The organism is Pseudomonas sp. NFACC41-3 (genome assembly GCF_900109505.1).
GTDB classification, from domain to species: domain Bacteria; phylum Pseudomonadota; class Gammaproteobacteria; order Pseudomonadales; family Pseudomonadaceae; genus Aquipseudomonas; species Aquipseudomonas chlororaphis.
Window position 1 is genome coordinate 675839 of the sequence record NZ_FOAE01000002.1, and the last position, 111480, is coordinate 787318.

Annotated in this window: 107 protein-coding genes, 4 tRNA genes and 1 riboswitch (1 of these 112 running past the window's edge); of the genes, 56 read left to right on the top strand and 55 right to left on the bottom strand. The window is 62.8% G+C overall.

The genetic code is table 11. The features are described from left to right. Nucleotides 1–125: 125 nt before the first annotated feature. Complete coding sequence (locus BMY68_RS12545) at nucleotides 126–3017, bottom strand: ribonucleoside-diphosphate reductase subunit alpha (protein WP_085531925.1); 2892 nt, start codon at nucleotides 3015–3017, stop codon at nucleotides 126–128. A gap of 199 nt (nucleotides 3018–3216) precedes the next feature. Between BMY68_RS12545 and BMY68_RS29885 the strand changes: the two genes are divergently transcribed. The 3 genes from BMY68_RS29885 (at nucleotide 3217) to BMY68_RS12555 (ending at nucleotide 6081) form a co-directional block, all read left to right on the top strand. Then, nucleotides 3217–3384, top strand: a complete 168-nt coding sequence (locus BMY68_RS29885; protein WP_155274260.1) for a hypothetical protein — start codon at nucleotides 3217–3219, stop codon at nucleotides 3382–3384. Between the two features lie 364 nt (nucleotides 3385–3748). After that, complete coding sequence (locus BMY68_RS12550) at nucleotides 3749–4474, top strand: winged helix-turn-helix domain-containing protein (protein WP_062824964.1); 726 nt, start codon at nucleotides 3749–3751, stop codon at nucleotides 4472–4474. Continuing rightward, entirely contained in the window at nucleotides 4471–6081 is a 1611-nt protein-coding gene (locus tag BMY68_RS12555) for an ATP-binding protein (protein WP_085531923.1), read from the top strand. The genes BMY68_RS12550 and BMY68_RS12555 overlap by 4 nt, the downstream gene beginning before the upstream one ends. Before the next feature lie 27 nt (nucleotides 6082–6108). On the opposite strand, the gene BMY68_RS12560 is transcribed toward BMY68_RS12555, so the two are convergent. Both BMY68_RS12560 and BMY68_RS12565 read right to left on the bottom strand, forming a co-directional pair. Beyond that, on the bottom strand, nucleotides 6109–6834 hold the full coding sequence (locus BMY68_RS12560) for a 4'-phosphopantetheinyl transferase family protein (RefSeq protein ID WP_085531921.1): 726 nt from the start codon (nucleotides 6832–6834) through the stop codon (nucleotides 6109–6111). A gap of 103 nt (nucleotides 6835–6937) precedes the next feature. Further along, complete coding sequence (locus tag BMY68_RS12565; RefSeq protein WP_085531920.1) at nucleotides 6938–7729, bottom strand: dienelactone hydrolase family protein; 792 nt, start codon at nucleotides 7727–7729, stop codon at nucleotides 6938–6940. A 145-nt stretch (nucleotides 7730–7874) separates the two neighbouring features. On the opposite strand from BMY68_RS12565, the gene BMY68_RS12570 reads away from it, so the two are divergent. From BMY68_RS12570 to BMY68_RS12580, 3 genes are all read left to right on the top strand, one after another. Next, on the top strand, nucleotides 7875–8477 hold the full coding sequence (locus BMY68_RS12570; RefSeq protein WP_007931772.1) for a hypothetical protein: 603 nt from the start codon (nucleotides 7875–7877) through the stop codon (nucleotides 8475–8477). Nucleotides 8478–8595: 118 nt separating this feature from the next. Next, nucleotides 8596–9273, top strand: coding sequence for a response regulator (locus BMY68_RS12575; RefSeq protein ID WP_007931776.1), 678 nt, complete (start codon nucleotides 8596–8598; stop codon nucleotides 9271–9273). After that, nucleotides 9270–10616 (top strand): ATP-binding protein, encoded by a 1347-nt coding sequence (locus BMY68_RS12580; protein ID WP_009045131.1) that lies wholly within the window; start codon nucleotides 9270–9272, stop codon nucleotides 10614–10616. The genes BMY68_RS12575 and BMY68_RS12580 overlap by 4 nt, the downstream gene beginning before the upstream one ends. A gap of 9 nt (nucleotides 10617–10625) precedes the next feature. On the opposite strand, the gene BMY68_RS12585 is transcribed toward BMY68_RS12580, so the two are convergent. Further along, nucleotides 10626–11624 carry an AraC family transcriptional regulator gene (locus BMY68_RS12585; RefSeq protein ID WP_085531918.1) on the bottom strand — a complete coding sequence of 333 codons (999 nt, stop codon included), beginning with the start codon at nucleotides 11622–11624 and terminating at the stop codon, nucleotides 10626–10628. A gap of 346 nt (nucleotides 11625–11970) precedes the next feature. On the opposite strand from BMY68_RS12585, the gene BMY68_RS12590 reads away from it, so the two are divergent. Beyond that, entirely contained in the window at nucleotides 11971–13305 is a 1335-nt protein-coding gene (locus BMY68_RS12590; protein ID WP_007931783.1) for a dicarboxylate/amino acid:cation symporter, read from the top strand. A gap of 151 nt (nucleotides 13306–13456) precedes the next feature. Further along, nucleotides 13457–14638, top strand: coding sequence for a CaiB/BaiF CoA transferase family protein (locus BMY68_RS12595; RefSeq protein ID WP_085531916.1), 1182 nt, complete (start codon nucleotides 13457–13459; stop codon nucleotides 14636–14638). Nucleotides 14639–14654: 16 nt separating this feature from the next. Here BMY68_RS12595 and BMY68_RS12600 read toward each other — a convergent pair whose 3' ends face one another. Continuing rightward, nucleotides 14655–15146 (bottom strand): SprT family zinc-dependent metalloprotease, encoded by a 492-nt coding sequence (locus tag BMY68_RS12600; RefSeq protein WP_007931787.1) that lies wholly within the window; start codon nucleotides 15144–15146, stop codon nucleotides 14655–14657. A 144-nt stretch (nucleotides 15147–15290) separates the two neighbouring features. Then, nucleotides 15291–15893, bottom strand: coding sequence for a Yip1 family protein (locus tag BMY68_RS12605; protein WP_007931790.1), 603 nt, complete (start codon nucleotides 15891–15893; stop codon nucleotides 15291–15293). A gap of 279 nt (nucleotides 15894–16172) precedes the next feature. On the opposite strand from BMY68_RS12605, the gene ttcA reads away from it, so the two are divergent. Continuing rightward, nucleotides 16173–16997, top strand: a complete 825-nt coding sequence (gene ttcA, locus BMY68_RS12610; RefSeq protein WP_007931792.1) for a tRNA 2-thiocytidine(32) synthetase TtcA — start codon at nucleotides 16173–16175, stop codon at nucleotides 16995–16997. 76 nt (nucleotides 16998–17073) lie between these two features. Beyond that, nucleotides 17074–17745, top strand: coding sequence for a DNA-3-methyladenine glycosylase I (locus BMY68_RS12615; protein ID WP_009050287.1), 672 nt, complete (start codon nucleotides 17074–17076; stop codon nucleotides 17743–17745). Between the two features lie 111 nt (nucleotides 17746–17856). On the opposite strand, the gene BMY68_RS12620 is transcribed toward BMY68_RS12615, so the two are convergent. Genes BMY68_RS12620 through arsC form a run of 3 tightly spaced genes read right to left on the bottom strand, consistent with a single transcriptional unit; the run spans nucleotide 17857 to nucleotide 19230 of the window. Then, on the bottom strand, nucleotides 17857–18282 hold the full coding sequence (locus BMY68_RS12620) for a DUF2069 domain-containing protein (RefSeq protein ID WP_085531914.1): 426 nt from the start codon (nucleotides 18280–18282) through the stop codon (nucleotides 17857–17859). Beyond that, on the bottom strand, nucleotides 18275–18880 hold the full coding sequence (wrbA, locus tag BMY68_RS12625; RefSeq protein WP_007931797.1) for an NAD(P)H:quinone oxidoreductase: 606 nt from the start codon (nucleotides 18878–18880) through the stop codon (nucleotides 18275–18277). The genes BMY68_RS12620 and wrbA overlap by 8 nt, the downstream gene beginning before the upstream one ends. Continuing rightward, nucleotides 18877–19230, bottom strand: coding sequence for an arsenate reductase (glutaredoxin) (arsC, locus tag BMY68_RS12630; RefSeq protein WP_085531912.1), 354 nt, complete (start codon nucleotides 19228–19230; stop codon nucleotides 18877–18879). The genes wrbA and arsC overlap by 4 nt, the downstream gene beginning before the upstream one ends. Before the next feature lie 129 nt (nucleotides 19231–19359). On the opposite strand from arsC, the gene BMY68_RS12635 reads away from it, so the two are divergent. After that, nucleotides 19360–19824, top strand: coding sequence for a TlpA disulfide reductase family protein (locus tag BMY68_RS12635; RefSeq protein WP_007931800.1), 465 nt, complete (start codon nucleotides 19360–19362; stop codon nucleotides 19822–19824). Nucleotides 19825–19938: 114 nt separating this feature from the next. Here BMY68_RS12635 and BMY68_RS12640 read toward each other — a convergent pair whose 3' ends face one another. The 4 genes from BMY68_RS12640 to BMY68_RS12655 all read right to left on the bottom strand — a co-directional run bounded on the left by BMY68_RS12640 (nucleotide 19939) and on the right by BMY68_RS12655 (nucleotide 24677). Further along, nucleotides 19939–20343 carry an META domain-containing protein gene (locus BMY68_RS12640; protein WP_007927741.1) on the bottom strand — a complete coding sequence of 135 codons (405 nt, stop codon included), beginning with the start codon at nucleotides 20341–20343 and terminating at the stop codon, nucleotides 19939–19941. Further along, nucleotides 20340–20777: a hypothetical protein gene (locus tag BMY68_RS12645; RefSeq protein WP_085531910.1), complete on the bottom strand. Its 438-nt coding sequence runs from the start codon at nucleotides 20775–20777 to the stop codon at nucleotides 20340–20342. The genes BMY68_RS12640 and BMY68_RS12645 overlap by 4 nt, the downstream gene beginning before the upstream one ends. 90 nt (nucleotides 20778–20867) lie before the next feature. Further along, the gene (locus BMY68_RS12650; protein WP_085531908.1) at nucleotides 20868–21857 is read right to left on the bottom strand and encodes a 2-hydroxyacid dehydrogenase; all 990 of its coding nucleotides are present in this window, start codon (nucleotides 21855–21857) and stop codon (nucleotides 20868–20870) included. A 66-nt stretch (nucleotides 21858–21923) separates the two neighbouring features. Then, nucleotides 21924–24677: a response regulator gene (locus tag BMY68_RS12655; RefSeq protein ID WP_009045122.1), complete on the bottom strand. Its 2754-nt coding sequence runs from the start codon at nucleotides 24675–24677 to the stop codon at nucleotides 21924–21926. Nucleotides 24678–24897: 220 nt separating this feature from the next. Here BMY68_RS12655 and BMY68_RS12660 point away from each other — a divergent pair, with 220 nt between their 5' ends. The 7 genes from BMY68_RS12660 (at nucleotide 24898) to BMY68_RS12690 (ending at nucleotide 33184) form a co-directional block, all read left to right on the top strand. Continuing rightward, entirely contained in the window at nucleotides 24898–25620 is a 723-nt protein-coding gene (locus BMY68_RS12660; RefSeq protein WP_085531906.1) for a response regulator transcription factor, read from the top strand. Further along, complete coding sequence (locus BMY68_RS12665) at nucleotides 25607–27019, top strand: sensor histidine kinase (protein ID WP_085531904.1); 1413 nt, start codon at nucleotides 25607–25609, stop codon at nucleotides 27017–27019. The genes BMY68_RS12660 and BMY68_RS12665 overlap by 14 nt, the downstream gene beginning before the upstream one ends. Nucleotides 27020–27099: 80 nt before the next feature. After that, a complete protein-coding gene (gene cysM / locus BMY68_RS12670) occupies nucleotides 27100–28002 on the top strand; it encodes a cysteine synthase CysM (protein ID WP_009045119.1) in 903 nt (300 codons plus the stop codon). After that, on the top strand, nucleotides 28002–29354 hold the full coding sequence (rlmD, locus tag BMY68_RS12675; RefSeq protein ID WP_085531902.1) for a 23S rRNA (uracil(1939)-C(5))-methyltransferase RlmD: 1353 nt from the start codon (nucleotides 28002–28004) through the stop codon (nucleotides 29352–29354). The genes cysM and rlmD overlap by 1 nt, the downstream gene beginning before the upstream one ends. A gap of 120 nt (nucleotides 29355–29474) precedes the next feature. Next, nucleotides 29475–31718 (top strand): GTP diphosphokinase, encoded by a 2244-nt coding sequence (gene relA / locus BMY68_RS12680; protein ID WP_007927768.1) that lies wholly within the window; start codon nucleotides 29475–29477, stop codon nucleotides 31716–31718. A gap of 65 nt (nucleotides 31719–31783) precedes the next feature. Further along, nucleotides 31784–32617: a nucleoside triphosphate pyrophosphohydrolase gene (mazG, locus tag BMY68_RS12685; protein WP_085531900.1), complete on the top strand. Its 834-nt coding sequence runs from the start codon at nucleotides 31784–31786 to the stop codon at nucleotides 32615–32617. Nucleotides 32618–32644: 27 nt separating this feature from the next. Beyond that, nucleotides 32645–33184 (top strand): DUF2058 domain-containing protein, encoded by a 540-nt coding sequence (locus BMY68_RS12690; protein ID WP_085531898.1) that lies wholly within the window; start codon nucleotides 32645–32647, stop codon nucleotides 33182–33184. Nucleotides 33185–33278: 94 nt separating this feature from the next. On the opposite strand, the gene BMY68_RS12695 is transcribed toward BMY68_RS12690, so the two are convergent. The 4 genes from BMY68_RS12695 to purM all read right to left on the bottom strand — a co-directional run bounded on the left by BMY68_RS12695 (nucleotide 33279) and on the right by purM (nucleotide 36237). After that, a complete protein-coding gene (locus BMY68_RS12695) occupies nucleotides 33279–33467 on the bottom strand; it encodes a hypothetical protein (protein ID WP_037004938.1) in 189 nt (62 codons plus the stop codon). A gap of 327 nt (nucleotides 33468–33794) precedes the next feature. After that, on the bottom strand, nucleotides 33795–34508 hold the full coding sequence (locus tag BMY68_RS12700; RefSeq protein ID WP_009045114.1) for a DUF3108 domain-containing protein: 714 nt from the start codon (nucleotides 34506–34508) through the stop codon (nucleotides 33795–33797). Between the two features lie 8 nt (nucleotides 34509–34516). Then, entirely contained in the window at nucleotides 34517–35167 is a 651-nt protein-coding gene (purN, locus tag BMY68_RS12705; protein ID WP_085532521.1) for a phosphoribosylglycinamide formyltransferase, read from the bottom strand. Nucleotides 35168–35178: 11 nt separating this feature from the next. Continuing rightward, nucleotides 35179–36237, bottom strand: a complete 1059-nt coding sequence (purM, locus tag BMY68_RS12710) for a phosphoribosylformylglycinamidine cyclo-ligase (protein ID WP_007927774.1) — start codon at nucleotides 36235–36237, stop codon at nucleotides 35179–35181. Nucleotides 36238–36623: 386 nt separating this feature from the next. On the opposite strand from purM, the gene BMY68_RS12715 reads away from it, so the two are divergent. From BMY68_RS12715 to BMY68_RS12740, 6 genes are all read left to right on the top strand, one after another. Then, nucleotides 36624–37655 carry a DUF2066 domain-containing protein gene (locus BMY68_RS12715; RefSeq protein ID WP_037004936.1) on the top strand — a complete coding sequence of 344 codons (1032 nt, stop codon included), beginning with the start codon at nucleotides 36624–36626 and terminating at the stop codon, nucleotides 37653–37655. Between the two features lie 36 nt (nucleotides 37656–37691). Then, nucleotides 37692–38765 carry an AI-2E family transporter gene (locus BMY68_RS12720; protein WP_009045111.1) on the top strand — a complete coding sequence of 358 codons (1074 nt, stop codon included), beginning with the start codon at nucleotides 37692–37694 and terminating at the stop codon, nucleotides 38763–38765. 227 nt (nucleotides 38766–38992) lie between these two features. After that, nucleotides 38993–39697 carry a DnaA regulatory inactivator Hda gene (gene hda / locus BMY68_RS12725; protein WP_007898944.1) on the top strand — a complete coding sequence of 235 codons (705 nt, stop codon included), beginning with the start codon at nucleotides 38993–38995 and terminating at the stop codon, nucleotides 39695–39697. Nucleotides 39698–39910: 213 nt separating this feature from the next. Continuing rightward, nucleotides 39911–40528 carry a C40 family peptidase gene (locus BMY68_RS12730; protein WP_085531896.1) on the top strand — a complete coding sequence of 206 codons (618 nt, stop codon included), beginning with the start codon at nucleotides 39911–39913 and terminating at the stop codon, nucleotides 40526–40528. A gap of 165 nt (nucleotides 40529–40693) precedes the next feature. Beyond that, nucleotides 40694–41227, top strand: a complete 534-nt coding sequence (locus BMY68_RS12735) for a C40 family peptidase (RefSeq protein WP_007927778.1) — start codon at nucleotides 40694–40696, stop codon at nucleotides 41225–41227. Between the two features lie 24 nt (nucleotides 41228–41251). Then, the gene (locus tag BMY68_RS12740) at nucleotides 41252–41914 is read left to right on the top strand and encodes a class I SAM-dependent methyltransferase (protein WP_085531894.1); all 663 of its coding nucleotides are present in this window, start codon (nucleotides 41252–41254) and stop codon (nucleotides 41912–41914) included. 2 nt (nucleotides 41915–41916) lie between these two features. Here BMY68_RS12740 and BMY68_RS12745 read toward each other — a convergent pair whose 3' ends face one another. Both BMY68_RS12745 and BMY68_RS12750 read right to left on the bottom strand, forming a co-directional pair. After that, entirely contained in the window at nucleotides 41917–43236 is a 1320-nt protein-coding gene (locus tag BMY68_RS12745; protein WP_085531892.1) for a PQQ-dependent sugar dehydrogenase, read from the bottom strand. A gap of 72 nt (nucleotides 43237–43308) precedes the next feature. Next, on the bottom strand, nucleotides 43309–43890 hold the full coding sequence (locus tag BMY68_RS12750) for a hypothetical protein (protein WP_062824982.1): 582 nt from the start codon (nucleotides 43888–43890) through the stop codon (nucleotides 43309–43311). Nucleotides 43891–44053: 163 nt separating this feature from the next. After that, nucleotides 44054–44290, top strand: a riboswitch (cobalamin riboswitch). Nucleotides 44291–44369: 79 nt separating this feature from the next. Between BMY68_RS12750 and cobO the strand changes: the two genes are divergently transcribed. The 14 genes from cobO (at nucleotide 44370) to BMY68_RS12815 (ending at nucleotide 55710) form a co-directional block, all read left to right on the top strand. Beyond that, nucleotides 44370–44981, top strand: coding sequence for a cob(I)yrinic acid a,c-diamide adenosyltransferase (gene cobO / locus BMY68_RS12755; RefSeq protein WP_085531890.1), 612 nt, complete (start codon nucleotides 44370–44372; stop codon nucleotides 44979–44981). Continuing rightward, nucleotides 44978–46303 (top strand): cobyrinic acid a,c-diamide synthase CobB, encoded by a 1326-nt coding sequence (locus BMY68_RS12760; RefSeq protein WP_085531887.1) that lies wholly within the window; start codon nucleotides 44978–44980, stop codon nucleotides 46301–46303. The genes cobO and BMY68_RS12760 overlap by 4 nt, the downstream gene beginning before the upstream one ends. Further along, nucleotides 46300–46950, top strand: coding sequence for a 5,6-dimethylbenzimidazole synthase (gene bluB / locus BMY68_RS12765; protein ID WP_009045103.1), 651 nt, complete (start codon nucleotides 46300–46302; stop codon nucleotides 46948–46950). Before BMY68_RS12760 ends, bluB begins: the two co-directional genes overlap by 4 nt. Continuing rightward, nucleotides 46947–47855, top strand: coding sequence for an adenosylcobinamide-phosphate synthase CbiB (cbiB, locus tag BMY68_RS12770; RefSeq protein WP_085531885.1), 909 nt, complete (start codon nucleotides 46947–46949; stop codon nucleotides 47853–47855). Before bluB ends, cbiB begins: the two co-directional genes overlap by 4 nt. Beyond that, nucleotides 47848–48840 (top strand): threonine-phosphate decarboxylase CobD, encoded by a 993-nt coding sequence (gene cobD, locus BMY68_RS12775; protein WP_085531883.1) that lies wholly within the window; start codon nucleotides 47848–47850, stop codon nucleotides 48838–48840. The genes cbiB and cobD overlap by 8 nt, the downstream gene beginning before the upstream one ends. Further along, nucleotides 48837–50288 (top strand): cobyric acid synthase, encoded by a 1452-nt coding sequence (locus BMY68_RS12780; RefSeq protein ID WP_085531881.1) that lies wholly within the window; start codon nucleotides 48837–48839, stop codon nucleotides 50286–50288. The genes cobD and BMY68_RS12780 overlap by 4 nt, the downstream gene beginning before the upstream one ends. Before the next feature lie 61 nt (nucleotides 50289–50349). Further along, on the top strand, nucleotides 50350–50871 hold the full coding sequence (gene cobU / locus BMY68_RS12785) for a bifunctional adenosylcobinamide kinase/adenosylcobinamide-phosphate guanylyltransferase (RefSeq protein WP_085531879.1): 522 nt from the start codon (nucleotides 50350–50352) through the stop codon (nucleotides 50869–50871). Next, nucleotides 50868–51923: a nicotinate-nucleotide--dimethylbenzimidazole phosphoribosyltransferase gene (cobT, locus tag BMY68_RS12790; RefSeq protein ID WP_085531877.1), complete on the top strand. Its 1056-nt coding sequence runs from the start codon at nucleotides 50868–50870 to the stop codon at nucleotides 51921–51923. The genes cobU and cobT overlap by 4 nt, the downstream gene beginning before the upstream one ends. Further along, nucleotides 51920–52495: an alpha-ribazole phosphatase family protein gene (gene cobC / locus BMY68_RS12795; RefSeq protein WP_085531875.1), complete on the top strand. Its 576-nt coding sequence runs from the start codon at nucleotides 51920–51922 to the stop codon at nucleotides 52493–52495. Before cobT ends, cobC begins: the two co-directional genes overlap by 4 nt. A 2-nt stretch (nucleotides 52496–52497) precedes the next feature. Continuing rightward, nucleotides 52498–53229, top strand: coding sequence for an adenosylcobinamide-GDP ribazoletransferase (locus BMY68_RS12800; protein ID WP_085531873.1), 732 nt, complete (start codon nucleotides 52498–52500; stop codon nucleotides 53227–53229). Between the two features lie 82 nt (nucleotides 53230–53311). Then, entirely contained in the window at nucleotides 53312–53716 is a 405-nt protein-coding gene (locus BMY68_RS12805; protein WP_007927803.1) for a MarR family winged helix-turn-helix transcriptional regulator, read from the top strand. Between the two features lie 60 nt (nucleotides 53717–53776). Next, the gene (locus tag BMY68_RS12810) at nucleotides 53777–54970 is read left to right on the top strand and encodes an MFS transporter (RefSeq protein WP_175510578.1); all 1194 of its coding nucleotides are present in this window, start codon (nucleotides 53777–53779) and stop codon (nucleotides 54968–54970) included. Next, nucleotides 54967–55089: a hypothetical protein gene (locus BMY68_RS30285; RefSeq protein ID WP_009045094.1), complete on the top strand. Its 123-nt coding sequence runs from the start codon at nucleotides 54967–54969 to the stop codon at nucleotides 55087–55089. Before BMY68_RS12810 ends, BMY68_RS30285 begins: the two co-directional genes overlap by 4 nt. Nucleotides 55090–55158: 69 nt before the next feature. Beyond that, the gene (locus BMY68_RS12815; protein ID WP_085531871.1) at nucleotides 55159–55710 is read left to right on the top strand and encodes a glutathione peroxidase; all 552 of its coding nucleotides are present in this window, start codon (nucleotides 55159–55161) and stop codon (nucleotides 55708–55710) included. Between the two features lie 73 nt (nucleotides 55711–55783). Here BMY68_RS12815 and BMY68_RS12820 read toward each other — a convergent pair whose 3' ends face one another. From BMY68_RS12820 to BMY68_RS12830, 3 genes are all read right to left on the bottom strand, one after another. Beyond that, a complete protein-coding gene (locus BMY68_RS12820; RefSeq protein WP_085531869.1) occupies nucleotides 55784–57070 on the bottom strand; it encodes an OmpP1/FadL family transporter in 1287 nt (428 codons plus the stop codon). A 145-nt stretch (nucleotides 57071–57215) separates the two neighbouring features. Beyond that, on the bottom strand, nucleotides 57216–57698 hold the full coding sequence (locus BMY68_RS12825) for a hypothetical protein (RefSeq protein ID WP_007927808.1): 483 nt from the start codon (nucleotides 57696–57698) through the stop codon (nucleotides 57216–57218). Between the two features lie 273 nt (nucleotides 57699–57971). Next, entirely contained in the window at nucleotides 57972–58196 is a 225-nt protein-coding gene (locus BMY68_RS12830) for a hypothetical protein (RefSeq protein WP_007927809.1), read from the bottom strand. A gap of 942 nt (nucleotides 58197–59138) precedes the next feature. Here BMY68_RS12830 and BMY68_RS12840 point away from each other — a divergent pair. After that, complete coding sequence (locus tag BMY68_RS12840; RefSeq protein WP_037035088.1) at nucleotides 59139–59462, top strand: SEL1-like repeat protein; 324 nt, start codon at nucleotides 59139–59141, stop codon at nucleotides 59460–59462. Nucleotides 59463–59637: 175 nt separating this feature from the next. Then, nucleotides 59638–61005, top strand: a complete 1368-nt coding sequence (rmuC, locus tag BMY68_RS12845; protein ID WP_175534839.1) for a DNA recombination protein RmuC — start codon at nucleotides 59638–59640, stop codon at nucleotides 61003–61005. A gap of 15 nt (nucleotides 61006–61020) precedes the next feature. Here the strand turns inward: rmuC and BMY68_RS12850 are convergent, their stop codons facing one another. Together BMY68_RS12850 and BMY68_RS12855 are read right to left on the bottom strand one after the other, a co-directional pair. Beyond that, entirely contained in the window at nucleotides 61021–64491 is a 3471-nt protein-coding gene (locus tag BMY68_RS12850; RefSeq protein ID WP_007927812.1) for a hybrid sensor histidine kinase/response regulator, read from the bottom strand. A gap of 199 nt (nucleotides 64492–64690) precedes the next feature. Next, the gene (locus tag BMY68_RS12855; RefSeq protein WP_085531866.1) at nucleotides 64691–65236 is read right to left on the bottom strand and encodes a TetR/AcrR family transcriptional regulator; all 546 of its coding nucleotides are present in this window, start codon (nucleotides 65234–65236) and stop codon (nucleotides 64691–64693) included. 91 nt (nucleotides 65237–65327) lie between these two features. On the opposite strand from BMY68_RS12855, the gene BMY68_RS12860 reads away from it, so the two are divergent. The 3 genes from BMY68_RS12860 to BMY68_RS12870 all read left to right on the top strand — a co-directional run bounded on the left by BMY68_RS12860 (nucleotide 65328) and on the right by BMY68_RS12870 (nucleotide 69792). Then, nucleotides 65328–66533, top strand: coding sequence for an MFS transporter (locus BMY68_RS12860; protein ID WP_085531864.1), 1206 nt, complete (start codon nucleotides 65328–65330; stop codon nucleotides 66531–66533). 151 nt (nucleotides 66534–66684) lie between these two features. Beyond that, a complete protein-coding gene (locus tag BMY68_RS12865) occupies nucleotides 66685–67833 on the top strand; it encodes a TDT family transporter (RefSeq protein ID WP_085531862.1) in 1149 nt (382 codons plus the stop codon). 84 nt (nucleotides 67834–67917) lie between these two features. Beyond that, a complete protein-coding gene (locus tag BMY68_RS12870) occupies nucleotides 67918–69792 on the top strand; it encodes an MFS transporter (protein WP_085531860.1) in 1875 nt (624 codons plus the stop codon). 112 nt (nucleotides 69793–69904) lie between these two features. On the opposite strand, the gene sugE is transcribed toward BMY68_RS12870, so the two are convergent. The 3 genes from sugE to rdgC form a co-directional block, all read right to left on the bottom strand. Then, entirely contained in the window at nucleotides 69905–70222 is a 318-nt protein-coding gene (sugE, locus tag BMY68_RS12875; RefSeq protein ID WP_007927818.1) for a quaternary ammonium compound efflux SMR transporter SugE, read from the bottom strand. Nucleotides 70223–70340: 118 nt separating this feature from the next. Then, on the bottom strand, nucleotides 70341–71306 hold the full coding sequence (locus tag BMY68_RS12880; protein ID WP_009045084.1) for a bile acid:sodium symporter family protein: 966 nt from the start codon (nucleotides 71304–71306) through the stop codon (nucleotides 70341–70343). A 125-nt stretch (nucleotides 71307–71431) separates the two neighbouring features. Beyond that, on the bottom strand, nucleotides 71432–72352 hold the full coding sequence (gene rdgC, locus BMY68_RS12885; protein WP_009045083.1) for a recombination-associated protein RdgC: 921 nt from the start codon (nucleotides 72350–72352) through the stop codon (nucleotides 71432–71434). Nucleotides 72353–72512: 160 nt separating this feature from the next. Here rdgC and BMY68_RS12890 point away from each other — a divergent pair. The 4 genes from BMY68_RS12890 (at nucleotide 72513) to BMY68_RS12905 (ending at nucleotide 73042) form a co-directional block, all read left to right on the top strand. After that, nucleotides 72513–72588 (top strand) — tRNA-Val (locus BMY68_RS12890). Nucleotides 72589–72607: 19 nt separating this feature from the next. Continuing rightward, a tRNA-Asp gene (locus BMY68_RS12895) sits at nucleotides 72608–72684 on the top strand. Nucleotides 72685–72870: 186 nt separating this feature from the next. Continuing rightward, nucleotides 72871–72946: transfer RNA gene (locus tag BMY68_RS12900), tRNA-Val, on the top strand. A gap of 19 nt (nucleotides 72947–72965) precedes the next feature. Continuing rightward, nucleotides 72966–73042: transfer RNA gene (locus tag BMY68_RS12905), tRNA-Asp, on the top strand. A gap of 129 nt (nucleotides 73043–73171) precedes the next feature. On the opposite strand, the gene BMY68_RS12910 is transcribed toward BMY68_RS12905, so the two are convergent. Continuing rightward, complete coding sequence (locus BMY68_RS12910) at nucleotides 73172–74308, bottom strand: catalase family protein (RefSeq protein ID WP_085531858.1); 1137 nt, start codon at nucleotides 74306–74308, stop codon at nucleotides 73172–73174. A 28-nt stretch (nucleotides 74309–74336) separates the two neighbouring features. Continuing rightward, nucleotides 74337–76145, bottom strand: coding sequence for a di-heme-cytochrome C peroxidase (locus tag BMY68_RS12915; RefSeq protein WP_085532519.1), 1809 nt, complete (start codon nucleotides 76143–76145; stop codon nucleotides 74337–74339). A gap of 259 nt (nucleotides 76146–76404) precedes the next feature. Here BMY68_RS12915 and BMY68_RS12920 point away from each other — a divergent pair, with 259 nt between their 5' ends. The 5 genes from BMY68_RS12920 to BMY68_RS12940 all read left to right on the top strand — a co-directional run bounded on the left by BMY68_RS12920 (nucleotide 76405) and on the right by BMY68_RS12940 (nucleotide 79112). Next, nucleotides 76405–77118, top strand: coding sequence for a BamJ family beta-barrel-assembly machinery protein (locus BMY68_RS12920; protein ID WP_007927823.1), 714 nt, complete (start codon nucleotides 76405–76407; stop codon nucleotides 77116–77118). Nucleotides 77119–77407: 289 nt separating this feature from the next. After that, nucleotides 77408–77863: a YkvA family protein gene (locus BMY68_RS12925; protein WP_007927824.1), complete on the top strand. Its 456-nt coding sequence runs from the start codon at nucleotides 77408–77410 to the stop codon at nucleotides 77861–77863. Nucleotides 77864–77970: 107 nt separating this feature from the next. Next, on the top strand, nucleotides 77971–78312 hold the full coding sequence (locus BMY68_RS12930; RefSeq protein WP_081002342.1) for a helix-turn-helix domain-containing protein: 342 nt from the start codon (nucleotides 77971–77973) through the stop codon (nucleotides 78310–78312). Then, nucleotides 78309–78680 carry a hypothetical protein gene (locus BMY68_RS12935; protein WP_007927825.1) on the top strand — a complete coding sequence of 124 codons (372 nt, stop codon included), beginning with the start codon at nucleotides 78309–78311 and terminating at the stop codon, nucleotides 78678–78680. The genes BMY68_RS12930 and BMY68_RS12935 overlap by 4 nt, the downstream gene beginning before the upstream one ends. Then, on the top strand, nucleotides 78681–79112 hold the full coding sequence (locus tag BMY68_RS12940) for an SEL1-like repeat protein (protein ID WP_085531856.1): 432 nt from the start codon (nucleotides 78681–78683) through the stop codon (nucleotides 79110–79112). On the opposite strand, the gene BMY68_RS12945 is transcribed toward BMY68_RS12940, so the two are convergent. Beyond that, a complete protein-coding gene (locus BMY68_RS12945) occupies nucleotides 79048–80874 on the bottom strand; it encodes a bifunctional diguanylate cyclase/phosphodiesterase (RefSeq protein ID WP_062825000.1) in 1827 nt (608 codons plus the stop codon). The genes BMY68_RS12940 and BMY68_RS12945 overlap by 65 nt on opposite strands. A 133-nt stretch (nucleotides 80875–81007) precedes the next feature. Then, on the bottom strand, nucleotides 81008–83092 hold the full coding sequence (locus tag BMY68_RS12950; protein WP_164485204.1) for a carboxy terminal-processing peptidase: 2085 nt from the start codon (nucleotides 83090–83092) through the stop codon (nucleotides 81008–81010). 138 nt (nucleotides 83093–83230) lie between these two features. On the opposite strand from BMY68_RS12950, the gene BMY68_RS12955 reads away from it, so the two are divergent. Next, on the top strand, nucleotides 83231–84193 hold the full coding sequence (locus tag BMY68_RS12955) for a zinc-binding dehydrogenase (protein WP_062825001.1): 963 nt from the start codon (nucleotides 83231–83233) through the stop codon (nucleotides 84191–84193). Nucleotides 84194–84304: 111 nt separating this feature from the next. Here BMY68_RS12955 and BMY68_RS12960 read toward each other — a convergent pair whose 3' ends face one another. The 6 genes from BMY68_RS12960 to BMY68_RS12985 all read right to left on the bottom strand — a co-directional run bounded on the left by BMY68_RS12960 (nucleotide 84305) and on the right by BMY68_RS12985 (nucleotide 89611). Next, a complete protein-coding gene (locus tag BMY68_RS12960; RefSeq protein ID WP_009045076.1) occupies nucleotides 84305–84958 on the bottom strand; it encodes an HAD family hydrolase in 654 nt (217 codons plus the stop codon). A 37-nt stretch (nucleotides 84959–84995) separates the two neighbouring features. Continuing rightward, on the bottom strand, nucleotides 84996–85985 hold the full coding sequence (locus BMY68_RS12965; protein WP_085531854.1) for an ABC transporter ATP-binding protein: 990 nt from the start codon (nucleotides 85983–85985) through the stop codon (nucleotides 84996–84998). Next, nucleotides 85982–86782 carry an ABC transporter permease gene (locus BMY68_RS12970; protein ID WP_085531852.1) on the bottom strand — a complete coding sequence of 267 codons (801 nt, stop codon included), beginning with the start codon at nucleotides 86780–86782 and terminating at the stop codon, nucleotides 85982–85984. Before BMY68_RS12970 ends, BMY68_RS12965 begins: the two co-directional genes overlap by 4 nt. Further along, nucleotides 86769–87614, bottom strand: a complete 846-nt coding sequence (locus BMY68_RS12975) for an ABC transporter permease (protein WP_007927839.1) — start codon at nucleotides 87612–87614, stop codon at nucleotides 86769–86771. The genes BMY68_RS12970 and BMY68_RS12975 overlap by 14 nt, the downstream gene beginning before the upstream one ends. Next, on the bottom strand, nucleotides 87611–88417 hold the full coding sequence (locus tag BMY68_RS12980; protein ID WP_085531850.1) for an alkaline phosphatase family protein: 807 nt from the start codon (nucleotides 88415–88417) through the stop codon (nucleotides 87611–87613). Before BMY68_RS12980 ends, BMY68_RS12975 begins: the two co-directional genes overlap by 4 nt. Nucleotides 88418–88543: 126 nt before the next feature. Next, nucleotides 88544–89611: an ABC transporter substrate-binding protein gene (locus tag BMY68_RS12985; RefSeq protein WP_009045072.1), complete on the bottom strand. Its 1068-nt coding sequence runs from the start codon at nucleotides 89609–89611 to the stop codon at nucleotides 88544–88546. A 352-nt stretch (nucleotides 89612–89963) separates the two neighbouring features. Here BMY68_RS12985 and phnR point away from each other — a divergent pair, with 352 nt between their 5' ends. Further along, nucleotides 89964–90677, top strand: a complete 714-nt coding sequence (gene phnR / locus BMY68_RS12990) for a phosphonate utilization transcriptional regulator PhnR (RefSeq protein WP_009050226.1) — start codon at nucleotides 89964–89966, stop codon at nucleotides 90675–90677. 55 nt (nucleotides 90678–90732) lie between these two features. Here the strand turns inward: phnR and BMY68_RS12995 are convergent, their stop codons facing one another. From BMY68_RS12995 to minC, 9 genes are all read right to left on the bottom strand, one after another. Next, nucleotides 90733–92079 carry an amidohydrolase gene (locus BMY68_RS12995; RefSeq protein WP_085531849.1) on the bottom strand — a complete coding sequence of 449 codons (1347 nt, stop codon included), beginning with the start codon at nucleotides 92077–92079 and terminating at the stop codon, nucleotides 90733–90735. Nucleotides 92080–92187: 108 nt separating this feature from the next. After that, nucleotides 92188–94344 (bottom strand): mechanosensitive ion channel family protein, encoded by a 2157-nt coding sequence (locus BMY68_RS13000; RefSeq protein ID WP_085531847.1) that lies wholly within the window; start codon nucleotides 94342–94344, stop codon nucleotides 92188–92190. 78 nt (nucleotides 94345–94422) lie between these two features. Further along, a complete protein-coding gene (locus BMY68_RS29890; protein WP_007927853.1) occupies nucleotides 94423–94599 on the bottom strand; it encodes a hypothetical protein in 177 nt (58 codons plus the stop codon). A 198-nt stretch (nucleotides 94600–94797) separates the two neighbouring features. Continuing rightward, a complete protein-coding gene (locus BMY68_RS13005; RefSeq protein WP_085531845.1) occupies nucleotides 94798–96087 on the bottom strand; it encodes a M18 family aminopeptidase in 1290 nt (429 codons plus the stop codon). Between the two features lie 105 nt (nucleotides 96088–96192). Further along, complete coding sequence (locus BMY68_RS13010; RefSeq protein ID WP_062825008.1) at nucleotides 96193–97029, bottom strand: hypothetical protein; 837 nt, start codon at nucleotides 97027–97029, stop codon at nucleotides 96193–96195. A gap of 153 nt (nucleotides 97030–97182) precedes the next feature. Next, nucleotides 97183–97818 carry an RluA family pseudouridine synthase gene (locus BMY68_RS13015; RefSeq protein ID WP_007928667.1) on the bottom strand — a complete coding sequence of 212 codons (636 nt, stop codon included), beginning with the start codon at nucleotides 97816–97818 and terminating at the stop codon, nucleotides 97183–97185. A gap of 117 nt (nucleotides 97819–97935) precedes the next feature. Further along, nucleotides 97936–98190 (bottom strand): cell division topological specificity factor MinE, encoded by a 255-nt coding sequence (gene minE, locus BMY68_RS13020; RefSeq protein WP_007928666.1) that lies wholly within the window; start codon nucleotides 98188–98190, stop codon nucleotides 97936–97938. Then, nucleotides 98190–99002, bottom strand: a complete 813-nt coding sequence (gene minD, locus BMY68_RS13025; RefSeq protein WP_007928664.1) for a septum site-determining protein MinD — start codon at nucleotides 99000–99002, stop codon at nucleotides 98190–98192. The genes minE and minD overlap by 1 nt, the downstream gene beginning before the upstream one ends. 166 nt (nucleotides 99003–99168) lie before the next feature. Then, nucleotides 99169–99906: a septum site-determining protein MinC gene (gene minC / locus BMY68_RS13030; protein WP_085532517.1), complete on the bottom strand. Its 738-nt coding sequence runs from the start codon at nucleotides 99904–99906 to the stop codon at nucleotides 99169–99171. A gap of 121 nt (nucleotides 99907–100027) precedes the next feature. Between minC and BMY68_RS13035 the strand changes: the two genes are divergently transcribed. Then, nucleotides 100028–100960 (top strand): lipid A biosynthesis lauroyl acyltransferase, encoded by a 933-nt coding sequence (locus BMY68_RS13035; RefSeq protein WP_038576968.1) that lies wholly within the window; start codon nucleotides 100028–100030, stop codon nucleotides 100958–100960. Nucleotides 100961–101205: 245 nt separating this feature from the next. Next, nucleotides 101206–102378 (top strand): patatin-like phospholipase family protein, encoded by a 1173-nt coding sequence (locus tag BMY68_RS13040; RefSeq protein ID WP_085531843.1) that lies wholly within the window; start codon nucleotides 101206–101208, stop codon nucleotides 102376–102378. A gap of 89 nt (nucleotides 102379–102467) precedes the next feature. On the opposite strand, the gene BMY68_RS13045 is transcribed toward BMY68_RS13040, so the two are convergent. The 9 genes from BMY68_RS13045 to puuE all read right to left on the bottom strand — a co-directional run. Further along, nucleotides 102468–103322, bottom strand: coding sequence for a pirin family protein (locus BMY68_RS13045; protein WP_085531841.1), 855 nt, complete (start codon nucleotides 103320–103322; stop codon nucleotides 102468–102470). 142 nt (nucleotides 103323–103464) lie between these two features. Beyond that, nucleotides 103465–104250: an outer membrane protein OmpK gene (locus BMY68_RS13050; protein ID WP_085531839.1), complete on the bottom strand. Its 786-nt coding sequence runs from the start codon at nucleotides 104248–104250 to the stop codon at nucleotides 103465–103467. Nucleotides 104251–104635: 385 nt separating this feature from the next. Then, nucleotides 104636–105421, bottom strand: a complete 786-nt coding sequence (locus BMY68_RS13055) for an outer membrane protein OmpK (protein ID WP_085531837.1) — start codon at nucleotides 105419–105421, stop codon at nucleotides 104636–104638. Nucleotides 105422–105566: 145 nt separating this feature from the next. Next, complete coding sequence (locus BMY68_RS13060) at nucleotides 105567–106925, bottom strand: nucleobase:cation symporter-2 family protein (RefSeq protein ID WP_085531835.1); 1359 nt, start codon at nucleotides 106923–106925, stop codon at nucleotides 105567–105569. 178 nt (nucleotides 106926–107103) lie between these two features. Beyond that, nucleotides 107104–108423 carry a urate hydroxylase PuuD gene (locus BMY68_RS13065; protein ID WP_085531833.1) on the bottom strand — a complete coding sequence of 440 codons (1320 nt, stop codon included), beginning with the start codon at nucleotides 108421–108423 and terminating at the stop codon, nucleotides 107104–107106. Nucleotides 108424–108474: 51 nt separating this feature from the next. Continuing rightward, nucleotides 108475–108978, bottom strand: coding sequence for an ureidoglycolate lyase (locus tag BMY68_RS13070; RefSeq protein ID WP_007921785.1), 504 nt, complete (start codon nucleotides 108976–108978; stop codon nucleotides 108475–108477). Between the two features lie 150 nt (nucleotides 108979–109128). Next, nucleotides 109129–110124, bottom strand: coding sequence for an allantoicase (gene alc / locus BMY68_RS13075; protein WP_085531831.1), 996 nt, complete (start codon nucleotides 110122–110124; stop codon nucleotides 109129–109131). A gap of 81 nt (nucleotides 110125–110205) precedes the next feature. Then, nucleotides 110206–110721 carry a 2-oxo-4-hydroxy-4-carboxy-5-ureidoimidazoline decarboxylase gene (gene uraD, locus BMY68_RS13080; RefSeq protein WP_085531829.1) on the bottom strand — a complete coding sequence of 172 codons (516 nt, stop codon included), beginning with the start codon at nucleotides 110719–110721 and terminating at the stop codon, nucleotides 110206–110208. Further along, nucleotides 110718–111480: the 3' portion of an allantoinase PuuE gene (gene puuE / locus BMY68_RS13085; protein WP_007921782.1), read on the bottom strand. 164 nt of this gene lie beyond the right edge of the window; the window shows 763 of its 927 coding nt (coding positions 165–927); the start codon falls outside the window, past its right edge; it ends in the stop codon at nucleotides 110718–110720. Before puuE ends, uraD begins: the two co-directional genes overlap by 4 nt.

A 111480-nucleotide genomic window follows, 5' to 3' on the forward strand; every position in this document is an offset into this window, starting at 1 on the left:
AGGGGCAGCCGGCAGCGGCTGCGGAGGATGGAGAGGGCGGCTTTTCCCCAGGCCAAAGAAAACCCCCGGCAGGCAGGGCCTGTCGGGGGTTCGGATAAGCGCCGGGAGGCGCCTATCGGCTCAGCTTATTGGCAAGCTTCGCAATCCGGCTCGTCGATGGCGCAAGCCTTCGGCACTGGAGCTGGACCGGCTGGAGCCGCCAGGACCGAGTCGTCACCGTGGTTGCCGCCGCTGGAAACAGCGTTCAGCTTGCCGGTATTGATGGTCGACTTCTCGGTGCTGGTCGCGGCCAGGGCACGGAGGTAGTAAGTGGTTTTCAGGCCACGGTACCAGGCCATGCGGTAGGTCACGTCGAGCTTCTTGCCCGAAGCGCCGGCGATGTACAGGTTCAGCGACTGAGCCTGGTCGATCCACTTCTGGCGGCGGCTGGCGGCGTCGACAATCCACTTGGTTTCCACTTCGAAGGCAGTCGCGTAGAGCTCCTTGAGTTCTTGCGGGATGCGCTCGATCTGCTGCACGGAACCGTCGTAGTACTTCAGGTCGTTGATCATGACCGAGTCCCACAGGCCACGAGCCTTGAGGTCGCGAACCAGGTACGGGTTGATCACGGTGAATTCGCCCGACAGGTTCGATTTCACATACAGGTTCTGGTAGGTCGGTTCGATCGACTGCGACACGCCGGTGATGTTGGCGATGGTCGCGGTCGGCGCGATGGCCATGATGTTGGAGTTACGAATACCTTTCTGTACACGGGCGCGCACCGGTGCCCAGTCCAGGGTTTCGTTCAGGTCGACATCGATGTACTTCTGGCCACGGGACTCGATCAGGATCTGTTGCGAATCCAGCGGCAGGATGCCTTTGGACCACAGCGAACCCTGGAACGTCTCGTAGGCGCCACGCTCGTCGGCCAGGTCGCAGGAAGCCTGGATCGCGTAGAAGCTCACCGCTTCCATGGACTTGTCGGCGAAGTCGACAGCGGCATCGGAACCGTAAGGGATGTGCTGCAGGTACAGCGCGTCCTGGAAGCCCATGATCCCCAGGCCGACCGGACGGTGCTTGAAGTTGGAGTTCTTCGCCTGCGGTACCGAGTAGTAGTTGATGTCGATCACGTTATCGAGCATGCGCACAGCAGTGTTCACGGTGCGTTGCAGCTTGGCGGTGTCCAGCTTGCCGCCGACGATGTGGTTCGGCAGGTTGATCGAGCCCAGGTTGCAAACGGCGATCTCGTCCTTGTTGGTGTTCAAGGTGATCTCGGTGCACAGGTTCGAGCTGTGGACCACGCCCACGTGCTGCTGCGGGCTGCGCAGGTTGCACGGGTCCTTGAAGGTCAGCCAAGGGTGGCCGGTTTCGAACAGCATGGACAGCATCTTGCGCCACAGGTCTTTGGCCTGGATGGTCTTGAACAGCTTGATCTTGCCGTACTCGCACAGGGCTTCGTAGTACTCGTAGCGTTCTTCGAAGGCCTTGCCGGTCAGGTCGTGCAGGTCCGGCACTTCCGATGGCGAGAACAGGGTCCACTTGCCGTCGTCGAAGACGCGCTTCATGAACAGGTCAGGAATCCAGTTGGCGGTGTTCATGTCGTGGGTACGACGACGATCGTCACCGGTGTTCTTGCGCAGCTCGATGAACTCTTCGATGTCCATGTGCCAGGTTTCCAGGTAGGCACACACAGCGCCTTTGCGCTTGCCACCCTGGTTCACGGCTACCGCGGTGTCGTTCACCACTTTCAGGAACGGTACGACGCCCTGGGACTTGCCGTTGGTGCCCTTGATGTAGGAGCCCAGCGCACGCACTGGAGTCCAGTCGTTGCCCAGGCCACCGGCGAATTTCGACAGCATGGCGTTGTCGTGGATGGCGCCGTAGATGCCCGACAGGTCGTCCGGCACGGTGGTCAGGTAGCAGCTCGACAGCTGTGGACGCAGGGTACCGGCATTGAACAGGGTCGGAGTCGAAGCCATGTAGTCGAAGGACGACAACAGGTTGTAGAACTCGATGGCACGGTCTTCGCGTTGTTTTTCTTCGATCGCCAGGCCCATGGCCACGCGCATGAAGAAGATCTGCGGCAGTTCGAAACGCACGCCGTCCTTGTGGATGAAGTAACGGTCGTACAGGGTCTGCAGGCCCAGGTAGGTGAACTGCTGGTCGCGCTCGTGGTTGATCGCCTTGCCGAGTTTTTCCAGGTCGAAGTCGGCCAGCACAGGGTTCAGCAGTTCGAACTCGATACCTTTGGCGACGTAGGCCGGCAGTGCCTTGGCGTACAGGTCGGCCATCTCGTGGTGAGTGGCGCTCTCGGCCACTTCCAGGAAGCTCAGGCCTTCGGCGCGCAGGGTGTCCATCAGCAGGCGGGCGGTCACGAACGAGTAGTTCGGCTCGCGCTCTACCAGGGTGCGCGCGGTCATCACCAGGGCGGTGTTGACGTCCTTGAGTGCTACGCCGTCGTAGAGGTTCTTCAGGGTTTCGCGCTGGATCAGGTCGCCGTCGACTTCTTCCAGGCCTTCGCAGGCTTCGGTGACGATGGTGTTCAGGCGGCCCATGTCCAGAGGCGCGAAGCTGCCGTCGGCGCGGGTGATGCGGATCGATGGGTGAGCCTGCACCGGCTCTTCGCCTGGGGTGCGGGTGGCGCGCTCCTTGGCGCGCGAGTCACGGTAGATCACGTAGTCGCGGGCAACTTTCTGCTCGCCGGCGCGCATCAGGGCCAGTTCAACCTGGTCCTGGATCTCTTCGATATGGATGGTGCCGCCCGAAGGCATGCGACGCTTGAAGGTGGCGGTGACCTGCTCGGTCAGGCGAGCGACGGTGTCGTGGATTCGCGACGAAGCGGCAGCGGTGCCGCCTTCAACTGCGAGAAACGCTTTGGTGATGGCGACGGTGATTTTGTCATCGGTGTAAGGAACGACAGTGCCGTTACGCTTGATCACTCGCAGTTGGCCAGGCGCGGTGGCAGACAGATCCAGGTTGGAATCGGCAGCCTGCGGCGCTTTGGCCTGCGGGTTCTCGCGAGTTGTGTCGGTTTGCATGGGTGTCTCCACGTTCTCTATGTTTGTTTGGGCACCCTTTGGGTGCCCACCGTTCCGTCCTGAAGCACTACAACCGGCGCACGCCGGGCATAACGACTTCGGGACAGTTCAGGAAGGGGGGCTGTTGGCGCCGCTTCCATGCCGAAGTCATAGGTCGCGAGCCAGTGGCTCGTGACCGTATTCCTGGTGGGTGACAGTCATGTACTGCAACACCCGTACCGTTTTCCTCGCCGTGGGCTGGAAAACCGCAGCCATCCGCACGCGCGGTTTGGCTTCTGAAAATCCGATTGGTTCCACCAAACGAGTGCAAGAAAAGCGCTTGAGTTTCTTGTCTGATTTGTGTTTGGTTTTTGGCCTGAAACCCTAGATGTAGGGTTTTTTTGCGGCCGAGCTACAAGATAATGCGTTTTTGGGGGTGATTGCAACGTACAGCCTGTGGATAAGGTTGTGCGTAAATTGTGTATGAAGCAGGTAAACCTCACGCAGGCCGCAGCAGGGCTGGATCCTACCGTTTGTCACTGTTTTTTGCCCTGCAAAACTGCCCGGGGCGGATTTTTGCGGGCGCGAACCCTATCACAAAAAAACGCCTTTACCGAGCGCATTCAGCGCCTTGTGTTCACGGCCTTTGCCGTTGCTACAATCGGGCCTTGCAGACATTGTTTTATCCATCTCACATTACAAAAAGACGGGCGGATTCTTCCGGAGCCCGTATCTGGCAAGCAGAGGTCACCGTGGAGCAAGAAGCGTGGCAGATATTGATCGTCGAGGACGATCAGCGACTGGCCGAGTTGACCTGTGAATATCTGCAGAGCAATGGATTGCGTGTCGCCATCGAAGGCAATGGCGCCCTGGCCGCGGCGCGGATCATTGCCGAACAACCCGACCTGGTGATCCTCGACCTGATGCTGCCCGGCGAGGATGGCCTGAGCATTTGCCGCAAGGTCCGCGATCGCTACGACGGGCCAATCCTGATGCTGACCGCGCGCACCGACGACATGGACCAGATACTGGGGCTGGACACCGGTGCCGACGATTACGTGTGCAAGCCGGTCCGTCCGCGCCTGTTGCTGGCCAGGATCCAGGCCCTGCTGCGGCGTAGCGAACCTGTGGAAAGCAGCGCGCCGGAGAAATCCCGGCGCCTGCAATTCGGTCCGCTGGTGGTGGACAGCGCCTTGCGCGAGGCCTGGCTGCACGATGCCGGGATCGAGTTGACCAGCGCCGAGTTCGACCTGCTCTGGCTACTGGTGGCCAACGCCGGGCGCATTCTGTCCCGCGAGGAAATCTTCACCGCCCTGCGCGGCATCGGCTATGACGGCCAGGACCGCTCCATCGATGTGCGCATTTCGCGGATCCGCCCGAAAATCGGCGACGACCCGGAACACCCGCGGTTGATCAAGACCATCCGCAGCAAGGGTTATCTGTTCGTCCCCGAAGCCGCTGCCGACCTGTCGCCTTGAACTCCATATTCCTGCGCATCTACGGCGGCATGTGCGCCGCGCTGATTCTGGTGGCGTTGTTGGGCGTACTGGCGCTGCACCTGCTCAACCAGGTGCGCAGCGAGCAATACCGCGAGCGCCTGGCCCACGGCACGTTCTCGCTGATGGCCGACAACCTGCAACCCATGAGCGAAATCGAGCGCCGCCGCGCCCTGGCAGTGTGGGAGCGCCTGTTGGGCATCCCGCTGACCCTGCAGACCTTCACCCAGACCGGCCTCGACCTCGGGCAGCGCAACCGCGTGCTGCGCGGCCAGGCCCTGGTGGAGCAGACCGGGCCTTACGCGGCGCGGGTCTATCGCCTGGTCAGCGAGTCGGAACAACTGCTGCTGACCGGCGAGGTGCAGCAGATCAGCGAACAGTTGGCGCGGGCGACTATCTATCTGCTGGCCGACGAGTTGGTGCGCTTTCCGGTGGCCGAGCAGCCGGAACGCCTGGCGGCACTGAAAAAGAACAAAGGCTTTGGCTTCGACATGCACCTGGTCACCCAGGACGACGCGGACATGGACGAGGACCAGCGTCGCCGGGTTGCCGAGGGCGATACGGTGATGGCGCTGGGCAAGGGCGGCGATTCGATCCGTGTGTTCGCAGGGATGGTGGGCACGCCCTGGGTGCTGGAAATCGGCCCGCTGTACCAGATGAATCCCTACCCGCCGCAATGGCTGGTGTTGATCGCGGTGCTGGGCCTGAGCCTGATCGGCCTGATCGTCTATTTATTGGTACGCCAGCTGGAGCGGCGCTTGCGTGGCCTTGAGTCGGCGGCCACGCGCATTGCCAAGGGCAGCCTGGAAGCCCGGGTGCCGGCCGGTGGCGCCGATTCCGTGGGCCGGTTGGCGGCGGCCTTCAATGGCATGGCCGAGCATTTGCAGCGCTTGCTGGCGATCCAGCGCGAGCTGGTGCGCGCGGTGTCCCATGAGTTGCGCACGCCGGTGGCGCGCCTGCGCTTTGGCCTGGAGATGATCGGCTCGGCGACCACTCCGCAGGCCCGGGACAAATACATGGAGGGCATGGACAGCGATATCCAGGACCTCGACCGGCTGGTGGATGAAATGCTCACCTATGCGCGGCTGGAACAGGGTTCGCCGGCGCTGAACTTCCAGCGCATCGACCTGGACGCGCTGATCAACCAGGTGATCAGCGAGCTGGCGCCGTTGCGCGCGCAGGTCAAGGTGCAGCGTGGTTCGTGCCTGTCCGCGGCGGATTGCGATGGCGCCTGGGTCGAGGCCGAGCCGCGCTACCTGCATCGGGCGTTGCAGAACCTGGTGAGCAACGCCATGCGCCACGCCGAGTCGCAGGTGCTGGTCAGTTACCAGGTGGGGCAGATGCGTTGCCGGGTCGATGTCGAGGACGATGGCCCGGGGGTTCCGGAAAGCGCCTGGGAGCGGATCTTCACCCCGTTCCTGCGTCTGGATGACAGCCGTACCCGCGCTTCGGGTGGGCACGGCCTGGGGTTGTCGATCGTGCGGCGGATTATTCACTGGCACGACGGCCGGGCGTTGATCAGCAGGAGCAAGACCCTCGGCGGCGCCTGCTTCAGCCTGAGCTGGCCACGGCATCAGGATAAAGGTTGAGGGCTTGCGCTCAGGTTCGTCCGGGCATCAAGCCCGGATGCTGACCAGGCTCAGCAGTTGCCCGTCCTGCAGGGCGAATTGCGCGTCCAGTTCACTGCCATTGCGCCATTCGCTGGACAGGTCCGTCAGCAGGCGCAGGCGGACCTGGCCGCTGGCCGTCCACTCCAGCACTTCGGCGTGTTCGAAATAGAAGCGTTGCCGGACGATCGGGTACAGCGCCTTGAACAGGCTTTCCTTCACCGAAAAGGTCAGGGTGACCCAGAGCGCCAGTTGTTCCCGCGGGGCGGCGGCCATGCGCTGCATTTCGGCCGGGATGAGGATTTCCCCCGCCAGGCGTTCCGCCCGTTCGCTGTTGAGCAGGTTCTCTAGGTCCATGCCCAGCCCCCGCCAATGCTCCTTGCGCGCGACAATCGCCGCGGCACGCCCGGTGCTGTGGGTGATCGAGCCGCTGATGTGCGTCGGCCAGACCGGCGCCCGGTCCTCGCCGATCGGCGGAATGCAGTCCAGGCCGTCCAGGCGTTGCAGGGCGGCGCGGGCGCAGAAACGCCCGGCGAGAAACTCGGCCTGCCGTTTCGCCACCGAACGTTGAATGCTCGCGGGCGGCTCGATGGCGCTGAGCTGGAAGTCGTTGCTGGCCAGGCGCGAGGCATCGAAATGGGTGCCGAGCAGGACGACGTCCGGCAGGGCGTCGGGCAGCGGCCACTGGTCGTCGAGTGGGGTGCAGCAGGCGGGGAGGGTGGGGATGAGATTCATGCCAGGCATTTTGCCGGGTTGTAAGGCTGGAGGGTAGCCTGGCAAGCACCGGCCTCGATGCCGCCGCCCCGGGAGTTGAGACCTCGGGGCGGTCGACGCGGGGTCAGCCGAACAGCTTCTTGAAGAACGCCTGCATATCCGCCCATGAGCGTTCATCGGCGGCCTTGCTGTAGCCGATGTCCAGCCCGCCATGTTCGCCATGGCTCATGCGGTCGGCATCCGGATTGCTGAAGCTGTGCTTGGCGCCCTCGAGGTTGACGAACCGGTAGTCGGCGCCGGCCTTGTCCATTTCTGCCTTGAAGGCGCTGACGTTATCGGCGGTGACCATGCTGTCGAGGGCGCCGTGCTCCACCAGGATTTTCGCCTTGACGCTGCCAGGAGTGGCCGGGGTGCTGGTGACCAGGGCGCCATGGAAACTCACCACGCCGAGCAGGGGCAGGCCCTGGCGCGCCGCGTCCAGCACCACCTTGCCGCCGAAGCAGTAGCCGATCGCGGCCAGCTTGGCCGGGTCGGTCTGTGGTTGTTTCTTCAGCAGGTCGAGCCCGGCCTTGAAGCGCGCGCTGGCGGCGGCACTGTCTTTCGAGGCGGCCTGCATGAAGGCCATGGCGTCTTTCGGGTGCTCGGTGTTCTTGCCGTCGCCGTACATATCGATGGCCAGGGCGCTGTAGCCCAAGGCCGCGAGATCCCGGGCCCGGCGTTTGGCGTAGTCGTTCAGGCCCCACCATTCATGCACCACCACGACGCCGGGACGTGGCCCTTGCAAGCTGTCGTCATAGGCGTAGTAGCCGATGAGCCGGGTACCGTCGGGGCTCTGGTAGGGGATTTCCTGGGTCTTGATGGCTGCCTGGCTCAAGCCGCAGAAAGCCAACAACAAACAAGCGAAAAGCGCGCGCATGGTCCGTTCTCCTTTTAAAAGACTGCCAGACAGCCTAGTCGATTTGATTCAGCCGAGGTTCAGAGTGTGTTCAGGGGGAGTTCAGGGCGGGGTCGGTAGTCTGGCTCCCGTACCCAAAAACACATAGCGAATGAGGAAACACCCCATGACTACTTTCAAGAAGATGATCCTGGCCTTCACTGTTCTCGGCGCCAGCGCTGTCGTCCAGGCCGCCGACAGCAACTTCGCCAGCCTTACCTATGGCCAGACCAGCGACAAGGTCAAGAAGTCCAGCCTGCTCAACAGCAACCTGAACAACCCGAACGCCGACGGTGTGATCGGCAAGGACAACACCTGGGGCGTGCGCCTGGGTCAGCAGAATGACCAGCACCGCTACTACGCCACCTACGACAATGTCTCCGGCTCGCACAATGGCATTAAACTGCGCCAGGAAAACCTGCTCGGCAGCTACGATGTGTTCCTGCCAGTGACCAGCAGCACCAAGCTGTTCGGCGGCGGTACCGCGGGCCTGACCAAGCTGACCCAGGATTCCCCAGGCTTCAGCCGCGACAGCGATATCGGTTATGCCGTCGGCGTGCAGGCCGGTGTCCTGCAGCAGGTTTCACAGAACACTTCGGTCGAACTGGGTTACCGTTACCTGCGCAGCAATGCCAGCACCGAGATGAGCGAGCGCAGTGGCAGCAAGCAGGGTTCGCTGAGCCTGACCAGCAGCGCCCAGACGTACCTGTCGGCCAACTACGCTTTCTAAAATATTGTCCTGGTTCTGACCGCGCCGGATCTGCCAAGGCAAGATCCGGCGTTGCCATATATACGATCAGGGCGCCTGAGCGCCCTTGGAGATGTCGAATTTTGCCTGGGAGAGCTGCATGAAACTGCTCGTCGTTGAAGATGAGGCGCTGCTGCGCCATCACTTGCAAACCCGCCTCACGGACAGCGGCCATGTGGTCGAGTCCGTGGCCAATGCCGAGGAGGCGCTGTATCAGACCGAGCAGTTCAACCATGATCTGGCGGTGATCGACCTGGGCCTGCCGGGCATGGGTGGGCTGGACCTGATCCGTCAGCTGCGCTCGCGGGGCAAGGCGTTTCCGATCCTGATCCTGACGGCACGCGGCAACTGGCAGGACAAGGTCGAAGGGCTGGCCGCCGGCGCCGACGACTATGTGGTCAAGCCTTTCCAGTTCGAGGAACTGGACGCACGCTTGAATGCGCTGCTGCGCCGCTCCAGCGGGTTCACCCAGTCGACCATCATCGCTGGTCCGCTGCTGCTCGACCTGAATCGCAAGCAGGCCTCGCTCGACGAACAACCGCTGGCGCTGACCGCCTACGAGTACCGGATTCTCGAGTACCTCATGCGCCACCATCAGCAGGTGGTGGCCAAGGACCGGCTGATGGAGCAGCTGTACCCGGACGATGACGAGCGCGATCCGAACGTGATCGAGGTGCTGGTCGGCCGCCTGCGGCGCAAGCTGGAAGGGCCGTCGGGCTTCAAGCCCATCGATACCGTGCGTGGCCTGGGTTACCTGTTCAACGAGCGCTGCCGATGATCCGATCGTTACGCCTGCGCCTGATGCTGGCGGCCACGACGCTGGCGGTGCTGTTCATGCTGGCGTTGTTGCCGGCCATGCAAGGCGCGTTCAGCCTGGCGCTGCAGGACTCCATCGAGCAGCGCCTGGCTTCCGACGTGACCACGCTGATCTCGGCGGCCCGGGTCGAGAACAATCACTTGCAAATGCCGGCGCAACTGCCGGACGAGCGCTTCAACCTGACCGACAGCCGTCTCCTGGGCTACATCTACGACCGGGAGGGGCGGCTGGTCTGGCGCTCCAAGGCGACCCAGGAAGAGAACATCAACTACAAGCCACGGTATGACGGGCGCGGCAACGAGTTCGCGCGTATCCGCGAGGTCAACGGCCAGGAGTTTTTCGTCTACGACGTCGAGGTCAAGCTGCTGGGCGGTAAAAGCGCGGCGTTCAGCATCGTCGCCTTGCAGCCGGTGCGTGAGTACCAGTTGACCCTGGAAGGGGTGCGGGAAAACCTCTACCTCGGGTTCGGCGCCGCGTTGCTGGTGCTCCTGGCGCTGCTCTGGCTCGGCCTGACCTGGGGCCTGCAGGCATTGCGCCGGCTGAGCCAGGAGCTGGACGAAATCGAGAGCGGCACCCGGCAAAGCCTCAGCGAAGAACATCCACGCGAACTGTTGCGCCTGACCGGCTCGTTGAACCGCCTGCTGCACAGCGAGCGCGAGCAACGCAGCCGTTATCGCGATTCCCTGGATGACCTGGCCCACAGCCTGAAGACCCCGCTGACGGTGTTGCAAGGGGTCAGTGAAGACATGGCCCTGCGCCCCCAGGACCGCGAACAGGCCTGGGTGTTGCAGACCCAGATCGAACGCATGAGCCAGCAGATCAGCTACCAGCTGCAGCGCGCCAGCCTGCGCAAGAGCGGCCTGGTGCGCCACCAGGTGCGTTTGCGTCCGGTGCTGAAAAGCCTGTGCGACACCCTGGACAAGGTCTATCGCGACAAACAGGTGCGGGTCTCGTTCGACTTGCCGGAGCGCTGCTATGTGCCGATCGAGCATGGAGCCTTGCTCGAATTGCTGGGCAACTTGCTGGAGAACGCCTACCGCCTGTGCCTGAGCGAGGTGCGCATCAGTGTCCGCCAAGACCTCCACGGCGCGCAGTTGTGTGTCGAGGACGACGGGCCGGGCGTGCCGCCGGACCAGCGGGCGCGGATTCTCCAGCGCGGCGAACGGCTGGATCGCCAGCATCCGGGGCAGGGGATCGGCCTGGCGGTGGTCAAGGACATCATCGACAGCTACGGCGCGCAACTGACCCTTGGCGATTCCACCCTGGGCGGGGCGGCGTTCCGTATTCACTTCCCGGTAATTTGATCAGGGCGCTCAGGTTTCCTGGGCGCGGTAGGCGCCCGGGGTCAGCCCGGTCCACTTCTTGAACGCGCGGTGAAAGGCCGATGGCTCGGAAAAGCCGGTCTGCTCGGCGATCTGTTGCAACGACAGGTCGGCCCGACGCAGATGGTAGATGGCGATATCGCGCCGCAACTGATCCTTCAACTCCTGAAAGCTCGTGCCTTCTTCGCGCAAGTGCCGGCGCAGGGTCTGCGGGCTGATGTGCAGGTGCTGGGCGATGCTTTCCAGGTCCGGCCAATGGTTGCTGTCGCGGCTGAGCAGGCGGCGCAGCTGGCTGCTCAGGCTGTCGCCGTCGTCCGGGCGGGCCAGCAGGTCGGCGGGGGAGCGTTCAAGGAAGTGCTTGAGGGTTCGTTCGTCCTGCAGCAGCGGCATGCTCAGGTAGCGGCTGTGGAACAGCAGGCTGCTGCAGTCGCGGGAAAACACCAGGGGGCAGGGGAACAGCAGGTCGTATTCGTTGCCGTGCTCGGGTTTCGGGTAGCTGAAACAGGCCTGTTCGAGGCGGATGCGCTGGCCGATCAACCAACTGCCGAGGCGATGCCAGATCACCAGCAGGCTCTCGCTGAGGAAGTGGTCCGGGTCCCACAGCGCGGCGTCGTCCAGGCTCAGGCGGGTCATGTCCCCTTCGCGCGTCAGGCTCAGCCGCGGTGCCTGGGGGAACAGGCTATAGAACAGCAGGCCGCGCTGCAGGGCCTTCTCCAGGTTGCTGCAGTGGATCAGGGCGTGGCACATCATGGCGAAGGTGCCGCGCTTGCTCGGGCCGTCGCCAAACCCCAGGTACTCGTCATCGAGGACTTGCCAGAGCTGTTGCAGCAGGCTGGCGAACTGCTCGGGGGCGATACGGGCCTTGGGTTCGTTGAGCAGTTCGAGGCTGATGCCCAGGGTCTGCAGCAACTCCGAACAGTCGTAGCCCCGCCGACGCGCCCCGCCCAGGGCGGCGCGGGCGAAATGACTGGCGATGGTGCGTTCGCGCATGAAGGTTGATCCGTCCATTAAGTGGCGGATGTTAACAGCCGACAACGACTGGGCAAGGCGGATATCCGCCAAATTGTAGGACGAGCGTCGGGCGATGGGCGGAAATCCGCCACTTCATGTAGGGACAGGGAGAGCGAGGGCGAGCGCAAACCCTGATGTCCAAAGGCCTTCAGGGTTTTTGGGCAAGCTGGCACGGGCTTTGCGATAGCGAGCAAGGAGAAGGGAGCAGCGAAAGGTGTTCCCCGCAGCTCTACACAACAAATCCCTCCAGTGCAGGAGGGTTCGCACTTTAGGCGTCGTGTGCATCGATGGATGGTGTGCAACGGTGCTCTTGAGGAACTTTGCAATGACGACTCGTCAGCCACTGTACAAATCCCTGTATTTCCAGGTGATCGTTGCCATCGCCATCGGCATCCTGCTCGGTCACTTCTACCCGCAGACCGGTGTGGCCCTCAAGCCGCTGGGTGACGGGTTCATCAAACTGATCAAGATGGTCATCGCGCCCATCATCTTCTGTACGGTCGTCAGCGGTATCGCGGGCATGCAGAACATGAAATCGGTGGGCAAGACCGGTGGCTACGCGCTGCTGTACTTCGAAATCGTTTCGACCATCGCGCTGCTGATCGGCCTGGTCGTGGTCAACGTGGTGCAGCCGGGCAACGGCATGCACATCGACGTGTCCACCCTGGATGCCTCGAAAGTGGCGGCCTACGTCACCGCCGGCAAGGACCAGAGCATCGTCGGCTTCATCCTCAACGTCATTCCGAACACCATCGTCGGCGCCTTCGCCAACGGCGACATCCTGCAAGTGCTGATGTTCTCGGTGATCTTCGGTTTCGCCCTGCACCGCCTGGGTGCCTATGGCAAGCCGGTGCTGGACTTCATCGACCGTTTCGCCCATGTGATGTTCAACATCATCAACATGATCATGAAGCTCGCGCCGATCGGTGCGCTGGGTGCCATGGCCTTCACCATCGGCGCCTACGGCGTGGGTTCGCTGGTGCAGCTGGGCCAGCTGATGATCTGCTTCTACATCACCTGCGTGCTGTTCGTGCTGGTGGTGCTGGGCGCCATCTGCCGCGCCCACGGTTTCAGCGTGCTGAAGCTGATCCGCTACATCCGTGAAGAGCTGCTGATCGTACTGGGTACTTCCTCGTCTGAGTCGGCCCTGCCACGCATGCTGATCAAGATGGAACGCCTGGGCGCGAAGAAGTCGGTAGTGGGCCTGGTGATCCCGACCGGTTATTCCTTCAACCTCGACGGTACTTCGATCTACCTGACCATGGCGGCCGTGTTCATCGCCCAGGCGACCGACACCCACATGGACATCACTCACCAGATCACCCTGCTGCTGGTGCTGCTGCTGTCCTCCAAAGGCGCCGCGGGCGTGACCGGTAGCGGCTTCATCGTGCTGGCGGCGACTCTGTCGGCCGTGGGTCACCTGCCGGTGGCCGGCCTGGCGCTGATCCTGGGTATCGACCGCTTCATGTCCGAAGCCCGCGCGCTGACCAACCTGGTGGGTAACGCGGTAGCCACCGTAGTGGTCGCCAAGTGGGTCAAGGAGCTGGACGAAGACCAGTTGCAGGCCGAGCTGGCTTCCGGTGGTCGTGCTATCAGCGACACTCGCGAAGAAGATGACCTGGGCGTTGCCGAAGGCCCAACCCCGACGTCCGTGAAGTAACTTCACCGCGTCGATGAAAAACCCGCTGCGGCGGGTTTTTTCATGCCCGGGATTTGAGCGCAACGGTCAGCCCGGGTGGCGCTTGCGGTGATTGCCGGGCCTCGAGACGCTGCCTACTCTGTGGGCAGTCAATCGGCAAGGGAGGGTGCTCATGCAAGGGCCACTGGCGTCACTCAAGGTACTGGATTTCTCCACGCTGCTGCCGGGGCCGTTCGCCTCCTTGCTGCTGGCGGACATGGGCGCCGAGGTGCTGCGCATCGAATCGCCGACCCGAATGGACCTGTTGCGGGTGCTGCCGCCCCACGATCAGGGCGTCTCCGCCAGCCATGCCTACCTCAATCGCAATAAGCGCAGCCTGGCGCTGGACCTCAAGCAGCCCGAGGCGCTGGAGGTGATCCGCCAACTGGTGCTGGAGTACGACATCGTCCTGGAGCAGTTCCGCCCTGGGGTGATGGAGCGCCTGGGGCTGGGCTACGAGGCGCTGAAGGCGCTGAACCCGAAGCTGATCTATGTCTCGATCACCGGTTACGGCCAGACCGGCCCGTACCGGGACCGCGCCGGCCACGACATCAATTACCTGGCCCTGGCGGGCCTGGCCAGCTACACCGGGCGCAAGGACAGCGGGCCGCTGCCCCTGGGCATCCAGGCGGCGGATATCGCCGGCGGTTCGCTGCATGGGGTCATCGGCCTGCTCGCGGCGGTGATTGCCCGCCAGCACAGCGGCCTGGGGCAGCACCTGGACGTGAGCATGACCGATTGCGTGTTCAGCCTGAACGCCATGGCCGGGGCCGGCTACCTGGCGTGCGGGATCGAACCCGCAGCGGAGCAGCAGGTGCTCAATGGCGGCAGCTTCTATGACTATTACCGCAGTCGGGATGGTCGCTGGCTGTCGGTGGGCAGCCTGGAGCCGCCGTTCATGCAGGCGCTGTGCAAGGCCCTGGGGCGTCCGGAACTGGCGGCCCAGGGGCTGTCACCGCAGCCGGAACAACAGCAGGCGCTCAAGCAGGCCTTGCAGGTCGAGTTCGAGAAGCTCGATTTTGCCGAGCTCTGCGAGTTGTTTGCTGGGGTCGACGCCTGCGTCGAACCGGTGCTGGGCCTGGCGGAGGCGGTGGCGCATCCGCAGCTGCAGGCACGGCAACTGGTCAGCCAGGTGCCGCGTGGCGATGGCAGCTACCAGGCGCAGATGGCCTGTCCGTTGAAGTTTTCCCAGGGGCTGCCGGAGCCGCGGCATATCGGGGCGGAACTGGGCGCCCATAGCGACCAGGTGCTTGTCGAGCTGGGTTACAGCGCGCAGCGCATCGCTGAGCTACGCCAGGGCCGGGTCATCCTGTAGGGCGCCAGGGCCAGGTTCACTCCACCCGCATCTCGCCGCTGAACACCAGGGTGTGCCGGCAACGCCGGCACAGATAACGCCGGCCCTGGGCGACCAGGCGGTGGCGCTGGGCGGAAAACGGGAAGTCGTTGTCGCAGGGGCAGCGGTAGATGTAGCGGGTCACGCTGCGGCGCTGGATCTCGTAGGTGTGGCAGCGATTGGGCGGCAGTTCGTACACGCCGCGCATGATCAGTTGCCATTCTTCGCCGTGGGGCTGAATGCGCTCGCCGAACAGTTGGTGGGCGATCAGGTGCGCGACTTCATGGGCCACGGTCTGTTTGAGGAAGTCTTCGGTGTTTTCCCGGTACAGCTGCGGGTTGAAGCGCAGCAGGTTCTCGTGCAGGTGGGCGACACCGGCTTTCTGGCCGCGCAACTTGAGGCTGACCACCGGGCGTTTGAAAGGTCGTTTGAAAAAGGATTCAGCGAGTTGGAAACAGTCTTCGACGCGGGTATTGAGTTGCTCGGGCATGCTTAACGGCTCTCCAGAGCGGGTGAGTATGCCGCAAAGCCGATGCATTCCGAATCGTCCAGGCGCCGAATGGTCGTTGCGCAGATTAGAAGGCCGCCTTGCGGCGGCCTGTGTTGGCAGATTGTGTTGGTTTTTTGAGCGACGTCAGTTGGTGTAAACGGGGCCGACGCCAAGACCCCAGACGATCACGGTGAACGCCATGATCGCGACCAGCACCACCAGCCCAACGGCCAGTACGGAGCTTGAGAACAGGAAACCTTCGTCCGAGGGAATGTTCATGAAGGTCGGCAACCCGACATACAGCAGGTAGACGGTGTAGCAGATGGCGGCCGTGCCGACGATCATGCCGAGCCACATGTGCGGATACAGCGCCGCCAGGCCGCCGATGAACAGGGGCGTCGCGGTATAGGTGGCGAACGCGATGCAGCGCGCCAGGCTCGGGCTGGCGTCGTAGGTGCGGGCCATCCAGTGGACGAAGGCGCCCATGACCGCGACCCCGCCCAGCATCGCCAGGTACGACATGATGGTCATCCACAGCGCGCTTTCCATGGTCAGCATGACCGGTGCTCGATTGCCGATGACCCAACCGACCTGGGTGGTGCCGATAAACGCCGAAATCGCCGGAATCGCCGCGAGAATCAGCGTGTGGGTGAGGTACATGTGGCTGATGCTTTCCTCTTCGTCGCCACGTATTTCTCGCCATTCCTGATCGGGGTGGGTGAAGAGTCCCACGACATGATGAATCATAGTCAGTCACTCCTTTGTTATTGCCATCGCCCCCCAACGGAGCGCCTACGGGCCAGCGGCCAAGTAAGTAAAGGTCTGAATACGTGTGCGACCTTATGTCGCAGTATAGAAAGGACTGACTTGCAAAGGTCATGGGCGTTAGAGCAAATCGCGCTGTCGACGCGGCTGGTAATCGCATTCGGCGATTTGATCGGTCGGCTGGCGCCTGGCGCTTCGCCCGCGCGCGGTTTTTGCGTAAAATGACCGGCTTTTCGTCACACACCGCGGATTTCAAGCGCCATGGGCACTCTTACGGTCAACCAGAACAAACTGCAGAAACGCTTGCGCCGCCAGGCCGGGGAAGCGGTCGCCGACTTCAACATGATCGAAGACGGCGACAAGGTCATGGTCTGCCTGTCCGGCGGCAAGGACAGTTACACCATGCTCGACGTGCTGATGCACCTGCAGAAGGTTGCACCGATCAAGTTCGACATCGTCGCCGTGAACATGGACCAGAAGCAGCCCGGGTTTCCCGAGCACGTATTGCCGGCCTACCTCGAGACACTGGGTGTGGAGTACCACATCGTCGAGAAGGACACCTATTCGGTGGTCAAGGAACTGATACCGGAAGGCAAGACCACCTGTTCGCTGTGCTCGCGCCTGCGTCGCGGCACCCTGTACACCTTCGCCGACGAGATCGGCGCGACCAAGATGGCCCTGGGTCACCATCGCGACGACATCGTCGAGACCTTCTTCCTCAACATGTTCTACAACGGCTCGCTCAAGGCCATGCCGCCCAAGCTGCGGGCCGACGACGGGCGTAATGTGGTGATCCGCCCACTGGCCTATTGCAGCGAGAAGGACATCCAGGCCTATTCCGACCTCAAGCAGTTCCCGATCATCCCGTGCAACCTCTGCGGCTCCCAGGAAAACCTGCAGCGTCAGGTGGTCAAGGAAATGCTCCAGGAATGGGAACGCAAGACCCCGGGTCGTACCGAAAGCATTTTCCGCGGCCTGCAGAACGTGGTGCCGTCGCAGCTGGCGGACCGTAACCTGTTCGACTTCACCAGCCTGAAGATCGATGAAACCGCGGCTTCGCGTTTCGTCAATGTGGTGAACCTCTGAGTCGTCTCGCGGCTCTGTATCGTGGAATCACGGCGCTCCTCTGAGCGCCGTTTCTTTATCGTCATTAGGAGAGGGCATGCGCGATTACAAGTGGCTGCACGAATACTGTCTGAACCGCTTCGGTTCGGCGGCCGAGCTGGAAGCCCATCTGCCGGTGCCGAAAACCCCGGCGCAATTGCGCAAGATCAGCGATGACCGTTACCTCTCGACCCTGGCCCTGCGGGTATTTCGCGCCGGTTTGAAGCACAGCCTGGTGGACGCCAAGTGGCCGGCCTTCGAAGAGGTGTTCTTTGGCTTCGACCCGGAAAAAGTGGTGCTGATGGGCGCCGAGCACCTTGAGCGACTGATGCAGGACACACGGATCATTCGCCACCTGGGCAAGCTCAAGAGCGTGCCGCGCAACGCGCAGATGGTGCTCGACGTGGAAAAGGAGAAGGGCAGTTTCGGCGCCTTGATCGCCGACTGGCCGGTGACCGACATCGTCGGCCTGTGGAAGTACCTGGCCAAGCACGGTCACCAGTTGGGCGGCCTCTCGGCCCCGCGCTTTCTGCGGATGGTCGGCAAGGACACCTTCGTGCCGACCTATGACGTGGTGGCGGCGCTGAATGCGCAGCAGATCATCGACAAGGTGCCCAGCAGCCTCAAGGACCTGGCCACCGTGCAGGGCGCCTTCAACCAGTGGCACGCCGAAAGTGGCCGGCCGCTGTGCCAGATCTCGATGATGCTGGCGTATACGGTCAATCACTGATCGGGGCGTGTTCCCTGGAGTACCGCGTCATCGTTCATCGCGAGCAAGCTTCGCTCCTACAGAAGTACTGGGTGCTCTGTAGGGGCGAGGCCTGCCCGCGATCGCGCGCCGTCAGGCGGCGCTGACCTGGCCTTCGCCCGCCAGCTTGCGATTGAGCTGGAAGCGCCAGCGCACGTAGAGCAGGGCCGAGCAGAACACGGCCAGGCTGGCCAGCATCTCCAGGATGCCGAACAGTTGCCGGTTCGGGTCGTAGGCGGCCAGCGCGCCCTTGATGAAATACAGGTTCACCACGAAGCACATCCAGGAATGCCCGCGGGCGCTGCCCATCAGCATGCCCGGCGCCATCAACAGCAGCGGCACCAGTTCGATCAGCAGGATCACCCAGGGCCGGGCGCCGTGCAGGTCGGCGACGAACAGGTAGTAGCCGCAGAGCAGGCCGACCAGGCCGAAAAAGCAGATCAGGCTCAGCACCCGGGTGATGCGTACGCGTGGCTCCAGCCATTCGATGGCCGGCAGGATCTTCGGCTTTTTAGCCACGGCTGCTCTCCAGTTGCAGGGCAGTCTTGGCCAGGCGCAGGCCCAGGGCGCGGCAGAGGGCGACCTCGTGCTCGTTCAGCGGGCTCTTGCCGTCGGCGCCGGCATGGTGGCTGGCCCCGTAAGGCGTGCCACCGCCACGGGTTTCCAGCAGGGCCGACTCGCTGTAGGGCAGGCCGGTGATCAGCATGCCGTGGTGCAGCAGCGGCAGCATCATCGACAGCAGGGTGGTTTCCTGGCCGCCGTGCAGGCTGGCGGTGGAGGTGAACACCCCGGCCGGCTTGCCCACCAGGGCGCCGGTCAGCCACAGGTTGCTGGTGCCGTCGAGGAAGTACTTCAGCGGCGCGGCCATGTTGCCGAAACGGGTCGGACTGCCCAGAGCCAGGCCGGAGCAGTGCTTCAGGTCGTCGAGGCTGGCGTACAGCGCGCCGTCTTCCGGGATGCTCGGGGCCACGGCCTCGCAGTCGGCGGATATCGCCGGCACGGTGCGCAGGCGCGCTTCCATGCCTCCTTGTTCGATGCCCCGGGCGATCTGCCGGGCCATCTCGTTGGTCGAGCCGTTGCGGCTGTAGTAGAGAACCAGGATGTACGGCGTACTCAAGGCAGGATCTCCAGCACGTTCTCCGGCGGCCGGCCGATGATGGCCTTGTCGCCGACTTCGAGAATCGGCCGTTCCATGAGTTTCGGGTGCGCGGCGATGGCGGCGATCAGCTGTGCTTCGCTCAGGCTGGCGTCGGCCAGGTTGAGGGTCTTGTACTCGTCTTCGCCGGTGCGCAGCAGCTGGCGGGCGCCGATCCCGAGCTTGCCCAGCAGGTTTTGCAGCTGGGCGGCATCGAGCGGGGTTTCCAGGTAGCGGACCACGGTCGGGGTCAGGCCACGGGCTTCCAGCAGTTCCAGCGCACCGCGGGATTTCGAGCAGCGCGGGTTGTGATAAAGCGTCAGATCGGTCATGGGCGGGTCGCATCTTGCGTAAGGTGGCGGCTATTCTACCTGTGCGACGGGCAGTCCTGAACCTTGCGAGGCGATGGGTCGCACGAGAAAGCGGGTTTGACGGGTTTTTTTCAATACAAGGATCAAGGCATGGCAAGGCAACTGGCAGCGGCATTGGCGATCATCGGCACTTTGTTGCTGAGCGGCTGCGGTAACGATTACGGGGTCGATCAATATGGCCGGAAAGTCGCCGCCGAGCGCGTGGACAAGCAGTGGCTGGTGCTCAATTACTGGGCCGAATGGTGTGGGCCGTGCCGCACCGAGATTCCCGAGCTCAATGCATTGGCCGAAGGGCTCAAGGGCCAGCCGGTGAGTGTGCTGGGGGTCAATTTCGATAATGTGCAGGGCGAAGAATTGAAGAGCGCCAGTGAAAAACTGGGGATCAAGTTCACCGTGCTGGCGCAGAACCCGGCGGAGATTTTCGACTTGCCACGCAGCGAAGGCTTGCCGGTGACCTACATCATCGATGACCAGGGCAAGGTGCGTGAGCAACTGATGGGCGAACAGACCGCGGCGGGCGTGATGGCGAAGCTGGAAGCCCTGCGCGGGCATTGATCTGTAGCCGCTGCCGCAGGCTGCGATCGGCCTGCAAGGCCGTTGCGATCTCGGGATCGCTGAAGCTCCTGCGGACCTTATCGCAGCCTGCGGCAGCGGCTACAGGGGGCGGTATCAACCTTCCTCGAGCCACCAGCGCAACGGCTTGCCTTCGGCCGGCCAGAAGCGCACTTGCTCGATTGGGGAAATGTCCCAGCGCTGGACGGTTTCCAACGCTTGCAGGAAGCGTCGTTCCTGCTCCATCAGGGCTGGCGCGCACAGCTTGCGGGTGCTGCCGACCTTGCCGAAGCTGAGCTTGTCACCGTCCAGGGTGTAGGGCGCGAACCAGTGGTTGCAGCCGCCGTTGCCGTAGGCGCGACCGTCTTCACCGAGGGTGATGGTCAGGTGGCTGTAGTCGATCAGCGGACGCTCGCCGATCCACTCCAGGATGTAGCTGCGATCCTGCTGTAGTTTCACCGGCTCCGCCGCGCAACCCAGCAGGCCGGCGCCGAACGCGGCGGTCAACGCCAGGCGTTTCATTGGGCGGCTCGCTGGCATTTCGGGCAGAGGTGTTTTTCCCCTTCGCTGATCCAGCCCAGCTCGGCGATCCGCGCGCTGGCCGCGGGCTTTTGCGCCTTGTTGCCCAGCTTGGCATCCACCGCGAACTCGAAGCTCAGCTCGGCCGCGCAGCTGTCGCAGTTAACCTGCCACTGATGGATCGCCAGCTCGCCGAATACCGGACCACGGGCCACGGCGACCCACTGGCCGACCGGGTTGATCAGGTGCCGCACGGTTTCCACCGTCAGGCGCATCGACAGGTCCTTGCTGCCCTTGAGGGTGACGATCAGCACGTCGTCGTTGCGGATGGAACCACCGTTGCCGGTGACCTGATAGCGGCCGGGCACCAGGGCGCGGCATTCGATCAGGGTGTGTTGCGGGTTCATCAGGCTGTAGCGGAAATCGTGTTCGACCATGGGTCCTCCAAATCTGGCGCGTATGCTAGCACGCACCCCGATATCTCAGGTTGCAGGCAGATGACCTTCGCTTACCGCCGGTCCGTCGGCTCAGCCTTCCACCTGGTTGCAGGGCGCGCCGGCGGCCCAGGCGGCGATGTTGTGCAAGGTGGTGTCGGCGATCGCCGCCAGGGCCTCGCGGGTGAGGAAGGCCTGGTGGGCGGTGACAATCACGTTGGGGAAGGTCAGCAGCCGCGCCAGCACGTCGTCCTGTAGCGGCAGGTCGGAGCGGTCCTCGAAGAACAGCTGCGCCTCCTCTTCGTAGACATCCAGCCCCAGGTAGCCCAGCTGGCCGTTCTTCAGGGCCTCGATCAGCGCCGGAGTATCCACCAGGCCGCCGCGGCCGGTGTTGATCAGCATTGCGCCCGGTTGCATCCGGGCCAGGCTCTGGCGGTTGATCAGGTGTTTGCTGTCGGCGGTGAGCGGGCAGTGCAGGCTGACGATCTGCGCCTGGGCCAGCAGCTCCGGCAGGCTCAGGTAACGTGCGCCCAGGGCCTCGACTTGCGGGTTGGGGAAGGGGTCGTGGGCCAGCAACTGGCAGCCGAAGCCGGCCATGATCCGGGCAAAGGTCGCGCCGATCTGCCCGGTGCCGACGATGCCGACGGTTTTTCCCACCAGGTCGAAGCCGGTCAGGCCGTGCAGGCTGAAGTCGCCTTCGCGGGTGCGGTTGTAGGCGCGGTGCAGGCGGCGGTTCAGCGCCAGGATCAGGGCCACGGCGTGCTCGGCCACGGCATGGGGAGAATAGGCCGGGACCCGGACCACGCTCAGGCCCAGGCGTTTGGCCGCGGCCAGGTCGACATGGTTGTAGCCGGCCGAGCGCAGCGCGATCAGGCGCGTGCCGCCGGCGGCCAGTTGCTCCAGCACCGGGGCGCTCAGGTCGTCGTTGATAAACGCGCAGACCACCTCGTGGTGCTCCGCCAGGGCCGCGGTGTCCAGGCTCAGGCGCGCGGCCTGGAACTGTAGCTCGATACCCGGCGGCAGCTCGGTGCCGAGGAAGCTGTCGCGGTCATAGTTCTGGCTACTGAAGAGAATCGTGCGCATGGCGTCGTCCTTGTGGGAGGTTGCCCCGAGCATGAACCTTCGGGGCAAACCTGTCGTTGCCCTGGGTCAGGCGTTGATGCGGGCCTCCGTGGCCAGGCGGTTGATGGCCCGTTCGAGTTCGTCGAGGGCGGCGAAGGCCTTGACGTCTTCCTGCTTGAGCAGGGTTTCGCTGCGCTGGCAGGCGGCGCGCAACTGCGGCACGCCACAGTAGCGGGTGGCCCCGTGCAGACGGTGGACCCGTTCGATCAGCGCATTGTGGTCGTTGGCGGCACGGGCGGCGCGAATCGCTTCACGGTCGGCCTCCAGCGAGGCCAGGAGCATCGCCAGCATGTCGGCGGCCAGGTCCGCCTTGCCGGCGGCCAGGCGCAAACCTTCGTCGTGATCCAGCACTTGCAGCTCGAGGCCGTTGCCGGACGGTTCGCCAGTGCGTTCCGGTCCCTGGTTGCGCAGGGCCAGACCGGTCCACTTCAGCACCACCTGAGCCAGTTGCCGCTCACTGATGGGCTTGGTCAGGTAGTCGTCCATGCCGCTTTGCAGCAGCGCGCGTTTTTCGTTGGCCATGGCGTGGGCGGTGAGGGCGATCACCGGCAGCGGCGTGCAGTTGCGTTCGCTCTCCCACTGGCGAATCGCCTCGGTGCTCTGGCGGCCGTCCATGCCGGGCATCTGCACGTCCATCATCACCAGATCGAACGATTCGTTCTGCACTGCCTTGACCGCCGCATAGCCGCTGTCGACCGCGAGCACCTTGGCGCCCATGTCTTCGAGCAGGGTCTGCACCAGCAGCAGGTTGGCCGGGTTGTCATCGACACACAGCACCCGTGGCGGGCGACTGGCGATCGGTTCGCTCGGCTCGTTGCGCACGACCTTGGGGTTGACCAGGTCGGCCAGGGCGCGCCGCAGTTTGCGGGTGCAGGCCGGTTTGGCCTGCAACTGGCTGTGAGGGTTGGGCACCGACAGATGGAAGAGCGTCTGTTCGGTGGTCGGGCACAGCACCAGTACTTTGCAGCCCAGGTGTTCGAGGTCCCAGATGTGCTGGTTGAGGCGTTCCGGCGGCATGTCATTGCTGGTGATGCCGAGCACCGCCAGATCGATCGCCTGTTCGGTCTGGTGCACTCCGGTCACGCCGTTGGTCAGGGCTTCCAGGGTATTGAACGGCGTCACTTCCAGGCCGCAGTCCTCGAGTTGATGCTGCAGGGCCTGGCGCGCCAGTTCATGGTTCTCCAGGACCGCGATCCGCCTGCCGAGCAGCGGCGGCGCGGGCAGGTCTTCGGCGTCGTCGCGGGTTTTCGGCAGGCGCAGGCTGATCCAGAACTCCGAACCTTCGCCGGGCGTGCTGTCGACGCCGATCTCGCCACCCATCTGTTCGATCAGGCGCTTGGAGATCACCAGCCCCAGGCCGGTACCGCCCGGTTGCCGCGACAACGAGTTGTCGGCCTGGCTGAAGGCCTGGAACAGGGCGCGCACGTCCTGGTTCGACAGGCCGATGCCGGTGTCCTGAATGCTGATGCGCAGTTGCACGCTGTCTTCGTGTTCTTCTTCGAGCATGGCGCGGGCGACGATGGTGCCTTCGCGGGTGAACTTGATGGCGTTGCTCACCAGGTTGGTGAGGATCTGCTTGAGGCGCAGCGGGTCGCCCACCAGCGACAGTGGGGTATCGCGATACACCAGGCTGACCAGTTCCAGCTGCTTGGCGTGGGCGGCCGGGGCGAGGATGGTCAGGGTGTCCTGCAACAGGTCGCGCAGGTTGAACGGAATGCTGTCGAGCACCAGCTTGCCGGCTTCGATTTTCGAGAAGTCGAGAATTTCGTTGATGATTCCCAGCAGGCTGTCGGCGGACTTTTCGATGGTGCCCAGGTAATCCAGCTGGCGCGGGGTCAGCTCGCTTTTCTGCAACAGGTGGGTGAAACCGAGGATGCCGTTGAGCGGCGTGCGGATTTCGTGACTCATGTTGGCCAGGAATTCCGACTTGATCCGGCTGGCCTCCAGGGCCTCCTTGCGCGCCAGATCCAGTTCGATGTTCTGGATTTCGATGGTTTCCAGGTTTTGCCGGACGTCCTCGGTGGCCTGGTCGATGCTGTGTTGCAATTCTTCCTGGGCATTCTGCAGGGTGCCGGCCATGCGGTTGATGCCCGAGGCCAATTCGTCCAGCTCCTGGCTGCCGAGCAAGGGCAGGCGGGTTTCCAGGTTGCCGTCCTTGAGTTGGGTAACGGCATGTTTGATCTGGCTCAGCGGGTTGTTGATGGTGCGCCCCATGCGCAGCGCCAGCAGGCCGGTGCAAATCAGCCCGGCGATAATCAGCAGCAGGCTGGCGAACAGGCTGCGGTAGCCGCGCAACAGCATGCTGTTATGGGACAGCTCCAGCTCGACCCAGCCGAGCAGGCGGTCGGACTCGTCGGGAATCAGGTCGCCGGCCAGGTTGCGGTGGCGGCCGAACACCGGCAGCAGATAGCGGGTGGCGTCGCTGCCGGTGCGTTGCAGCATCTGGCTGCCGTTACCGGTCGGCGCCTGATTGAGCATGCTCGGGCCGGCATGAGCCAGGGGCGTGCGGTCGGGCGCGAGGAAGGTCACTGCGCGCACGTCCTGCTGTTCCAGGGACTGGGTGGCGATGCGTTCCAGCAGGGCAATGTTCTTGTGGGCCAGGGCCGGTGCCACCAGGGGCGCCAGTTGCTCGGCGATCATTTCGCCGCGTTGCAGAAGCTGGGTTTGCAGGTCCGACTGCTGCATCCAGGTGAAATAACCGCCCAGCACCAACGCCATCAGGCTGGTTGGCAGCAAGGTCAGTAACAGCACGCGGCCTTTGATCCCCAGTTTCTTAAGCACGCAACTCTCCTGCTACCACGCCGTTTTGAATGAACCCTGCGCACATCCGGTGCGCACCACCTGCGCAGTGTAGCCATTTGCTTTGCCGCAATCTTCGCAAAATTAACCGTCGAACCGCTCAGGTGCCGCGGGCTGGCGAGCGCTTTGTCGACCGGTGTCGGTTGCCCGGCCGCGGACAATCTTGAATAATCGCCCAACTGAGAATTACTTGCAGAAGCTAATGAATCCCGTATCTGTCGGCCATCCCCGGATCCTGAGTATCGAAGACGACCTGGTGCTCGGTGCCTATGTGCACGAGCAATTGGGCCGTTGTGGGTTTGATGTCACCTGGTGCCAGAACGGCCAGGAAGGCCTGACGATGGCTCGCCAGCAACCTTTCGATGTGGTGCTGGTGGACATCCTGCTGCCGGGGATGGACGGGCTGACGGTGCTCACCCATTTTCGCCAGAGCCATTCCACGCCGGTGCTGCTGATGTCGGCGCTGGGAGCCGAGGCCGATCGCATCAGCGGTTTTCGCCTGGGGGCCGACGATTATCTGCCCAAGCCCTTCAGCATGGCCGAGCTGCGGGTACGGATCGAAGCCATCCTGCGGCGCGTGGCCCTGGATCGCCGGCCGGCCCCGGCGCCGCTCAGGCAGGAAGCCCAGGGCCTGCGTTTCGACGACGAGCTGTGCGACGTGCATTACGGGCAACAGTGGGCCGGGCTGACCCGCAGCGAATACCGCCTGCTGGAGACGCTCAACCGCAACGGCGACGAGGTCCTGAGCAAACCCTTCCTTTATCAGCATGTGCTGCAGCGCGGCTACGCGCCCCATGATCGCAGCCTGGACATGCACATCAGCCAGATCCGCCGCAAACTCAAGGCCGTCGGTTATGGCGCACGGGAAGTGCGCACGGTCTGGGGCAAGGGCTATGTGCTGAGTGCCGTCGATGAAATGGCCTGAGCTGCCCGGCAGGCATTCGCTGTTCTGGAAGCTGGCCTGCCTGTTGGTCGCGTTCTGCCTGCTGATGATCTGGCTGAGCTGGTCCTGGGGCCGCTACATGGAGCAGAAGAACCTGTTCCTTTCCGACGAGGCCCGCGGAACGCTGACCGGCTACGCCGCCGAAGCCGAACAGGCCTGGAACCAGGGGCAGAGCGCCGGGGTCGATGCCTGGCTGCAGGGCATGGCCGAGCGCGAGCGCCATTGGGTCGGGGTCATCGGCCGCGACCTGCAATCGCTGAGCAGCTATCCGCTGAGCGAAGCCGAGAGCCAGCACCTGACGTTCCTGCGCGGCCTGGATTGGCCGGTCAGCCGGCATACCCGTGGCTTGCCCTGGCTGAAGATTGCGTTTCCCAACGACCCGTCCGCCGGCAGCCTGGTGATCGAACTGCCCCAGCGCTTCATGCCTGGGCGCTACCGGGTGTTCTGGCGGGTGCTGACCAATGGGGTGATTCCCGGCCTGTTCACCCTGCTGCTGTGTGTCGGGCTGTATCGACTGCTGGTGGTGCCGCTGAACCAGCTGCGCGAACAGGCCAATGCCTGGCGCGCCGATCAACTGAATGCGCGGCTGTCGAGCCAGACCACCAGTCGCCAGGACGAGTTGGGCGAGCTGGGTCGGGCGTTCGACCAGATGTCCGAGCGCCTGCAGGGCACGGTGGCCTTGCAGCAACAATTGCTGCGCGATCTTTCCCATGAATTGCGCACGCCTTTGAGTCGCCTGCGGGTCGCCTGTGACGGCGAGCAGAGCCTGCCGGCACTGCGCGAGCGGCTGGCACGGGAGGTCGATGGCATGCAGCGGCTGGTGGACGACACTTTGCAACTGGCCTGGCTCGACACCGAGCGGGCGCCGCTGGCCGAGGAAGACATCCAGATCCAGGCCCTGTGGGAAATGCTCACGGAAAACGCCTGCTTCGAAAGCGCCTGGTCCGCCACGCAACTGCATTGTGCTCTGGACGCCTCGTGCTGGGTCCGGGGTAACCTCAATGCCTTGGCCCAGGCCCTGGAAAATATCCTGCGCAATGCCATTCGTCATTCGCCCGCGGGCGGTCGTGTGCTGCTGGACGGCCAGCGCCAGGGCGAGCATTGGTTGCTGTGGCTGGAGGATGAGGGGCCTGGCGTGGCCGACGCCGATCTGCAGCGGATCTTCGATCCCTTTACCCGCCTCGACGGCTCGCGTCCGGGCAATGGCGGTTTTGGCCTGGGGTTGAGCATCGCGCGCAACGCCGTGCAGCGTCAGGGCGGCCAGCTGTGGGCGGAAAATACCGGGCGTGGGCTGCGTTTGAACATGCGCCTGCGGGCTGCCGTTGTGATGGACGCGCCTTCGCCCGAGGCTGATTCGCTGCCTTATATCGTTAAGCCATAAGACCCTCACTTTGCGTGATATGGCCTGCGAACGTTTGCCGGTATGATAGTCGCCCCCGCAGTCCGGATTGCGAATACGCCATGACCTTGCAGTACCCCACCATCGCCGATTGCGTCGGCAACACCCCGCTGGTCCGTTTGCAGCGCCTGCCTGGCGTTACCAGCAACACCCTGCTGCTCAAGCTCGAGGGCAATAACCCGGCGGGTTCGGTCAAGGACCGCCCGGCGCTGTCGATGATCACTCGCGCCGAGCTGCGTGGGCAGATTCACCCCGGCGATACGCTGATCGAAGCGACCTCGGGCAACACCGGGATTGCCCTGGCGATGGCCGCAGCGATCAAGGGCTACAAGATGATCCTGATCATGCCCGACAACTCCAGTGCCGAGCGCAAGGCGGCGATGACTGCCTATGGCGCCGAACTGATCCTGGTCAGCCAGGAAGAGGGCATGGAAGGCGCGCGCGACCTGGCCGAAAAGATGCAGGCCGAAGGTCGTGGCAAGGTGCTCGACCAGTTCGCCAACGGTGACAACCCCGAGGCGCACTACACCGGCACCGGCCCGGAAATCTGGCGCCAGACCGAGGGCACCATCACCCATTTCGTCAGCTCCATGGGTACCACCGGCACCATCATGGGTACCTCGCGTTATCTGAAGGAGCAGAACCCGAACGTGCAGATCATCGGCCTGCAACCGATGGAAGGCTCGGCCATTCCCGGCATTCGCCGCTGGCCGCAGGAATACCTGCCGAAGATCTACCAGGCCAGTCGCGTGGATCGCATCGTCGACATGGCGCAAAGCGAAGCCGAAGACGTGACCCGGCGCCTGGCCCGCGAAGAAGGCATCTTCTGCGGCGTGTCCTCGGGCGGTGCGGTGGCGGCGATGTTGCGCCTGTCCCGCGAAGTCGAAAACGCGGTGATTGTCGCGATCATCTGTGACCGTGGCGACCGTTACCTGTCGACCGGCATCTTCGATGCGCCCAACTGATGGCTAAGCCAGTCAGAGGCCTGCGCTTCCAGCCTTCGGGCGGCAGCCGGGCTGCGCAGATACCCGTCGGGAAAAAACAGCGCCTGACCATCGAGCGCCTGGCCAACGATGGTCGCGGCATTGCCTTCCTGGAAGGACGTACCTGGTTCGTTGCTGGTGCATTGGCGGGCGAAGAGGTCGAGGCGCGCGTGTTGGGCGCCCACGGCAAAGTGGTGGAAGCCCGTACCGAGCGGGTGTTCAGCGCCAGCGATTTGCGGCGCCCGGCGCCATGCGCCCATGCCGGCCGTTGCGGTGGCTGCAGCGTGCAGCATCTGCCCCATGACGAACAGCTTGCCCTGAAACAGCGCATGCTCGCCGAGCAGCTGTCGCGGGTCGCCGGTGTCGAGCCAGAGGCATGGGCGGCGCCCTTGAGCGGTCCGGAGTTCGGCTACCGGCGCCGGGCGCGGGTCGCGGTGCGCTGGGACGCCAAGGCGAAAAAGCTCGAAGTGGGTTTTCGCGCCGCCGGCAGCCAGGACATCGTCGCCATCGACGAATGCCCGGTGCTGGTACAGCCCTTGCAACCGATCATGAGCCGCTTGCCGGCCATGCTGCAGCGCCTGAGCAAACCGCAGGCACTGGGGCATGTGGAGTTGTTCAGCGGTTCGGCGATTGCCGTGCTGCTGCGCCATATGGCGCCGTTGTCCGCGGCCGACCTGGAGATTCTCCAGGCGTTCTGCGCATTCCATGAGGCCCAGTTGTGGCTGCATGGCGAAGGCGAGCCGCAACCGGTGGACCCGGACCAGACCCTGGGCTATCGCCTGGAGCCCTGGAATCTGCAGCTGGCTTATCGGCCGGGAGACTTTGTCCAGGTCAACGCCGGGGTCAACGAGGCGATGGTGGCCCAGGCCCTGGAGTGGCTGGCGCCACAGGCCGACGAGCGCGTGCTGGACCTGTTTTGCGGCTTGGGCAACTTTGCCTTGCCGCTGGCGCAGAACGTTCGGGAAGTGGTGGCGGTCGAAGGGGTGGCGACCATGGTCGCGCGTGCCGCGGAGAATGCCGCTAGCAACAATTTGCATAACACCCGGTTTTTTCAGGCCGATTTATCGCAGCCCCTGAGCGACGCCGAGTGGGCCCGCGAAGGCTTTTCTGCGGTACTCTTGGACCCACCTCGGGACGGGGCTTTCGAGGTGGTCCGCAAGCTGGCGAGCCTGGGCGCCAAGCGCCTGGTTTATGTGTCATGCAACCCGGCCACTCTGGCGCGTGACACAGTCGAACTGGTCAGGCAGGGCTACCGGTTAAAACGTGCCGGGATCCTCGATATGTTTCCTCAGACGGCACATGTCGAGGCCATGGCGTTATTTGAAGCGAGCTAGGATGGCTCGTCTAATCCGTTGGCCCGTCAGGCAGCACTCGCCGGCCCAGCGAGGAAATACTGGCAGTGAAGGTCAGCGATTTGACGCATTGAATGTGCGTCGTAGGGAAGGTAAAGCAAGATGGTACAGGTGAGAGCGCACCAGCCGATCAACACCGACGGCAGTATCAATCTCGAGGCGTGGCTCGATCATGCGGTCAGCGTCGACATGGCACTGGACCGTGAAGCCTTGAAAGAAGCCTGCGAGTTCGCTCGTGAGGCAGAGCAACAACACATCGCGGCGAAGAATCTCAGCGGCGAGGACATGTCGAGTTTCAGCACTGGCCTGGAGATCGCGGAGATCCTTGCCGACCTCAAGCTGGATCAGGATTCGCTGGTGGCCGCGGTGCTTTACCGTGGCGTCCGGGAAGGCCAGATCCCGCTGCCGGCCGTCAGCCAGCGCTTCGGCCCGGTGGTGGCCAAACTGATCGACGGCGTGCTGCGCATGGCGGCGATCAGCGCCAGCCTCAGCCCCCGCCAATCCCTCGTGCTCGGCACCCAGGCCCAGGTGGAAAACCTGCGCAAGATGCTGGTGGCGATGGTCGATGACGTGCGTGTGGCACTGATCAAGCTGGCCGAGCGGACCTGCGCGATCAGGGCGGTGAAAAACGCCGACGACGAGAAGCGCAACCGGGTCGCCCGGGAAGTCTTCGACATCTATGCGCCGCTGGCGCATCGCCTCGGTATCGGCCATATCAAATGGGAGCTGGAGGACCTGTCCTTCCGCTACCTGGAGCCTGAGCAGTACAAGCAGATCGCCAAGTTGCTGCACGAGCGGCGCCTTGATCGCGAGCGTTTCATCTCCGACGTGATGAACCAGCTGCAGAACGAACTGCGGGCCACCGGCGTCGACGCCGACATCAGCGGCCGGGCCAAACACATCTATTCGATCTGGCGCAAAATGCAGCGCAAGGGCCTGGAGTTCAGCCAGATCTACGACGTGCGCGCGGTGCGTGTGCTGGTCCCGGAAATGCGCGACTGCTACACCGCGCTGGGGATCGTCCACACCCTGTGGCGGCACATTCCGAAAGAGTTCGACGACTACATCGCCAACCCCAAGGAGAACGGTTACCGCTCGCTGCACACGGCGGTCATCGGCCCTGAGGGCAAGGTGCTGGAAGTGCAGATCCGCACCCACGCGATGCACGAAGAGGCCGAGCTGGGGGTCTGCGCCCACTGGCGCTACAAGGGCACCGACGTCAAGTCCGGTTCCAACCACTACGAAGAGAAAATCTCCTGGCTGCGTCAGGTGCTCGAGTGGCATGAGGAACTGGGGGATATCGGCGGCCTGGCCGAGCAACTGCGGGTGGATATCGAGCCGGACCGGGTCTACATCTTCACCCCCGACGGCCACGCCATCGACTTGCCGAAAGGCGCGACCCCGCTGGACTTCGCCTACCGCGTGCACACCGAGATCGGTCACAACTGCCGGGGCGCGAAGATCAACGGGCGCATCGTGCCGCTCAACTACAGCCTGCAGACCGGCGAGCAGGTCGAGATCATCACCAGCAAGCACGGCACGCCGAGCCGCGACTGGCTGAACCCGAACCTGGGGTATGTCACCACCTCGCGGGCGCGGGCGAAGATCGTCCACTGGTTCAAGCTGCAGGCGCGGGATCAGAACGTGGCGGCGGGCAAGACCCTGCTCGAGCGCGAACTCAATCGCCTCGACCTGCCGCAGGTGGATTTCGACAAGCTGGCCGACAAGGCCAACATGAAAACCGCCGAGGACATGTTCGCGGCACTGGGCGCGGGCGACCTGCGCCTGGCGCAACTGGTCAACCTGGCTCAGCAGTTGGTGGAGCCGGAGCGCGGCAACGAACAGCTGGAGCTGATCCCGCGCAAGGCCACCGGCTACAAGCCCGGCAAGCGCGGCGACATCCAAATCCAGGGCGTCGGCAACCTGCTGACCCAGATGGCCGGCTGCTGCCAGCCGCTGCCGGGGGATGCGATCGTCGGTTACATCACCCAGGGCCGCGGGGTGAGCATTCACCGTCAGGACTGTGCCTCGGTGCTGCAACTGGCCGGCCGCGAGCCGGAGCGGATCATCCAGGTCAGCTGGGGCCCGGTGCCGGTGCAGACCTACCCGGTGGACATCATCATTCGCGCCTACGACCGCTCCGGTTTGCTGCGTGACGTGTCCCAGGTGCTGCTCAACGAGCGGATCAACGTGCTGGCGGTCAACACCCGCTCGAACAAGGAGGACAACACCGCGCTGATGTCCCTGACCATCGAGATTCCGGGGCTGGACGCGTTGGGGCGGTTGCTGGGGCGTATTTCCCAGCTGCCGAACATCATCGAGACCCGCCGTAACCGTACCCCTTGAAGATGGCCCGATACTGCGGGAGCAAGCTGGCTTGCTCCCGCAGGGGGCGCTAACGAGAGTGACCGATGTACAGCCTTGAAGACCTGTTGCACCTGATGGCGCGGCTGCGGGACCCGCAGTACGGCTGCCCTTGGGATATCAAGCAGAACTACGCCACCATCGTCCCCCACACCCTGGAAGAAGCCTACGAAGTGGCGGATGCCATCGAGCGGGGCGATTTCGAGCACTTGCAGGGCGAGCTGGGCGATCTGCTGTTCCAGGTGGTGTACTACAGCCAGCTGGCGCGGGAGGAGGGGCGTTTCGAGTTCGATGGCGTGGTCGACAGCATCACCCGCAAGCTGATCCGTCGCCATCCCCATGTATTCCCTACCGGGGACCTGTATGCGCCGCTGGATACCCCGCGGCTGGATGAAGAACAGGTCAAGCAGCGCTGGGAAGAGATCAAGGCCGAGGAGCGCGCCGAGAAGTCGGCAGAGCCTTTGCAGTTGTCCTTGCTCGACGATGTGCCCACGGCGCTGCCGGCGCTGTCCCGTTCGGCCAAGTTGCAAAAGCGCGCGGCCCAGGTCGGTTTTGACTGGCCGGATGCCTTGCCGGTGGTGGACAAGATCCGCGAAGAGCTCGATGAAGTGCTCGAAGCCATGTCCGAGAATGACCCGCAGGCGATCGCCGACGAAGTGGGCGACTTGCTGTTCGCCGTGGTCAATCTGGCCCGGCATCTGAAGGTCGATCCGGAAACCACCCTGCGTGGCGCCAATGCCAAGTTCGAGCGGCGCTTTCGATTTATCGAGCAGGCATTGCGCGATACCCGCCGACCCATGGAAGATTGCACCCTCGAAGAGTTGGACGCCTTGTGGGGCGAAGCCAAACGTCAGGAAAAGAATTTGCCCAGCTGTGGCTGAGGCTGTTGCCTAAGTGAGTGAGCACCAATGAGCCTTTCCCTTCGCGACCAGTTGCTCAAAGCAGGGCTGGTCAACCAAAAGCAGGCCAAACAGGTCAGCAAAGAGAAACAGAAGCAGCAACGCCTGGCCCACAAAGGCCAGATCGAACTGGACGATACCCAGCAGCGGGCGGCTCAGGAAGCCATGGCCGAGAAGGTCAAGCGCGACCAGGAACTCAACCGCCAGCAGCAGGAGAAGGCCGAGCAGAAGGCCCGTGCCGCGCAGATCAAGCAACTGATCGAAGTGTCGCGCCTGCCGAAGCTGACCACCGAGGACTACTACAACTTCGTCGACGACAAGAAGGTCAAGCGTCTGTCGGTGAACACCCTGATGCGCAACAAGCTGAGCAGCGGCTCGCTGGCCATCGTGCACCATGCCGGCGGTTATGAGGTCATCCCGCGTGAAGCCGCGCTGAAGATCCAGGAGCGCGATCCACGGCGCATCGTTCAGCTCAACACGCCGACCGAGGCGCCGGACGAGGACGATCCGTATGCGGCCTACCAGATCCCTGACGATCTGATGTGGTAAACCTGCATAAACAACAAACCCCGCCATGAGCGGGGTTTGTTGTTTCTGAAGCGCCTGCCGATGCGTGGCGGCAGGCGCGGCAGTCATCGTGAGGTCAGGAGCTTTGCGGTGCGCGGTTCTGCTCCAGCTTCTCCAGTTCGGCCTTGTAATTATGGGCATCGGTCTCGGAATGAAACATTCCCACCAGCAAGTCTTGTTGATGCACGTCCCAGATCCGTACACCTGCGGCTACGCCTTCATGGGACATGTGTGAATCGTCGCGTTCAGTTACTTTTACAGTCATCTGCTAGCTCCAATCTCTATTGATCTGCAGCAAGGCGTGTGCAGGACTCCGTTATATATTTTGTTAGCTGGCTAAGTAAATTGCTTTCAAATGCAACAATCTTTTGCAGATTTCGAAACAGTCCCGCAGGCCGCGGAAACTGTGGCATTCGGTCGCAGGTATGGGGGTTTTATGACAAAAGTTTCATGTTGGGCGGCTGTCGTGCTGGGTATTTTTAGCCGGCGAGCGAGCCTGCCAGGTCGCCAGGAGAGCCGTGCTTGAGCGGCTAAATGGAAACACCAGGCGAAAAAAAGCCCCGCATCGGCGGGGCTTTTATTGTCGTGCGGCTTAGCTGCCTTTGACGGTCTTGCCGTTGACGGTGCCGTTCAGGAGCATGATGTTGTACTCCTTGCCGTCGGTTTCGACCTGTTGCAGGCGAACCAGCAGGTAATCCCAGTCCTTGGCGAACCACATGACAGTGATGCGTTTACTTTGTGTCGGGTCGCGCACGCGCTCGACCTTGATCGCATCGATCTGGCCGGCCTTGGTGTCGACTTTTTCCGAGCCCAGGACACGGAAGTCGTAGGTATCGACTTCGCCATCATCGACGACCTGGTAGCTCATGCTTTTCTTGCCGGCGGCTACATCGTGCTGCAGGGCGAGCTGGTAGGTGGACTTGTCGACCATGCCGCGATTGAGCGGGATCTTGACCGCGTCACCACGATCGGTGCCAGTGACCATCTTGGCGTTCCAGTCGAAGTCCAGGTCGGCCTTCTTGGCTTTGCCCAGGCCGCCGCGCTCGAAGTGATAGGACTGCGGCAGCAGGGTGTCCTTGTCGAGCTTCAGGGTGCTTTCTTCGGTCAGGCTGGCGATCATCATCGAGGCCTTGAAGCTCAGCTTCCAGGTGCCGTCGCCTTTCTTTTCCAGGCTGCGTTCGGCGGTACCGCTCATCGGCAGCTGTTTCCAGTCGGCGGTATAGCTGGCGGAGAAGGGTTGAAGGTCCGCAGCCTGCGCGAAGGGCAGGGCGAGCAGAGCACAAGCGAAGAGCAGGGCGCGACGCATAAAATCTCCTAATTACGAATCAAGTGGCCACTGGCGGCCAGTAACTGACCATCCAGTAAAGCACCCTGTTCGCCGAGTGTGAGTCGACCTTCGGCAAACCAGCGTACGGCCATCGGGTAAATCCGGTGTTCCTGGACGTGGACCCGCTGCGCCAGGCTTTGCGGCGAGTCGTGCAACTCTACCGGGATCACTGCCTGTACGACCAGTGGTCCGCCATCGAGTTCCTCTGTCACAAAGTGCACGCTGCAGCCGTGCTCGGTGTCTCCGGCCTCCAGCGCTCGCTGATGAGTGTGTAACCCTTTGTATTTGGGTAGCAGCGAAGGGTGGATATTGAGCAGGCGACCCTGATAGTGCCGCACGAAATCCGCGCTGAGAATGCGCATGAATCCGGCAAGCACCACGAGTTTGGGCTGGAAGGCGTCGATCAGTTCGATCAGCGCGGCATCGAAGGCCTCGCGGCCTTCGAATGCCTTGTGATCGAGGGCGCGGGTATCGATACCCGCGTCCCGGGCGCGTTGCAGGCCGTAGGCATCGGCGCGATTGGAAATCACCGCGCGGATGCGTACCGGGCTGTCATCGGCCAGCGTACTGTCGATCAGGGCCTGCAAGTTGCTGCCGGTACCGGACAACAGCACCACTACATCGCAGGAGGCTGACATCGGCTCTTGCATCAATGTGCCTTGAGGTTTTTCAGCTCGACCTGGGCAGCACCCTCGGCGGCGCTAGCGATCTGACCAATGACCCAAGGTTGTTCGCCGGCTTCGCGCAGGACGTTCAGGGCACTTTCAACGTGCTCCTGAGCCACGCAGATCACCATGCCCACGCCGCAGTTCAGCACGCGGTGCATTTCGTGTTCGTCGACGTTGCCTTTCTCTTGCAGCCAGTCGAATACCGCCGGGCGCTGCCAGCTGGCCACGTCGACCACGGCCTGGGCGCCTTTTGGCAGAACACGTGGGATGTTGTCCAGCAGGCCGCCGCCGGTGATGTGGGCCATGGCCTTGACCGCGCCAGTGTCCTTGATCAGCTTGAGCAGTGGCTTGACGTAGATGCGGGTCGGGGCCATCAGCAGTTCGGTCAGCGGCTTGCCGTCGAGCTGGACGGTTTCGATGTCGGCACCGGAGACTTCGATGATCTTGCGGATCAGCGAGTAGCCGTTGGAGTGCGGGCCGGACGATGGCAGGGCGAGCAGGGCGTCGCCGGTGGCAACCTTGGAACCGTCGATGATTTCGGCTTTTTCCACCACGCCGACGCAGAAGCCGGCCAGGTCGTAGTCTTCACCTTCGTACATGCCGGGCATTTCAGCGGTTTCACCGCCGACCAGGGAGCAGCCAGCCAGTTCGCAGCCAGCGCCGATACCGGTCACCACGGTGGCGGCAACGTCGACGTTCAGCTTGCCGGTGGCGTAGTAGTCGAGGAAGAACAGCGGCTCGGCACCGCAGACCACCAGGTCGTTGACGCACATGGCGACCAGGTCCTGGCCGATGCTGTCGTGTTTGTTCAGGTTCAGTGCCAGGCGCAGCTTGGTGCCCACGCCGTCGGTACCGGAGACCAGTACTGGCTGCTTGTAGCCGGCCGGGATTTCGCAGAGGGCGCCGAAACCGCCCAGGCCGCCCATGACTTCCGGGCGCGCAGTGCGCTTGGCGACGCTCTTGATGCGTTCGACCAATGCTTCACCGGCGTCGATGTCTACACCGGCGTCTTTGTAGCTCAGGGAGGGTTGCTTGCTCATGATCCAGGCCTTTAGGGGGGATTCAGGGGGTATCGACCGAGTCCAGGGAGGCCAGTGAAACAGTCGCGGCGGCAATGCCGCGCAATCATTTCAGCGACCCCGGCTGTTGCCGGTCTGCGAAGGCGCGCGATTTTATCAGGCTTGAGGTGTAGCGGCCATCCTCGGGCCGACGGGCAGGGCATATCCGCTTAAAAAAAACCGCAATTGCGCGTGTCGATCGCGCCGCTCGGGGCTGTATAAGGTATAGCCTTGTACCCGCTATCGTTATGACAGCACGAAAACTTCCATCGACCGGGTGAATGTTTGCCCAGGCTTTGTGGTCACAGCCTTGGTCAATCCTGTTCATGCGGTCTGTTCCAGCCGCCTTTTGTCGTCGGGAATCCTCCATGCGTTTGGGTAAATTTCTTTTTGTGGGCTGTTTGTCTTTGGTCAGCCTGGCGAGTCATGCCGAAACCCTCAATAACCTGTATCAGGTCCGCGAACCGGTCAGCAGCCAGGCCCCTGGCGAGCGCGACCAGGCTACCCAGCGGGCCTTGGAAACCCTGGTATTGCGCCTGACCGGCGATAGCAAGGCCCTGCAGAACCCGGGACTGGCGGCCATCCGCAAGGACCCGCAGCAGATCATCAGCCAGTACGGCTACGACGCCGGTCCTCCCGAAAGCCTGCAGGTCGACTTCGACCCGGCCAGCACCGACCGGGCGTTGCGCCAGGCTGGCCTGTCGTTGTGGGGCAGCAATCGCCCGTCGATTCTTGGCTGGTGGCTGACCGACTCCAGTGAAGGTTCCAGCCTGGTGGGCGATGGCCAGGCCAGCGCCACGCCGTTGCGCCGTGCGGCCCTGCATCGTGGCCTGCCGCTGCGTTTGCCGCTGGGTGACCTGAATGAGCAGATTGTCGCCACGGCGCCGAATCTCGAAGGTTCCGATCCGGCTCCATTGCGCGCCGCGTCGGAGCGTTACGGCGCGGACGCCCTGCTGGCGGTGCATGCCAGTGAAGAGGGCGGTCAGTGGCAGGCCAAATGGCGCCTGTGGCTGGGTGACCAGAAGGAACAGGGCAGCGTCCAGGGAGCTGATGTGCCGGCCTTGGCCGATGCCGTGCTGTTGGCGGTCAGCCAGCGCCTGGCCCCGCGTTTCGCGGTCAAGCCGGGCGCCTCCAGCGAGCAGTTGCTGGAAGTGCAGGGCATGAACCTGGAGCGCTATGCGGCGTTGGGCCGTTTGCTCGAGCCCTTCGGTGGGCGTTTGCAGAGCGTCGATGGTGATCGTTCGGTGTACCGGGTCAGCGGCAGCGCTGAGCAGTTGCGTGCGCAGTTGAATCTGGCTCGGTTGCAGGAAGTCCCGGCGGGCGCTGTGCCTGTCCAGCCGACTGTCGAAGGCGCGACACCCGCGCCTGCACCGGCCGCGCAACTGCGTTTTCGCTGGTAGGTTTTCTTTCTTTATATAGAAGCAATGGAGTGGTTCATGGCTGATACGCGTCGATGGGTCTGGTTGGGTGGGTTGGTCCTGCTCTGTGGATTTGTGTACCTGTTGCATCCGATCCTGACGCCGTTCCTGGTGGCCTTGCTGTTGGCCTATCTGTTCGATCCGCTGGTGGACCGCCTGGAAAAGCTCGGGTTGTCGCGCACCTGGGGCGTGGTGGCGGTATTTGCCCTGTTCACCCTGATTGTCATGGCGTTGCTACTGGTGCTGGTGCCTATGCTCGCCAAGCAGCTGCTGCGCCTGTACGAACTGGCGCCGCAGATGCTCGATTGGCTGCAGCACACGGCAATGCCCTGGGCGCAGTCCAAGCTGGGTTTGTCCGATGGTTTCTGGAAGTTCGACAAGGTCAAGGCGGCGATCAGCGAGCACATGGGGCAGACCACCGATATCGTCGGCGTGGTCCTGAGCCAGGCAACGGCCTCCAGCCTGGCGCTGATTGGCTGGCTGGCCAACCTGGTGCTGATTCCGGTGGTCAGCTTTTACCTGCTGCGCGACTGGGACTTGATGATGGCGAAGATCCGCAGCCTGTTGCCCCGTGATCGCGAGGAGCGTGTGGTGGCGCTGGCGGGAGAATGCCATGAAGTGCTGGGGGCGTTCGTCCGTGGTCAGCTGCTGGTGATGGTGGCCCTGGGGATGATCTATGCGGCCGGCCTGATGCTGGTCGGGCTGGAACTGGGGCTGTTGATCGGTCTGATTGCCGGCCTGGCGGCCATCGTGCCGTACATGGGATTTGTCATCGGCATCGGCGCGGCGCTGATTGCCGGGTTGTTCCAGTTCGGCGGCGACCTGTACCCGATGATCGGCATCGTGGCCGTGTTCATGGTCGGCCAGGCCCTGGAGGGTATGGTGCTGACCCCCTTGCTGGTAGGCGACCGGATCGGCCTGCACCCGGTGGCGGTGATTTTTGCGATTCTCGCCGGTGGCGAGCTGTTCGGTTTCACCGGCATCCTGCTGGCCTTGCCGGTGGCGGCGGTGATTATGGTGCTGGTGCGCCATGTGCACGACTTGTACAAGGATTCGGACATCTATAGCGGTATAGAAGAGTCCGAGCTGTAGCGACCCCTGTTTGCATTTTGGGGCACCCGCGTTTCGGGCGGGTGCCTCGGAGAGTCTTTACAGCTGTCACATCCACCGTCAAAGAAACCCCCGTGATTTCATCAGGCTAACGCAAACCTTTGATTTTGCTTGTGGTCTGCTACATTGTGCGCCCGGCGTCACGGGTATAAACTTTGCAAACTTTACACAGAGGCCACTAACGGTTCGTTTGGAACTGTTCAGTCAGCATGAAACCGATTCAGCTGCCCCTAGGTGTGCGTCTGCGTGATGACGCCACCTTCATCAACTACTACCCAGGCGCCAATGCCGCTGCACTCGGCTATGTCGAGCGGCTTTGCGAAGCCGACGCCGGCTGGACCGAAAGCCTGATCTACCTCTGGGGCAAGGATGGGGTAGGGCGTACGCACTTGCTGCAGGCGGCCTGCCTGCGGTTCGAGCAGTTGGGGGAGCCAGCGGTCTATTTGCCCCTGGCGGAATTGCTGGATCGCGGCATCGAAATCCTCGACAACCTGGAACAGTACGAATTGGTCTGCCTGGACGACTTGCAAGCGGTGGCGGGCAAGGCTGATTGGGAAGAAGCGCTGTTTCATCTGTTCAACCGCTTGCGTGACAGCGGTCGGCGCCTGTTGATTGCGGCTTCGACCTCTCCCCGGGAGCTGCCGGTGAAGCTGGCGGACCTCAAATCCCGCCTGACCCTGGCGCTGATCTTCCAGATGCGCCCGCTCTCCGATGAAGACAAATTGCGTGCATTGCAGTTGCGCGCCTCGCGTCGCGGGCTGCACCTGACCGACGAAGTCGGGCACTTTATCCTGACGCGCGGTACCCGCAGCATGAGCGCCTTGTTCGAGCTGCTGGAGCGCCTCGATCAGGCGTCCTTGCAGGCTCAGCGCAAGCTGACCATTCCCTTTCTCAAGGAAACCCTGGGCTGGTAAAACCGCGAGCGGAAGTGGCTTTTTGGCATATTTCAGGCGCCAGAAACCCGCATCCGGAAGTGGTTCCAGAGGCGCGTGCGTTTAAAATGGGCTTAAGGCCTTAGATGTTGAGTAGAAACCGATAAGTCACATTTCAATCGATTGAATTTGCAAATTAGAGCGATAGAAGGCATAGTCGCGGCTTCTTTATAACTTTAAGCCACGGTCGTGCCCATGCTGAAGCGCTTCGCACCCCTCGTGCCTCTTGCACTCGTTACCCTGTTGTTTGGTTGCGCCACCCACTCTCCGGTGAGCCAACAAGAGCAACAGGTTCAAAACTCTTCAAAAGCCCAGTCTTCCGCTATTTTCCAGGAAGAGCTGGCAACCGAAAAAGAACTCGCCGAGTTTGCTGACAACAAGCCTTACCAGCTGCCAGTGCTGGCTGACAGTATTCTCGAACGTGGCATGTCCCTGATCGGTACCCGTTACCGTTTCGGCGGTACCTCCGAAGCCGGTTTCGATTGCAGCGGTTTCATCGGCTACCTGTTCCGTGAAGAAGCCGGCATGAATCTGCCGCGCTCCACCCGTGAAATGATCAACGTTGATGCTCCGCTGGTTGCGCGTAACAAGCTGCAGCCGGGCGATCTGCTGTTCTTCGCCACCAATGGTCGCCGCGGTCGCGTAAGCCACGCTGGCATCTACCTGGGCGATGACCAATTCATCCACTCCAGCAGCCGCCGCAGCGGTGGCGTGCGGGTGGACAGCCTGGGCGACAGCTACTGGAGCAAGACCTTCATCGAAGCCAAGCGCGCCCTCGCCATGGCGCCGACTGTGGTCACCGCACGCAAGTAAGCTGACTTTTTGTAAGGTGAAGTTAAAGTCTTACTTGAAGTTTGGCGCGTAGACGCTAGAATCCTGATCTATTGTTGAAAACTAACCGCGTAAGCCCTGCTTACGCGGTTTTGTTTTCGGCCTCACGGCAGAGAAAGCCGCATCCAGATCAGGATTGTTCTGCATATGTCGACGTCGGCCCGCCTTGCATTGATCGTTCTCGCCGCGCTGCTCAGCGCATGCGCCAGTCGTACCCCGCCACCCGCGCCTGTGGTACGTGCTCCCGTATTCAATACTCCCCAGACCTTCTCGCCGGCTGCCGAAGACGTGCTGTTTCGTGCGTTGGGCCTGGTGGGCACACCTTATCGCTGGGGCGGCAACACGCCGGACTCCGGTTTCGATTGCAGTGGCCTGATCGGCTATGTCTATCGCGACGCCGCCGGTATCTCGCTGCCGCGCTCGACCCGCGAAATGATCGGCATGCGGGCACCGAATGTCGGCAAGAATGCCTTGCAGACCGGCGACCTGATATTTTTTGCCACCAATGGCGGTTCCCAGGTCAGCCACGCGGGCATCTATGTCGGCGAAGGCCGTTTCGTCCATGCGCCGGCCACCGGCGGCACGGTGAAGCTGGACAGTCTGTCCAAGGCCTATTGGCAAAAAGCCTACCTGAGCGCCAAGCGCGTGCTGCAGCCAGAGCATCTGGCGCACAACCCTTAGTCCTGTCTCTGCGTCGAGGTTGCCATGACCGCTCGTACCCTCAGCCTCGACGACGCCCTCTATCACTACCTGCTCGACGTTTCCCTGCGCGAAACGCCGCTGCTGCGCCGTCTGCGTGACGAAACCCAGGCGCTGCCCATGGCGCGCTGGCAGGTGGCACCCGAGCAGGGGCAGTTCCTGGCGTTGCTGATCAAGCTGATCGGTGCCCGGCGTGTGCTGGAAGTGGGGACCTTCACCGGCTACAGCGCCTTGTCCATGGCCGCGGCCTTGCCGGAGGATGGTCAACTGATCTGCTGTGACATCCCGGGCTACTACAACGCCACCGCGCGCCGCTACTGGCAAGAAGCAGGTATCGCCGGGCGGATCGAGTTGCGCCTGGCACCGGCCCTGGAGACCTTGGCCAGGATCGAGCAGGAGGAGGGCGAGGGTGGTTTCGACCTGGTCTTCATCGACGCCGACAAGGCCAATTACCCGGCTTATCTGGAAAGTGCCCTGCGCCTGCTGCGCGTGGGCGGGTTGGCGGTGTTCGACAACACGCTGTGGAGCGGTCGGGTGCTGGAGGAAAATCCCCAGAGTGAAGACACCCGGGCCATCCAGGCACTCAATCGCGCCTTGAAGGATGACCCGCGTGTCGACCTGTCGCTGCTGCCCCTGGGTGACGGCTTGACCCTGTGCCGCAAGCGCTGAACCTATTGCGCCTTGGCTGCTGACACGCGCCAGACTTTGTTGCCGACATCATCGGCTACCAACAGATCCCCTTGCTTGTCGATCACTACGCCGACCGGGCGGCCCATGGCTTTCTCGTCGGCGTTGAGGAAACCGGTCAACACGTCCACCGGTTGGCCTACCGGCTTGCCGTTGGCGAAGGGTACGAAGATCACTTTGTAGCCGCTGTGGGGCTTGCGGTTCCACGAGCCATGCTGGCCGATGAACACGCCTTGGGTGAACGGCGCCGGCAGCTTGCTGCCTTCGGCGAAGGTCAGGCCCAGGGAGGCGGTATGCGGGCCGACGGCATAATCCGGGGCGATGGCCTTGGCCACCAGGTCCGGGTTCTGCGGGGTGACTCGCACGTCCACATGCTGGCCGTAATAGCTGAATGGCCAGCCATAGAAGGCGCCGTCCTTGACCGAGGTGATGTAGTCCGGCACCAGGTCGCTGCCGATCTCGTCGCGCTCGTTGACCGCGGTCCACAACTGGCCGCTTTGCGGCTCCCAGGCCATGCCGTTGGGGTTGCGCAGGCCTGAGGCGAAAATCCGTTGCTTGCCGGTGGCGCGGTCGACTTCCCAGATGGCGGCACGGCCTTCTTCCTGGTCCATGCCGTTTTCGCCGACGTTGCTGTTGGAGCCGACCGTGACGTACAGCTTGCTGCCGTCCTTGCTGGCAATCACGTTTTTGGTCCAGTGGTGGTTCAGCTTGCCGCCAGGCAGGTCCACCACTTTGGTCGGCTGGGCGCTGATTCTGGTGTCGCCGTCCTTGTAGGGGAAGCGCAGCAGGCGATCGGTATCGGCGACGTACAGGTCGTTGCCCACCAGGGTCATGCCGAACGGCGAGTTGAGGTTTTCCAGAAATGCCGTGCGGGTTTCCGCCACGCCATCGTGATCCTTGTCCCGCAGCAGGGTGATGCGGTTCGGGCTGGGCACACCGGCCCCGGCGCGGCTCATGATCTTGCTGGCTATCCAGCCACGAATACCTTTGCTGTCATCGGGGGAGGGCGGGGCGTTGGTCTCCGCCACCAGTACGTCGCCGTTGGGCAGCACGTACAACCAGCGCGGATGGTCCAGGCCTTCGGCGAATGCAGCGACCTGGGTGCCGGCGGCGGCCACCGGTTTGGCGTCTTGCGGCCAGCCGATCGCAGGCGCGATGTTCACGGTCGGGAACAGGGTTTTGTTCGGTTCGGGCAGTTTCGGCGAGGGGCCGGTGCCGTCGGAGACCTGGAGGGTGGAGGTTTCGCCACAGGCACCAAGGCCTGCGGCGACGGCGACAAGGATTGCGTATCGAGGCTTGAACATGCTGATTTCCCTATGTATGCACGACGTCGGTGTAGTCATAGAGAAGCACAGGTCGGCGATGGTTCAACCCGTTCAGCGCGCTTCCTTGAACAGCACGGCAACGCCGGGGTGATAGTTGCCGGCTTCATTGCGCAATTTGCGGTACGCGTAGGGGAAGTACCAGGCCACGGCGCAGCAATGTTCCTTTTGCAGGTCGTCGACCATGTCCTGCAATTCTTCCGGGGTGGCGCTGTGCTGGGTTTTCTGTGGCGTGACGAACAGGCAGCCGAGTTTCAGGTCGCTGGGGTAGCTGGCTTTTTTCGCGTCGCTGGCGGCATCCAGCAACGGTTGGGTCAGGTGCAGGCTGTTGACCCGGGGCCAGCGCTGGGTGGTCTGGATATAGACGCGTTGCTCCTGCGTGGCGATGTACAGGTCGGTGCGGCCATTGCGGTCGCCGTCCTCGAGCTGTTTTTTGCTCGGTGCGTGTTCCAGGGTGACCATCTCCGCCATCCAGGCTGCCGCCGAGAGCATTCCCAGGTTGGCTTTTTCGTCGAACCAGTACGGGCTTTCGTTATCGCCGCGCACGGCGTTGTAGCGGTCGATGCAATCGAACCAGCGTTCCAGGGCAGGGCGCAGGAATTCCAGTTTCGGATTGCTGATGATCATGCCTTGCATCGGACTTTTCCTATTATTGTTGAGATATTGGAGTTTTTTAACGCGATTATGGCTATTTGATATCACTGCTCTGAGTGTGGCACAAGATTGGCGTCATTTTTCCGATATGCAGCATTCGCCGATCTGCGGGGCTTTAATTGACGCTCCACCCCCAACCCTCTAACCTTCGCGACTTGTTTCAGGTGCTCTGTGGCCTTGGGTCGACAGAGTGAAACAGGGAAGCCGGTGAGTACGCGTGCCGAAGGCGCACGCACGACGATTCCGGCGCTGCCCCCGCAACGGTAAGTGAGTCAAGACTGCGCCTGATGCCACTGTGTCGACTGTCGACATGGGAAGGCGCGCAGTTGGGCATTCCAGCCACTCACAAGCCCGGAGACCGGCCTGATCCATCCAACGGCATCACGGTGGGCGATGCCAGGCTTGCGCCGTCTATTCCTATTCCTGCCCCCCGTTATCCAGCCCCAACGGAGAGCTGCCCCATGACTGAATCCCCCGATCGTGACGAACGCCATCTGGCGCGCATGTTGCGCAAAAAAGCCGTGATCGATGAACGCATCGCCAACTCGCCGAACGAGTGCGGCTTGCTGCTGGTGCTGACTGGCAACGGCAAAGGCAAAAGCAGCTCGGCCTTCGGCATGCTCGCGCGGGCCTTGGGCCACGACATGCAATGCGGCGTGGTGCAGTTCATCAAGGGCCGCAACAGCACTGGCGAGGAATTGTTCTTTCGGCGCTTCCCGGAGCAGGTGCGTTTCCATGTCATGGGCGAAGGCTTCACCTGGGAAACCCAGGACCGCCAGCGTGACATCGCCGCGGCCGAAGCGGCCTGGGCGGTTTCCCGCGAACTGCTGAGCGACCCGAACATCGGTCTGGTAGTGCTCGACGAATTGAACATCGCCCTCAAGCACGGCTATCTGGACCTGGATCAGGTGCTCAGCGACCTGCAGGCGCGGCCGCCGATGCAGCATGTGGTGGTCACCGGACGTGGCGCCAAGCCAGAGATGATCGAGCTGGCCGACACCGTCACCGAAATGGGCATGGTCAAGCATGCGTTCCAGGCGGGGATCAAAGCGCAAAAAGGCGTCGAACTGTGAGTGATGCCCGTCATTGCCCGGCGGTATTGATTGCCGCGCCGGCTTCCGGTCAGGGCAAGACCACCGTGACCGCCGCGCTCGCCCGCCTGCATCGCAATCAGGGGCGCAAGGTGCGTGTGTTCAAGTGCGGCCCGGACTTTCTCGACCCGATGATCCTCGAGCGCGCCAGCGGTGCGCCGGTGTATCAGCTGGACATGTGGATGGTCGGCGAGCAGGAAAGCCGCCGCCTGTTGTGGGAGGCCGCCGGCGAGGCGGACCTGATCCTGATCGAAGGCGTGATGGGGCTGTTCGACGGCACGCCGTCCAGCGCCGATCTGGCGCGGCATTTCGGGGTGCCGGTGCTCGCGGTGATCGATGGCACGGCCATGGCCCAGACCTTCGGCGCCCTGGCGCTGGGGCTGGCGCGTTATCAGCCGGATTTACCGTTCGCCGGCGTGCTGGCCAACCGCGTCGGCACCCTGCGGCATGCGCAGTTGCTCGAAGGCAGCCTGACCGAAGGCCTGCGCTGGTACGGCGCGCTGTCCCGGGAGACCGGCATCGAACTGCCCAGCCGCCATCTGGGGTTGGTGCAGGCCAGCGAACTCAATGATCTGGATCTGCGTCTCGACGCCGCGGCCGCTGCTTTGGCGGACAGCTGCGAAGTGGCCTTGCCGCCCGCTGTGGCGTTCGCCGCTCCCCAGACGGTTGCCGTCGAGCCGTTGTTGGCCGGCGTACACATCGCCGTGGCCCGCGATGAAGCCTTTGCCTTCACCTATGGCGCGAGCCTGGATCTGTTGCGGGCCATGGGCGCCGAGCTGAGTTTTTTCTCGCCGATCCATGACGCGGTACTGCCGGAGGCGGACAGCCTGTACCTGCCGGGCGGTTACCCGGAGCTGCATCACCGGGCGCTGGCGGCGAACGGCTCGATGCTCAGCGCGATCCGCGCGCATCACGCTGCAGGCAAACCCTTGCTCGCCGAGTGTGGCGGCATGTTGTATCTGCTGGACTCCCTGACCGACGTCGACGGCGAGCGCGCCGAACTGCTGGGCCTGTTGCCCGGCGACGCGGTGATGCAAAAGCGCCTGGCGGCCCTGGCCTTGCAGGCGGTGGAGTTGCCGGAAGGCTCGTTGCGCGGGCATACCTACCACCATTCGTTGACCAGCACCGAGCTTGCGCCGATCGCCCGCGGCCTGAGCCCGAATGGCGGGCGCGGCGCGGAAGCGGTTTACCGCGAAGGGCGGATGACCGCCTCTTATGTGCACTTCTATTTTCCGTCCAACCCCGAAGCGGTGGCGGCCCTGCTGGCGCCGGCAGGAGCGAGCGTGCTCGCGCGGCGCCCATGAGCGACAACGCCTTTTCCGCGGCCGAACGCGACGCGGTCTATCGCGCGATCGCCGAGCGTCGTGATATGCGCCACTTCGTCGGTGGCACGGTCGAGCCGCAGGTCTTGCGTCGCCTGCTGGAGGCGGCGCACCAGGCGCCCAGCGTTGGCCTGATGCAGCCTTGGCGGTTTATCCGTATCAGTGACCGGTCGTTGCGCGGGCAAATCCAGCAACTGGTGGAAGAGGAGCGGGTACGCACCGCCGAGGCCCTGGGCGAACGTTCCGATGAGTTCATGAAGCTCAAGGTCGAAGGCATCAACGACTGCGCCGAGGTCCTGGTGGCGGCGCTGATGGACGACCGTGAGCGGCATATTTTCGGCCGGCGCACCTTGCCGGAAATGGACCTGGCCTCGCTTTCCTGCGCGATTCAGAACCTGTGGCTGGCGGCCCGGGCCGAAGGGCTGGGCATGGGCTGGGTGTCGCTGTTCGAGCCCGCTGCCTTGGCCCAGTTGCTGGGCCTTCCGGCCGGGGCCAAGCCGCTGGCGGTGCTGTGCCTGGGCCCGGTTGGCGAGTTTTATCCGGCGCCGATGCTGGTGCTCGAGGGCTGGGCGCGGGAGCGTCCGCTGAGTGAATTGCTGTATGAAAATTACTGGGGAGTGAGTCAATGAGTGTGGCGTTGCTGAGTGTCGCCGGGGTGGCGCTGGATGCGTTGCTGGGCGAACCCAAGCGCTGGCATCCGCTGGTGGCGTTCGGCCGTTTTGCCGATCGCATCGAGCAACGTTTCAACTCCGGCGGTCGCGGCTGGCGCAGTCATGGCGTCACCGCCTGGGTCATCGCGGTGCTGCCGCTGACCCTGCTGGCAACCCTGTTTTCCTGGCTGCCCTACATCGGTTGGTTGTTCGAGATCCTGGCGCTGTATTGCGCCCTTGGCCTGCGCAGCCTCGGCGAGCATGTCGAGCCGGTGGCCCAGGCCTTGCGCAGCGACGACCTGGACCAGGCGCGGCAGCGGGTCGGTTATCTGGTGAGCCGGCAGACCAGCGAGCTGGATGCCACCGAAGTCGCCCGCGCCGCCACCGAGTCGGTGCTGGAAAACGGCAGCGACGCGGTGTTCGCCGCCTTGTTCTGGTTTGCCGTGGCCGGTGCGCCGGGCGTGGTGCTCTATCGCCTGAGCAATACCCTGGATGCGATGTGGGGCTATCGTAATGAACGCTTCGAGCGTTTCGGCTGGGCGGCGGCGAAGATCGACGACCTGCTCAACTACATTCCAGCCCGCTTGGTAGCCCTGACTTACGCGTTGCTGGGCAAGACCCGCCTGGCGCTGAAATGCTGGCGCCGCCAGGGGCCGACCTGGGACAGCCCGAATGCCGGGCCGGTGATGGCGGCCGGTGCCGGGGCCCTGGGCGTCGAGCTGGGTGGCGCGGCGATCTATCACGGCGAGCTGCACCAGCGCCCGCAGCTGGGCGAGGGCATGGCGGCCGATGCCTCGTCCATCGATCGCGGCTGGCAGCTGGTGCAGCGCGGGGTCTGGTTATGGCTGCTGATTCTCTGCGTGGGAGCTGAGTTCTATGCTTGAGCACGGTGGCCGCCTGCGCAAGGCGGCCGAGCAATACGGCATCGCCGAGGCCGACTGGCTGGACCTGTCCAGCGGCCTGGCGCCCTGGCCGTGGCCGATTCCCGAGATCGGGATGCGGGCCTGGGCGCGCCTGCCGGAAACCGACGATGGCCTGGAGCAGGCGGCCCGCGACTACTATGGCGCCGCCCATGTGTTGCCGGTGCCCGGTTCCCAGGCGGCGATCCAGCTGCTCCCGCGTTTGCGCCGCGCCGGCAAGGTCGGCGTGCTGTCGCCCTGTTATGCCGAGCACGCCGAAGCCTGGCGCCGCAGCGGCTACATCGTGCGGGAAGTGCTGGAGCAGGAAGTGGACTTTTTCCTCGACAGCCTGGACGTGCTGGTGGTGGTCAACCCGAACAACCCCACGGGCTTGAGCCTGACCCCGGAGCGCCTGCTGGACTGGCATGCGCGCCTGGCGCAGCGCGGTGGCTGGCTGGTGGTCGACGAAGCCTTCATGGACAACACTCCCCAGCTGAGCCTGGCGGCCCAGGCCGATCAGGTGGGGTTGATCGTCCTGCGTTCCTTCGGCAAGTTTTTCGGCCTGGCCGGTGTACGCCTGGGCTTCGTGCTGGCCGAGCGCAAGCTGCTCAAGCTGCTGGCCGAGCAGGTCGGCCCCTGGGCCGTCAGCGGACCGACCCGGGTGCTGGGCCAGGTGTGCCTGCGCGACAGCCAAGGCCATGAGCGGCAACGAGTGCGCAGCGAAGCGGCGAGTATGCGCCTGGCGCAGTTGCTCGAGCGCCACGGTCTGAAACCCCAGGGTGGCTGTGCGCTGTTCCAGTGGCTGATCACCGATTGCGCCGAGCTGTTGCATGAGTTCATGGCGCGCCGGGGCATCCTGCTGCGGCTGTTCACCCACAACAGCAGCCTGCGTTTTGGCCTGCCGGCCGACGAAGCCGATTGGTCGCGTCTCGAACAGGCCTTCGTCGCCTACGCCAAGGAACATCCATGACCACCCTGATGGTGCAGGGCACCACTTCCGACGCCGGTAAAAGCACCCTGGTGACGGCGCTCTGCCGCTGGCTGACGCGCCAGGGCGTCAGCGTCGTGCCCTTCAAACCGCAGAACATGGCCCTCAACAGCGCGGTGACCGCCGACGGTGGCGAGATCGGCCGGGCCCAGGCAGTACAGGCCCAGGCCGCGCACCTGGAGCCGCACACCGATATGAACCCGGTGCTGCTCAAGCCCAACAGCGACACCGGGGCTCAGGTGATCATTCACGGCCGCGCGGTGACCACCATGAACGCGGTGGCCTATCACGACTACAAGGCCATTGCCATGCAGGCGGTGCTGGCCTCTCATCAACGCCTGAGCGCGGCCTATCCGGTGGTGATGGTGGAAGGCGCGGGCTCGCCGGCGGAGATCAATCTGCGGGCCGGCGACATTGCCAACATGGGCTTTGCCGAAGCGGTGGACTGCCCGGTGGTGCTGATCGCCGACATCAACCGTGGCGGGGTTTTCGCCCATCTGGTGGGCACCCTGGAGCTGTTGTCGCCGAGCGAGCAGGCGCGGGTCAAAGGTTTCATCATCAACCGTTTCCGCGGCGATATCGCCCTGCTGCAACCGGGCCTCGACTGGCTCGAAGCGCGTACCGGCAAGCCGGTGATCGGCGTGTTGCCCTATGTGCTGGACCTGCATCTGGAAGCCGAGGACGGTATCGACCAGCGTCAGGCCGACAAGGTCGAGCAGGTGCTGAAAGTACGGGTGCCGGTTTTGCCGCGCATCAGCAATCACACCGACTTCGACCCGCTGCGCCTGCACCCCCAGGTGGACCTGCAATTCATCGGTCCCGGCCAGGCGATTCCGTCGGCCGACCTGATCATCCTGCCCGGCTCGAAAAGCGTGCGCAGCGACCTGGCGTACCTGCGCGCCCAGGGCTGGGACACAGCCATCGCCCGGCACCTGCGCTACGGCGGCAAGCTGCTGGGCATCTGTGGCGGTTTGCAGATGCTCGGCGAGCAACTGCACGACCCTTTGGGGTTGGAAGGCGCGCCAGGCTCCAGCGCGGGGTTGGGGTTGTTGGCGTTCGAGACGGTGCTGGAACAAGAGAAACAGCTGCGTAATGTGCGTGGACGTCTGGCGCTGGAGGAGGCCGAGGTCAGCGGTTATGAGATCCATGCCGGCGTCACGACGGGGCCAGCGCTGGAACTGGCCGCCGTGACCCTGGACGACGGTCGCTGCGACGGCGCGCGCAGCGACGACGGGCAGATTCTCGGCACTTACCTGCACGGTTTGTTCGAGGCGCCGGCGGCCTGCAGTGCGCTGCTGCGCTGGGCGGGTTTGCGCGAGGTGCAGGCGGTCGACTACCACGCCCTGCGCGAGCGTGACATCGAGCGCCTGGCCGATCTGGTGGAGCAGCACCTGGACACCGAGCACCTGCGCCAGCTTTGCGGGCTTTAGAGCGTCGGCGCCGGCATTGCCGCGCCGCTGTGGCTGTACCTCAATTCAAGGGTTTCCAAGCATGTTGCAACTGATCCTCGGCGGTGCCCGTTCCGGCAAGAGTCGCCTGGCGGAAAAGCTCGCCGGCGAGAGCGGCCTGGCCGTGACCTATATCGCCACCAGCCAGGCGCTGGACGGCGAAATGAATCAGCGCATCGCCCATCACCGCGAACGGCGTCCGGCCGAATGGGCATTGATCGAGGAGCCGTTGGAATTGGCGCGGGTGCTGCGCGAAAGCGCGAGCGTCGAGCGCTGCCTGCTGGTGGATTGCCTGACCTTGTGGCTGACCAACCTGTTGCTGCTGGAGGATGCCCAGCGGCTCGCCAGTGAACGCGAAGCGCTGCTGGAGTGCCTGGCGTCGCTGCCGGGCGCAATCATTTTTGTCAGCAACGAGACCGGAATGGGTGTCGTGCCGCTGGGCGAATTGACTCGCCGTTATGTCGATGAAGCCGGTTGGTTGCATCAAGCCCTGGCCGAGCGTTGTCAGCGGGTAGTGCTGACGGTGGCCGGCCTGCCCCTGACTCTGAAAGGAACTGCGTTATGAATGACTTCTGGTGGCTGCGGCCGTGCAAGGCGCTCGACACTCAAGCCCTGGAGGCGGCGCGGTCGCGTCAGCAGCAATTGACCAAGCCCGCGGGTTCGCTGGGGCAACTGGAGCGGGTCGCGGTACAGCTGGCCGGCTTGCAGGGGCGGGTCAAGCCTGGCCTGGAGCAGCTGTGGATCGCGATTTTCGCCGGCGACCACGGGGTGGTGGCCGAGGGCGTTTCGGCTTATCCGCAGGCAGTCACCGGGCAGATGCTGCACAACTTCGTCAGCGGCGGCGCGGCCATCAGCGTGTTGGCGCGGCAGTTGCGGGCACGCCTGGAAGTGGTCGACCTCGGCACGGTGACGCCCGGCTTGAACCTGCCCGGCGTGCGGCATTTGAACCTGGGGGCGGGTACCCGGAACTTCGTCGAGGGGCCGGCCATGACCCAGGCCCAGGGCGAGCAGGCCCTGCAGGCCGGACGTGACAGTGTGCTGCGGGCCGTCGAGCAGGGCAGCGAACTGTTTATCGGCGGCGAGATGGGCATCGGTAACACCACCGCGGCCAGCGCCGTGGCCTGCGCCTTGCTGGACATTCCGGTGGCGCACCTCGCGGGGCCGGGCACCGGCCTGGATGCGGCGGGTGTCAGCCACAAGGCGCAGGTGATCGAGCGCGCCTTGAGCCTGCATGCCGCCCAGCGTGGCGATGCCTTGCAGACCTTGTTCAACCTTGGCGGTTTCGAGATCGCCGCGCTCGTTGGGGCGTACCTGGCCTGTGCCCAGGAAGGCGTCGCAGTGTTGGTCGATGGTTTCATTTGCAGCGTGGCGGCGCTGGTGGCAGTGCGGCTGAACCCCGAGTGCCGCCCGTGGTTGCTGTTCGGCCACCGTGGGGCCGAGCCGGGGCATCGGGATATCCTGCAAACCCTCGAGGCCGAGCCTTTGCTGGACCTCGGCCTGCGCCTGGGCGAGGGCAGCGGCGCGGCGCTGGCGGTGCCGTTGCTGCGCCTGGCCTGCGACCTGCACGGGCAGATGGCGACTTTCGCCGAAGCGGCCGTGGCGGATCGTCCGGCATGACCTTGCGCCTGGACTTGCTGCGCCACGGCGAAACCGAGCTCGGTGGCGGCCTGCGTGGCAGCCTCGACGATGCCCTGACCGACGCCGGTTGGCAGCAGATGCGTGCTGCTGTCGCAGGCCGGGGGCCCTGGGATCGGCTGGTGAGTTCACCCTTGCAACGCTGCGCGCGTTTTGCCGAGGAACTGGGGGCGCGCCTGGCGCTGCCGGTGACCCTGGACCCGGATCTGCAGGAGCTGCATTTTGGTGCCTGGGAAGGGCAGAGTGCGGTGGCGCTGATGGCGACCGATGCCGAGGCGCTGGGGCGGTTCTGGGCCGATCCCTATGCCTTTACCCCGCCGCAGGGCGAGCCGGTGCTGGCGTTTTCCGCGCGGGTGCTGGGGGCGGTCGAACGTCTGCATCAGCGTTATGCCGGCGAGCGGGTGCTGCTGGTCAGCCATGGCGGAGTGATGCGCTTGTTGCTGGCCCGGGCCCGAGGTTTGCCGCGCGAGCAGTTGCTGAATGTCGAGGTCGCTCATGGTGCCTTGTTCGCCCTGACTGTCGAGGCTGGCCTGGTATTGAGCGAAGGAGTCTGAGCGTGTTGCCATTCTGGATCGCCCTGCAATTTCTCAGCAGTTTTCCGGTGCGTTTGCCGGGCATGCCGTCGCCCGAGGAAATGGGCCGGTCGTTGCTGTTCTATCCGCTGATCGGCCTGCTGTTCGGGGTGCTGCTCTGGGGGCTGAACCAGTTGTTGATGGGCGCACCACTGTTGCTGCATGGGGCGTTGTTGCTGACGGTCTGGGTGCTGCTCAGCGGTGCCTTGCATCTGGACGGGCTGGCCGACAGCGCGGACGCCTGGCTGGGCGGCTTCGGCGATCGCGAGCGCACACTGACGATCATGAAGGACCCGCGCAGCGGGCCGATTGCCGTGGTCACCCTGGGGCTGGTGTTGCTGCTCAAGTTCGCCGCGCTGGTGGCGCTGATCGAGCAGCAGGCCGGCGTTGCCTTGCTGCTGGCGCCGCTGATCGGTCGCGGCGCCTTGCTGGGATTGTTCCTCTGCACGCCTTATGTGCGCCCTGGTGGCCTTGGGCAGGCGCTGGCGAATCATCTGCCACGTCTGGCCGGCAAGTGGGTGTTGGCGCTCGCCGCGCTGGCCTGTGTCGTGCTCGGTGGTTGGCGCGCGGTGTTGGCGTTGCTGCTGGCGGGCCTGGTGTTTGCTGGCTTGCGTCAGTTGATGCTGCGTCGCCTGGGAGGCACCACCGGGGACACGGCGGGCGCCCTGCTGGAACTGCTGGAGGTGACGGTCCTGGTAGGGTTGGCGCTGTTCTAGAAAGGCGGAGCGCGGGTTTTATTCGCGCCCTGAACTATGCAAATTTCTTGCATTCCCTTAATCGCGGGTATATACACGCACCATGCTTCCTTCTCAATGTCTGTGCACCAACCTGCGGCGCGCCGCCCGTGGCGTCAGCAGGTTCTACGACGGCGCTCTCGACGGCTTCGGGATCAACGTTGCCCAGTATTCCCTGCTGAGCAACCTGCAGCGCCTGGACCAACCGAGCATTTCCAGCCTGGCCGAGGCCATGGGCCTGGACCGCAGCACCCTGGGCCGTAACCTGCGGGTGCTGGAAGGCGAGGGCCTGGTCCGGCTGTCCGAAGGCGAGGATCAACGCAATCGCATCGTTCAGCTGACCGATGAGGGCCAGCAGCGACTGCTGGCGGCCTTGCCGGCCTGGGAAGCGGCGCAACAGCGCTTGATCGACCGTCTGGGTGCAGAAAAACGCGAAACCTTGCTGGCCTTGCTGAACGAACTGGCGTGAAGGCCTTTCGTTCGATGATAAGCGGGTATATACCCGTAAATGGAGAATAAAATGACTTCGATGTGGCGTACCAGCGGTTGGGTTCTTCTCGGGAGTGCGCTGATCCTGGCCTTGTCCCTGGGGATAAGACATGGCTTCGGGCTGTTTCTGCCGCCCATGAGCGCGGAATTCGGCTGGGGGCGCGAGGTGTTTGCCTTTGCCATTGCCCTGCAGAACCTCATCTGGGGCCTGGCCCAGCCCTTCACTGGAGCCCTGGCCGACCGCTTCGGTGCGGCGAAGGTGGTACTGGTCGGCGGTGTGTTATACGCCGTGGGCCTGTTGTTCATGGGGTTGGCCGATTCGCCGCTGTCGCTGTCGTTGAGCGCCGGCTTGCTGATCGGTATCGGGCTTTCGGGGACCTCGTTTTCAGTGATTCTCGGCGTGGTGGGGCGCGCGCTGCCGGCGGAGAAGCGCAGCATGGGCATGGGGGTCGCCAGTGCGGCCGGTTCGTTCGGTCAGTTCGCCATGCTGCCGGGCACCCTGGGCTTGATTGGCTGGCTCGGCTGGTCGTCGGCACTGTTGGTGCTGGGGTTGCTGGTGGCATTGATCGTGCCGCTGGTGAGCATGCTCAAGGACAAACCGCTGCCCAGCCTGGGCCATGAACAGAGCCTCTCCGAGGCCTTGCGTGAGGCCTGCTCTCACTCCGGGTTCTGGCTGCTGGCGTTCGGCTTTTTCGTCTGCGGTTTCCAGGTGGTGTTCATCGGCGTGCATTTGCCGGCCTACCTGGTGGACCAGCACTTGCCGGCCACGGTGGGCACCACCGTGCTGGCGCTGATCGGCCTGTTCAATATCTTCGGTACCTACACCGCCGGCTGGCTGGGCGGGCGCATGTCCAAGCCGCGCTTGCTGACCGGCCTGTACCTGTTGCGCGCGGTGGTCATCGGCCTGTTCCTCTGGCTGCCGGTGACGCAGCTCAGCGCGTATCTGTTCGGCATGGCCATGGGCTTCCTGTGGCTGTCGACGGTGCCGCTGACCAATGGCACGGTGGCCACCTTGTTCGGGGTGCGCAACCTGTCCATGCTGGGCGGCATCGTGTTTCTGTTTCACCAGTTGGGCTCGTTCCTCGGCGGCTGGCTCGGCGGGGTGGTCTACGATCGAACCGGGAGTTATGACTTGATCTGGCAGGTGGCGATTCTCCTCAGTCTGCTGGCCGCGGCCCTGAACTGGCCGGTGCGCGAGCGTCCGGTTGCCCGTCTGCAGGCGAGCGCGGCATGAGCCGGACAGGTTTGCGCTGGGTCGGCCTGATGGTTGTTATCGCCTTGCTGGTGTTGGCCTGGTGGGGCTGGCACCAGGGTGGGCTGGCGCTGATGCAGTTGGGTATGGGCGTCTGCTAGGAAGCGCTTGCTAGGGTGTCCGCCGGGCGAGTAGCTTCACCCTCTGACGGTACTTTCAAGGAGTTGAATATGTTGGCGCGCTGGCTTGCTGTTCCAGCTGTACTCATGGTGTTTGTTGGTTCGACCTGGGCGGGCGAATGCCCGTCGCTGTTGCAGGGCTCGTTGCCCAAGTTGCGCGCCAAGGAATCCGTCGACCTATGCCAACGTTTTGCCGGCAAGCCGCTGGTGGTGGTCAATACCGCGAGTTTTTGCGGCTTCGCCCCACAGTTCAAGGGGCTTGAGGCGTTGTACCAGCGTTACAAGGATCAGGGACTGGAGCTGGTAGGCGTGCCGTCCAATGACTTCAAACAGGAGTCCAAGGATGGCGCGGAGACGGCCAAGGTCTGTTATGCGAACTACGGCGTCACCTTCACCATGACCGAGCCGCAGCAGGTCCGAGGCCCGGACGCGGTGCATCTGTTCAAGGTCCTGGCCGAGCAGAGCAGCGCGCCGAAGTGGAATTTCTACAAGTATGTGGTCGATCGCCAGGGCAAGGTGATCGCCAATTTCTCCAGTCTGACCAAACCGGACAGTCCGGAACTGATCAAGGCGGTGGAGCAGGCGCTGGCATCCAAGCCTTGAGTGTTATCCGCGGCCAATAAAAAAGCCCCGGCATCCTTGGATGCGGGGGCTTTTTCGTTCAGGCCGTCAGGCTTTAGAAGCGGTAGGTTGCCCCCACGCCGAAGCCGTTCGCGCTGTTTTCGTACTCGGCGCTGTAAGACTGGCCGAGCTGCTGGTTCCTGTTGTTGACCTTGACTTTCTCTTCCTTGAGGTAGGAGTAAGCCACGTCGATGGTCAGGTCTTCAGTTGGGCTCCAGCCGGCACCGAGGCTGAAGATGGTCCGGTCGCCGGTAGGAATGCGTGGCGAGCGGTTGGTGTTGTTGGCTGGCGACTGGTCGAAGGTCAGGCCGGTGCGCAGTACCCACTGCTTGTTCAGCTGATAGGAGGTACCGATGGCATAGGCCCAGGTGTCGTGCCAGTTCTGTTCTTCCTTGATGGAACTGAGGGCGCCCGGGGCCAGGAGACCGCCGGCGCTGGCGGTTACGCCTTCGTTTTGCACGGTGATGTCTTTCAGGCGGCTCCAGCGGGTCCAGGTCGCACCGGCGTAGAGTTTCCAGGCATCGTTGAGGTCCTGGGTCACCGACAGGTCGGCCGACTCAGGGGTGGTGATGTCCAGCGAGGCGTCGTAGCGAGCACCGCGCAGCAGGGCGCTCGGAGTACCGGCGCCTGGGCTGACTTCGGTGTGGCCTTCCAGCTTGTACTTGACCTTCGAGTGATAAGTCAGGCCCACGCGAGTGGTATCGGTTGCCTGGACCAGCACACCGATGTTGTAGCCATAGCCGATATCGTCACCCTTGATCTGGACATTGCCATCGTTAGGCGACAGTGGCGTGGTCAGCGCGGATTCCAGGGTGCCGGAGATACGGTTGATGGTCGGGCCGAAACCGATCGACACCTTGTCGTTGAAGGCATAGCTGACGGTTGGCTGGAAGGTGACGATTTTAACTTCGCTTTTGCTGCCGAAGTTACGGCCCTGGAAGCCGCTTTCATAGTCGGTGATCAGGCCGAACGGGGCGTAGACACCCAGGCCGAAGGCCCACTGGTCATCGATTGGCTTGACGTAGTAGGCCATTGGGACGGCGGTGAACGGCACCATATCGCCTTTGTTGGTCCCTCTCTGGCTACCGCTGGCGTCGTTGATATCGGTGGACGCGTCAATGGCCGCGAGACCGCCAGTGACTTGCTGGCGTTTCAGGCGCGACATACCGGCAGGGTTACCAAAAACTGTGCTTGCATCGTCGGCAGCAGAGGATCGACCGGCGAAACCAGTACCCATGCCGCTGATGCTTTGTTCGTTCAGGGCAAAGCCACTTGCGAAAAGTTGGGTGGATGCCATGGCAACGGCAAGGCTAAGACTGGTTTTGAGTATTACTTTTTTCATTATTAGAACTCCTGGTGATCACCGGAGCGAAAATTACCAACATTTCCTCCTCAACGCTATAGGCTGTATGGCTTGAGATAGAGCGGTTTTGTAGGACAATCCGACCAAAATTGCGCTTGTTTGCGCGAACTTGCAAAAAGTCCGCTCAGCAGGCGACCTGATTCAGTGGCGCAACACAGGTCTGCCAGGCATCGGCGAAATCCCGCAAACGTCCTTGTGGCTGGAAGATCTGCTTCCAGATACGAGCCATGCCGACCAGATCATCGGCCTCGGGGAGCGGGGTGTTCTGCTCTTCTACCAGCAGCCAGGCGATGGCGGTGGCGTAACGCAGGTTGACGGTCAATTCCAGATGCGGCCCGCTGAGGAATGCATGCTGGCTGGCCAGGCCGCGAACCAGGCTGGCGCGTTCCGGGTCCAGGGCCAGATAGTGGTCCCAGAGTGCCTGGTGGCGGGGTTCGGCGATGCGGTAGAGGCCATGGCCTCTGCGGTCGTGCAGGGCGGAGCCGAGGGCGGATTGACTGGCGGCGATGCCTAGCAGCAATGATTCTGCGGTGCGACTGTGGTTGCCCAGATAGATCAGGGTCGGGCGGATCACGTAGCGGCACAGTTCGCTGGCGGCAATACCCATAAAGCCCTCGAAGCGTGAAGTGGCCGGCGAGGCCTGATGGGGGAGCTTGGCAGCGGTGGATCGGTCAGGCTCGCCGGAAGCGGATCATGCCGCTTGAGTTGAAGTGTAGTGTCATATCGTTGCTGTAAAGGTCTGTTTTTAAAATATTTCCGGCTTCCTGTTATAACCGTTATATCGGATGGTGCTTTAGCCGAAGGCGGGCAAATCGAAATAACAGGTAATAAAAAGCCCCGCTATTCAGGCGGGGCTTCGGGTTTTCAGCGCTTTGGCGTCTCAGGCGGTGAGGGCCTGACGGGTGCGCTCGATCACCGCTTGCAGCGGCTCGGCGCTGGAATACTGATCGGGGTACAGGCGTTCGCTGTGACGAGCGATACCGTGTTCGTTGACCAGGGTGAAGCTGAAGCAGCCTTTGCGAGCAGCCATGATCAGGCAGTTCATTGGAGCAAAAGCATTGGTGAGGGTGCGAATGGCATCCTGAGTCTGGATTTGAGTAGACATAGTTATTGGGTGTTCCTACAAATGACACGGTTAAGAACCGTGCAACGTTAAAACGTTCCAGTAACGCCGACCACCATTGGTCGAACGAAGAACCCGACTGGAACAAAGCAGCCAGTTGGAAGCGCTTTATCAAGTGCGCGCTAGGGCTGGCAGGTAGGTACTTAGGAGGGCAGGCAATCACAGCAGGGGTTAAGGTTCTGGGCCCCAGGTGAAGATCCTGATCAATTTGCAGGTTGGTTCGGTCAGAGTAAAAAGGGCTTTGCGACATCCTTTGCAATGTGTTCAAAGGCAGTGTCGGCAAAAGCTTTACCTGGAAACCAGCGAGGTGGTCGATCCCGTGTAGTCGGTAGAAACTTCTCTTCAGGGAAGCTAAACCGGGGGACTTGTTCGACCAGAATTGACTTTCAGCTTGGTACTAACGCTGTGGATGATAACGGATTGATGTAGCTGGTGCAAGTGTGTTAGGCAAAATGGTTATGAGTGTCACAGGGAGCGGGGTCGTGAACGAGGCAGGCCGGGCTTTCCACCGTAGTTGAGCAGAAAGTTGTTACTGGAGCTTTGGTCTTCGCTGCTGTTCTCCCATGAACGGGCGAAAAAGGTGCACCGATATAACCGGATCAAGGTTACTTGTGCACAATAGTTGCGCGGGCTGTCACCGGCCTGTCACCTCACCTGCCGGGCCCTCTAATGCCTGCGATGAAAATTTAAGTCAATGAAAAACATCGGTTTTTTTTACTGGTGAAAAAATCGTCAGTTTGACTGCGGGCCCCGTCCCATACGGCTTTCGGAGACTTGTAGGGCGGTTGTCCACTGAGTTATCCACAGCTTCTGTGGATTGTCCCAAGCGCTTGCTCTAGCACGGGCGTGCCGAGTTTTTTCGACTTTACGCGTGTGAAAAAAGGAGTAGAGTGGCGCGCCTTCCGATCTGCCCTACAGTGCTTTATGAAGTTTCGCTCAGTGTCACCTTCTGTTACCTCTGCCTCTTCCAGTGTTACCGAGCCCAAGCGTTTTTCGTTACGTGTGGCCATGTGGCTGCTCGACAGCCCGCGCCTGGGTGATAACCGGAACGTCAAGCACTTTGCCGGGCATTTGCTCAAGCAGCCTGCCCGGGAAGGGGTGGTGGCCGCACAGAGTCGTCTTGGCCAACTGATGTGCCGCGAATGCGGCAACGCCCGCGATCGGCGGATTGGTCATGACCTGCTGCGCCAGGCGGCACGGGCTGGCGATCGCCGCGCCCAGCTGGAGCTTGGCCAGATCGAAGACTGAGCTGTCCAAGCCTCGGTCCCTTGGTTAACCTTCAAGCTTTATTTCACTGTCTGGAGTGGCTATGGCTATGGACTTGACCAGCGTACTGCTCGGTCTGGCAGGCGCGGCATTGCCCTTGGTGGCGCTCGCCTGGCAACTGCAACGCCGTCTGAGCTCCCGCCAAACCGAACTGTCCCTGCTGGAGGAACGCCTGGCCACCGCGTTGCTGGCACAGGATGGCTTGAACGCCCAACTGGACGCCTGCCGCGACGAGATCAGCGACCTGGGCCAGGCCAATGCCGTGAAGCAGGCCGATCTGGCGGCGGTGCGCCGGGAAGTCGAGTTGTTGCAGATCGAACGCGACAACGCCCGTGATGCCGCCCACGCCTGGAACCTTGAACGGGCCAACAAGGAAGCCGAGCTGCGGCGCCTGGACGCCCAGGCCGCGTCGTTGAATGCCGAGTTGCGCGAGCAGCAGGAAAGCCACCAGCAACGCCTGAGCGACCTGCAAGGCTCGCGGGACGAGCTGCGGGCGCAGTTCGCCGAGCTGGCGGGCAAGATCTTCGACGAGCGTGAGCAGCGTTTTGCCGAGAACAGCCAGCAGCGTCTCGGACAATTGCTCGACCCGCTCAAGGAGCGCATCCAGTCCTTCGAGAAGCGGGTCGAAGAGAGTTATCAGGCCGAAGCGCGCGAGCGTTTTTCCCTCGGCAAGGAGCTCGAGCGCCTGCAACAGCTGAACCTGCGTTTGAGTGACGAGGCGACCAACCTGACCCGTGCGCTCAAGGGCCAGAAAACCCAGGGCAACTGGGGCGAGCTGATTCTCGAGCGGGTACTGGAGCATGCCGGCCTGGAGAAGGGCCGTGAGTACCAGACCCAGGTCAGCCTCAAAGGGCCCGACGGCGAGCGTTTCCAGCCCGACGTGCTGATCATGCTGCCCGGCGACAAGCAGGTGGTGGTGGACTCCAAGGTCAGCCTGACCGCCTACCAGCAGTTTGTCGCGGCGGACGATGAAGTGATCGGCCAGGCGGCGCTGAAGCAGCACGTACTGTCCTTGCGCAATCACGTCAAAGGCCTGGCCGGCAAGGACTACAAGCGTCTGGAAGGTTTGCACAGCCTGGATTTCGTGTTGCTCTTCGTACCCATCGAGGCGGCTTTTTCCGCCGCCTTGCAGGCCGAGCCCAACCTGTTCCAAGAAGCCTTCGACCTCAATATCGTGATCGTCAGCCCGACCACCTTGCTGGCTACCCTGCGAGTGATCGACAGCCTGTGGAAGCAGGAGCGGCAGAGCCAGAACGCCCGGGAAATCGCCGAACGCGCCGGTTGGCTGTACGACAAGTTCGTGTTGTTCATTCAGGATCTGGATGAAGTCGGCAATCGTCTGCAGCAGTTGGACAAGGCCTACAGCGCCGCGCGCAACAAGCTGACCGAGGGGCGTGGCAACCTGGTCAGCCGCAGCGAGCAACTGCGGTTGCTCGGGGCGCGTGCCAGCAAGAGCCTGCCCGCGGACCTGCTGGAGCGGGCAATGACCGATGCCGATGGCGCGTTGCTCGAACTGCCGGATTGACCCGGGGGCGGAAGGTCAGAGCGGCAGATGCCGGCTCAGCAGCGCCCGCAATGCCGCGGGCTTCACCGGCTTGGCCAGGTAGTCCAACCCCGCGGCGTGCACCTCGGCGACCATCTCGGGGCGCCCGTCGGCGCTGATCACCACGCCTGGCACCGGGTCACCCAACTGGGTACGCAGCCAGGCCATGACCTCGGTGCCGGTTTCACCATCGTCCAGGTGATAGTCCACCAATGCCAGTTGCGGGCGCACGCCATCATTGAGCAGCGCCGCGCATTCTTCGCGGTTACGCGCGGTCCAGACCTGGCAGCCCCAGCGGCTGAGCAGGCTGTTCATGCCGATCAGGATGCTGTCTTCGTTATCGACACACAGTACCTGGGCGCCGGACAGCAGATGGCCGTTGAGTTCGGCCACCTGCCTCGGTGCGCTGACGGCCGCCTTGGCCAAAGGCACGCTGACACTGAAGACGCTGCCCTTGCCCGGCCAGGAGCGTACTTGCAGGCCGTGACCGAGCACGCGACACAGCCCGTCGGCGATCGCCAACCCGAGGCCCAGGCCTTTTTCGGCGCGGGTCTGGTGGCTGTCGAGGCGTTTGAATTCTTCGAAGATCACTTGCTGCTTATCCAGAGGAATCCCCGGTCCACGGTCCCAGACTTCCAGGCACAGCTGGTTGCCGCGGCGGCGTACGCCCAGCAGCACAGGCCCTTTGGCGTAACGGAAGGCATTGGTCAGGAAGTTCTGCAGAACCCGGCGCAGTAGCTTGATGTCGCTGTCGACCCGGAGACGGCTGCCGCGCAGACGGAATTTCAGGCCTTGCTCCTGGGCCAGCACCTTGAATTCGGCCCCCAGGGTATCGAACAGCTCGTTGAGCACGAACGGCTTGCGCTCCGGATTGATCTTGCCGTTTTCCAGGCGGGAGATATCCAGCAGGTCGCTGATCAGGTCTTCGGCAGAGCGCAGGGAGCTGTCCAGGTGCTGGACCAATTGCTGGGCTTCGGCGGACAAACCGTCGTCCTGGTGGGAGAGGGCGGCGGAGAACAGCCGGGCGGCATTCAGCGGTTGCATCAGGTCGTGACTGACCGCCGCCAGGAAACGAGTCTTGGACTGGTTGGCGGCCTCGGCGGTGCCCTTGGCCTCGGTCAGCGCGGCGTTCAGTTGCGACAGCTCGTGGGTTCGCTCGGCGACCCGTTGTTCCAGGCCTTCGTTGGCTTCGGTGAGGGCCTGTTCGGCCTCGCGGAACGGGGTGATGTCGGTGAAGCTCATGACAAAGCCGCCGCCGGGCATCGGGTTGCCGATCAACTCGATCACCCGGCCATTGGGGAACAGCCGTTCGGAGGTGTGGGCGCGGCCCTGACGCATCCAGTGCAGGCGGCGGGCGACATGCACTTCGGCCTCGCCCGGCCCGCACAGGCCTCGTTCGGCGTTGTGGCGGATGATGTCGGCGATCGGCCGGCCGACGCTGATCAGCCCGTCCGGGTAGTTGAACAGCTCCAGGTAGCGACGGTTCCAGGCCACCAGCCTGAGGGATTGGTCGACCACGCTGATGCCCTGGCTGATGTTCTCGATCGCGCCTTGCAGCAAGGCCCGGTTGAATTGCAGCACTTCCGAGGCTTCGTCGGCGATGCGCACCACGTCTTCGAGCTGCATCTCCCGCCCTTCGATGGCGGCCTTGACCACCGCGCGGGTGGACGATGCGCCGAGCACGCCGGCCAGCAGGCGTTCGGTGTGGGCGATCCATTCGCCGTCGGCGTTCTGGTTGGGGTTGAAGCCTTTGCCCTGGCGGTAGGCAAAGCGGATGAAGCTCTGGCGGGCCCGTTCTTCCCCGACAAAACGCGCGGCGAGCTTGAGCAGGTCGTCGATCTGCACCGAGAGCATCGAGCGGGAGCTGGGGCGGCCGCTGATTTCCTGGCCGATGAAGCGCCCGGCCTGCCAGTGCTCCGAAACCCGGGTACGCGACAGCACCGAGACCCAGGCGAACAGGGTGAAATTGCCGGCCAGCGACAGCACCACACCTTGGGTCAAGGGTGTGATCGGCAGGTTCAGCGGGTTGCCGTGCAGCCAGGCCAGGCCCGGGAAGCTGCTCAGCGACCAGCCCAGGCTGTGGGCGGCGATCGGCAGGACCAGGGTGTAGAACCACAGGAAAGTGCCGGCCGCCAATCCGGCGAACACGCCGCGGCGGTTGGCCTGCTTCCAGTACAGCGCGCCGAGCATGGCCGGGGCCAGTTGGGTCACCGCGGCAAAGGCGATCTGGCCGATGGTCGCCAGGCTCGCGGTGGAGCCCAGCAGGCGGTAGCTGACATAAGCCAGCAGCAGGATGACCACGATGCTGACCCGGCGCACCGAGAGCATCCAGTGGCGGAACACTTCGAAGGGCCGTTCGGCACTCTGCCGACGCAGCAGCCAGGGCAGCAGCATGTCGTTGGAGACCATGGTCGACAGGGCCACGCTGGCGACGATCACCATGCCGGTGGCGGCCGACGCGCCGCCGATGAAGGCCAGCACGGCCAGGGCCGGATGGGCCTGGGCCAGGGGCAGGCTGATGACGAACGAATCCGGCAGCACTGAGCTGGGCAGCAGCATCTGCCCGGCCAGGGCGATCGGCACCACGAACAGCGCGGCCAGGGCCAGGTAGGCGGGAAACACCCACTTGGCCAGGCGCAGGTCCTGGGGTTCGATGTTCTCTACCACTGTGACGTGGAACTGCCGCGGCAGGCAGATGATCGCCATCATGGCGACGCCGGTCTGCACCACCATCGACGGCCAGTTGATGGTTTCTTCCCAGTACTGTTCCAGGCGCGGGGCGAGCATGGCCTGGCTGAACAGGTCGTCGAAACCGTCGTACAGGCCATAGGTGACAAAGGCGCCGACCGCGAGAAAGGCCAGCAGCTTGACCAGGGATTCGAAGGCAATCGCCAGCACCATGCCGCGGTGGTGCTCGGTGGCGTCGAGGTTGCGGGTACCGAAGACGATGGTGAACAGCGCCAGGATCAGCGACACGATCAGCGCCGTGTCCTGGGCGCGGGTGCCCATGGTGTCAGCCCCCGCGCCGATCAGCAGGTCCACGCCAAGCACGATGCCCTTGAGCTGCAGGGCAATATAAGGAAGCACGCCGACCAGGCAGATCAGCGCCACCACCACCGCCAGGGTCTGGGACTTGCCGTAGCGCGCGGCGATGAAGTCGGCGATGGAGGTGATGTTTTCCTGTTTGCTGATCATCACCATCTTTTGCAGGACCCAGGGCGCGAGCACCAGCAGCAGGATCGGCCCCAGGTAGATCGGCAAGAACGACCAGAGTTGCTCTGCGGCCTGGCCGACGGCGCCGAAGAAGGTCCAGCTGGTGCAATACACCGCCAGCGACAGGCTGTACACCCAGGCGCGCACTCGCGGCGGCAAGGGCGCGCTGCGGCGGTCACCGTAAAAGGCGATGGCGAACATGATGGCCATATAGGCCAGGGCGACGATGGCGATCAGCCCGCTGGACAGCGACATGGAAACTCCGAACATAAAGGCGCGCCGGGCGCTTCAGCCCGGTCAGACAGTCTCGCACGATGTTCAGGGTTCGTCAGTGTCGACCAAGGTATTGGCGCGGCCAGGTGTCGCAGGGGGAAGAGGGCTGCCTGTCAGGTTTTATCGCGGAAGGCGCGCGCCTATGGAAGGTGGCTCGGAATCGGTTGGCGCGAGAGCGGCCTCAAGGCCGCAGCGCGATGTCGATCAGTTCATGCAGTTCCTGCACTTCAAGCGGTTGCGCGGCGAACAGGATGCGGAACACCGTTGGCGCCACCAGCATGTTCAACAGCCGGTCGATGCTGGGCAGGGCTGTTTCGCTGTGCCGGTGACGGTCGAGGATGATCTGCAATTGCCCGCTGAGAATGCTCACGCAATAGCCGGGCGTGCTGCTGCATTGCACGTCGCGCATCATGTTGCGCCCGGGTTCGGAGCTCATTTCGTCGAGGTACTGTTCGGACCAGGCCCGCAGGTCGCCGCGCAGGCTGCCGGTGGCGGCCGGTTCGCTGTCCGGGCGCATGCGTTCCAGGGCGACATCCGCCAGCAGTGCCGACAGGTCGCCCCAGCGCCGGTAGATGGTCGAGGGCGTAACGCCGGCGCGGGTGGCGATTTGCGGCACGGTCAGGGTCGAGCGCTCCTGTTCTTCGAGGAGTTCCCTGACTGCCGAGTGGATGGATTCCTGTACCCGGGCACTGCGCCCGCCCGGGCGTAAACCTTCTTTAATAGCCATGGATCGAACCTTAACACAAAGAATTTGCTTTAAGAGCGAGGCGGTAGCACACTCCGCAAAAGCAAAAAATTAGCTTTAATGGAGCGTGCCCATGTCCAGTAGTGTCGACTCTTCACGGTCAAACCGTTCCAGACTGTTGTTTCTGGCGATCACCTTACTCAGTTTTCTCGCCGCTTCCAGTGTGCCGACGCCGATGTATCACCTGTATCAGGAGGCGCTGCAATTCTCGTCGGCGACCTTGACCCTGATCTTCGGTGTCTACGCCTTGAGCCTGCTGGCGGCGCTGCTCACCGTGGGCTCGCTTTCGGATTATCTGGGACGCAAGCCGGTGATCTTCGTGGCGCTGCTGCTGGACATACTGGCGATGCTGCTGTTCATCCAGGCCGACAGCGTGGCCTGGCTGATTGCTGCCCGGGTGATGCAGGGCTTCGCCACCGGCATGGCCACCAGTGTGCTGGGGGCGGCGCTGCTGGATACCGACCGCCAGCAGGGGCCGTTGGTCAACAGCGTGGCGCCCTTGCTGGGCATGGCGTGCGGGGCGATGGGCAGCGGCTTGCTGGTGGAATATGCGCCGTTGCCGCTGCAACTGGCCTACTGGTTGCTGCTGGTGCTGTTTGTCGCCCAGGCGCTGTACGTCTGGCGCCTGCCGGAGACGGTCACTGCCCAGGCCGGTGTCTGGGCTTCCCTGCGGCCCTCGCTGCATGTACCGCCCCAGACGCGGCGGGCGCTGTGGCTGGCGTTGCCGGTGGATGTGGCGGTATGGGCCGTGGGCGGGTTCTTTCTGTCATTGGCGCCATCGCTGGTGCGCACCGCGACAGGCTCGACCTCGAACCTGATCGGCGGTGGCCTGGTGGCGGTGCTGACCCTGAGCGGTGCCCTGATGATTGTTTCCCTGCGCCATCGTCCGGCCGACAAGGTTCTGCGGTTGGGCGCGAGCCTGCTGGCCGTCGGCATCAGCCTGATCCTCATCGCCGTGCACACCGCCAGCCTGCCGCTGTTCTTCCTCGGCACCCTGGTCACGGGCGGAGGTTTTGGCTCCGGGTTCCTCGGTGCTCTGCGCAGTGTGATGCCGCTGGCCTTGCCCCATGAGCGGGCGGGGTTGATGTCGGCGTTTTATGTCCTGAGTTATCTGGCGTTCTGTCTGCCGTCCCTGCTGGCGGGAAACCTGACGCGCAGTTTCGGCCTGATCGCTACCACCGACGGTTATGGCGCAGTGTTGATTCTGTTGTCCCTGGGCGCTTTGCTGGGGTTGCTGCGCCAGCGCACCGCCAAGGCCTGCGTCGCGCAAGAGAGTTGAGCGCGACGCGGATGCCGGTGGTTGAAACGCAGGCAGTGTCTAGCTTTTATATTTACAAAATAGATAACAGATAGAGAAATTACCCGTTATATAGATATTCGATCCGGTTCTACCATGGGCTCCACCTCATCGGAGGACAGGAGATCAGACCATGACATGCCCCAATACCCTCAGAACCGGACGGCCCTTGAGCCAGCTGCAGCATCCTCGCGAAGCCATCCGCCATTTCACCCCCAACTGGTTCGCCGCCACCATGGGCACCGGCGTGCTGGCCCTGGCGCTGGCCCAGTTGCCGCTGCGGATCCCGGGCCTGCACCTGTTGGCCGAGGGGCTGTGGCTGTTCACCATCGGGCTGTTCGTGGGGTTCAGCGTCGCTTATGCGGCACGCTGGGTAATGTTCTTCGACGAAGCCCGGCGGATTTTCGGGCATTCCACGGTCTCGATGTTCTTCGGCACCATCCCCATGGGGCTGGCCACCATCATCAACGGTTTCCTGCTGTTCGGCGTACCACGCTGGGGCGACGGTGTGGTGCAGCTGGCCGAGCTGCTGTGGTGGCTGGATGTGGCGCTGTCGCTGGCTTGCGGGGTGTTGATTCCCTACATGATGTTCACCCGCCAGGAGCACCGTATCGACCAGATGACCGCGGTCTGGCTATTGCCGGTGGTCGCGGCCGAAGTCGCCGCCGCCAGTGGCGGGCTGCTGGCGCCGCATCTGGTGGACGCGCATTCGCAACTGGTGATGCTGGTGACCAGCTATGTGCTCTGGGCCTTCTCGTTGCCGGTGGCTTTCAGCATCCTGACCATTCTCCTGCTGCGCATGGCCTTGCATAAGCTGCCTCACGAAAGCATGGCTGCCTCGAGCTGGCTGGCCCTGGGGCCGATCGGCACGGGAGCCCTGGGCATGTTGCTGCTGGGCGCGGACGCTCCAGCGATCTTTGCCGCTAACGGCATGGCCGCAATCGGCGAAATCGCCGAGGGCCTGGGCCTGGTGGCCGGTATCACCCTGTGGGGTTTCGGCCTGTGGTGGATGCTGGTAGCGCTGCTGATCACCCTGCGTTACCTGCGCGACGGCATTCCGTTCAACCTCGGCTGGTGGGGGTTCACCTTCCCGCTGGGGGTCTATGCCCTGACCACCTTGAAACTGGCCTCTACCCTGAACCTGACGTTTTTCGCGGTGTTCGGCAGCCTGTTGGTCCTGGCGCTGGCACTGATGTGGCTGTTGGTGGGCAAGCGCACGCTGCAGGGCGCTTATCGTGGCGAGTTGTTCGTTTCGCCTTGCATCGCAGGATTAGCGAAATAATCCGCGAACTTTAGGTAAGGTTGTGGCCTGGATCGAAGATCGATAATCCAATAACAGCATCCAAGCCACTCAGGGACATGGAAGATGAGTCACCCCTCACAGTTCACCTTGCTTCGTACGCGGCGTTTCCTGCCGTTCTTCATTACTCAGTCCCTCGGTGCGTTCAACGACAACATCTTCAAGCAGTCGCTGATCCTCGCCATTCTCTACAAGCTGGCCATCGAGGGTGACCGCTCGATCTGGGTCAACCTCTGCGCCTTGCTGTTTATCCTGCCGTTCTTCCTGTTCTCGGCGCTGGCCGGGCAATTCGGCGAGAAGTTCGCCAAGGATGCGTTGATTCGCCTGATCAAGCTCGGCGAGATTGTGATCATGGCCGTGGGGGCGGTGGGGTTTGTCTTCGATCACCTGTCGTTGATGCTGCTGGCACTGTTCGCCATGGGCACCCACTCGGCGCTGTTCGGCCCGGTGAAATATTCGATCCTGCCCCAGGCGCTGCGGGAGGAAGAGCTGGTGGGGGGCAACGGCCTGGTGGAAATGGGCACTTTCCTGGCGATTCTTGCCGGGACCATTGGTGCCGGGATCATGATGTCCTCCGCCCATTACGCACCGATTGTCTCGACGGCGATCATTGCCGTCGCCGTGCTCGGTTACCTCGCCAGCCGGGGCATCCCCCGGGCCGCGGCGGCCACTCCGGACATGCGCCTGAACTGGAATATCTTCAGCCAGTCCTGGGCTACCCTGCGCCTGGGGCTGGGGCAGACGCCGGCTGTGTCGCGCTCGATCGTCGGCAACTCGTGGTTCTGGTTTGTCGGGGCGATCTACCTGACGCAGATTCCGGCCTATGCCAAGGAGTGGATGCACGGCGACGAGACAGTGGTCACGCTGATCCTCACGGTGTTCTCGGTGGGCATCGCCGCCGGCTCCATGCTGTGCGAGAAACTCTCGGGGCGTAAGGTCGAGATCGGCCTGGTGCCTTTTGGCTCGTTCGGCCTGACGGTGCTCGGCCTGCTGCTGTGGTGGCATTCCGGCGGGATTGCGCCAAGCGAGGCGGGGTACAGCTGGCTCGAGGTCCTCGGTTATGGCCACGCCTGGTGGGTGCTGATCGATATTCTCGGCCTGGGCATCTTCGGTGGTTTCTACATCGTGCCGCTGTATGCACTGATTCAGTCGCGGACCCCGGAGAACGAGCGGGCGCGGGTGATTGCCGCGAACAACATTCTCAACGCGCTGTTCATGGTGGTATCGGCGATCGTCTCGATCGTCTTGCTGAGCCTGGCCAAACTGTCGATTCCGCAGCTGTTCCTGGTGGTGTCGCTGCTGAACATCGCGGTCAACGCCTACATCTTCAAGATCGTCCCTGAGTTCAGCATGCGTTTCATGATCTGGCTGCTCAGCCATTCCATGTATCGGGTCGAGCACCGCAACCTGGAGGCGATCCCGGACGAAGGCGCGGCGTTGCTGGTGTGCAATCACGTGTCCTTCGTCGATGCCTTGCTGATCGGAGGCGCGGTGCGGCGGCCGATTCGTTTCGTGATGTATTACAAGATCTACAACCTGCCGCTGCTCAACTTCATTTTCCGTACCGCCGGAACCATTCCAATTGCCGGGCGCAACGAGGACATCCAGATCTACGAAAGGGCGTTCACCCAGATTGCCCGCTACCTCAAGGATGGCGAGCTGGTGTGCATCTTCCCGGAAGGCAAGCTGACCGCCGATGGCGAGATCAATGAGTTCAAGGGTGGGCTGACGCGGATTCTCGAAGAGACGCCGGTACCGGTGATTCCGCTGGCGTTGCGGGGGCTGTGGGGCAGCTTTTTCAGCCGCGATCCAAGCAAGGGACTGTTCCGCCGCCTGTGGTCGCGAGTGACCCTGGTGGCGGGTTCGGCCGTGACCGCCGACAGTGCCGAACCGGCCCGTTTGCAAACCCTGGTGGGTGAGCTGCGCGGTAGCCTGCGCTGATACCTGTAGCCGCTGCCGCAGGCTGCGCTCGCCCACAACGTGGGCGCAGGATTTTAAGATCGCTGAAGGCCTTCGGCCTTATCGCAGCCTGCGGCAGCGGCTACAGGGGGGATCAGGCCGCGCTGACCTTCAAGCCGATCAGTCCGGTAATGATCAGCGCCACGCTGGCCAGGCGGAACAGCGCCATGGACTCACCGAACAGAATGATTCCGGCGATCACCGTGCCGACCGCGCCGACCCCGGTCCAGATGGCATAGGCGGTGCCCAGCGGCAGTTCCTTCATGGCCAGCCCCAGCAGACCGAGGCTGACCGCCATGGCGGCGATGGTCAGGGCGGTAGGGAGAGGGCGACTGAAACCGTCGGTGTACTTGAGGCCGACGGCCCAGCCCACTTCAAACAGGCCGGCGAAAAACAGAATGATCCAGGACATGATGACCTCCATCGATTGACGGGGTCGTCCCCAGATTAATGACTCGATCGAGCCGCGGGGTCGTCCCCGCGTTGCGCAGTATAGTGCCCATCATTAACCCGGGGATCAAGGTTTCTCCTCAGTCGCTCGCCTGCTGGGCAGCCAGTGCGCGGTCGTCCTTTTCGCTCATGCGGCGGAACCAGGTGGAAAGCAGCGCCCCGGAAATGTTGTGCCAGACACTGAACAGGGCGCTCGGCACCGCCGCCAGGGGCGAGAAGTGCGCGCTGGCCAGGGCGGCGCCGAGGCCGGAGTTCTGCATGCCGACTTCCAGGGCCAGGGATTTGCGTTGCGCCAACGGCAGCTTGAACAGGCGGCCGGTGAAGTAACCCAGCAGGTAACCGAAGCTGTTATGCAGCATCACCACGGCCATGATCAGCAGGCCGGACTCGGCGATTTTCGCCTGGCTGGCGGCGACCACCGCGGTGACGATGATCACAATGCTGACCACCGACACCAGCGGCAATACCTCCACTGCATGCCGCACCCGGTCGCCGAGCACGCGCTGGGCAATCACCCCGAGCACGATCGGCAGCAGTACCACTTGCAGGATCGACCAGAACAACTCCATGAACGAGACCGGCAGCCAGGCCGAGGCCAGGAGCCAGATCAGGGTCGGGGTCAAAAGCGGTGCCAGCAGGGTGGTGACGGCGGCGATCGCCACCGACAGCGCCAGGTCGCCGCGGGCCAGCCAGGTCATGACGTTGGACGACGTGCCGCTTGGGCAGCAGCCGACCAGGATCACGCCGACGGCGATTTCCGGCGGCAGGTGGAATATCTGGCACAGCAACCAGGCCACGCCCGGCATGATCACGAAGTGCGCGACCACGCCCAGGGCCACGCGCCACGGATGGCGGGCGACTTCGGCGAAGTCTTCGAGCTTCAGGGTCAGGCCCATGCCGAACATTACCAGGCCCAGCAGCGGCACGATGGCGCCCTTGAGGCCGATGAACCAGTCTGGCTGCAAGAACGCCACCACCGCGAAAATCAGTACCCAGTAGGCAAAGGTATTGCCGACAAAACGACTTAATGCTGCCAGTGCACGCATGGCCTGTTCCTTCTTATATGAAAACGCCACCGAAAGCGGTGGCGTCTGTGGTGCTCCTGCAGGAGCGAGCGAGTTGGCGACAAGGCCGGATGCGGCCCGTCGCCAGCAAGCAGGCTGCTACAAGGTCAGATGCCTTGTGGAATCTCTTCGCCACCCAGGGCTTCGAACAGCGCCGGGAGGAAATCGCCGAAGGTCAGCATCATCAGGGTGAAGCTGGCATCCAGCTGGCCGAGGGCTTCGTCGCCGCCGTCCTGCTCCGCCTGATCCTGCAGCAGGTCCTCGAACTTCAGGCGCTTGACCGTCATCTTGTCGTCGAGCATGAAGGACAGTTTGTCCTGCCAGGCCAGGGACAATTGGGTGACCACCTTGCCGGTGCTCAGGTGCAGCTGGATTTCTTCGCTGGTCAGGTCCTGGCGCTTGCAACGGACGATACCGCCGTCTTCATGGGTGTCGCGCAGCTCGCACTCGTCGAGGACGAAGAAGTCGTCGGCGGCTTGTTGGGTTTTCACCCAGTCGGTCATGATCGCGGTCGGCGCGGTCTTCACGGTCAGCGGGCGCACTGGCAGGGTGCCGAGTACTTCGCGCAGGGTGGAGAGCAGGTCTTCGGCGCGTTTCGGGCTGGCCGAGTTGACCAGGATCAGGCCCTGTTTCGGCGCGATGGCGGCGAAAGTCGAGGAGCGGCGGATAAAGGCACGGGGCAGGAATGCCTGGATGATTTCATCCTTGATCTGATCGCGTTCCTTTTTATAAACCTTGCGCATTTGCTCGGCTTCGATCTCTTCGACCTTTTCCTTGACCGCGTCGCGCACCACGCTGCCAGGCAGAATACGTTCTTCCTTGCGCGCGGCGACCAGCAGGAAGTCCTGACTGACGTGCACCAGCGGCGCATCTTCGCCTTTGCCGAACGGCGCGACGAAACCGTAAGTGGTCAACTCCTGGCTTGCACATGGACGCGCCAGTTTGGTGGCCAGTGCGGTTTCCAGCGCCTCAGCATCAAAGGGCAGATCTTGGGTCAGGCGATAGATAAGCAGGTTCTTGAACCACATGGGGTGAATCTCTCCTTTATACAAAGGGGGGCATTATTCTCCGCGCAGCTCCATAGGCCAACCCTCCGCTAAGCCTTTGGAAGGCCTGAAAAAATTATTTTAAAAAGTGCTTGCCAGAGTAGGGGGCGCTCCGTAGAATGCGCGCCACACCGAACGTGAAGGGTGATTAGCTCAGCCGGGAGAGCATCTGCCTTACAAGCAGAGGGTCGGCGGTTCGATCCCGTCATCACCCACCATTCGCTTTCAGTGTTACGCGCAGCGGTAGTTCAGTCGGTTAGAATACCGGCCTGTCACGCCGGGGGTCGCGGGTTCGAGTCCCGTCCGCTGCGCCATATTCGATGAGCTGGAACACTGAACGCCAGCTCATCACAGAAAGCCCGCTAACGCGGGCTTTTTTGTGCCTGTGTTCCGCGCGAGGCGCCCGACACATCGAAATTCAGCTTTTTTTGATAATTTTATTATTTAAATCAGCACGTTATGAATTTCTGTGTAATAATGCGCCCCGCAACGAAGGTAAAGGGTGATTAGCTCAGCTGGGAGAGCATCTGCCTTACAAGCAGAGGGTCGGCGGTTCGATCCCGTCATCACCCACCACTTGCTTTCAACGCTACGCGCAGCGGTAGTTCAGTCGGTTAGAATACCGGCCTGTCACGCCGGGGGTCGCGGGTTCGAGTCCCGTCCGCTGCGCCATATTCGATGAGCTGGAACACTGAACGCCAGCTCATCACAGAAAGCCCGCTCACGCGGGCTTTTTGCTGTCTGGCGTATGTAAATGCTCCCCAAAAAAGCGGCCCGCGGGTCGCTTTTTTCGTTTCTGGATCACTGCTCGGCGTTGCGGCTGTGCCGGTAGTCGCTGACCGCTTCGTACACCGCCTTGCGCAGGCGGTTGATGCCGCCGATGGGGCGGTGCGCTTCCAGCCCGAACCAGGGGTTGAAGGACAGGTTGTCGCATTGCAGGTTCTGCCGCGGGGTATCGAAGTCCTGGGCAGGAATTTTGATCCGCGCCACGGTTTCGAAGGGCGCATCGCTTTCTCGCCATTCGATGCTGGTGTCTTCGATGGGCATGTAGTGGTTTGGGTCCTGGCGTTGCACCTGCAATACAAAGCAGGCCGGCACACGATCGGTCGACAGCTGCTGGCTCAGGGCGTTGCGTAGAAAGTTGGGCAGGGTCTGGTTCTGTGGGGGCAGGTTGTACGGCGGGCAGCTGTCGGGGTCCGGTGCGACGCGGAACTTGGCGTTGGCGCTGCCGAACTTGTAGGGCGAAACCGAAAAATAGCGGGTTTGCGTCGGGCTGGCCGGGGGCGGTGACAGGGTGGCCAAGGCAATGAACAGGTGACGAACCTGCCAGGTGCGTGGGTCCCAACCGGGGAAAAAGGCTCCAACCTTTTTTCCGTCCGCCTGCGCGGCGACATTCTGCCGGTACTCGGCGACATCGCTGACGAAGAAGTTCGGATGGTTGAACATCACGAAGTCCTGCTCGCTACGGCCCTGCTGTTCCTTCAATAGTTGGGTGCCGGGCACATTCAACAACTTGATTGCCATCCCGCGCGCGTCACGAATGCTGTCGAACTGTGGATAAGCATTGCCGTTGGACAGCCGCACCATGGCTTGCCAGGTCTTGCCGGGTTCGGCGAACACGCCCTGGCGCAACGGCGGCGCCAGTTGCTCGAGCACCTGGACCTCGGCCTTTACGCAGCCGTGGGCCTTGGCGTGGGCGTCGCGCAGGTAACGGGTGTTATCCCGGTGCTGATCGACGATGCGCACGGCGGTCTGGATGATGTCCTGGGTCATGGCGGCTTCGCCGGGCGGAACCTGTTCTTCGGTCGAGACCGGCCCCTGGTAGCGCCAGATGGACCAGGCGCTGTTCAGCGCCCAGCCGAGCAGGGCGATCAGCGCCAGCAGCAAAAGTGTCTTGAGCAGCAGCGCACCGATGCGCAGCCATAAGGTGATCAGCATGAAACCGTCCTTTTGATGAGGGGCAGGGTCATGGCAGTTGCGCCTCCAGCGGCCCGCCCAGCACTTTCAGGTATTCCAGTAGGGCCCAGCGTTCCTCGGGCTGCAGCAGGCGGCCGATCACCCCGTCGCTACGCTTGCCCGAACGGAATTCATGGCCGCTGTTGTGATTGCCGCTGATCCTGGTATCGAACAGGAAGCCGTTCTTGAACGGCTCGGTACGATAGCCCAGATGCTTCGGATCGTATTCGAAGGTGCCTTTATAGAAGGTGCTGGCGCGTTCGTCCTGAGGCGAAAGCAACTGATACAGGCTGGGCACCGAACCGTTATGCAGGAAGGGCGGGGTAGCCCATACCCCGGCCAGCGGCCGGGCCTTGTAGGCGCGCAGTTCGCGGACGCCGATCGGCAAGCCGTAGCCGTCGAGTCGCGGGCGTTCCGCCGGGGTCACCTGGGCGTCCCGGTAAGCGCGCTCCTCAACGAAGGCAGTGACATAGGCCAGGCCCTTGGCCGCTGACAGCTGGCGCATGTCCAGTGGCTCAGTGGGCGTGGGGTGCAACTGGACATTCGATTGCGCCAGCTCGGCGGCGTCCCATTGCAGCGCGCTCAGGTCGTAACGCTGATCGGCAATATTGTTGGCCGTATTCGGGTCGGTGCCGATCACCGCGACTGGCAGCATCTTCAGTTGTTGTACCGGGCGCCCGTTGACCTCGGTGACCGGCGGGACATGGCAGCCTGCACAGTTTTCCGCGAACAACGCTCGCCCCTTGACCGCCAGGGGCTTGTCGATGCCGCCGAACAGTTCTTCTGGCCAGGTCGGCGGTTTCAGTCGTTGCAGGGTTTCTTCGATGCGATTGAGGTCGCGCACCCGAACGCTCGACGCGTAGCGGGCGTCGCCCTTGAGCGGCTGGCCCTGGGCATCGAAGAAGTTCAGGGTGGCGCCTACACCCAGCGCCTCGCCGATATTGCGGGCCATGGGTTGCTGGGCCGAGCCGTTCCACTGTACCCAGTCGAAGGTCCAGATGTCCCAGAGCTGCGGATAGTCCACCGGTGCGTTGGCCACCCGATAGTTGTCGGGGGAAATGGCGTCGCCGAAGCTGGCATTGGCGATCCGGCCAAAGGCATCGGTACGCCCGGGGCCTTCTTCGGTGGGATAGAGGCCGCGGTGAGTGTCGTTCCAGGCGACGCGCAGGAAAGTGTCCAGCGACGCCTTGAAGTCCTTGCGCAGTTGTTCATGCTCGGCGTCGTAGTCCTGGCCCAGCACGTTGCGGGCGAAACGCTCGAATTTCCACGGGTTGTAATAGGTCGACGCCAGGCTGGCGACCAGCGCCTGGCCGAAGCTGCCGCCGCGCAGGGTGGGCACGCTGGAGGGCAATACATGTTGCGCCGAACCGCCGTCGACCCGCAGGGCCTGCTGGTTGTAGCGCAGCTCGCCGGTGTGGCAGGCGGCGCAGGTGATGTCTAGGTACTGCTGCGGGCTGCCAGGGTTCTGATGGCGAGTGAAGCCGACCGGCAGGTTCGCCGGGTTATCGGCGCTGGCCTGCTGCGCCGCATCCACCAGGAAGCCGAAGCGGGCCAGGTACTGCGGCGCGGCGAAGCGTTGCGTGGAGAAGGGCAGTTCCAGGGCGGCGAACCACTCATAGCGCAGGCCCTTCACCTGAGTGCCCTGGGGGGTGAAGTAATAGGTCTGGCGGTCGGCGGCGCTCCATTGATCCTGATAGTGCACCTGCCGGGCGGGCATATAGTCGGGCAATTTCGGATTGGCCACGTAATACAGGACCACGGCCAGGGCGACGCCGATCAGGGCGAGGATCAAGAGCAAAACACGGGATAAGAGGCGCAAGATAAACATCCTTGTCGAGTTGTGGCTCTCTTATGCCTCAAGGGCAAACTGCCGGGCAAGTGGCCATTACGTGCGCTGCCATTACTTTGCGGTCGAGGTGTTCTTTCTCGTGCTCGTTGTAATGGCTGGCGAAATGCTTTTAAACACGTGAACTTATCGGGCTAATCCGGCTCTCATGCCGGTAGCCATTGGTCGTGGCCGCCTGATAAGCTCGCGGCTTTACTCGATTGCCCTTTAGGCGCATGAACAAGGAAATAGCATGAAACAGCATCGGTTAGCGGCGGCGGTAGCCCTGGTTAGCCTGGTACTCGCGGGTTGTGACTCGCAGACCAGCGTGGAGCTGAAAACCCCGGCGCAGAAAGCTTCCTATGGTATCGGCCTGAACATGGGCAAAAGCCTTGCCCAGGAAGGTATGGATGACCTGGATTCCAAAGCGGTAGCCCAGGGCATCGAAGATGCCATCGGCAAGAAAGAACAGAAGCTGAAAGACGACGAACTGGTCGAAGCCTTCGCCGCGCTGCAAAAGCGTGCTGAAGAGCGCATGGCCAAGATCAGCGAAGAGTCGGCAGCAGCCGGCAAGAAATTCCTCGAAGAAAACGGCAAGAAGGCTGGCGTGACCACTACCGCCTCCGGTCTGCAGTACGAAGTGCTGAAAAAAGCCGATGGCGCCCAGCCTAAGCCGACCGACGTGGTGACCGTTCACTACACCGGTACCCTGACCAACGGCACTGTGTTCGACAGCTCGGTCGAGCGCGGCAGCCCGATCGATCTGCCGGTCAGTGGCGTGATTCCGGGTTGGGTCGAAGGCCTGCAACTGATGCACGTCGGCGAGAAGTACAAACTGTACATCCCGAGCGATCTGGCCTACGGCGCACAGAGCCCGAGCCCGGCCATTCCGGCCAACTCGGTTCTGGTGTTCGAGCTAGAACTGCTGGGTATCAAGGATCCAGCGAAACAAGACGACGCCAAGTAATCTTCGTCTGGTTCAATGACAACGCCCCGTCCTTACGGGGCGTTGTCGTATCTGGTCGTTGGTCCGGGAAAAAATGCGAACCCACGGCATAAGGCATAGTCTTAACAGCACGTGTTGCGGCTAGCCGCATGAGGCTGCCAAGTCAATGAAATTATGGGTTTTTTTATGTGAGTAAAAAACGCCCGATCTGAGCCGAGCCCTTGTAAAACGGGGCTTTCAGCTGTGAAAAGCGGCTCTGTTCACAAGGTTATCCACAATTTGTGTGGATAACATTTCAGTGGGAGTGACGATGAAAGCACCCTGGAATTTTGCCCGCTTCCTGCCCCTGGCCGGCCGCTTGCTCAGCCGTGGCCGACTGCCGACCCTGTTGTTCGCCGTGGCCAGCAAAGGCGCCTTGCAAGGCGGCCGTCTTGGCAAGCTCAAGGACGATCTGCGCCTGCTGCAGGCGCTGTGCCTGGCTTACTGGCGTGGCGAGTACCGCGCCATCAGCCCCAAGGCGCTGCTGTCGGTGGTCGCGGGCCTGATGTACTTCCTCAGCCCGCTGGATGCCATCCCGGACTTCCTGCCGATGTTCGGCATGCTCGACGATATCGCCGTTCTGGCCTGGATCATGAAAACCCTGGACGGCGAACTCAGCGCCTTTCGCGCCTGGCGCAATCGCCAGCAACCGGAGAAGCTGGCGGTAGTGGAGCGTTTGCCCGACACCCCGGAACAGCTGCAATTGGAAGGTCCGAAGAAAAACTGAGGTGAATTCGGATCCATACAACGATGCCCCCGCGACCTTAGTGACTGTTAGGATTACACTTCATAAGGAAAAGTCCGACTCGTTATGTGTCGTCCTACGGGGTAGTAATGGATATTCAGATAATTGCACGCGATGGCGAGCCCGAATATGCGGTTCTGCCATGGGCTCAGTATCAGGCTTTGCTAAAAGCCGCAGGTATCACCGAACAATCTCCGCGAGAAGCCAGGGGGCCTGTCGCGACCACAGCCGACCAGCCGCTTCCAGGTCTGGATCAACTTCGCAGTTTGCGTGAAGCCAAGGGCATCGCCATTGAGGCGCTTGCCCGTACGGTAGGTATCAGTCCGTCATATCTGGCCATGATTGAAAGCGGTGAGCGTCAACCCGACGCCGCTATACGCCGTAGCCTGGCCTGGGAATTGACGGTTCCGGGTTGGAGGGATGAATCGTGAGCGTAAGGATCAGTCGTCAACATTGGGATGGCCTGTTGGGGGAACTCGACCAGGCCCGTCGGCAACGCCATCTTTTGACCTATCGCGCTCTGCTTGAGCGCTTGCAGCTACCCAGCCCCGCCATGCAGACCCTGACGGCGGCCCTTGAGCATCTGGCCGCGCTGGACGCGCGTGCGGAGCAGCCGTTGCGCAGTTCGCTGGTGATCAGCCAGGGGGCGAGTCGATTGCCGCGCACCGGTTTCTTCGAGTGTGCGGAGCGCCTCGGGCGTTTTTCCGGGCCTTCCGATGGGGTCGCGGCCGCGTCGTGGCATGCCTCGGAAGTGGTTCGTGTGTTCGAGTACGAATACCCCGAGTCGGTGGAGGCCTGAGTGTTCTGGCGCCTCAAGGCGCGAGCCGGCTACTGGCTGGCTCGCCGGTTGTTTCATTGGCCCTGGTTTGTGCGTCAACCCCGGGGCTGGCACTGGCTGGAGGGGCAATTGGCGCGCATGGCGAACCTGGGGGACGTCGGCGCACAGAGCTTTTATGGCCATATCCTGACCTTTCGTGGCCAGGGGCTGGGGGCTCGCGAAGAAGGCATACGCCTGTTGCGTCTTGCCGGCTTGGCCGGGGACGCCAAGGCGGCCTATCAGATGGGCGTCATCAGCCTGGCCGGTTCGCCCAGCAAGGCCGCGGATGCGGCGCAAGCCGCCCGTTGGTGGACCCTGGCGGCGAAAGCCGGGCATCCCCTGGCCGAGGTCAAGCTGGCGCAGCTGAATCAGTCGAGTACGCTGGACCCGCAAGCCGGTCCGCGTCAGCCGTAAAGCCGTCTGCCATCTGGCGGCTGTCGATCACATGGATGCTGTAGCCCGGCACGTTCTTGGCGTGGTGCTTGGCTTGCGAGGCCAGCTCGGCCAACTGGCTGGCATCGAGTTGTCCACAGGCCTGTGGATACAGGTGCACCACGCCAATGGACAGTGACAGCAAGGCGAACTCCTGGCGAATGCCCTGGCGGTTGGGGGCGATGAAGCAGCCGGCTTCCAGGTGTTCGCTGCGATAAAAACGCCGGCACTGGCTATGGAAGTCGTCCAGCAGCTGGTTCAGGCGTTTTTGCCAGTCCTCGGGGCCCAATACCAGGAGAAAGTCGTCGCCGCCGATATGGCCGACGAAATCGCGGCTGGGGTCCACCCGGTCATTCAGGCACTGCGCCAGGCACAACAGCACTTCATCGCCACGGCCGTAGCCATAGATATCGTTGAAGGGCTTGAAGCTGTCGATGTCCACGTAACAGATCAGCGATTCCCGTCCTTGTTGCAGCAGGTGGGTCAGGCACTGCTGGATCGGCACGTTGCCAGGCAGCAGGGTCAACGGGTTGGCATAACGCGCCTGCTGGATCTTCAGCTCGGTAATCAGCTTGAGCACATCGATCACTCGTCCCAGGCCCAGGTAGCTACCGTTGAGGGTGATGATGAAATCCTCTTCGATCCGTTGCCGGGCACGGCTGGTGATCAGGCGGCTGACCTGTTGCAGCGACTGGCTGAGTTCCACCGCCAGGAAGTCATCGTTCATCAGGCGGCTGATGGGCTTGCGGGCAAACAGGTCGGTGGCAAAGGGCTTGAGCAGGGCATCGGACAATGAATGGCGGTGCACGATGCCGCAGGGCTGGCCCTGTCCGTCGAGCACCGCCAGCGAGTTGAGGTTGGCCTGGCGACGGAAGGCTTCCAGCACCGTGGCCGTTGGTATGTCGCGTGCTACCGCCGGTTGTTCGTTGAGCAGGGCACTGAGGTCGCAGCCTTCGTCGTTGAGCGTCGCGGGAGTGCTTTCGCGCTTGGGCAGCAGGTTGCGGCCATCGCGGGGCGGATGTTCCTGGGGGCGGCAGAGCAGGTAACCCTGTAGCAGGTCCACGCCCATTTCCGTGAGCACCTCCAGCTCTTCCGCCACTTCGATGCCCTCGGCGATCACCTGGGCCCGGGAGGCTTTGGCAATTTGCAGGATCGAGCCGACGAACTCGCGCTTGAGGGCATCCTGATGAATGCCGTCGATAAAGTGCCGGTCGATCTTCACGTAGTCCGGGCGCAGCTCGGACCACAGGCGCAGGCTCGAGTAACCGGCGCCGAGGTCGTCCAGGGCGATCGAGAAACCCATATCCCGATAATGATGCAGCGCATTGTGCAGCAGCTGGAAGTCATCGATTGGCGTCTGCTCGGTGAGTTCGATCACCACCTGGCTCGGCGGAATACCGAAGTCTTGCAGCAGTTGCAGGGTGCGCCCGGGCTGGTGGGCAGCCTCCAGCAGCGATTCCGGAGAGACGTTGAGGAACAGTTTGCCGGGCAACTGCTGCTCGCTGAATCCCTTGCAGGCGCTCTGGCGGCAGGCGATTTCCAGCTCGTTGAGGCGTCCGACCTGGCGGGCCACGGCAAACAGGGCGACAGGGGAGTGCAGCGGGCTGTTGGACGGGCCACGGGTCAAGGCTTCATAGCCGAGAATGCGTCGTTCGGAGAGGCAGATGATCGGCTGGAACAGACTGTGCAAACCGCTTTGAGCCAGGATTGAGCTCAAGGCACTCAGCTGTTCGGTCGTGGTCATGGCGATCTCTGTCGATAAAAAAAGGACCGGGCGCGCCCTTGATTCAAGAGCAGCGCCCGGTCCTTTATTTCACGACAGAATGATGACTGTTTGATGACGCTCCGAGGAGCGTCAGCATTAAATTGCCATTATCTCAGTGCTTGGCGACCGCGGTGTTGAGCTTCAGGTAATCGAGGAGGATTCGCCCGGTTTCGCTGAGGTAAGCGTCGTCTTCCGGCTTGGTCTTGTCCGGATCGGCGGCCGCGATGGCGTCCTCGTCTTCTTTCTTCAGCTCCTTGAGCGGCTCTTCCCCCTTGGCCTTGCGGCGGATGTTTTCCAGCGTCAGTTGCTTGGCCTCGATGTCGGCGTGTTGTGCCCGACGTTCGGCTTCGTTGAGGCTGACGGTTTTTTCCGCCATCAGCTTCTTGGCCAGGGCCAGCTTGTCGCGGATGAAGACGAACTCGGCGTCCTTGGCCGAGCGCACGTCATGCTCGGATTTCAGCTGCGCGAGGAACGGCTTGAACGGATCCACCGCCGGCTTGATGGCCGGGCGAATGGTGTCCCATGGCATGGCTTCGGGCAGGGCGCTTTCGCCGATTTCCTTGGTGTCGATGATCGACGGATAATCGATGTCCGGCAGCACGCCCTGATGCTGGGTGCTCTGCCCGGAAACCCGGTAGAACTTGGCCAGGGTCAGTTTCAGCTCGCCGTGGTTGAGCGGCTGGATGGTCTGCACGGTGCCTTTGCCGAAGGTCTGGCCACCGATGATCAGGGCACGGTGATAGTCCTGCATCGCACCGGCGAAAATCTCCGAGGCCGAGGCCGAGAGACGGTTGACCAGCAGCGCCATCGGCCCTTTGTAGAAGGCGCCAGGGTTTTCATCTTCGAGCACGTCGACCCGGCCGTCGGCGTTACGCACCAGCACGGTAGGGCCCTTGTCGATAAACAGGCTGGTCAGCTCGGTGGCTTCCTGCAGGGAACCGCCGCCGTTGTTGCGCAGGTCGATGACCACGCCGTCGACCTTGTCTTTCTGCAACTCGGTCAGCAGTTTCTTCACGTCACGGGTGGTGCTCTTGTAGTCCGGATCGCCGGCACGGAAGGCCTTGAAGTCCAGGTAGAAGGCCGGGATCTCGATCACCCCGAGCTTGTAGTCCTTGCCGTCCTGCTTGAGGTTGAGGATCGACTTCTTCGCCGCCTGCTCTTCCAGCTTCACCGCTTCGCGGGTGATGGAGACGATCTTGCTGGTCTGGTCGTTCGGCGCGTTGCTCGCCGGGATGATTTCCAGGCGCACCACCGAGCCTTTCGGACCACGGATCAGCTTGACCACTTCGTCCAGGCGCCAGCCGACCACGTCGACCATTTCCTTGTCGCCCTGGGCCACGCCGATGATCTTGTCCGCCGGGGCCACCTGCTTGGTCTTGTCCGCCGGGCCGGCCGGCACCAGGCGCACGACCTTGACCTGGTCGTTGTCGCTCTGCAACACGGCGCCGATGCCTTCCAGCGACAGGCTCATGTTGATGTCGAAGTTCTCCGCGTTATCCGGCGACAGATAGTTGGTGTGCGGGTCGTAGGACATGGCGAAGGTGTTGATGTACGCCTGGAAGATATCTTCGGCGCGGGTCTGGTCCAGGCGGGCGAGCTGATTCTTGTAGCGCTTGGTCAGCGTTTCCTGAATCTGCTTGGGTTCCTTGCCAGCGATCTTCATGCGCAGGACTTCGTCCTTGACGCGCTTGCGCCACAGGTCGTCGAGTTCCGCGGTGGTCTTGAGCCAAGGCGCGTCCTTGCGATCGATCAGCAAGGACTCCTTGGTGGTGAAGTCGAATTTGTCGACGCCTTTGCCCAGCTCGGCCAGGGCAAAGTCCAGGCGCGCCTTGACGCGGTCCAGGTAGCGTTTGTAGATGATGAAGCCGGCGTTCAGGTCACCGCTTTTCAGGAAGTCGTCGAACTGGGTTTTCCACTTGTCGAATTCCGCGATGTCGCTGGCCATGAAGTAGCTGCGCGACGGGTCCAGCAGCTTCAGGTAGCTGTCATAGATGATCGCCGAGCGCGCGTCGTCCAGCGGTGGCTTGCTGTAATGATGACGCTTGAGCAGCTCGACGACATTGAGGCTGGCAATTACCTCGTCGCGATCCGGCTGAAGTTTGTCCCAGCTATTGGCTGCGAACGTATTGGTCGACATCGGCAGCAGACCGAGACCAATGAAAAGAGCGAGGGCGGTGCTGGGGAACAAATGCTTCATGCTGATTCGACGCGGGGGCAATTGATAACGCATATTAGGCCGTCTTTGAAGTCGCCGGTTCCACAAGGGCCGGTCGCATAATGCAAAAAGCCCGGTGCTACAGCTCCGGGCTCAGTCCAGACTCACTATGGAGGCACTGTGAAAGCATTGCAAGGCGTTGAAGGTCATGTGGAGTGGGTTGAAGAGCCCAGTCCGACGTGCGACGTAGGACAAGTGCGCATCCGCGTGGCGGCCGCGGGACTGAACCGGGCCGACCTGTTGCAACGGGCCGGGCTCTATCCGCCGCCACCGGGTGCCAGCAAGGTGCTGGGCCTTGAGTGCTCGGGGGTGATCAGCGAGGTCGGCCCGGGCTCTGCGTGGCAGGTCGGCGATCGGGTCTGCGCACTGCTGGCCGGGGGCGGCATGGCCGAGGAAGTGGTGGTCGATGCCCGTCATGTCCTGCCGGTGCCGGAAGGGCTGTCCCTGGCACAGGCGGCGGCGCTGCCCGAGGTGTACAGCACCGCCTGGCTGAACCTGTTCCAGCTGGCGGCCCTCAAGCCGGGGGAAAAGGTCCTGCTGCACGCCGGCGCCAGTGGTGTCGGTTCGGCCGCGATCCAGTTGTGCAAGGCGTTTGGCAATCCATGCTGGGTCAGCGTCGGCTCCGCCGACCGCCTGGCCTACTGTGAAGCGCTGGGGGCCCAGGGCGGCGTGGTGCGCACCGACGGCCTGGAAGGCCTGCGGGATTTCGGGCCGTTCGATGTGATCCTGGATCCGGTCGGCGCCAACTATGCCGCGCACAACGTCAAGCTGCTGGCCCTGGACGGGCGCTGGGTGCTGATTGGCTTGATGGGCGGGCGCGAGGCCCAGTTGGACCTGGCGCAGATCCTCGGCAAGCGCATCCAGTTGCTGGGGTCGACCCTGCGCAGCCGCGACGAACAGTTCAAGGCCGATCTGTTCAGCGACCTCAGCCAGCATGTCTGGCCACTGTTCGCCGAAGGGCGCCTGAGCCCACAGCTGGCCATGACCTTCCCGATCAAGGACGCCGAAGCGGCCTTTGCCGAGCTGGCGACCAACCAGGTGTCGGGCAAGCTGGTGCTGCTGATCGACGAAACCTTGGCCTGATCCTGTAGCCGCTGCCGCAGGCTGCGATAAGCCCGAAGGGCTTCAGCGATCTTCAGATCTTGCGCCCACGTTGTGGGCGATCGCAGCCTGCGGCAGTGGCTACAGTGGCGCTTATTTCCACTGATGAATCGGCCAGCCGGCCTTTTCCGCGTGTTCGCGCAGCACCGGGTCCGGGTTGACCACATGCGGGTAGTCGACCTTCAGCAGCAACGGCAGGTCGTTGCGCGAGTCGGAATAGAAGCTCGCGCCTTCGAGGTTTTCTTCTTCGGCATCCAGCCACTCCAGCAGGCGGGTGACCTTGCCTTCGCGGTAGGTCAGGGTGCCCAGGGTATTGCCGCTGTAGACCCCGTGCAGCACCTCCAGCTCGATCCCCAGGACTTCATCGATGCCCAGGCGTTCGGCGATGGGCTGGACCAGGTGAGTGCCCGAGGCCGAGATCACCAGGATCCGGTCGCCGGCCTTGCGGTGGGCGGCGATGGCCTTGCAGGCGTCGCTGAAAATGATTGGTTCGATCACGTCCTCGACCCAGGGGCCGACCAGGTGCCCGACTTCTTCCGGGGTGCGTCCGGCCATCGGCTCCAGGCTGAAGGCCATGAACTCCTCCATGGCCAGCTTGCCGTGGCTGTAGGCGTCCATCAGCTCGTTGTTGCGGCGCATGAAAGACTCGCTGTCGACCCAGCCCAGGCGCCCCATCTGTTCGCTCCAGAGGGTGGCGCAGTCGCCGTGGATCAGGGTCTCGTCCAGATCAAAAATTGCCAGGGCCATTAGTACCGCTCTCTCTTAATCGTTTGCGTCAAAGTCATCAGGCTACCTCACAGAGGGCCGTGGGATCGATGGAAAGTGCCAGGCGTTGGCCGTCGGGGTGCAGATCGTCCGGCGAGCGGTTCAGCACATCCACCACCAGTTCCACGCCACGGGCTTCGACCCGGTAGCGGATCACATTGCCCAGCAGGCTATGGCCGCGGATCTGCGCGTCGGGCTCGCCGTCCTTGCGCAGTTCGATGGCTTCGGGACGAATCGCGATACGCCCGGTGATCGGTCGCTGCAGCAGCCTGCTGGCACTTTCTGCATCCAGCAGGTTGTAGTTGCCGATGAAGCCGGCGGCGAACACATCCACCGGTGCGGTGTAGAGCGTCTCGGCGTCGCCGCTCTGGACGATCTTGCCCTGGTTCATCAGGAAAATGCGGTCCGACATGGTCAGGGCTTCTTCCTGGTCGTGAGTGACGAAAATCGTGGTCAGCCCCAGTTCGCGCTGGATCTGCCGGATCTGTTCGCGCAGGTGCTTGCGGATCCGTGCGTCCAGCGCCGACAGCGGCTCGTCCAGCAGCAACAGGCGCGGACGGGTCACCAGCGAACGGGCCAGGGCCACGCGCTGGCACTGGCCCCCGGACAGTTGATGGGGATAACGGCTGGCGAAGTCGTGCAGTTCCACCAGGCGCAGGACTTCGAGCACGCGCTGGTGGCTCTCGTCGGCGTTGACCTTCTGCATGCGCAGGCCAAAGGCCACGTTCTGCTCCACGGTCATGTTGGGGAACAGTGCATAGCTCTGGAACACCATGCCGATCCCGCGTTTCTGCGGGCTCAGGGGCACGATGTCGTGGCCGTCGAGGAGGATCTTGCCGGCGTCCACCGGGGTCAGGCCGGCGATGCAGCGCAGCAGGGTGGATTTGCCGCAGCCGGACGGGCCGAGCAGGGTGACGAATTCGCCCTTGTGGATTTCGCAGTTGATGTCGCTGAACACCGGGGTGCCACTGTAGTTTTTCTGCAGGTGTTGGACGCTGACGAAGCTCATTGGCTTTTGTCCTTGTTCAAGATGTTGGCGGCCCAGGTCAGAACCAGCACAAAGAAGAAGTAGGAAATCACCAGCGCGCTGGTGAAGTGGCCGCTGCTGTTGCGCATGTTGTTCAGGTAGACCTGCAGGGTTTCGTAGCGGGTGCCCACCAGGATGTTGGCGAACACGAACTCGCCGAACAGGAACGAGAACGACAGCAGCAGGGCCACCATCAGGCCCTTGCGCAGGTTCGGCAGCACCACCAGGAAAGCCGCCTGCCAGGTACTGGCGCCCAGCAACTGGGCGGCGTCCATCAGGTCGCGCAGGTTGATCGCTTGCAGGTTATTGGTGATCGCCCGGTACATGAACGGCAGGGCCACGGTGAAGTAGCAGCCGACGAGGATCCACGGCGTGCCGACCATGGCGAACGGTCCCGAACCGTAGAGTTGCAGCAGGCCCACCGAGGACACCACTGGCGGCACCGCGAACGGCAGCAGGATCAGGATGTTCATCAGCGCATCGAGCCTTGGGAAGTGGTAGTGCACCACGAACAGCAGCGGCAGGATCAGCACCACCGACAGGATCAGGGCGCCGACGCAGACCAGCAGCGACTGGCCGAAGGCGTGCAGGAAGCGCGGGTCGCTCCACAGCTGGATGTACCACTTGAAGGTAAAGCCGCTGGGCAGGATGGTCGCCGACCAGCTGCTGGCGATGGAGTAGATCAGGGTCCCGGCCAGCGGCAGCAGGAGGATGGCGAACAGCAGGTACACCACGACTCGGTGATAGAGGGCGGCGGAGCCGGGTTCAGCGCGAGACATGGTAGCTCCTCTTCAACAGCAACTGATGGACGATGGTCACCAGGGTCATCAGCGCCACCAGGACCACGGCCAGGGCGCTGGCCATGTTCGGGTCGAGGGAGATGTCGCCGGAAACCATGGCGGCGATGCGGATCGGCAGCACGTTGAAGTTGCCGGTGGTCAGTGCATAGACCGTGGCATAGGCGCCCAGGGCGTTGGCCAGCAGGATGACGAAGGTCCCCAGCAGCGCCGGGGTCAGCACCGGCAGGCCGATGTGGCGCCAGAACTGCCAGCCACTGGCGCCAAGCAGTGCCGCGGACTCGCGCCAGTCTTCACGCAGGGCGTCGAAGGCCGGGTAGAGCAGCAGCACGCCCAGGGGAATCTGGAAGTAGGTGTAGAGGATGATCAGGCCGGTCTTGGAGTACAGGTTGAAATCCTGAATGATCCCCGCCTGCTTGAGCATGATGGTGATGCTGCCGTTGAAGCCCAGCAGGATGATGAAGGCGAACGCCAGGGGCACGCCGGCGAAGTTGCTGGTCATGTTGGCGAAGGCGTTGACGAAGTTGCGCAGCTTCGAGTCGACCCGGCGTAGCGAGTAGCTGCCGAGAATCGCGATGACGATGCCGAACACGCTCGACCAGAAGCTGATCTCCAGGCTGTACTGGATGGCCTGCAGATAGAACCTGGAACTGAAGATCTTGTTGAAATTGGCCAGGCCCCAGCCGAACTCTTCCGATTGCAGACTGTTGATCAGCACCCAGAGCAGCGGGGCGATCTGGAACACGATGAAGAACAGGGCAAAGGGCAGCAGGCACAGGATCGCCAGCCATTTGCCGCGGGTGAATGCATTCACTTCAGCAACTCCCGGCATACAGGTTTGTCGTGGGGCACGCCGAGCAACTCGCAGATGGTGCCGCACAACTCGGTCTGATCCGGCGTGGCGACGGGGCTGAAGCTGAACGCATCGCCGAGAACGAACAACGGCACTTCCCGCTCCTCCGGCAGCAGGCCGTTGTGGGAGCGGTCGTTGTTCATGCCGTGGTCGGCGGTCACCAGCACCTGGTAGCCAGCGTCGAGCCAGCCTTGCAGGTAATCGGCGAGGATGATGTCGGCCGTGCGTGCGCTGTTGCGGTACTGCGGGGTGTCGAGGCCGTGCTTGTGGCCGGCGTCGTCGATGTTCATCGGATGCACCAGGAGAAAGTTCGGGGCATGGCGCAGCCGCAGGTGTTCGGCATCGGCGAACAGGTGGGAATCGGGGTAGTGGTCGTTCCAGTAGAAATGCCCATGCTGGATCGGCAGTTTCTTGTTGTCGGTATGCCGGTCCCGGGCCGGGTTGAACGGTGAGCGGTTGTACAGCTCGCTGATCCAGTGATAGGCCGCGGCGGCGGTGCCGAGCCCGGCGGCGCTGGCATAGTGGAAAATGCTGCGCTGGTTGGACAGGCGCGAGATGTTGTTGTGCACGATGCCGCTGTCGATCGGTGATACCCCGGTCAGGATGCATTCGTAGAGCGGTCGGGACAGGGCCGGCAGTTCGCATTCCAGCTTGTACAGCGCGGCGCGTCCCGCGCCGACGTAGGCCTGAAGGTGCCCCATGGCGTGGCGGGCGACCTCATGGTTGAGGCCGTCGAGCACGACAAGGATGACGTTGTGTGACATGGGGGAGGACTCCGCAAGACAACCAGGTGCCTGTAGGAGCGAACTTGCTCGCGATCGCATCTCCGCGGTTCCAGGACAGACCGCGGCGCCTGGATCGCGGGCAAGCTCGCTCCTACAGATGCAGCATTACTGCATGTTGATGATCACTTCTTCCTGCCATTTCTGTGGCAGGCCCTTGGAGGTTTTCTCCCAGGCGTCGGCGTCCTTGATCGGCGTGACTTTCTTGTACTGCTCGTTGGGCAGCAGGTTGGCCTGGACTTCGGCGGGCAGGGTCAGGTGCTCGGCGCGGATCGGACGGGCATTGCCGCGCGCCAGGTTGATCTGGCCGGCATCGCTGAAGATGTATTCACGGGTCAGCTTGGCCGCGTTCGGATGCTTGGCGTATTTGTTGATGATGGTGGTGTAGCCGGAGATTACCGAGCCGTCCGACGGGATCAGCACGATGTAGTCGTCCTTGTTGACCATCTTGTTGCGGTAGCTCAGGCCGTTGAAGTCCCAGACCACGCCGACTTCCACTTCACCCTTTTCCATGGTGGCGATGGTCGGGTTGGCCAGCGACAGGCGCCCCTGCTTGGCGATTTCGGCGAACATCAGCAGCGCCGGCTGGATGTTCTTTTCATCGCCGCCCTTGGCGATGGCCGCGGCCAGCACGCCGTTGGCGGCCTGGGCGGCGGTGCTCACGTCGCCGATGGAGACCTTGTATTTGCCTTTCTCCAGGTCGGCCCAGCTTTTGGGGGCTTCGGAGCCGTGCAGCAGCTTCTTGTTGATGATGAAAGCGATGGTGCCGGTGTAGGCCAGCGCCCAGTTGCCGTCCTTGTCCTTGGCCCAGTCCGGGACCTGGTCCCAGGTGCTTGGCTTGTAAGGCTGGACCACGCCCTGCTTGACCGCGATCGGGCCGAAGGCCGCGCCGACGTCGCCGATGTCGGCGCTGGCGTTGTCTTTCTCGGCGGCGAACTTGGCGATCTCCTGGGCCGAGCTCATGTCGGTGTCGATGTGCTTGAGGCCGTAGTGCTTGGCCAGGTCTTCCCAGGTCCCTTTCCAGTTGGCCCAGTCGTCGGGCATGCCGACGCTGTTGACGGCGCCTTCGGCTTTCGCCGCGGCTTCCAGGGTCTTCAAGTCGGTATCGGCGGCCATGGCGGCGGTGCACAGGGCAATGGTCGAGCCTAACAGTGATGCCAGGAAAAGCTGTTTCATCCGAAGCTCCTTTGGGCGTGTTCAACGCTGTGTTTGTCTAACGTTGTTGGTCTAGGTCAGCAATACCTGAGCCAATTTAAGCCGGCTGGATGACACTTTGATGTCGGCATCAGTCCTGCAAGCCGTTTGCGAGTGTCTGGCACGGGTCTGCGAGATAAGCGTAGCCCAGGGCTAAACAGCTGATATGAAAGGACTTGGCCAGCCAATTGCAGGTGTCTGGCACAGCGATTTGGCGGCGTTGTCATCTGTCAGTCATATGCAGTGCCTAGGCTCTCGGTGAAGGCTGAGTGCCTTTTTCCTTGGCACGTTTTGCCCTGAAACAGTGCTGGTCTAGTCCAGATAGGTAACGTTGATGCGCGAAGAGGCAGTCAAGGCGGTGACAGCCATTGGGCAGGTCCTGCAGGAACAGATCGATCACGGGTTGTTGGCACCCGGTAGCAAGCTGCCGGCCGAGCGCAAGCTCAGCGAGTTGTTCGGCACTACGCGGATTACCGTGCGCGAAGCCTTGTTGCAGTTGGAGGCCCAGGGCCAGATCTACCGCGAGGAGCGGCGCGGCTGGTTCGTCTCGCCGCCACGGCTGGCCTACAACCTGATGCAGCGTAGCCATTTTCACGCGATGGTCAGCGCCCAGGGGCGGGTGCCGTCGACCGAGATGATTTCGGCGCGCCTGCAACCGGCTTCAGCGGCGGTCTGTGCCTGGCTGCAACTGCCGGCGCTGTCCAGCGTGATCCAGATCCGTCGGGTACGACGCATCGACGAGCGCCTGGTGCTGTATGTCGAGCACTACCTCAATCCGCAGTACTTCCCGGGCATTCTCGAGTTCGACCTGAACCAGTCGATTACCGAGCTGTATGCCCGGCACTACGACCTGCATTACGGGCGGGTGCGCTTCGAGATCGTGCCGACCTCCTTGCCGGTGGAGGCCGCGGCGGCGTTGAAGGTTTCGGCCGGCAGTCCCGGGCTGCGGATCGCCCGGGTCAATTACGACCAGCACCAGCGCCTGATCGACTGCGACCTGGAGTTCTGGCGCCACGACGCGATCCATGTCGGCGTCGATGTGGTCTGAGCCCGCTCCCGGTGCGGGAGCGAGCCTGCTCGCGATAACGCCAGGGGGCCAATCCTTAAGGTTTGGCCCCGGCAAACAGATAATCGGTGGTCAATGACGCCAGGGTACGCACGCCCACCACCAGCGCCGATTCATCGACAAAGAACCCCGGGTTGTGGTTCGGCGCGGCCTTGGCCATGTCCTGGTCCCGCGGTGTCACGCCGAGAAACACGAACAACCCCGGCGCCTCCTTGGCATAGAAGGAAAAGTCCTCCGCGCCCCCCACCAGCGGGCCCTGCACCACGTCGCCCCCGGCCGCCCAGCGCAGGCTCGGCAGCATCTTCTCGGTCAGGGCCGGGTCGTTGATGGTCGGGTCGTACTTCTCGATGATGGTCACCTCGGCCTTGGCGCCGCCGCTTTCGGCGATCTTTTCCACGGTCTGGCGCACATCGCTGTGCAGCTTCTGGCGAATGCCGTAGTCGTACGAACGGATGGTGCCGCTCATGTCCAGTGACTCGGGGATGATGTTGTAGCGCGTGCCACCGCTGATGGTGCCGATGCTGACTACCGAGGGAAACGACGAGATGTCGGTGCGACGGCTGACCACGGTCTGCAGCCCGACTATGGCCTGGGCACCGACCGTGATCGGATCGATGCCGTCCCAGGGGCGGCCGGCGTGGGTCTGCTTGCCGAGGATCCTGATGCGCAGGTCGTCGGAGCTGGCCAGGGTCGGGCCCGGGCGATAGGCGATGCGCCCGGCCGGAATCCCGGCCCAGACATGCAGGCCGAACACCGCGTCCGGCTTGGGCGATTGCATCACGCCTTCCTGCACCATCATCTTCGCGCCCCAGATGTTCTTGCCGTCGGGGATGAAATCGCTCGGGCCTTCTTCGGCGGGCTGGAAATAGAACACCACGGTGCCGGGCAGGCGCTCGCGCATGTCACTGAGGACTTTCGCCGTGCTCAGCAGGATGGCGGTGTGGGCGTCGTGGCCGCAGGCGTGCATGACGTCCACTTCCTTGTCCAGGTAGCGCCCCTTGGCCTTGGAGGCGAACGGCAGGTCCGCGACTTCCTTGACCGGCAGGGCGTCCATATCGGCGCGCAAGGCCACGGTGGGACCGGGCAGGGCGCCCTTGAGCACCGCCACCACGCCGGTGCGGGCGACGCCGGTCTTGACCTCCAGGCCCAGGGCGCGCAATTGCGTGGCTACCAGCTGTGCGGTGCGCTGTTCGGTGTTGCCGAGTTCCGGGTGGGCGTGGATATCGCGACGGGTTTCCAGCAGCGTCGGCTCCAGGGCCTTGGCCTGTTCGGCGATGTGCTGGCGGGCCTGTTCCATGGCGCTGTCGTCGACAGCGTTGGCGGCCTGGCCGGACAAGGCCAGGACGCCGATCAGGCAGGCTTGGGCGATAGCGGATAGCTGCATAGGGACTCTCTCCATGATTAGTGTTGTGCTGCTCAGGTGCCAGAACCTGTGACCGCCCCCAACCCTGGAGAGTGCGACCGCGCCCTTGCCGAGGCGCGGCCGGACGCCTTACTCCTCTTGCTGGGGTCCGCCGCCGGCGGTGATCACTTGCACGCTCATGCGTGGCGTGGCCAGGTCCATTCCGGCTTCGTCGAGGTGACGCTTGAGGGACAGGTTGAAGGCCCGTGACACTTCCCATTGCTTGATCGGCGCGGTCTTGAAACGGGCGCGCAGAATCGCGTTGCCGGACTCGAAGCTTTCCACCCCCTGGAACTCCAGCGGCGACCAGATGTTGCGCCGTTGCAGCGGGTCGGTACGCATCTTCTGGCCGACATCGCGCATCAGTTTGATGGCTTCGTCAATGTCCATGTTGTACGGAATGGCCACCCGGAAGATCGCGTAGCCGAACTCCCGGGAGTAGTTCTTGATGCTCTTGATTTCGCTGAACGGGATGGTGTGCACGATGCCGTCGATGTCCCGCAGGCGCACGGTGCGGATGGTCAGGCCTTCGACGGTACCCAGGTGGCCGCCGACGTCCACGTAGTCGTCGATGGCCAGGGAGTCCTCGATGATGATGAACAGGCCGGTGATCAGGTCGGCCACCAGCGACTGGGCGCCAAAACCGATGGCCAGGCCGATCACACCGGCACCGGCCAGCAGCGGCGTGACGTTCATGCCCATGTTCGCCAGGGCGACGATCAGGGCAATGATGAAGATCGCCACGAACAGCACGTTGCGGATCAGCGGCATCATGGTCTGCGCCCGGGCATTGGCCAGGCCTTTGCGCGATCGGGTCAGGGCGTGGTGCACCGCGGTGTCGCTGAGGATCCAGATCAGCCAGGCGAACAGCAGGGTGCCGCCCAGGCTGAACAGCTTGACGCTGATTTCGTGGCCATCGCCTTCGGTGAAGCGGATCAGCGACATGCCCCAGACCCGCAGGCCGAGTTCGATGAACACCAGCCACACCAGCAGGTGGGCGAGGGTGTAGAAGAAGCCTTTGAGGCGCTCGGAGTACAGGGCATGGCGCTTGTGCCCGCGCTGGGGCTTGAGGGAATGGCGGCGCACCAGGCCGTTGATCACCATGCACAGCACCAGCAGCACGGTGCAGATCAGCGACTGGCGCAGCGCGGTGCTGGTGTCGCCGGCGGAAATGAAGGTGGCGAACAGGGAAATGGCCACCAGCACCAGCGCTGGCAGGTACCAGAAGGTGCCGATGATCTCGATGGTGTCGCTCAGGGCGCGGCGGGTCAGGCGGCGGGACAGCGGCTGGTTGCGGATCAGGTGAGCGATCGGCCGGCGGAAACGCAGGATGAATACCCCGGTGGACAAGGCCGCCATCACATTGGCGAAGGTGGCCGCGGTGTGCGCCAGGTGGCTGCCCAGGCTGGCAATCAGCCGTGGGTCGCTCAAGGCCTCGCCGAAGGCGGCGAAACTGCCGATCAACCACAACGGCCGGAACGCCTGGCGACGCAGGATGTACAACGCGCGGTGACGGTTCGGACCGTCCAGCACGGAAAAGGCGATCACGCAGATCGCCGAGAAGCAGGTGCCGACCACCAGCGCGTAAGCCAGGACCATGGCCAGGTCCTTGCCCAGGGACGATGGCAGCTTGTAGGTCATGTATACGGTCATGATCAGCGCGATCAGCCAGGGCCCCAGTTTGCGCAGGGCGAAGCGCAGCAGGTCCCAGGTCTTGGGGTGTTGCGGCAGTTCTTCGGTGAGGCCGAAACGCTCGCGCAGGCGGTGACTGAGCCAGATCAGGGTCGCGGCGAGAAGGCTCCAGACCATCAGGATCAGGGCGAAGGCGAAGATGATCGGCAGCCATTCGCTGGCCGGCAGCATCAGGGCCGCCAGTTCATCCTGGGCCTGATCGAATTCGTTCGACCAGCGAGTGATCGGGCTGTCGGCGCCGGAGAACTGTTTTTCGAAGCTGGAGAGGGTGCCGCCGATCAGGCCGAGCACGCCTTCTTCGGCGGGCGTCTGGGCCTTCTTCGTGGCGTCGCGGAGCTTTTTCAGGTCGGTCAGCAACTGGGTGCGTTGCTGGTCGTTTTCCAGGGACTTGATCACTTCATCCAGCGACTGCCCCAGGGGCTGCTCGGCTTGTGGCTGGGTTTTGCCGCTGTTGAGCAGGCCCGGCAGACCCACTGCCTGGGCCGATGACAGCGGCAATAGTGTCAGGAGACAGAGAAACAGGCAGTAGGGCAGAACGGAAAGACGAGCAAACACTGGGCGGTCAACCTCAGAAAAAGCGGATCGACCGAGTGTACGAGGCAGCCAATACCAATGCGAGCCTGGACGGCGGATTTATTCGGCGAGTTTGGCGAGGATCTTGTAGATCACGGTGCCGAGGATCAGCAGCATACCGGCCCACATGCTGAAGATGCCGGCGTTCTTGTCGCGGAAGTTGTAGCCGATGGCCAACAGGATCATTCCCGAGAGAATGGGAATGAGCATGGCGTGGAACGAAGACATCGAGATCATGGCGACAGCCTTGTCGGAAGGGGGTAGTCCTAAGTCTAGGTGGCTTTGGCGAGGTTCGGGTTGATGTGTATCAGAAATGCTGCGGCACCCTGTAGCCGCTGCCGCAGGCTGCGATCACCTGTAAAAACAGGCGCAGGATCTTGAGATCGCTGAAGCCCTTCGGGCTTTTCGCAGCCTGCGGCAGCGGCTACACGGGGCTTACGGCAGATCGCGGCTGGCGTAGAACGCGCTCAAGACCTTCACCAGGTGGGCCAGGTCGTGGCTGCCGCACAGTTCGCGGATCGAGTGCATGGCGAAAGTCGGCAGGCCGATATCCACGGTGCGCACGCCCAGGTGGCTGGCGGTGATCGGGCCGATGGTCGAGCCACAACCCATGTCGCTGCGCACCACAAAGCTTTGCACCGGCACTTCCTCGGCCATGCACAGGTGGCGGAAGAAACCGGCGGTTTCGCTGTTGGTGGCGTAGCGCTGGTTGCTGTTGACCTTGATCACCGGGCCGGCGTTGAGTTTCGGGCCATGGTTGGCATCGTGCTTGTCGGCGTAGTTGGGGTGCACGCCGTGGGCGTTGTCGGCCGAGACCAGCAGCGACTTTTGGATGGTACGCACGAATTCGTCGCCTTCGGGCAGCAGGCGGCGCAGGGTCTGCTCGAGCATCGGGCCGTCGGCGCCACAGGCCGAGCAGGAGCCGACTTCTTCGTGGTCGTTGCAGACCAGCACGCAGGTTTCCTCGGTGTCGGCGTTGAGCAAGGCTTGCAGGCCGGCGTAGCAGGACAGCAGGTTGTCCAGGCGCGCACCGGCGATGAAGTCGCCATGCAGGCCGATCACCGCCGCGCTTTGGGTGTCGTAGAAGCTCAGCTCGTAATCGAGCACCACATCGGCGCTCAGGCCGTGTTCGCGGGCCAGCTGGTCGGTCAGCACCGCGCGGAAGTCGACCCGCTCGTCGCCGGCGAACTGCGCGAGGATCGGCGGCAACTCGGTCTGGGCATTGATGGCCCAGCCCTGGTTGGCCTCGCGATTGAGGTGAATCGCCAGGTTGGGGATGATCGCGATGGGTGCCTTGAAGTCGATCAGTTGGCTTTCAACCTTGCCGTCGCGGCGGAAGGTGACGCGGCCGGCCAGCGACAGGTCGCGGTCGAACCAGGGCGCCAGCAGGGCGCCGCCATAGACTTCCACACCCAGTTGCCAGAAGCCCTGGCGTTGCAGCTCTGGTTGCGGCTTGACCCGCAGGCACGGGCTGTCGGTGTGCGCGCCGACCATGCGGATCCCGCCTTGCAAAGGCGAATGCCGCCCCAGCTTGACGGCCACGATGGAGGAGTCATTGCGGGTGACGTAGTAGCGACCGTTGGCTTCGGTGGTCCACGGCTCGCGCTCGTCGAGACGCTGGTAGCCCGCGGCCTCCAGGCGTTGTACGAGGCTGGCGGTTGCATGGAAAGGGGTAGGGGAGGCCTTGAGGAAGTCGATCAGGCCCTGGTTCAACTCTTCGCGCATAAGTAACTCCAGACAGCAGTGGCGCGAGTTTACCGTATCGGCTCGCGGCATTGCAGGCGCAATGCCGTTGAGGGAGACAACATTCATCGCGGCAGGGAAAACGGCTCAACCGGTGATCAGGTTGCCTTTGAGGAATACTTCGCGGCGTTGCTTGCGACCTACATATTCATGCTTGCTGGCCTGGTAAACCTCATTGAATTTCTCTGCGCAAATGCCCGGCAGTTGATCGAGGTATTCCTTCACCAGCGCATCGTACTGCGCTTCGGTGATCAGTTTGTAGACTTCGCGGCGATAGAAGAAACCCAACTGAAAACCCAGGGTTTCGCTGGCGTGGGGGGTGATGGTCGCGAAGCAGTTCTCGAAGTCGATGGCCTTGAGCGGAGCCTGGGGGCTGATCATGATATTGCCGGCCCAGAAATCCATGTGGGTGATGTTCTTTTGTGCGAGGGAGTGCAGCAGGCCGAATGCATCGCGGATAAAAGGCTCGATCTTGTCCGGATTGTTGCGCAACCACTGTACGCCGTCGACGTAATCATCCAGCAGGCGGGTAAGGATGAAGTATTCCTGTACCAGCCCCAGGCGATCCCGGGTATAGCCGAAGCCTTCAAGGTCGGACATCTGTACGCCGCGTCGCTGGGCTTCGACGGTGTTGATCAGTTCTTCCAGCGGCCAGTCGAAGCGACCGTTGCGCTGGGGCTTGCCCAGGGTGACGCGAACTTTCGCCTTGAGCGTATCCAGGGGCTGCACCTTGGCGAACAGCGGTGTCTGGCCGGTCGCCAAGGGGGCGCTGGCGCGGGTCTGTTTGTGTGCGTGACGTTGGCGGATGAGTTGTTCGAGGGCTGCGCAGGCGTCTGCCGAAGGTTTTTCGCGAAGGTGCAGGGTGGTATTCAGGAAGCAGAAGGTGAAGGGGTAATCGCGTTGAAATGGCTGACTGCTGAGCACGAGGGCTTCCTGCCTTAATGTCGAATAGCCACTATTTTAATATTTTTTTCACAAATTCATAACAAATTATTCGGATTAATCTTTAATTTTGATCAGATTTTTCCGTATATGCCCCTCAATCGAGGGGCGTCCCGCTACGGTGGCCGCTATTGATCAGAACGGTGCCGGGCACTCGAAGCGCAGGCGTTCGCCACTCTGCGGATGGGTGAAGCTGAGCATGCTGGCGTGCAGGCACAGGCGTGGCCAGGCGGCCAGCGCTTGCGGATGCGCGTACAGGCCGTCGCCCAGCAGTGGGTGGCCGATGGACAGCATATGCACCCGCAGCTGGTGCGAGCGCCCGGTGATCGGGGTCAGCTCGACGCGGCACCAGTCGCCGCAGCGTTCCAGCACTCGCCAGAAGGTCAGGGCGTTCTTGCCGAATTCGTGGTCCACCACGTGCCGCGGTTTGGTCGGCGGGTCGTAGCGCAGTGGCAGGTCGATGCTGCCGCTGTCCAGTTCCGGCTGGCCCCAGCACAAGGCGGTGTAGGCTTTTTCGGTCTCGCGGTCGTGAAATTGCCGGGACAGTTCGCGATGGGTATCGGGGTCGCGGGCCAGCAGGATGATGCCGGAGGTTTCCCAGTCCAGGCGATGGACGATGCGGGCTTCCGGGTAGCCGTTTTCCTGCAGGCGGGTGATCAGGCAATCCTTGTTGTCATCGGCCCGGCCGGGCACGGAGAGCAGCAGGGTGGGCTTGTCCACCACCAGGACGGCGGCGTCCTGGTGAATGATGCGGATATTCGACAGCGGCATTAAAACAGCCTCGTAACAAACGCCAACGGCGGCTCGATCGACCCGGCTTCTACAGGAGCATGTGTGCTCCTGTAGAAAAGCCGAGGGACCGAGCCGCCGTGGCTCCAGCCGAATCGATTAGCGATCAGGCAGGGTGATATTGAGTTCCAGGATCGAGCAGCTGCCCTGGTTTTCCAGGGCGACATGCACGTCATCGGACCCGATATTGACGTACTTGCGGATGACTTCCACCAGTTCCTTCTGCAAGGCAGGCAAGTAATCAGGGGTAGTGCGCTGGCCGCGTTCATGCGCCACGATGATCTGTAGACGCTCTTTCGCTACCGACGCGGTGCTTACTTTTTTGCTGGCACGAAAGAAGTCAAAAAGATTCATTACCTACCTCCAAACAGGCGCTCGAAGAATCCCTTCTTCTCAACATCAAGGAACCGGTGTTCCACGGTTTTACCCAGCAGACGGTCGACAGCATCGCTGTACGCCTGGCCGGCGTCGCTCTGGTCATCGAGAATCACCGGAACGCCTTGGTTGGAAGCCTTGAGTACTGCCTGGGATTCTGGAATCACGCCCAGCAGCGTTACTGCGAGAATCTCTTTGACGTCTTCGACGCCAAGCATTTCGCCGTTGCTGACACGCGAAGGGTTGTAGCGGGTCAGCAGCAGGTGTTCCTTGATCGGGTCTTCGCCGTTTTCCGCGCGCTTGGACTTGCTGGCCAGCAGGCCCAGCATGCGGTCGGAGTCACGTACCGAGGAGACTTCCGGGTTGGTCACGACAATCGCTTCGTCGGCGAAGTACATGGCCAGGTGAGCACCTTTCTCGATACCGGCCGGGGAGTCGCAGACCACGAATTCGAAGGTCTCCTTGAGCTCCATCAGCACTTTTTCCACGCCTTCCTGGGTCAGCGCGTCTTTGTCGCGGGTCTGACTGGCGGCCAGTACGTAGAGGTTTTCCAGGCGCTTGTCTTTGATCAGGGCTTGCTGCAGGTTGGCTTCGCCGTTGACCACGTTGACGAAGTCATACACCACGCGACGTTCGCAACCCATGATCAGGTCGAGGTTACGCAAGCCGACGTCGAAGTCGACGATGACTGTTTTGTGGCCGCGCAGAGCGAGGCCGGTACCGATAGCGGCGCTGGTGGTGGTCTTACCCACACCACCCTTGCCGGATGTAACCACGAGAATCTTGGCCAAGGTGTTTCACCCCTAAGGAAAAAGGACTTTTAGCCCCTGAAAAACATCTCTTGAAAACTACTGCAGTCGGACAGCCTTGGCTGGAGGTCGGTTAACACCTGCTCCTACTTCGTTTGAGCCGTATTCGCTACGTTTTAGAGATGCTTGGAAAATGCGGCAGTATCCGTTAAAGACGTGTGATGTTCAACACGTCACCCGACAGGCTGACCTGGACCCCGGCACCCCACAACGGATCGCGCCGCAGGTCCTCGGAAACCTTGTACTGGCCGGCGATGGACACCAGTTCAGCGCTCAATTGCTGACAGAAAATCCGTGCCTTGGTATCTCCCTTGACCCCGGCCAGCGCTCGACCGCGCATCGGGCCGTATACATGGATGTTGCCATCGGCCAGAAGTTCCGCACCCGGGCTGACCGAGGAGGTCACGACCAGATCGCCACCCTGGGCATAGATCTGCTGCCCGCCGCGTACTGGCGAAGTGATGATGCGGGTGGGTTTGATGGTCGGCTCAGGCGGCTTTTCAGGCTTTTTCCGGGCTTCGCTTTCCTGCGGTTCCAGCGGCCGCTCCCGGGCGCCGGAAGGCGGCAGCACGGGCAGGTCGACGGCGATCGCCGCGGCGATGTCTTCGATGCGGCTGGCGCGGATCGCCAGGGTGCGCAGGCCATGGTGACGGCAGACGCGCATCAGGCCGGGCAGATCGACGGCGCCTTCGCTGGCCGGCAGCTTGTCCAGCGCCAGCACCAGCGGGGCGTTACTGAAGAAATTCGGGGCTTGCGCGACCTTCGCCGCCAGTTGGCGATCGAGGCCCTCGAGGTCGTTGCGGGCCAGTTCCAGCACGGTGATGGCCAGCATGCTGCCCTTCAACTGGAACACAGGATCCAGGTCTTGCGATTCGGTTTGGCTCATGGTCGGCATAAAGCGGCTTGTCACTAAAAGTGCCGAGACTTATAACGAGAACGCCCGCGGGCCGCAAGCCGGGTCGAACCGATGTAGAATGCGCGACCTTGTTGTCTGTCCGGAATCTGTAATGGATCGCCCGCGTTTTCGAGCTGCATTTCTTTATCCCCGTTTTTGGCCGCTGTGGCTGGGCCTGGGCCTGCTATGGCTGGTGGTCCAGCTGCCTTATCCGTTGCTGCTGTGGATCGGTCGTGCCCTGGGCGCGCTGATGTACCGGGTGGCCGGTGAGCGCCGGCGGATCGCCAAGCGCAACCTGGAACTGTGTTTCCCCGAAAAGTCCGCCGCCGAGCGCAAGCGCCTGCTCAAGGAAAACTTCGCCTCCACCGGCATCGCCTTTTTCGAAATGGCCATGAGCTGGTGGTGGTCCAAGCCCCGCCTGGCGCGCCTGGCCCATGTCGAAGGCCTGGAGCACCTCAAGCAGGCGCAGCTGGAAGGCAAGGGCGTGATCCTCATGGCCCTGCACTTCACCACCCTGGAGATCGGCGCCGCCTTGCTGGGCCAGCAGCACACCATCGACGGCATGTACCGCGAGCACAAGAACCCGTTGTTCGATTTCATCCAGCGTCGTGGCCGCGAGCGGCACAATCTGGATTCCCTGGCGGTGGAGCGTGAAGACGTGCGCGGCATGCTCAAGCTGCTGCGCGCCGGGCGGGCCATCTGGTACGCACCGGACCAGGATTACGGCGCCAAGCAGAGCGTATTCGTGCCGCTGTTCGGCATCCAGGCGGCTACGGTCACCGCCACCAGCAAGTTCGCCCGGCTGGGCAAGGCCCTGGTGGTGCCTTTCACTCAGCAGCGGCTGGCCGATGGCAGTGGTTATCGGCTGGTGATTCACCCGCCGTTGCAGGATTTCCCGGGTGAGACCGAAGAGGCCGATTGCCTGCGTATCAACCAGTGGATCGAAGGCGTGCTGCGCGAGTGTCCGGAGCAGTACCTGTGGGCGCACCGGCGCTTCAAGAGCCGCCCGCCAGGCGAGCCGAAGCTGTATAAGAAGCGCGGTTGAAATTATCGCGTTAGGCTCTAGGACGAAAAGTCGGCGAGCGAAGGTCAGGCAAGGCAAAAACAGGCGAGGAACGGCTGGGGTCGCATTCGACTTTAGGGGCCTAAATGAGCATTCCGATCGGACTCGCGCACGAGCCTGTTTTTAACGCAGCATGGCCTGCGTAGCGCCGAAGGCGCCCAGCGCGTAGCCACTTTTCGTACAGAGCCTAGATTGAAAGCCCTTTATCAGCGCCATGGAGTGTAGCGATGAGCCCAGCGGAACCGGTCACAGGATTGATTCTTTCCGGCGGCGGGGCTCGTGCGGCATATCAGGTGGGAGTACTGGCGGCGATTGCCGAATTGCTGCCGGCGGGGGCGAGCAATCCCTTCCCGGTGATAGTCGGGACCTCGGCCGGGGCGATCAATGCGGTCAGCCTGGCCAGCGGCGCGCTGGATTTCACCGCGGCCATCGAGCGTCTCACGGCGTTCTGGCAGGGCTTTCGCAGCCATCAGGTGATCCGCAGCGACTGGCCCGGGGTGATCCGCCAGGCTACCCGGTTCGTCGGCCACAGCCTGCTCGGCCTGGGCGCGCCGGTCCCGGTGGCGCTGCTCAACAGCGCGCCGCTGCGGCAGTTGTTGAACGATAAGCTGCAGCTGTCCGGTATTCGTCATGCCATTGCGCAAAAGCATCTGCAGGCGGTGGCGGTCACGGCCTTCGGTTATGAATCGGGCCAGGCGGTAACCTTCTACCAGGGCGGCGGCACCATCGAGGCCTGGTTGCGCCATCGGCGTATCGGCCTGCCCACCGAACTCACGGTCGAGCACTTGCTGGCCAGCTCGGCGATTCCACTGCTGTTCGCGCCGGTGAAAATCGACCAGGAGTTTTTCGGCGACGGCGCGGTGCGGCAATCGGCGCCCATCAGCCCGGCGTTGCACCTGGGGGCCAGCCGGGTGCTGGTGGTCGGGGTCAGCGGCAACCCCCGTGGCATCGATCCACAGGCGCCCCAGCAACGCAGCTACACCGGGCAGCAGCCGACGCTGGCGCAGATCGGTGGCCACATGCTCAACAGTACGTTCATTGACAGCCTGGAGAGCGACATCGAGCTCTTGCAGCGACTCAACCAGTTCAGTCATCTGCTGCCGTCGGGCACGCCCGTCCGCACCCTGGGCGTGGCGCCGGTGGAGGTGCTGGTGATCGCACCCAGCCAGCCGATCGACGAGATCGCCGCGCGTCACAGGCATGAGCTGCCGGCGGCATTGCGCCTGTTCCTGCGCGGGCCGGGGGCGACCAAGACCAGCGGTGCCGGGGTCTTGAGTTACCTGCTGTTCGAGGCGGGATATTGCAGCGAGTTGATCGAGCTGGGGCGCAGCGATGCCTTGGCCAAGCGCGACGAGCTGCGGCGGTTCCTGGGGTTGGCGGCAGAAGTCGCGACCGTCTAAATGCATCGAGGGTAAGCCTGCCCTCACAGAAAACTTGCCTCTGTGTGGGAGCGAGCTTGCCCTCGATAGCGGTTTTGAGCCTGCGTGGCTCAAGCCGTCAGTTTGTCGTCGCGAAAATCCCGCAATGCCTGCTCGATCTCTTCCCGGGTGTTCATCACGAACGGTCCGTACTGCACGATCGGCTCGCCCAACGGCTTGCCGGCGATCAACAGCACACGGGCGCCGTCGGCACTGCTCAACTGAATCTCGCCCTGGTCGGACAGGCGCACCAGCTTGCTGCTGGCGACCGGTTGCGGATGCCCGGGCAGGTCGATCTGACCTTCATAGACGTACAGCAGGGCCCGATGCCCTTCAGGCAGGCGCGGGCTGATGCTGGCGCCCGCAGGCAGGCGCAGGTCGAAGTAGTGGGGCTCGGTGTCCGGCCGTTCGACGGCGCCGGTCTGCTGCGCCTGGCCGTCATCGAAGCGGCCGGCGATCACCACCACTTCCACGCCATTGGCGGTGGTCAGGCGGGGGATGTCCTGGGGTTGAATGTCCCGGTAGCCGGCCTTGTCGAGCTTGTGCTTGCCCGGCAGGTTCAGCCATAGCTGGAAGCCGCGCATCACGCCTTCTTCCTGTTCCGGCATCTCGCTGTGGATGATGCCCTTGGCGGCGGTCATCCATTGCACGCCACCGCCTTCCAGCAGGCCGACGTTGCCCAGGTGATCCTCGTGGCGCATGCGACCTTCGAGCATGTAGGTGACGGTTTCGAAGCCGCGATGGGGATGGGGCGGGAAACCTGCGATGTAGTCGTCGGGGTTTTCCGAGCCGAATTCATCGAGCATCAGGAACGGGTCGAAGCGCTCGACACCCTGGCCACCGAAGACCCGGGTCAGTCTGACGCCGGCGCCGTCCGAAGCGGGCTGGCCGGTATGGACACTGAGTACTGTGCGAAATTGAGTCATCGATGCAACTCCTGATCAGGTTGGAATGAGCGACATGCTATGCCAGCTCAACTGATCGATGGTTGCGAATATCGGCACGTTGCTATCGATTTATTCGATGTAATCCGTTCCCGCGGCCAGCACGGGAACGGCGCTCACTGCATCAGAAGTGGTACTTGAGCAGCAGGCTGGCGGTGTTCTGGTCGGTGTCGAAGTAGGGGGTGTCCTTGACCCCGTACTTGTTCTTCCAGTAGTCGTATTCGATACCGACATACAGCTGTTTGTCGCCCAGTTTCAGCGCCTTGCCCAGGTCGTACTTGATCTGCGGGTTGATGTGCAGGTTGGCGTGGTACTCGCCTTTGGCATTCTTGTCGTTGTCCACCACCCAGTCGATGAAACCGTCGATGAGGATGTCAGAACTGCCCACGGGAATGGTGTAGGACCAGACCGGAGTGATCTGCCAGACATTGTCGCCGGCACGGCTGCCTTCGGTCTGGCGGTTGTAGAAGTTCAACTGGAAGTAATCGAACCCGGGGATTGCCAGGTCGAAGCCCGGACCGATCAGGTAGGACTCGTTATCACCTTCGCCGAACTCGTAAGTCATGGCCAGCAATACATCCTTGATCGGGCCGAACTCCAACTTCTGATCAAAGATCTTGCCGAACGAAAGGCGCGGGCTGAACTCGCCGTAATAAGTGTTCGGGCCGACGTTGCCGTCTTTTTTACCGTTGTAGAAGATCTTGTCGATAAACAGGAAGTTGTCGCCGTACTTCCAGGCATCGGCATGTTCGAACGTAACGGTCTGCTGGATCTCTGGATTGATCGCGAAGTCTTTGCCGTAGAGGTAAGTCAGGCTGTTGTTCTGCCATTGCAGCAGGTCGCCGGCGGTGGCCTGGGCCCCTGCCAGCAAGGATCCGGCAAGCATCAGGCCTTTACAGATGCGGTTCATTCGGTTGCTCCCAAAAAGTAAGTGGTTCCACGTTTTTCTTTAAAAGCCGGTGCTCTGGTGTGGCACCTTTTAGTGGCTGAAAAATCATCCGATCGGTCAGCTTTGTTGCTGATAGCAAGAGCTGAGCCAAGGCGAAAAAAAAAGCGCAAAAACTCCCGCGCGCCTGTACGAATACAGTCGATCGAGAGTGAATTCGGTTTTAACTCGGTACGCCTTGGTACTTCCCAGAGGCCGGGATAAGTTGGCTTTCCGGTCAGGTTTTAAATCCGGCCTTTTTTTTTCACCGGATTCAGGCGGCCGCGGAGAATACTGACTCCCACGGCCTTGCTCAAGTGCTCTGCAATAGCGCACTTGAAACAACTTTGGGGCACGTTTGCCGGTCATTCTAGAAATGCACCTTCACCAGCAGGCTGGCGGTGTTCTGATTGGTGTCCAGGTTGGCGCTGTTCTGAATGCCGTATTTGTCTTTCCAGTAGCTGTATTCGAGACCGACATACAGCTGCTTTTCGCCCAGGCGCAGGGCCTTGCCCAGGTCGTATTTGATCTGCGGGTTGATATGCAGGTTGGCGTGGTAGGTACCGCGGTCGTTCCGGTCGTTGTCCACCACCCAGTCCAGGTAGCCGTCGATCAACAGGTTCGAACGGCCCAGCGGAATGCTGTAGGACCAGGAGGGAGTGATCTGCCAGACACCGTCGCCGGGGCGCGGGCCTTCGGTCTGGCGGCGGTAGAAGTTCAGGGTGAAATAGTTGAAGCCCGCAACGGCCAGGTCGAAACCGGGGCCGATCAGATAGGCCTCGCTGTCGCCTTCGCCATATTCGTAGGTCATGGCCAGCAACACATCCTTGACCGGGCCGAAGGCGAATGAGCGATCGAGGATCTTGCCGAACGACAGCCTGGGGCTGAACTCGCCGTAAAAGGCGTGGGGACCTTTGTTACGGTCTTCCTCGCCGTTGTAGAAAATCTTGTCGACGAACAGGAAGGTGTCGCCGTATTTCCAACGGTCGGCGTGTTCGAAGGTCACCGTCTGCTGGATCGACGGGTTGATCGCGAAGTTCTTGCCATACAGGTACGTCAGGCTGTTGGTCTGCCACAGCAGTAGGTCGCCGGCCATGACCTGGGTCGTGGCCAGCAGTGCGCCGCCGAGCAGCAGGCGTGCGTGTGCATGTCTCATCGTGTTGCTCCCTGTTTGTTTTTATTGTCAAGGCGCAGGCAGCCGCCGACTGCGACCGGGCGCGGTGCCGGGTCTGCCTGTCGTGCGTGTATTTCGGGTATCGACGGTCAAGCAGGGGCGGCTATCGGGCCGCCCCGTCCAGGCTTCAATGCTGGTGGGCGTGTCGGGCGTTGCTGGCGGCCCGTTCGGTGCCGCCCAGGATGTTGAACAGCAGGTTCAGGGCCAGCGCACTGAGGGTGGCCATGGCGATTCCGCTGTGGGTGATCGGGCTCATCCACAAGGGCAGGTGGGCGAAGAACTCCGGGCGGACCACCGGAATCAGGCCCATGCCGATGCTCACCGCCACCAGCAGTTGATTACGCCGGTCGGCGATATCGGTCTCCTGGAGGATCTTGATCCCGGTCGCCGCCACCATGCCGAACATGGCGATAGCCGCGCCACCCAGTACCGCCGGGGGAATCGAGGCCACCAGGAAAGCCGCCTTGGGCAGCAGGCTCAGCACGATCAGCAGGCCGCCGGCGACTATGGTCACCGAGCGGCAACGCACGCCGGTCATCTGCACCAGGCCGATGTTCTGGGCGAACGAAGAGTGGGTGAAGGTGTTGAGGAAACCGGCGAAAAACGAGGCGCCGGCATCACACAGCAGGCCGCGGCGGAGCATGCGCGGGGTGACTTCCTGGCCGGTGATTTTCCCCAGGGCGAGGAACATCCCGGTGGACTCGACGAAGATGATCACCACCACCAGGCACATCGAAAGGATCGGCGCCAGATGGAACTGCGGCATGCCGAAATGCAGCGGAGTGACCACCTGCACCCAGGGTGCCTGGGCCATGCCACTGAGGTCGACCATGCCGATCAGACCGCAGAGCACGTAGCCCAGGCCCATGCCGATCAGCACGGAAATGTTCACCCAGAAACCGCGCATGAACCGATGCACCAGCAGGATTGTGCCCAGCACCAGCGCGGCGATGGTCAGGTAGATGGGGGAACCGAATTCGGCATTGTGGCTACCGCCGCCCGCCCAGTTCACCGCGACCGGGAACAACGACAGGCCGATGGAGGTGATGACGGTGCCGGTGACCAGGGGCGGAAAGAAGCGCACCACCTTGGACATGAAGGGCGCGATGAGCATGCCGAAGAAACCGGCGGCGATGGTCGCGCCAAAGATCCCCTGCAGGCCGATGCCCGGCATGCCGGCCATGGCCACCATGCTGCCCACCGCGGCGAAGCTGGCGCCCATCATCACCGGCATGCGGATGCCCATGGGGCCGATGCCGAGGGATTGCACGAGGGTGGCGATGCCGGCGACCAGCAGGTCGGCATTGATCAGGAAGGCGATTTCTTCACGACTCAGACCCGCGGCCTGTCCGATGATCAGAGGCACCGCGATGGCGCCTCCGTACATCAACAGAACATGTTGCAACCCGACCAGAATCAGTTGCAAAAGAGGCAGTCGCGCAATGGCGGGTGCGTCGGGGATGCGCGGTTCGTTTAACGCGGACATGCAACACCTCGGATCTTCTTATTCTTGTGATTAGAAAGCTGTGTGGTTGCGAACAGCTTTTTTGCAGCAGGCCAACCGCGTGGCGGTTGATCGCGAGCAAGCTTCGCTCCTACAGAAGCAACACACATGCTGCAGGCGCGAGGCTTGCCCGCGATAGCGGTCGTCGGGCATCGCGGTACTAGTTGGTGCGCGCCCCCTGGTTGATCCAGGCGCCGATCAGGTCACGTTCCTGCTGGGTCATCTGAGTAATGTTGCCCAGTGGCATGATCTGGCTGGCGACTGCCTGGGCCTGGATGCGTGGGGCCTGGAGCTTGATCTGCTCTGGGGTGTCGAACATCACGCCGGCCGGCGCGGCACTGAACAGCGGGCTGGTGGGCTTGGCCGAGTGGCAGACGGTGCAACGTTCCTGGATCACGTTGTGCACCTTGTCGAAGGTCGGGCCCTGGGTTGCCGTGGACGCTTGTGCCGGGGCCACTTCGGGAGTCGCCGGAGCTGCTGGAGTTGCTGCGGTTTCGGGCTTGGCGCCGCCGCCAATGGCAGTTTCCGGCAGTGGCTGGTACTCGATCTTCGCCGGCGCCTTGGCCACTTCCGGGCTGTTGGCCATTTGCGCGGGGCCGGTGACGTAGGCCAGGCAGATCATGCCCAGGGCGGCGACCGGCAGGGTCCAGGCGAACTTGTGGCTGTCGTGGCGGGTGTTGAAGTAGTGACGTACCAGCACCGCCAGCACCGCGATCCCGGCCAGGATCAACCAGTTGTACTGGCTGCCGTAGGTGCTCGGGAAGTGGTTGCTGATCATGATGAACAGCACGGGCAGGGTGAAGTAGTTGTTGTGGCGCGAACGCAGCAGGCCCTTGGCCGGCAGGGTCGGGTCCGGCGTGCGGTTTTCCGCGATGGCGGCCACCAGCGCGCGCTGGGCCGGCATGATGATGCGGAACACGTTGCCGACCATGATGGTGCCGATGATGGCGCCGACGTGCAGGTAGGCGCCGCGACCGCTGAACACCTTGCTGAAGCCATAGGCCGCGGCGATCAACAGCACGAACAGGATGAAGCCGAGCAGGGCGGGTTTCTTGCCCAGGGGCGAGTCGCAGAGGAAGTCGTAGACGAACCAGCCGGCGATCAGCGAACCGATGCCGATGGCCACGCCTTCAGGGCCGGTCAGGCCGCTGCCGGGCGCTACCAGGTAGAGCATCGGGTTGTAGTAGAACACCAGGCACAGCAGGGCGATCCCCGACATCCAGGTGAAGTAGGCTTCCCACTTGAACCAGTGCAGGTTCTCCGGCATGGACGGTGGGGCCAGTTTGTATTTCTCCAGGTGATAGATGCCGCCACCGTGGATTGCCCAGAGGTCGCCCGACAGGCCGTCCTTGGGGTTGACGCGATTGAGGTTGTTTTCCAGCCAGACGAAGTAGAACGACGCGCCGATCCAGGCCACGCCAGTGATCATGTGAACCCAACGCACGCTCAGGTTGAGCCATTCCAACAGATGTGCTTCCACAGTCTTTACCTCTCGCCTGTCACCCTTGTTGTCGAGTGATCAGACCTTCTCTTATTGGTGGGGGGCGAGGATCAAACACTCATCCTCTTCAAAGAAATGCTCATCGCAGTTGTTGCCTGTGCCACTGCGATCAACCACCAGGAAGTCATCCCGCTTTTCGATCGTCAGCACCGGGTGGTGCCAGACGCCGCGATGGTAATTAATGCCCTGCCTGCCATTGCTGACAAAGGCGCGGACCAAGCCCGATACAGGTGCATCGCCAAGTGGCGCGACCACGATCAGAAAGGGGTTGCCGAGCAGCGGAATGAAAGCCTGGCTGCCCAGCGGATGGCGCTCCAGCATGCGGACGGTCAAGGGCATGTCCAGCGCGTCGGCGCGGAAGATGCTGATGATCGCCTTGTCGTCCGGCGTGGCGGTTTCCACGGTAGCCAGACGATGGAAGCGCATGGTCGAACCGTTGTTGATCATGAAGTGATCGCTGCCGTCGGTTTCGATCACGTCACCGAAGGGGGCGAAGGCTTCTTTGCTCAGCGGTTCGATCATCAATGTGCGCATGCTGTTCTTCTTAATCTGTGAGTTCGTTGTTGTCGTCTTGTGCTGTCCTGTAGGAGCGAGCTTGCTCGCGATGCGGTTGTCCGGTGTTCATCTATCGCCCGGTCTGACGTCATCGCGAGCAAGCTCGCTCCTACACCTACAGGTTTGGTATTACTTCGCGATCTTGCCGAGGATCCGCAGACGGCTGACGCCACCGTCCGGAAACACGTTCAGGCGGATATGGGTGATCGGGCCCAGGGCCTTGATCTGCTCGGCGAAGGTATGTTCGGCATGCATTTCCAGCTTCTGGCTCGGTAGCAGTTCGCGCCAGAACAGCGACTGGGTTTCGATCTGGCTGTCGGTGCCACCCTTGACGAAGGCGCCCTGGATCGAGCAGCTGTCCGGGTAGTTGCCCTTGAAGTGCAGGGTGTCGACGATGATTTTCTCGATCTCGCCCGGATGGCCCAGGGCGACGATCACCCAGTCATTGCCTGGCGTGCGGCGGCGTGCGGTTTCCCAGCCATCGCCCATGTTGATGCCGCGGCCCGGGTTGAGGATGTTGCTCATGCGGCCGAAGTGTTCGTCGGAGCAGGCGAGGGCGCGGCCGCCGTTGAGGGCGGCTGCCAGGTCGATCTGCTCGTTGTCGCCGACCGCCGACCAGTCGCGGTACGGAATGCCATACACGCGCAGACGGGCCACGCCGCCATCCGGGTAGATGTTGAAGCGCAGGTGGCTGAACGCCTGGTCGTTGCTGATCTCGTGGTAGTGGTGGCTGTTGCCTTGCAGCTCGACGGCCGACAGCACTTCCACCCACTGGGTGTTTTCATTCGGTTCGCCTTCGGCCAGGAAGCAGGCTTCCAGGGAGGCCGACGGTGGGAAGTTGCCGGTGAAGAATGAGGTGTCGATATCCACGCCTTTGATCTGGCCAGGCACGCCCAGGCGGATCACCGCGCTGTCGTAGCCTTCGAAGCGCTTGCGGCGGGACTCCCAGCCGTCCATCCACTTGCCGTTGTCATCGAAAACGCCCTCCTTCCATACGGCCGGGGTCGGCTGGAACAGACGGTTGGCGTCAGCGAACCAGTCATCGGTCACCGAAATGATCTTGGTGCCCAGGCGGGCGTCGGCCAGGTTGACGAACTTCTCGAAAGGTACGGCGTAAGCTTTCATTCTTCTTGTCTGCCTTTTTATAGAGTGGCTTGGGATGCTTGCTGGCCCTGTGTGCTTTGCACTTTGCAGAGGGGCTGCTCGCTAAAGAGTCAGTAATCGGAACAGGGCGATCTTGTTGATCTCCGCCAGCGCGCACCTGAATTCGGTGTCCACCGAGTTGTGGATGCGTGCTTCGAACGCCGCGAGGATCTGATGCCGGTTGCTGCCTTTTACCGCCATGATGAAGGGAAACTTGAACTTGGCCTTGTAGGCGTCGTTCAGCTCGGTGAAGCGCTGGAACTCTTCGGCCGTGCATTGGTGAATACCCGCGCCAGACTGTTCTTCAGTGCTGGCCGCGGTCAGTTGCCCCTGGACGGCGGCTTTGCCGGCCAGGTCCGGGTGAGCGTTGATCAGGGCGAGTTGGCTCTGGTGATCGGCGCTCAACAGGATGTCGCTCATGCGCTGGTGCAGGGTGTCGATCCGGTCGATTGAGGCATCCTGGCCCAGGTCGAAGGCCTTTTCGGCAACCCATGGCGAATGTTCATAGATGTCGGCGAAGGCTTTGACGAAGGCGTCGCGGCTCAGGGTCGAGGGTTTCAGGGTTTGGAAGGTGCTCATTTCGCCGCCCCCGGGAACGGGTGGGTTTGCTGCCAGTGGCGGGCGATGTCCACGCGGCGGGTGAACCAGACCTGATCGTGACCTTTAACGTACTCGATAAAACGCTTCAGGGCGGCCAGGCGCGCCGGGCGGCCGATCAGGCGGCAGTGTAGGCCGATGGACAGCATTTTCGGCGCCTCGGCGCCTTCGGCGTACAGCACGTCGAAGGCATCCTTGAGGTACTGGTAGAAGTCGTCGCCCTTGTTGAAGCCCTGGACCTGGGTGAAACGCATGTCGTTGGTGTCCAGGGTATAGGGGATCACCAGGTGCGCCTTGCCGGTCGGGTTGTTGGCTTCCCAGTAGGGCAGGTCGTCGTCGTAGGTGTCGCAATCGTAGAGGAAACCGCCTTCTTCCATCACCAGGCGCCGGGTGTTCGGGCCGGTGCGGCCGGTGTACCAGCCCAGCGGGCGCTCACCGGTGATTTCGGTGAGGATGCGGATCGCCTCGAGCATGTGCTCGCGTTCCTGGGCTTCGTCCATGTACTGGTAGTCGATCCAGCGGTAGCCGTGGCTGCAGATCTCGTGGCCGGCCTCGACCATGGCGCGGATCACGTCCGGATGGCGCTGGGCGGCCATGGCGACGGCGAAGATGGTCAGCGGAATGTCGAATTCCTTGAACAGCTTGAGGATCCGCCAGACGCCGGCACGGCTGCCATACTCGTACAGCGATTCCATGCTCATGTTGCGTTCGCCCTGCAGGGGCTGGGCGGCGACCATTTCC

Coding starts and splice junctions, on each gene's coding strand:
- BMY68_RS12545 (WP_085531925.1), bottom strand. CDS start 3,017: ATGCAAACCGACACAACTCGCGAGAACCCGCAGGCCAAAGCGCCGCAG.
- BMY68_RS29885 (WP_155274260.1), top strand. CDS start 3,217: ATGTACTGCAACACCCGTACCGTTTTCCTCGCCGTGGGCTGGAAAACC.
- BMY68_RS12560 (WP_085531921.1), bottom strand. CDS start 6,834: ATGAATCTCATCCCCACCCTCCCCGCCTGCTGCACCCCACTCGACGAC.
- BMY68_RS12565 (WP_085531920.1), bottom strand. CDS start 7,729: ATGCGCGCGCTTTTCGCTTGTTTGTTGTTGGCTTTCTGCGGCTTGAGC.
- BMY68_RS12570 (WP_007931772.1), top strand. CDS start 7,875: ATGACTACTTTCAAGAAGATGATCCTGGCCTTCACTGTTCTCGGCGCC.
- BMY68_RS12575 (WP_007931776.1), top strand. CDS start 8,596: ATGAAACTGCTCGTCGTTGAAGATGAGGCGCTGCTGCGCCATCACTTG.
- BMY68_RS12580 (WP_009045131.1), top strand. CDS start 9,270: ATGATCCGATCGTTACGCCTGCGCCTGATGCTGGCGGCCACGACGCTG.
- BMY68_RS12585 (WP_085531918.1), bottom strand. CDS start 11,624: ATGCGCGAACGCACCATCGCCAGTCATTTCGCCCGCGCCGCCCTGGGC.
- BMY68_RS12590 (WP_007931783.1), top strand. CDS start 11,971: ATGACGACTCGTCAGCCACTGTACAAATCCCTGTATTTCCAGGTGATC.
- BMY68_RS12595 (WP_085531916.1), top strand. CDS start 13,457: ATGCAAGGGCCACTGGCGTCACTCAAGGTACTGGATTTCTCCACGCTG.
- BMY68_RS12600 (WP_007931787.1), bottom strand. CDS start 15,146: ATGCCCGAGCAACTCAATACCCGCGTCGAAGACTGTTTCCAACTCGCT.
- BMY68_RS12605 (WP_007931790.1), bottom strand. CDS start 15,893: ATGATTCATCATGTCGTGGGACTCTTCACCCACCCCGATCAGGAATGG.
- ttcA (WP_007931792.1), top strand. CDS start 16,173: ATGGGCACTCTTACGGTCAACCAGAACAAACTGCAGAAACGCTTGCGC.
- BMY68_RS12615 (WP_009050287.1), top strand. CDS start 17,074: ATGCGCGATTACAAGTGGCTGCACGAATACTGTCTGAACCGCTTCGGT.
- arsC (WP_085531912.1), bottom strand. CDS start 19,230: ATGACCGATCTGACGCTTTATCACAACCCGCGCTGCTCGAAATCCCGC.
- BMY68_RS12635 (WP_007931800.1), top strand. CDS start 19,360: ATGGCAAGGCAACTGGCAGCGGCATTGGCGATCATCGGCACTTTGTTG.
- BMY68_RS12640 (WP_007927741.1), bottom strand. CDS start 20,343: ATGAAACGCCTGGCGTTGACCGCCGCGTTCGGCGCCGGCCTGCTGGGT.
- BMY68_RS12645 (WP_085531910.1), bottom strand. CDS start 20,777: ATGGTCGAACACGATTTCCGCTACAGCCTGATGAACCCGCAACACACC.
- BMY68_RS12650 (WP_085531908.1), bottom strand. CDS start 21,857: ATGCGCACGATTCTCTTCAGTAGCCAGAACTATGACCGCGACAGCTTC.
- BMY68_RS12660 (WP_085531906.1), top strand. CDS start 24,898: ATGAATCCCGTATCTGTCGGCCATCCCCGGATCCTGAGTATCGAAGAC.
- BMY68_RS12665 (WP_085531904.1), top strand. CDS start 25,607: ATGAAATGGCCTGAGCTGCCCGGCAGGCATTCGCTGTTCTGGAAGCTG.
- cysM (WP_009045119.1), top strand. CDS start 27,100: ATGACCTTGCAGTACCCCACCATCGCCGATTGCGTCGGCAACACCCCG.
- rlmD (WP_085531902.1), top strand. CDS start 28,002: ATGGCTAAGCCAGTCAGAGGCCTGCGCTTCCAGCCTTCGGGCGGCAGC.
- relA (WP_007927768.1), top strand. CDS start 29,475: ATGGTACAGGTGAGAGCGCACCAGCCGATCAACACCGACGGCAGTATC.
- mazG (WP_085531900.1), top strand. CDS start 31,784: ATGTACAGCCTTGAAGACCTGTTGCACCTGATGGCGCGGCTGCGGGAC.
- BMY68_RS12690 (WP_085531898.1), top strand. CDS start 32,645: ATGAGCCTTTCCCTTCGCGACCAGTTGCTCAAAGCAGGGCTGGTCAAC.
- BMY68_RS12695 (WP_037004938.1), bottom strand. CDS start 33,467: ATGACTGTAAAAGTAACTGAACGCGACGATTCACACATGTCCCATGAA.
- BMY68_RS12700 (WP_009045114.1), bottom strand. CDS start 34,508: ATGCGTCGCGCCCTGCTCTTCGCTTGTGCTCTGCTCGCCCTGCCCTTC.
- purN (WP_085532521.1), bottom strand. CDS start 35,167: ATGTCAGCCTCCTGCGATGTAGTGGTGCTGTTGTCCGGTACCGGCAGC.
- purM (WP_007927774.1), bottom strand. CDS start 36,237: ATGAGCAAGCAACCCTCCCTGAGCTACAAAGACGCCGGTGTAGACATC.
- BMY68_RS12715 (WP_037004936.1), top strand. CDS start 36,624: ATGCGTTTGGGTAAATTTCTTTTTGTGGGCTGTTTGTCTTTGGTCAGC.
- BMY68_RS12720 (WP_009045111.1), top strand. CDS start 37,692: ATGGCTGATACGCGTCGATGGGTCTGGTTGGGTGGGTTGGTCCTGCTC.
- hda (WP_007898944.1), top strand. CDS start 38,993: ATGAAACCGATTCAGCTGCCCCTAGGTGTGCGTCTGCGTGATGACGCC.
- BMY68_RS12730 (WP_085531896.1), top strand. CDS start 39,911: ATGCTGAAGCGCTTCGCACCCCTCGTGCCTCTTGCACTCGTTACCCTG.
- BMY68_RS12735 (WP_007927778.1), top strand. CDS start 40,694: ATGTCGACGTCGGCCCGCCTTGCATTGATCGTTCTCGCCGCGCTGCTC.
- BMY68_RS12740 (WP_085531894.1), top strand. CDS start 41,252: ATGACCGCTCGTACCCTCAGCCTCGACGACGCCCTCTATCACTACCTG.
- BMY68_RS12745 (WP_085531892.1), bottom strand. CDS start 43,236: ATGTTCAAGCCTCGATACGCAATCCTTGTCGCCGTCGCCGCAGGCCTT.
- BMY68_RS12750 (WP_062824982.1), bottom strand. CDS start 43,890: ATGCAAGGCATGATCATCAGCAATCCGAAACTGGAATTCCTGCGCCCT.
- cobO (WP_085531890.1), top strand. CDS start 44,370: ATGACTGAATCCCCCGATCGTGACGAACGCCATCTGGCGCGCATGTTG.
- bluB (WP_009045103.1), top strand. CDS start 46,300: ATGAGCGACAACGCCTTTTCCGCGGCCGAACGCGACGCGGTCTATCGC.
- cbiB (WP_085531885.1), top strand. CDS start 46,947: ATGAGTGTGGCGTTGCTGAGTGTCGCCGGGGTGGCGCTGGATGCGTTG.
- cobD (WP_085531883.1), top strand. CDS start 47,848: ATGCTTGAGCACGGTGGCCGCCTGCGCAAGGCGGCCGAGCAATACGGC.
- BMY68_RS12780 (WP_085531881.1), top strand. CDS start 48,837: ATGACCACCCTGATGGTGCAGGGCACCACTTCCGACGCCGGTAAAAGC.
- cobU (WP_085531879.1), top strand. CDS start 50,350: ATGTTGCAACTGATCCTCGGCGGTGCCCGTTCCGGCAAGAGTCGCCTG.
- cobT (WP_085531877.1), top strand. CDS start 50,868: ATGAATGACTTCTGGTGGCTGCGGCCGTGCAAGGCGCTCGACACTCAA.
- cobC (WP_085531875.1), top strand. CDS start 51,920: ATGACCTTGCGCCTGGACTTGCTGCGCCACGGCGAAACCGAGCTCGGT.
- BMY68_RS12805 (WP_007927803.1), top strand. CDS start 53,312: ATGCTTCCTTCTCAATGTCTGTGCACCAACCTGCGGCGCGCCGCCCGT.
- BMY68_RS12810 (WP_175510578.1), top strand. CDS start 53,777: ATGTGGCGTACCAGCGGTTGGGTTCTTCTCGGGAGTGCGCTGATCCTG.
- BMY68_RS30285 (WP_009045094.1), top strand. CDS start 54,967: ATGAGCCGGACAGGTTTGCGCTGGGTCGGCCTGATGGTTGTTATCGCC.
- BMY68_RS12815 (WP_085531871.1), top strand. CDS start 55,159: ATGTTGGCGCGCTGGCTTGCTGTTCCAGCTGTACTCATGGTGTTTGTT.
- BMY68_RS12820 (WP_085531869.1), bottom strand. CDS start 57,070: ATGAAAAAAGTAATACTCAAAACCAGTCTTAGCCTTGCCGTTGCCATG.
- BMY68_RS12825 (WP_007927808.1), bottom strand. CDS start 57,698: ATGGGTATTGCCGCCAGCGAACTGTGCCGCTACGTGATCCGCCCGACC.
- BMY68_RS12830 (WP_007927809.1), bottom strand. CDS start 58,196: ATGTCTACTCAAATCCAGACTCAGGATGCCATTCGCACCCTCACCAAT.
- BMY68_RS12840 (WP_037035088.1), top strand. CDS start 59,139: ATGAAGTTTCGCTCAGTGTCACCTTCTGTTACCTCTGCCTCTTCCAGT.
- BMY68_RS12850 (WP_007927812.1), bottom strand. CDS start 64,491: ATGTCGCTGTCCAGCGGGCTGATCGCCATCGTCGCCCTGGCCTATATG.
- BMY68_RS12855 (WP_085531866.1), bottom strand. CDS start 65,236: ATGGCTATTAAAGAAGGTTTACGCCCGGGCGGGCGCAGTGCCCGGGTA.
- BMY68_RS12860 (WP_085531864.1), top strand. CDS start 65,328: ATGTCCAGTAGTGTCGACTCTTCACGGTCAAACCGTTCCAGACTGTTG.
- BMY68_RS12865 (WP_085531862.1), top strand. CDS start 66,685: ATGACATGCCCCAATACCCTCAGAACCGGACGGCCCTTGAGCCAGCTG.
- BMY68_RS12870 (WP_085531860.1), top strand. CDS start 67,918: ATGAGTCACCCCTCACAGTTCACCTTGCTTCGTACGCGGCGTTTCCTG.
- sugE (WP_007927818.1), bottom strand. CDS start 70,222: ATGTCCTGGATCATTCTGTTTTTCGCCGGCCTGTTTGAAGTGGGCTGG.
- BMY68_RS12880 (WP_009045084.1), bottom strand. CDS start 71,306: ATGCGTGCACTGGCAGCATTAAGTCGTTTTGTCGGCAATACCTTTGCC.
- rdgC (WP_009045083.1), bottom strand. CDS start 72,352: ATGTGGTTCAAGAACCTGCTTATCTATCGCCTGACCCAAGATCTGCCC.
- BMY68_RS12910 (WP_085531858.1), bottom strand. CDS start 74,308: ATGCTGATCACCTTATGGCTGCGCATCGGTGCGCTGCTGCTCAAGACA.
- BMY68_RS12920 (WP_007927823.1), top strand. CDS start 76,405: ATGAAACAGCATCGGTTAGCGGCGGCGGTAGCCCTGGTTAGCCTGGTA.
- BMY68_RS12925 (WP_007927824.1), top strand. CDS start 77,408: ATGAAAGCACCCTGGAATTTTGCCCGCTTCCTGCCCCTGGCCGGCCGC.
- BMY68_RS12930 (WP_081002342.1), top strand. CDS start 77,971: ATGGATATTCAGATAATTGCACGCGATGGCGAGCCCGAATATGCGGTT.
- BMY68_RS12945 (WP_062825000.1), bottom strand. CDS start 80,874: ATGACCACGACCGAACAGCTGAGTGCCTTGAGCTCAATCCTGGCTCAA.
- BMY68_RS12950 (WP_164485204.1), bottom strand. CDS start 83,092: ATGAAGCATTTGTTCCCCAGCACCGCCCTCGCTCTTTTCATTGGTCTC.
- BMY68_RS12960 (WP_009045076.1), bottom strand. CDS start 84,958: ATGGCCCTGGCAATTTTTGATCTGGACGAGACCCTGATCCACGGCGAC.
- BMY68_RS12965 (WP_085531854.1), bottom strand. CDS start 85,985: ATGAGCTTCGTCAGCGTCCAACACCTGCAGAAAAACTACAGTGGCACC.
- BMY68_RS12970 (WP_085531852.1), bottom strand. CDS start 86,782: ATGTCTCGCGCTGAACCCGGCTCCGCCGCCCTCTATCACCGAGTCGTG.
- BMY68_RS12980 (WP_085531850.1), bottom strand. CDS start 88,417: ATGTCACACAACGTCATCCTTGTCGTGCTCGACGGCCTCAACCATGAG.
- BMY68_RS12985 (WP_009045072.1), bottom strand. CDS start 89,611: ATGAAACAGCTTTTCCTGGCATCACTGTTAGGCTCGACCATTGCCCTG.
- phnR (WP_009050226.1), top strand. CDS start 89,964: ATGCGCGAAGAGGCAGTCAAGGCGGTGACAGCCATTGGGCAGGTCCTG.
- BMY68_RS12995 (WP_085531849.1), bottom strand. CDS start 92,079: ATGCAGCTATCCGCTATCGCCCAAGCCTGCCTGATCGGCGTCCTGGCC.
- BMY68_RS29890 (WP_007927853.1), bottom strand. CDS start 94,599: ATGATCTCGATGTCTTCGTTCCACGCCATGCTCATTCCCATTCTCTCG.
- BMY68_RS13005 (WP_085531845.1), bottom strand. CDS start 96,087: ATGCGCGAAGAGTTGAACCAGGGCCTGATCGACTTCCTCAAGGCCTCC.
- BMY68_RS13015 (WP_007928667.1), bottom strand. CDS start 97,818: ATGCCGCTGTCGAATATCCGCATCATTCACCAGGACGCCGCCGTCCTG.
- minE (WP_007928666.1), bottom strand. CDS start 98,190: ATGAATCTTTTTGACTTCTTTCGTGCCAGCAAAAAAGTAAGCACCGCG.
- minC (WP_085532517.1), bottom strand. CDS start 99,906: ATGAGCCAAACCGAATCGCAAGACCTGGATCCTGTGTTCCAGTTGAAG.
- BMY68_RS13035 (WP_038576968.1), top strand. CDS start 100,028: ATGGATCGCCCGCGTTTTCGAGCTGCATTTCTTTATCCCCGTTTTTGG.
- BMY68_RS13040 (WP_085531843.1), top strand. CDS start 101,206: ATGAGCCCAGCGGAACCGGTCACAGGATTGATTCTTTCCGGCGGCGGG.
- BMY68_RS13045 (WP_085531841.1), bottom strand. CDS start 103,322: ATGACTCAATTTCGCACAGTACTCAGTGTCCATACCGGCCAGCCCGCT.
- BMY68_RS13050 (WP_085531839.1), bottom strand. CDS start 104,250: ATGAACCGCATCTGTAAAGGCCTGATGCTTGCCGGATCCTTGCTGGCA.
- BMY68_RS13055 (WP_085531837.1), bottom strand. CDS start 105,421: ATGAGACATGCACACGCACGCCTGCTGCTCGGCGGCGCACTGCTGGCC.
- BMY68_RS13060 (WP_085531835.1), bottom strand. CDS start 106,925: ATGTCCGCGTTAAACGAACCGCGCATCCCCGACGCACCCGCCATTGCG.
- BMY68_RS13070 (WP_007921785.1), bottom strand. CDS start 108,978: ATGCGCACATTGATGATCGAACCGCTGAGCAAAGAAGCCTTCGCCCCC.
- alc (WP_085531831.1), bottom strand. CDS start 110,124: ATGAAAGCTTACGCCGTACCTTTCGAGAAGTTCGTCAACCTGGCCGAC.
- uraD (WP_085531829.1), bottom strand. CDS start 110,721: ATGAGCACCTTCCAAACCCTGAAACCCTCGACCCTGAGCCGCGACGCC.